Here is a 115,343-nt window from a genome sequence, read left to right as displayed (position 1 = left end):
ACTATTGCAGATTGGAGTGCAAGGCTACTCGACTCCCGTGGGATAGCGGGACAGACGAGACCCTGCACGGAGCGTCAGCGCAGGAAGCGGCTCGTCGCTCGCCCACAGGAAAGCGAGTAGCCTGGAACGGAAATCACCTTCATTTTGACTAAATATTCACAAAAGGTCCCTTGACCATTTAGTTTTTCAACACTATGGACGTGCAAACATAAACCGTTTGCACGTTTTTTAGGTTTTGTCCAGATAGATTCGATTTATAAAATGAATAAACAATGGGAGATTCCCTACTTCGAAGTATTTGGTGAATAAATGCGTATACCTTGCTTTTTTTGACCTTTTTCCGTGAACATTTAGGAAAATATGATACACTTAAAAACGATACTAAAATATAAAAGAGAGTTGAAATTACATGGCAACAGAGCAACCATTTTTACCGATACTATTAGGATCAGATATGAATGCATACGGTATGGCACGAGGATTTTATGAGGCATATGGCATAAAGCCACTTGTTTTAGGACGTTCACATTTAACAGCTACACAAGATAGTCATATTTTAGATTTCCAGGAGATCGATCGCTTAAATGAACAGGATGTATTTGCGCCTGCCCTTGCACAGGTGGCGAAAAAATATGCTGATAAAAAACTACTACTATTAGCATGTGGAGATGATTACGCAAAGCTAATTATCAAAAATAAGCCAGCACTACAGGAGCATTTTACAGTTCCTTATATTGATGAATCACTGATGGATGAAATTTTGTTAAAAGAAAATTTCTATAAAATGTGTGATAAATATAATTTTAAGTACCCTGGAACAACGACTGTGACGGCCGATAATTACGAAAATTTTATCCCTCCTTTCGATTACCCAATTATCCTAAAGGCTTCGAATTCGGTTGAATACTGGGCATGTAAATTCCCTGGTAAGAAAAAAGTTTTCGTTGCCCATGATGAAGCTGAAAAATCAGCCATATTAAAAGCAATCTATAGCTCAAGCTATCAAGATACAATGATCATTCAAGAATTTATACCGGGCGATGATTCATATATGCGTGTATTAAATGCGTATGTTGGCAAAGACGGTAAAGTTAAGCTTATGTGTTTAGGGAATCCAATTTTAGAAGAGCATTCACCTGAAGGCATTGGTAGTTACGCAGCTATTGTTACCACGTATGATAAAGAATTGCTGGATCAGGTACGCAACTTCTTAGAGGATATTGGTTATACAGGCTTTGCAAACTTCGATATGAAATACGATATTCGTGATAAACAGTATAAGCTTTTTGAAATTAACTTACGCAATGGTCGCTCAAGTTATTATGTAACAGCAAGTGGTCATAATTTAATGAAGTATGTAGCTGACGACCATATGCTAGATATTGAACAAGATCTAACATATGTACAGGATAAGCATTTATGGATGATTATTCCTAAAGGTGTATTATTCAAGTATGCATCCAATGAAAAGCTTAAACTTGAAGCAAAAAAATTAATCCGTGAAGGGAAATATACAAATTCTCTTTATTTTAATGAGGATATGAATGCCAAGCGTTGGGTCAAGCTAACATTAAATAATTTAAATTATTATCGAAAATATAAAAAATACTTTAATAATAAAGGATTATCCGAGTAAAACAAAGAAGCCATCTCATTCAGCGAGATGGCTTCTTTGTTTTAAGGATACTGTCTATACTTCTATTAGCTCTACCACTACACCAGAGCGAGCATCTGCGGCAAATTCAAATGTTTGCATTTCTCCCGCATGCATACGAGAGATACCTCCACGATATACTGGAATTGTCATAATGCCATTTGTGAAATCGTCTGTTTTCATATAAATCCAAGACCCGTCAATGGGTGCATCCTTTTTAAATTCCTTTTTTATGTTTTCGAGTACTTGTCCTGCAGGTACATATGGAGAAACTTTTTCACTTGCTTCTTTAATAATGACTGCGGCAGCTAGACCAGTTGCGACACCAATTAAAAAATCACGTAATTTCATGCTTCTTTCCTCCTTTTTCTATATCTTCATTTTAGCATAGTAAGGGGAGTGAATGCACGTTCACACTTTAGCAGTTTCAGGAAATGTATCAATATTTCGAAATCGGAAATAAATATGATACAATAGGCAGGAAGAATATTCTACTTCGTGGGGAGAGAGTCATCATGAATGAGGAAACAAAAAATTTATTTAAAACATTAACAGAATTGCCAGGCGCTCCAGGGAATGAGCATGCTGTTCGTGCTTTCATGCGTACTGAGTTAGAAAAATATTCGGATGAAATCGTTCAGGACAATTTAGGGGGTATATTTGGTGTAAAGCATAGCGAAATTGCTGATGCACCAAAAGTATTGGTAGCTGGTCATATGGATGAAGTAGCATTTATGGTTACATCAATTACTGACAATGGCATGATTCGCTTTCAAACACTGGGCGGATGGTGGAATCAGGTAATGCTGGCACAGCGTGTTGAAGTATTTACGAAAAATGGAGCCATACCTGGTGTAATTTCATCGATTCCTCCACATTTATTAACAGATGCTGAGCGTTCCAAGCCAATGGAAATTAAAAACATGCTAATAGATGTTGGTGCTGATAATAAGGAAGATGCGATTGCTTTAGGTGTTCGTCCAGGACAATCTATTATTCCTATTTGTCCATTTACACCAATGGCTAATCCAAAAAAAATTATGGCAAAGGCATGGGATAATCGCTATGGATGCGGATTGGCAATAGAGTTAATGAAGGAAGTGCAACATGAAAAACTTGGTGTCCATTTATATTCTGGCGCAAACGTAATGGAAGAGGTTGGTTTACGTGGTGCTCAAGTATCTGCAAACATGATTAAACCTGATCTGTTCTTTGCTTTAGATGCTTCTCCAGCGAATGATATGTCAGGAGAAAAAAATCAATTTGGTCAATTAGGTAAAGGAACTTTATTACGTATTCTTGATCGCACAATGGTTACACATCGAGGAATGCGTGAATTCATCTTAGATACAGCGGAATCAAATCATATTCCTTATCAGTATTTTGTGTCACAAGGAGGCACAGATGCGGGTCGTGTGCACACAGCAAATGACGGAGTGCCAAGTGCAGTTATTGGTATTTGCTCACGTTATATTCACACTTCTGCGTCTATTATTCATATTGATGATTATGCTGCTGCAAAAGCTTTGATTGTAGAATTAGTGAAAAAAGCAAATCGTTCGACATTAGAGACGATACACGCTAATGTATAAAGTAGGATGAAAAGGTGCCTTAAAGGGCATCTTTTTCTATGTAAAGGAAGAGGTAGTAGACATGAAAATCGCTATTGGAACAACAAATAAAGCAAAAATAGAAGCTGTTGAAATCATTGTTAGCAAACATTTAGATAATCCAAGGTTTACATATATCAAGGCTGCATCACAAGTATCTAATCAACCCATGACTCATAAGGAAACAAGATTAGGTGCTATCAACCGTGCTAAAAATGCGATGATTGAAACGGGTGCACAATTATCATTTGGCTTAGAGGGTGGTGTAACAGAGATTGATGGTTTAATGTATGTTTGCAATTGGGGAGCTCTCGTTGTAGCAAATGGCACTACCTATACAGCTGCTGGTGCACAAATACTATTACCAGATTCAATTGCCCAGGAAATAAGAGCTGGTAGGGAGCTAGGACCTGTGATGGAGCAATACACTCAGCAAAAGGATATTCGTCAGGGTGCAGGTGCTGTGGGTATTTTCACTCAAGGCTTAGTAAGTCGTCAGGTGATGTTTGAGCATATTGTCTCTCTTTTGGTTGGTCAATATTTGTTCACATTAGCACATGAATAGTATGATAGAATTAGTGATAATGAAATAGTGAAGTTGCAACCTTACAAAAATTTTTTTAAAATAGAGAAAAAGTTAGCAATGAAAGGAAGAGAGACATGTCTCATACATGGCTACGTGCAGCAGGATTAATGGTTGTGCTATTGGGACTTTCTGGCTGCAATCAGTCTGTAGATGACCAAATTAGTAATGGCCTTCAACTAACAGAAACAGTTTTCTCAGAAGAGCCTGCAGAACATACAGATAAAATTGGGAATGTAGAATTATATTTACCCTCTCATTTTAAAATTGAAGATAGCACGGATGCATATAATATATTAATTGCAAAGGGAAAAGAGAGTTTTATTCTGTTCATTAATGACCGTGAAGACGCAGATAGTAAACTTTATTATAATCTATTAAAAGAGGATAGCTCGAAAAAAATTATTAAAGAAAATACCTATGAAAAGAATGGCATTTTCGGTTTCTCAGCTGTTTCCAAAACTGACAATGAGAATGAATTCGAGCTAATTGTAAGCAGTGGTGGTATCAAAATGACGACCATTTCACAGGCAAAACGTATAGAAGAGAATTTATCAGAGATGACGAAAATTGTACATTCGGTTAAGATTAAATAATTAGATAGTTTTGAACAGCACGGTTCACAAACGGGTGAACCGTTTTCTCTTCATTTCAATATTCCAATTTTTTATCGGACAATTACACCAAATAAATTGTAAGGAAAGGATGTGAGCAAGGTGAAGCAGATTAAATCAGAGCAACTTGTCTCTCTATTGAAACAAAGTTTAAATGAAGAAAAATTTAATTTTGATTTTGATAAGAAGCATGATAAATTGCGCTTGAATCATAAAAAAACTGGGAAAGGGATGGAGCTATCACTTCCAGGTATTTTAGCAAAGTATAATGAAAAGCAGGAAGCTGCAGTTGAAGAGGTTGTTTATACAATTGAGCAAACCTTTCAGGCGATGGAGCAAGAAAAAGAACAAGGTTTCCAAGCATCTACCCAAATTTATCCGGTCATTCGCTCTACATCCTACCCGAAAGCCTCAAAAGAAGGACATGTATTCATTACTACGGAGCATACAGCTGAGACACGTATTTTTTATGCGCTTGATTTAGGAAAAACCTATCGTTTTCTAGATGAATCCATGTTAGAGGTTTTACAATTAACAGAAGAACAAATACGTGAAATGGCACGTTTTTCTGTGAAGACACTACCTACTGTCTATAAGAAGGATGAAGTAGCAGGGAATATTTTCTATTTTGTCAATGTGAATGACGGATATGATGCAAGCCGCATTTTAAATGAGAGCTTTTTAAAAGAAATGAGTACGATAATTGAGGGGGATATGACATTATCTGTGCCACATCAGGATGTCCTAATTATAGGTGATATTCGGAATGAAACAGGGTATGATGTATTAGCACAGATGACAATGCATTTCTTTACGGTCGGAACTGTCCCGATTACCTCATTATCTTTTATCTATGAAGATGGGGAACTAGAACCAATTTTTATATTAGCAAAAAACAGAGTGAAAAAGGAGCAAGAAAAACAATGAACGTATTTTACAACAAAGAGCATGTTGGCGATGTATTGCTAGTCCAGTTAGCGACGGAGGCCATTGTAAAAACAGAAGTAGAGCGTGCTGGTGATATTGCCATTTTAAAGGAGGCTCAGACAGGCGAAATAAAAGCATTTAATTTATTTAATGCAAGTAGCTATGTACAAACAGATGCAAAAGGACTTGTGGAAGTAACACCCGAATTAGTAGGACAATTAGAAGCTGCTATTGCTAAAAATGGAGCTACTATTAGCTTAGATGTAGATTTTACGCCAAAATTCGTAGTGGGTCTTGTAGAAACTAAGGATAAACATCCAAATGCTGACAAATTAAGCGTTTGTACTGTAAATGTTGGTGAGGAGATATTACAAATTGTTTGTGGAGCACCGAATGTCGAAGCAGGTCAAAAGGTTGTTGTAGCAAAAATTGGTGCAGTAATGCCTTCTGGAATGCTTATTAAAGAAGGAAATTTACGTGGTGTTGATTCACATGGAATGCTGTGCTCAGCGCGCGAACTTGCTATACCGAATGCACCTTCAGAAAAAGGGATTTTAGTGTTACCAGGAGATGCAGAAATTGGTAGTGCGTTTGAGGCACCAACACGTTAAAATAAAAGATGTATTTGTAAAATCGTTACGCTACTAAAATGCTAGTAGCATAACGATTTTTTTGTATGGTGAGCCTCTAAATGCAAGTTTCTATACCATTTTTATGGTATGCTTTTTGATATAGACATTGTGTTATTTTATCTTTATCTTCATTCAGTAAATGTTTTTGTATCGAAAGCATAGCGGCAGATACAGAAAACAGACTCCCACACCTCTATAGGTGTGGAGATGAATGTGGTTTTCCTATTCAGTAACCGCCTGCTGAATCAAGATAAAGTACCTGGCGGATGTCAGGGATTTTGAAGGGAACTTTTCGAGCTAAGCTTGAAAAAAATCCGGATGTAATTGCGCTAGGGCGTAATTGATATAAACAATGCTATAAATGAAGTGTATGAGAAATGAGTGAAATAGAGTGAATTGGTTTAAAAAACAAATTAATAAATTTATAAATAAAGATGACAATGAATACGAATACGAAGACATGTATGAAAACTACGATGAACAGACTGAGCAGCAACATGTGAAAGAATCACCTGCATCAAAACAAAAAACTTTTCGTTTCCCGTTAATTGAGGATATGGAAATCTCACCTTCTCCAACATCTACATCGCAATCAAAAGATGTATTTAATCAAGTGGAAGATGATTATTATGGACAAATCGAAGAATTATCACTGCCAAAGCATTTAAATAAACATATTGTAGATTCTAGTGTTTATGATGTGGAGGTTTCTGGTATTCGGGAATTATTAGCTAATCGTTCAAAGCGAACTGGCAGAACAACCATGACAAAAAATCAACCTGAACAGGGGTACCGTTCAAAAGCAAGTTTAGTTTTTCGGGATGCGCAAAATGAGCAACCAACACCTAAACCAAAAGAGAATAATAGTTCACCAGAAAAAACGATAGAAAATAGTATGCCTGTTAATCGAAAACGTTTTGTACCGAGTGATGTACCTTCACCAGTTTATGGATTTGCCAAGCCTAGTCCTATAGAACAATTATTGGATAAACGCAAGGAAGAACTCGACAAAAAGGAGTTTTCAATACCTACAGAGCCTAAGGATTTAAAAGAAACGACAACAAATGAGGCTTTCGAAAATATACTAGAAGAAAAAGAGCCAATTCGCCCAGTACAGGAAGAGGTCTCTGAACGATTTGAAATGCCAGAATCCTTTGAAACATCAACAAAGCAACCGATTATGTTTGATGAAGATTTTTCACAAGAAATAAGTGATTCTGACGATGTGATGCAAGCAGAAGCAGAATTGCCCCTTCCCCAAACAACCTCTTTTGCTGTTGCGTTTGAGGATCAAGTAAAAGAGGCTGTTCAGCATGAATTGGATGTCGAGCAACTTACGGCGGATCAATCAGAAATTCATGTGAAGGAAGTTATTGTGGAGCAGGTTCAAATTGAAAATTCTACAATTCATATTGGTGAAGTAACAGTAGTTCAACCGCCAGTAAATGAAGTTATTGAGCAGGAAATGTTAGAAGATCAATCACTTGAGGCTGTCCCAAAGCAAGATAAAAGTCGTATTCCTTTTAATGTATTAATGTTAAAAACGGATAAAGAGAAATGGCGAATTCAACAACAAACTAAAAAATTAAAGCCATCTACTATTGTTGAAAAAAAGCAAGATGAGGAAAGCGAGTCTTCTGAAGCGATAAGCTTTGATGACGAGCATCCATTAGGACCATCCATACAAGAAGAAATAAAACATCCAGTTTCTACTCAGATTATTGGATTAGAGGCAGAGGAAGACGAAGTAACAGCTCAACAGGTGGAGAAAATAGAGTCATCTATTCCAAATTCTCCAATCAATGCTTCGTCAGATAGTGTCTCTGTCATTACAATGGCACCAGTAGCAACACTGGCTAGCGTATCAACCTTAGAAAAGACAGCTCCAGAATTAGATAGTCAACATGAAATTTCAGCGACTACTGATATGGAGGCACCATCAATTATCGAACATGAATATCTCAGTGAAAATGTTGGGTTGCTAAACGAAGAGGCTAAAATGGACGATCAAGAGCAGTCTTCAAACGAAACTCTCGAAGGAATTCAAGAGAAGGGAAATCCTTCAAAGCCTGTTCATGTGTATCAAAAGCCGACAGATGAATATTTAGAGCCACCTGAGGAAAAAACACAAGACACAGAGTGGATGGAGCAGCAGGGAGATACCTTAGTTGAAGCACTTTCATATTTCCAAGTATCTGCTCAAATTGAGTCCATCATGCAAGGACCTGCTGTCACGCAATTTGAAATAACAGTTAGCCATGGTACAAAGGTTAGTAAGATCCGTAATTTGGCAGATGATTTAAAGCTAGCATTAGCAGCGAAAGATATTCGAATTCAGGCGCCTATCCCTGGAAAGAGTTCTATTGGAATTGAGATTCCGAACCGTGTCTCTCGCGCTGTTCGATTATCAGAAGTAACAAATAGTGCCTCCTTCCTTGAGTCAGAATCACCATTAGAGGCTGCTTTGGGTCTGGATTTAACTGGGAAACCAGTAACGATCGATTTGCGTAAAATGCCCCATGGTTTAATTGCAGGGGCAACAGGTTCAGGAAAATCAGTTTGTATAAATTCGATTTTGGTTAGTTTGTTATATAAAGCTGCTCCTCATGAATTAAAGCTAATGCTTATTGACCCTAAAATGGTAGAGCTGGCTCCGTTTAATCATATTCCTCACCTAGTTAGCCCTGTTATTACAGATGTTAAGGCAGCTACAGCTGCATTAAAATGGGCAGTAGAGGAGATGGAGCGACGCTATCAGCTATTTGCTCATGCAGGTGCACGTGATATTACACGGTATAATGCTTTAGCAGATAAAAATAATGAACATAGCCTTAAATTGCCTTATATGCTTATTGTCATTGATGAGTTAGCTGATTTAATGATGATGTCTCCAGCAGATGTTGAGGAAGCGATTTGTCGTATTGCACAAAAGGCACGTGCATGTGGTATTCATTTAATTGTTGCAACACAAAGACCGTCTGTTGACGTGATTACAGGTCTAATTAAATCAAATATTCCTACACGTATTGCCTTTGCAGTATCTTCACAAATAGATTCTCGCACAATTTTAGATGGGCAAGGAGCAGAAAGATTACTTGGACGAGGCGATATGTTATATTTAGGGAACGGTATGTCCGCCCCAGTACGATTACAGGGGACATTTGTGACTGATGATGAAATCGAGTCCATTATTGAACATGTCCGAGAGCAGGGTGAACCTGATTATATTTTTGATCAGGAGGAGCTTTTGAAGAAAACGGAGATTTCTGCGGAGCAGGATGATTTATTCGAGGAAGTTTGCCGATTTGTGTTTGAACAGGGGGGAGCTTCTACGTCCTTAATCCAGCGCAAATACCACATTGGCTATAATCGTGCTGCCCGATTAATTGATATGTTAGAATCTCATGGATTTGTGTCTGAGGCGAGAGGCAGCAAACCACGTGAAAGTTATATTACAGAAGAAGATTTAATTACTATGTTTGAATAAGAATTGCATGGATTTCGTATAGATTATCTTATTTACGTCGAAATTAGTATTTTTAGAAAAGTTACACATTTATCCTTGTGCATAAATAGTGCTATAATAGACAAGATGTGATGACAAGTACGTATTTTTTAGCACGTTTAAAGGTATTAATACCTAACAATTGGTGAAATAATACGGTACACCTAATAGATGATAGATGGGATATTGATATTCCCGGGGGGTTTAATTAATGACAGTTTTTCATTTCACAGGCATTAAAGGTTCTGGCATGAGTTCGCTTGCACAAATCTTGTTTGATGCTGGTGAACAAGTACAGGGCTCAGATGTTGATAAATATTTCTTCACAGAACAGCCGTTACGTGAACGTAATATTCCAATTTTTACATTTAATCCAGATAATATTAAAGAAGGTATGACAATTATTGCAGGAAATGCTTTTCCTGATGATCATCCTGAATTAGTGCGAGCACGAGAAATTGGTGTAGAGATTATTCGCTATCATAAGTTCCTAGGGGAATACATTGGAAATTATACATCAATTGCCATTACAGGTGCACATGGTAAAACTTCAACAACTGGCTTAATGTCACATGTTGTCGGAGGATATAAACCCACTTCTTATTTAATCGGTGATGGAACAGGAGCTGGGCATGAAAATGCAGAATTCTTTGTGATGGAAGCGTGTGAATACCGCCGTCACTTCTTAGCATATAATCCAGATTACGCTGTCATGACTAATATCGATTTTGACCATCCAGATTATTTTGCTAATATAGAGGATGTTTATTCTGCCTTTCAATCATTGGCTTTACAGGTAAAAAAAGCAATTATTGCTTGTGGTGATGATGAACATTTACAACGTATTCAAGCAAAGGTACCTGTTGTTTATTATGGCTTTGGAGAAGAGAATGATTTTGAAGCCCGTAATGTGGATAAAACAACAGAGGGTACTAAATTTGATGTTTTCGTGCGCAATGAATTTTACAGTACATTCTTTATCCCATTGTTTGGGGATCATGCTGTTTTAAATACATTAGCTGTTATTACACTTTGTCAGTATGAAGGTATCTCACCAGACATTATCCAGGAACGTTTAAATAGTTACAAAGGTGTAAAAAGACGTTTTACAGAAACGGATATTGGCAATAATGTTTTAATAGACGACTATGCCCACCACCCAACGGAAATCCGTGCAACGATTCAATCAGCTCGTCAAAAATTTCCGGAGCGTGAGCTAGTAGCTGTTTTCCAACCACATACATTTACACGTACACAAGCTTTTTTACAGGATTTCGCTGATAGTCTAAGTCTTGCAGATACAGCATATTTATGTGATATATTTGGCTCTGCAAGAGAAACACAAGGCGCGCTATCCATCCATGATTTGGCGTCGTTAATTGAAGGCAGTGCAGTGATTACCACTGAAGGAATTGAAGTCTTAACAAAACATGAGGGCGCAGTATTTTTATTTATGGGCGCAGGCGATGTTCACAAATTCCAAGATGCTTTTGAAAACGTGTTAAAAAACAACGAAACAGCTTAGTCCGTAAGGAATAAGCTGTTTTTTCTCAAAAATTGAGAAGGAATTCAGTTTTTTTTGTCGAAGATAGGGAAAGTAATAGTAAAGAGAATTTTACTAGCAGGAGGTCTTTTTATGGAAGTCATTTTGTATATTGCAGCGATTATAGCAGCAATCGGTTTTTTAATTTTATGTGTGAGTTTAGGCATGACGCTATTCTCGCTTAAATCCATTCTAAACAGCTTAGCAGGAACTTTATCAGGTATTGAAGGACAAATGGAAGGTATTACACGTGAAACGACTTCCTTATTAACCAAAACGAATAGTTTGGCAGAGGATATTCAGCAAAAATCAGAACAGTTAAATTCTGTTGTTCATGCAGTCAAAGGAATTGGTGACTCCGTGAACGGTTTAAATACGTCTGTACAGCACATTACTTCCTCTATTTCAAAAAGTGTAGAACAAAATGAGGAAAAAATCGCACAGGTTGTTCAATGGAGTAATGTTGCAATGGGTATTGCTGATAAATGGAAGAAGCGTAAAGTAATTGAGCAGGTTCAAGAAGAAAGCTATGTTTTTGAAGCTGAACAATCAGACAAGCCTAAAAGAAAATGGGGTCGTAAAAAGTGATTATTATTCAGTAGACATTTTGTGTCATCTGAATAAAAATAAAGTCTTAGACATAAGTTGAAGATGCATCAACAAAAGTAGATGGACAACCAGTCTAGGCACATGAATATAAGATGGGAGGAATTGTTGCATGACAACTCAAAAGCCAAATTTTAACGAAGTGAAGGAACAACAGCTTGAAAGTTCATTGCCACAGCTTTATCATCCGCAAGAATCTATTTATGAAGAGGAGCGTGTGAACATGAAAGATTTTGTTATTGGCGCATTAGTTGGGGGTATAGTTGGTGCAGCTGCCGGCTTACTACTAGCTCCAAAATCAGGAAAAGATTTACGGAGTGATGTAGCTGTACAAGCTGTAAACCTAAAAGATAAGAGTGCGGATTTTTCAACGACAGCAAAAGATAAAACAGTTCAATTGTCGAAACAAATACAAGAGCAATCTACACAATTAGTAGAGAAAGTAAAAACGTTAAAGACTGCAAAAGCACCGACTGTATTTGACGACGGTACTGTTTCATTCGAGGGTGAAGAACCGTTAGAAGATTATGTTCCTAATGAAGAGCCTAAAGCAGAAGAGGCGGCTGAAACAAAGGAACAAACCGAAGAAAAAAATGAAGAGGTTCGCGCTTAAAACTTAAAAAAAGGGATACGAATGTCCTTAAGGACATATCGTATCCCTTTTTAATTTCTTAGAAGATAGTTGCTTCCTCCAATAAAATTTCTAACTTATCCCCACCGAAGATTTCCATATCAAAGTTGGCAGGTTGTCCATTTCGTAATATGGTAAAGTTTCCTTTAAATGTTGTGGGTAGCTGCCAGTTAGAGAAACGGAAGACATCTTGGTAGATCCAACGACTTCGATCCTTCTCTATAAATGAAACTGTCGCTCCATTTGGCACCGTTGACAGTGGTGAAACAACGCTATTGTTGACGAGCACCTCATTAGCCATCTTTTTCAGCTCCAGCATCTCGTTCTGGAAATGAATGATGATGTTATCCTCTAGTAAAATATTCATTTGATCAGCTATTCGTTGTACGGTTGGTAATGCTTGCTGCTGAAAAGTAATGATGTCTGCATCCTGTACTGCATAGGACAGTTTAGCTGGCTTATCATTGATCATTAACTGTGCGGAAAACTCAGGTAGGTAAAGTGGTTTTCCATCTACTTGAATATAAAAGGATTCAAATTGCTTTAATAAAGCCCAATTATTTGTTAGCTTAAATATTTCTTCAACTGTATCTGCAATTTCAAAAGCAACAACATCCCGATCCTTTAACGCACTATCGAGTGAGGCTGGGGAACCATTCACTGTAATTTTTGGTTCAATGACGTATTTTGTATGTTGAATCATTATCGTTTTGATAGCTGCATTGTCAACAATATCTCTTACAGTTGCTACTGCTGGTTGCCCGTCTTGACCTTCAATTAGTTGGATAGCATCCCCAGTTTTAATCAATGTTTTAGTAGAAGCTTGCTGTCCATTTACTAAAATTTCCGCAGGCTGCCCGTGACCACCAGGGATGAAAATATCTTGTCCATTTACGCTAACAGACAATCCAAGCCCTGGCTTTCCATACAATTGTTTTGCACGAATATTTGCAGCTAAAAAAGCATCAGCAACGGTCATTTCTTTTAATTCAAAAAGACGAACTACCTGATCATTCACAGTAAGGCTCATATATTGAATCGGCATTTTTTTTGCCGCAATGGCAATACCAATTGGCGTCACCAATTCAGGTGATGCTTTAATATGATCTTCCTTCGTTAGATTTTGTATGGCATCTATTCCTCGAACGGCAATACGATTTTCTGGTAAGTCTAACACTGCCCCAAGTTCAGTTGTTAGGTTTGGTGTTAAGCTTCCACCCCCAACAAGCATGACAGCCTTAGGAGCGGTACGATTATTAAGTCGTAATATTTCTTCTCCTATGGCTTTAGCAAGTTGTTTGACAGCGGGATCGATCGCTTTAAGAACTTCTTCTTTTGAAAAATATTGATCAAAGCCTAAGATATCCTGAATTAAAATTTCCTCTTCTGTTTGTAATTGTCTTTTTGCTTTTTCAGCTACTGGGAAGTCAAGTAAATAGTGATCGCTCAATGCCTCCGTAATTTCATCTCCAGCTGTAGGTACCATCCCATAGGCAACGACTGTGCTTTTATCAGTGATGGCAATATCGGATGTCCCTGCGCCGATATCAACAAGTGCAACATTTAAACGACGCATTGTTGGAGGAATAAGCACGTTAATAGCTGCAATTGGCTCTAAAGTAAGTGCGTCCATTTCTAAATCAGCACGTTTTAGTGCAGCAATAAGTGATTCTACGACTACTCGGGGTAGAAACGTGGCAATCACTTCAATTTGCGCCTCATCTCCTTGCTGATCAAGTAAGCTACCAATTTCCTCACCATCTAATCGATAATATAGAACAGAATAGCCCACACAATAGTAGTGGCTTATTTTTGCATCCTCTTTCTGCTGCAAAAGTTGCTGCTGTGCTTGTTGTACAGCTTGTAGTTCTAATCGGCTTATATCCTCCTCAGTGAAAATTGGGCGATTTCGTATATTGATGGTCACGCTCGCCTGTTCTGTTTTCAATGAGCGACCAGCTGCAGCTACACTTACTTTTGTTAAGCTACCATGTTTATCCTCAAGCTCATGCTTTATTTCATTGATTAAATCTGCCACATACATGACATTATGTATTTGACCATCGACCATAGCACGTTCTTTATGTTCTTTCACTAAAATATCTTCAACGTGAAAGTGGTCGTTATTTTCAGTTAAGATAATGCCTACAACTGAACGTGTACCAATATCAAGTGCAAATAGTTTTGAACTCAATGTAATCGCTTCCTTTCTTGTAATATTGTAAAATAATTTAGCGAGTTGAAGCGCTAAATTAAAAATACGTGACATTCTGATCAACATTGATTATAATATTGCTAATATCTAAAAATGTAACATACATTTCAGAGTTCTGAAAGTGTCTGTCATGATGAGAGGAGCAAGAAAGCATGAGCCAAAAAGATTTAGAAAGCTTACGTAGTCAAATAGACGACTTAAACTTAGAAATTCTTCGTCTAATTAACGAACGTGCAGCTGTAGTGAATGAAATCGGTAAAATTAAAGAAAAGCAAGGTGTGAATCGCTATGATCCGCTACGTGAAAGACACATGCTTGATCTTATTAAAGAACACAATCAGGGTCCGTTAAACCAAATGACGGTTGATTATATATTTAAACAAATCTTTAAAACTGCTTTAAAACAACTTGAAGCAGATAAGAAGAAGGAATTGCTTGTATCTCGTAAGAAAAAATCAGAAGATACAGTGATCAATATCAATGGTGAGTTAATTGGACAAGGGAAGCCATCTTTCGTATTTGGTCCTTGTGCAGTTGAATCATATGAGCAAGTTGCAGCGGTAGCAGAATCTATTAAAGCAAAAGGTGAAAAATTAATTCGTGGTGGTGCATACAAGCCACGTACTTCTCCATATGACTTCCAAGGACTTGGACTAGAAGGTCTTAAAATATTAAAACGTGTGTCAGAGGAATATGGTTTAGGTGTCATTACGGAAATTGTTACACCAGGTCACTTAGAGGAAGCATTAGATTATATCGATGTGATCCAAATTGGTGCACGTAATATGCAAAACTTCGAGTTATTAAAAGCAGCAGGTGCAACAAACAAACCTGTCCTATTAAAACGAGGCTTAGCAGCAACAATCGATGAGTTCATTCACGCAGCAGAATACATTATGTCTAAAGGGAATGAAAACATCATCCTATGTGAGCGCGGTATCCGTACTTATGAAAAAGCTACACGTAACACATTAGATATCTCAGCTGTACCAGTTTTAAAACAAGAAACACATTTGCCAGTATTCGTAGATGTTACACATTCAACAGGACGTCGTGATTTATTATTACCATGTGCGAAAGCAGCCATTGCAATTGGTGCTGATGGTGTAATGGCTGAAGTGCATCCAGATCCATCTGTAGCACTTTCAGACTCACAACAGCAAATGGACATCCCTACATTTGACGCATTCTATGAAACACTGCAAAAATTCATGAAAAACTATGAAATTCATGCTTAAATTGTTTTAAAATATACCGCTTGCTAAATCAGCAGGCGGTTTTTACTATATCGTGACGAAATAATGTCTAGAATAGTACTATTTGAACTTGGTTTTTCTTATCGTGTACGTACTTCTTCTTGAAAAGAATATGAAAATTATCGTATGATAAGGCTATAAAAGGAAAAAAGGGAGGCACGTACGATGACTGTTACAATTTATGATGTTGCAAGAGAAGCAAATGTTTCAATGGCAACGGTCTCTCGTGTAGTCAACGGCAATCAAAACGTAAAGCCGGCAACACGAAAAAAAGTATTAGAAGTAATTGAACGATTAGAATATCGTCCAAACGCAGTAGCGCGAGGATTAGCAAGTAAGAAAACAACAACAGTTGGCGTGATTATCCCAGATATTGCAAACAATGTTTATGCGGAGCTGGCACGTGGTGTAGAGGATATTGCAACCATGTACCGTTACAATATTATTTTAGCTAACTCAGATCAACATGAAGATAAAGAGCTACAGTTACTGGATACAATGTTGGGCAAACAGGTAGATGGGATTGTCATGATGAGTGATGAAGTGACTGAAAAAATGCAACAAACAATGGATCATTCACCAGTACCAATTGTTCTTGCGGGTTCAGTAGATGAATCACAAACCATTGCAACTGTTAATATTGACTATTACCAAGCGGCTTATGAGGCTATCACATTACTTATTCAAAATGGACATAAGCGAATTGCTTTCGTAACAGGTCCACTTACTTATACGATTAATGGGAAATTTAAGCTTGAGGCTTATAAAAAAGCTTTGCAAGATGCAGGCTTACCTATAGATGAATCCCTAATTGCTGCAGAGGAATCAAGCTATGATATGGGTCTTGAGGCTTGGGAAACATTATCCTCACTGGAAAATCCCCCAACCGCATATTTTGCTGGCAGTGATGAATTAGCAATTGGACTAATTCATGGTGCTCAGGATGCAGGAAAGGATGTACCTGAGGATATCGAAGTAATTAGTTTTGAAAATTCAAAATTAGCACGAATGGTACGCCCACAGCTAACAAGTGTTGCGCTACCGCTTTATGATATTGGAGCTGTTGCTATGCGCTTACTAACAAAACTAATGAATAAAGAGCCAGTTGAAGATGAAGCGGTTATCTTACCGCATCGTATTGAACATCGACAATCTGTCAAAAGTAAATAGTCATTAAGAATCACGTAAATCTTCTTTAGGATTTGCGTGTTTTTTTTGAATGATGGATTGAACTACTGGTATGACGGATAGTAACCTCAAAATGATGGATAGAACTGCTTGTAATGAAGGATAACGGCCTAAAAGTGTTGGATAGAGTGCTAAGTGACATCACAACCAATGAAAAAAAGCCCCACGAGAGGTCGTGAGGCGTATAATACGTTAAACGCGTTTTTCGTTACGAATAATATGTAATGCTTTCGCTAACATTTGCGCATTTTTTTCTTCAATCTCTGCCTTTCGGGGAATTGGCTCATACAAGGGATTCGGATCCTCCCATGTTGGAATAAATGGTACAGGCGCTTCCGGTTGCCAGCGATCTAACCACGCTTGTGGAAGAGGACCTGTTGGCAATTGCTGATCTGTCATTTCTAGCCATAGCATAGCCCATGCGCGCGGCACAACACGCCAAATATCGTAGCCACCACCACCAACTGCAATCCATTTACCACCACAATATTCATGTGCTAATTGATGGGCAAGCTTTGGAATTTCTCTGTAGAGATTTATAGTGCCATATAAATGTGTTAATGGATCAAAATAGTGTGCATCAGCACCATTTTGCGTTAGCACAACATCGGGCTTGAAAAATTCAAAAATTTCCCTCATGGATTTTTCATAGATTTCTAAAAAACTCTCATCCTCTGTAAAAGCATCAATTGGAAAATTGAAAGAAGTGCCATAGCCCTGTCCATTTCCTCGTTCTGTTATATTACCAGTTCCGGGGAAAAGGTAACGTCCTGTTTCATGGATAGACAATGTACAAACACCTGGATCTTCATAAAAGCTCCATTGTACACCATCCCCATGATGCGCATCGGTATCTACATACAGTACACGAGCATTATATTTTTCCTGCAAATAGCGGATGGCCACTGTACTGTCGTTATATATACAAAAACCGGATGCACGACCACGGAAGCCATGATGTAGCCCACCACCTAAATTGAGGGCATGCTCAGCCTTGCCTTCCATAACATAATCGACAGCTGTTAGCGTTCCTCCGACAAGCTGGGCACTTGCTTCATGCATATTCTCAAAAATGGGTGTATCCTCAGTGCCTATGCCATAGCTTTCTCCCTGTGCATCGGAAAGCTCACCATGACCCGCTTTTTTGACAATATCAACATATTTAGGATCATGTGCAAGTAATAATTCTTCCTCTGTTGCTATACGAGCCGGAATAATGTCCACGTCGTCAAGAGCGTCAATATTTTTTAGCAAATCCATTGTAAGCGTCAAGCGTTTATGATTAAAGGGGTGAGTATCTGAAAATTTGTATCCGAGCTGCTCGGGTGAGTATACAAATACTGCCTTTTTCATTGTAATGAAACACCTGGTAAATTAGGCCATAGTACATCAAAGCCCTCTTTACGAAGATCTTCAATCATCGCTAATGGATTGAGAGTTTTCACTCGGACACTTAAAATTTTATTTTGTGTATTTTCAGAGTCAGGATAAACTAAGACGCTTTGGACATTTGCATGATGTTCATGGAATATCTTTGTGATTTCAAATAAAATCCCTGGTGTGTCAGTTACGCGAATTTCAATTTTTGAGCCGGGCTCAGTGGCACCAGTTAATTCAATATAAGTATAAAGTAAATCGGTAGTTGTGACGATTCCAACGAGTTTGCCACCAGAGACAATTGGCAAGCAGCCTACTTTAGATTCATAAAATGTAAGAGCTACCTCCTCAACAAAATCAAGCGGATGACCAACTAGTGGATTTTTAATCATTATTTCTTCCACTTTTGCATTAAATACGGGAGAATTGGGTTCATCCCGCAATGAAGAAGGAAGGGCTTCTTTAATATCTCGTTCTGTGATGACACCAAGAACATGCTGTTCCGCATCTACAACTGGTAAATGACGCACTTTTTTCTCACGCATTAACTTTAGCGCTTCAAGCACTGTATTTGTTGGAGCCAGCGTGTAGGGCTCATCATTCATGATTTCTTCTACGATCATATACGTATCCCCTTTGTGTGGTTTTAATACATGAAGCGATTTCTAAAACGAAGCTTATCAAATCTTTCCATTGTTTCAGGAGGCACACGTTTTCCTTCGCGTGCCATCAGGCAGTTGGCTGGGTGTGAAGTAATTTCGGGATCATCTGTCGCAAAATATTCGAAGCCAGCGGAGCTCATCATTTTCTCCATCATTTTACGATAATCCCAGACATTTAAGCCAGTTCCTTTTAAATCCCAATGCCAATAATATTCAGTAGTGATAACAAGATAGTCTTCCATTTCATCTCCCATAAAAGAAACAGCTAGCAATGCTTTACCAGCACCTGTACCACGATATTCAGGTATAACTTCAATAGCGCCTAGCTCAATCATGTTATCAATACGGTCCTCGGCCCAGCGTTCAAGAGGGTCTGGATAGAGATAGGTGACGTAGCCTACGATAATGTCTTCTTGGCGAATAACGATAATTCGCCCTTCAGGAAGTCCTGCAATTTCAATAATAGCTTGCTGCTGCTGCTTAGGAGGTCTAAAGGCAACCAAGCCTTCATGGAATGAATATGTAGCTAATTTTTCTGGAGGAACAGGTCCTTCCACATACACAGTACCATGCTTTGTTTCCTTTGTGACAGAAAAAAAAGTTTTTTTATGTTCCATAATTACACCACCTGAGTTTAATAATTCCATTATAGCTGATTTCTTGCGGAAAAACGCTTATTTTTGCAAAATATACCTGTATTTTTGGAAAAATAAAAATATTAGGACATTCTTAGTGAATTCGTGTAAAATAGATTTATATTGCATCTGTTATTTAACAGATAAATGTAGTGTGAATAAGAATTTATTTGTTTTTTACTACTCAAACTGTTGTATAACACTTGCTGCATAACGTAATTGTCTTTGGAGAAGGTGGCAAATTTTAAAGGGGGAAAAGTTATTGATAGGATAATTTAAAGTTTGCTTACTAATGTACTAAAGCGATAGCAAAGAAAGGGGTAGTTTCATGGGGATGAAAATGATGGAGAAGTTAAAAGCAATACCTGGGCAACACAATTTACCTAATTACGAGGAAGCGGCAGCAACACATGATTGGGCAGAGACAGAGAAAGGATTTAGTTGGTACGAAACAGGTCGTGTGAATATGGCGTATGAGGCGATTGATCGACATACGGAAACATATCGTAAGAATAAGGTAGCTCTTTATTTCACTGATGGTAAACGAAAAGAGGCTTATTCTTTTAATGAAATGAAAAAGCAAACTAATAAGGCTGCGAATGTTTTAAAATCAGCGACGAATTTAGAAAAAGGGGATCGTTTATTTATTTTCATGCCACGTTCTCCTGAGTTGTATTTTTCATTATTAGGTGCATTGAAAATGGGCGTTATTGTTGGACCGTTGTTTGAGGCATTTATGGAGGGAGCTGTTTACGACCGACTAGCCGACAGTGAAGCGAAAGCGTTAGTGACGACACCTGAATTGCTTGAACGAGTACCTTTAGAAAAGCTTCCTAAATTACAGCACGTCTTTTTAGTAGGCTCTAATATAGAGGAAACTTCACAGATTTTAGATTTTAATAAACGTCTAAAAGAAGCTTCATCTCAATTTGATATTGAATGGGTGGACAGAGAAGATGGCATGATTCTGCATTATACTTCTGGATCAACTGGTGCACCAAAGGGCGTATTACATGTCCATAACGCAATGCTACAACAATATCAATCATCGCAATGGGTATTAGATTTGCGTGAGGATGATATTTATTGGTGTACGGCTGATCCAGGATGGGTAACGGGAACTGCATATGGTATTTTTGGTCCATGGTTAAATGGTGTAACGATGCTTATCGTTGGTGGAAGGTTTTCACCACAGGCCTGGTATCAAGCTATTGAGGATTATAGTGTAACCGTTTGGTATAGTGCACCAACAGCTTTCAGAATGTTGATGGGTGCAGGTAGTGGCATGCTTGAGAATTATGATTTATCTTCTTTACGTCATGTGTTATCTGTTGGTGAGCCGTTAAATCCAGAGGTAATTCGTTGGGGTAGTGAAGAGCTAGGTCATCGTATTCATGATACGTGGTGGATGACGGAAACTGGTGCACATATGATTTGTAACTATCCTTCTATGGATATTAAGCCAGGTTCCATGGGGAAACCATTGCCAGGTATTCTTGCAACGATAGTGGATGATGCTGGGAATGAAGTGCCACCATTTACAATGGGGAATCTAGCAGTTCGTCGAGGCTGGCCAGCCATGATGCGTCAAATTTGGGGCAATCCAGAGCGTTATGAGTCCTATTTCTTAAAAGGTGAATGGTATGTGTCAGGAGATTCTGCTTATATGGATGATGAAGGTTACTTCTGGTTCCAAGGGCGTGTAGATGATGTAATCATGACGGCTGGTGAGCGTGTTGGGCCTTTCGAGGTTGAAAGCAAGCTATTGGAGCATCCAGATGTAATTGAAGCAGGTGTTATCGGTAAGCCAGACCCTGTACGAGGTGAAATAATTAAAGCCTTTGTTTCATTACGTGAAGGCGTTGAGCCATCAGATGCTTTGATTGAAGATATCCGTAATTTTGTCAAGAAGGGGTTATCAGCTCACGCAGCTCCGCGTGAAATTGAATTTAAGGATAAGCTTCCAAAAACACGCAGTGGTAAGATTATGCGTCGTGTGTTAAAGGCATGGGAGTTAAATCTACCAACTGGAGATTTGTCGACGATGGAAGACTAATAGTATCGTTATCAAACAGGAATTTTTTTCAGTCAACGAAAAATTCCTGTTTTTTTACGCTCAACTTTAAAATTATCCTTCTATAAGCGCTTTATATATTTTTTGTTCACCATCTAATTCAATAATCAATGTATAAGTGTTTTGATCATCTGTTGCAAAAATTTCAGTTCCTATGGGTAATTTAGTTGCATAAAAATCTTTAAAAAATAAAGAGGAGGTCGTCGTCTTTTTGATTTCTCCTAATTTATCACTTTTTATGAAATTATCTTGTATGAATTCTGGTTCGGTAACGTTGGTATAGATAAGTTGATTGTATTGAAGGATATCTACCTGTGGGTTTTCTTTCAAAATAGATTTTGCAGTTGGATTGTCTGGTATAGCAGATGAGCACCCTGCTAGTACTAATAAAAACATGAGGTTACATATTAGTAGCTTCAAAATAAAAGTACCCTCCCATTTGGAAATATGTATTTAACAGATTTCTTAAAAAATTTTAATTATTTATACGGTATTAATTTAGTAGGTGTGACAACTATTTATTTAAAAAACATTACCATGCTTAGTATCGGTTATTACTGCAAGATTGTAAGTATTTTGTATTCATCGAGATTATTAAATTTATAAATAAATAAAAATTCAATTGACTTAATAATTATGCAGTCGTATACTAATTTTAACTTATTTCAGAGGTGAGTGTATTGAAAGTAGGAATTGTTGGTGCAACTGGCTACGGTGGACTGGAGCTTATTCGATTGTTACATAATCATAAAGCAGTAGAGCAGATTGAGTTATTTACATCTTCTGAGGAAGGTGTAATTTTTTCTTCTAAGTTTGGGCATCTCGTTCAAATTGCTGATACACCGTTACAAAAAATTGATTATGAAGCTTTAGAGAAATATGATGTGGTTTTTACAAGTACACCTTCTGGGGTGACTAGTGAGCTTTTGCCCCCATTAGTAGGGAAAGGTCCTAAATTAATAGACTTATCCGGTGACTTTCGGTTAAAAGACACTACAAGCTATGAAACATGGTATGGCAAGAAAGCAGCACCGCTGGATATTATTCAGCAAAGTGTTTATGGCTTAACTGAATGGAATGCTGCAAATGTACAACATGCAGCTCTTATTGCCAATCCCGGATGTTACCCTACTGCGGTTCTACTATCCATATTACCGCTAATAAAGGAGCGATTAATCGATCCAAGCTTTTTAATAATAGATGCAAAAAGCGGGATTTCTGGAGCTGGGAATAAACCATCACAGACAACACATTTTAGTGAGGCAAATGAGAATTTCTCAATCTATAAAACAAATTCACATCAGCATATCCCTGAAATCGAACAGGCTATTTCAATGTTTGCAGATGTTCAGACAGCAATAACTTTCAATACGCATTTAGTACCAATGACAAGAGGGATTTTATCGACCTCTTACGCACCGATTATGCCTGGTGTCACAGAGGAACAATTGATTTCTTGTTTAAAAAATACCTATGACAAACATCCATTTGTTCGAATTGTTACGGATGTCAATAGTCTAGGAACAAATCGTGTAAAAGGTTCGAACTATTGCGATATTTTTGTGAAAGTAGACAGCCGAACAAACCGTGCCACGATTGTTGGGGTTATCGATAATTTAGTCAAAGGGGCGGCAGGGCAGGCCATTCAAAATATGAACGTTCAATTTGATTTACCGCAAACAACAGGGCTAGATGTTGTACCGTTCTTTATTTAATATCGTAACCTCATAAAAGTTAGGTTGAAGAAGCCTTCATTTTATAGCATGCAGGAAACTGTATGCTTCTCTTATTTTAAATTTAAGGAGGAATTAGTATATGACACTAATAGCATCAACGAATATTATGAAAAAATTGTCAAGTAAAAATATTGTCTCACCAAAAGGTTTTAAAACAGCCGGTCTACATTGTGGTTTAAAACATAAGAAAAAGGATTTGGCCATATTAGTAAGTGAAGTACCAGCAAGTGTTGCGGGTGTATTTACTACCAACGCTGTGCAAGCAGCACCATTAAAGGTAACAAAGGAAGTTGTGTATACAACTAAGAAAATGCAAGCAATGATTGTGAATTCTGGAAATGCAAATGCATGTACAGGAAAGCAAGGTGTAAAGGATGCGCAAACAATGCAATTCCTAGCAGCAGAGAAGCTTGGTATTGAAGCAAATCTAGTGGGGGTTTGTTCAACAGGTGTTATCGGTGAAATAATGAAAATGGAGCCAGTTACAAAAGGGATTACGCAATTAGAACCAAAGGATGATTTAGAAAGTGCTATTGATTTTGCACAGGCAATAATGACAACTGATACGGTGATGAAAAACACAAGCTATAGTACAACAGTTGATGGTAAGGAGGTTATTATCGCTGGAGTGGCAAAAGGTTCAGGTATGATTGAGCCGAATATGGCAACGATGCTTGGTTTTATTACAACGGATGCGTATATCGAATCGGAAGTATTGCAGAGTGCATTATCCGATATCACAAATTTGACGTTTAATGCTATTACAGTGGATGGAGATACATCAACAAACGACACTGTTGTGGTTATGGCAAATGGTTTAGCAGGAAACGAAGCTTTAACACCTGCACATCCAGATTGGCAAAACTTTTATTATACGTTGAAAACAGTTGCTCAAGATCTTGCAAAGATGATTGCGAAAGATGGTGAAGGAGCAACGAAGCTAATTGAGGTAGAAGTGGAAGGGGCCATATCACATGAAGAAGCACGTAAAATTGCTAAAACGGTAGTTGGTTCACCACTTGTAAAAACAGCCGTATTCGGATGTGATGCCAACTGGGGACGCATAATTGCGGCAGTAGGCTATAGTGGAGCAACTGTTGATCCAGATAAAATTACGATTCAAATCGGTGGGGCAACAATGGTAGAAAACGGCGAGCCCATACCTTTCTCAGAAGATGAGTTGATTCAAATTTTAAAAATGCATGAAGTAAAAATTTATGTGTCACTTGGTTTAGGTGAGGGCAAGGGGCATGCATGGGGATGTGATTTAACTTATGACTACGTTCAAATCAATGCATCATACCGCTCATAAACGTATGGTCATTAAGCTTGGCGGCAGTACGCTAGAAGGCTTAAATGAGACGTTTTTTGAAAATTTTAAAAAGCTTCAAGAAAGCGGGGTAGAGCTTATCATTACGCATGGTGGTGGTCCAGCCATCAACCGTGAACTCGCGGCTCAAAAGGTTGAATCCCATATCTTAAATGGAATCCGTGTCACAAATGAAGCTGCCATTGACATCGTTCAGACAACACTTATTGGAAAAGTTAATCCTGATCTAGTTCATGAATTAACATCAGCAGGCATTACTGCGGTAGGATTAAATGGCTTCGATGGAAAACTATTGGTAGCCGATTATCTTGATAAAGATGTTTATGGATTTGTAGGAGAAGTCAATACAGTTAATACATCCTTGCTAGAAGCATTAATCAATGCGAATATTGTGCCAGTTATTGCTTGTATCGGAGCGAATGAATCGGGTCAGGCACTGAATATTAATGGAGATACAGTTGCTAGTGAAATCGCATTAGCGATCAAAGCAGACAGTCTATTACTTGTCACAGATGTAAGTGGTATTCGTATTCATGATGAATATCAATCACAAGCAACGCCTGCCTTAATCCATCAATGGATTGCAGAAGGACATATTTACGGTGGTATGATTCCTAAAGTCCAAGGAGCCTTAGAATGCTTAAATGCAGGAATTCCATCTGTCCAAATTGTTGGCGAATCTTTAGTAGGAACGACCATTTTAGACAGTAAAAGAGGTTTCACCCCATTGTAGGGATGATTAAATTTAGTAGAATAGGGGCTGATAAGAATGAGTGCTTTATTTGGTAACTATGGCAAGCGCCGTGCCCAAATAGTCAAAGGGCGAGGAACAGTTGTAGAAGATACTGCTGGAAAAAAATATTTAGATTTTACTAGTGGAATAGCTGTAGTAAGTCTAGGTCATGCGCACCCCGCGATTGTGAAAGCGATCCAGGAGCAGAGTGAAAAGCTATGGCATATCTCTAATTTATTTGATATACCAGGTCAAGAGAAGGTTGCACAAAAACTAATAGCCGATACACATTTTTCCTATGCGTTTTTCTGCAATAGTGGTGCTGAAGCCAATGAAGCGGCTATTAAATTAGCCCGTAAGCATACAGGGAAGCATCATATAATTTCCTTTGAAAAATCATTCCATGGGAGAACTTTTGGCGCAATGTCCGCAACAGGTCAGGGCAAGGTACATAATGGCTTTGGACCACTTGTTGGTAAATTTACAATTCTTCCTTTTAATGATGTGAATGCCCTTGAAGCAGCTATTGATGAATCTGTAGCAGCCATAATGCTAGAAATGATTCAAGGAGAGGGAGGCATAAACAGTGTATCTGCGGAATTTGCCGCTGCATTAGCAAAAATTTGTGAGGAAAAAGGAATTCTACTGATTGTTGATGAGGTTCAAACAGGAATAGGACGAACTGGAACAAGATATGCCTTTGAGCAAACAATTTTAAAACCACATATCGTGACATTAGCAAAAGGACTAGGTGGCGGCTTCCCTATCGGTGGTATGCTTGGAACTGCTGAATTATATGACACATTTGGTCCTGGAACCCATGGCACGACATTTGGTGGTAATCCAATCGCGATGAGTGTAGCAGAAACTGTACTAGATCATGTTTTTGATTCCGCATTTTTGCAAAATGTACAGGAGCTATCAGCCTATTTTGTGAATCAGTTAAAGGTAAATCTACCTTCTACTTACACGGTACAGGGCCAAGGTTTACTGCTTGGAATTGGTTGTGGTACTGCAGAAGTGGCGCCATATATTACGGCTGCAGAGGAAAAGGGCTTATTATTAGTAGGAGCGGGACCAAACGTTATTCGTTTATTACCACCATTGACAGTAACAAAAGAGGAAATTGATGAAGCGATTACTATTTTAAAAACAATATTGCCTTAATTATTAAAATTGTTTCATTGAAGAATCTGCTAGTTTAAATCTAGCAGATTCTTTGTGTTGGTTATAGTTTATTGTAGCTGTTTTACCAATGTCTTTACTAGGTCGGGGAGCCAATCATGGAGTTGGCTAAATGTAAAGCCAGCAGCTTCTGCCTTTGCATTTGACATATACCAATCTGCTGGAACTCCATAGGGGGACTGTGAATGCTCATCGCTACCAATTAGCGAAATTCTAGCATGTTTTCCACTAGCCTCTTCAATTAGTCCAATTAAATCCTTTAAAGAAATGGCTCCTGTTGCTGTGGCATTATAAGGACCCTCTATTGGAGAAATACCGGCAAAATATAAAAATGCTGCGGCTTCCTCATCTGTGATGTAACTCATCTTTGCTTCAATATTGGGTAAAGAAATCGGTTCCCCCTTGACAATTCGTTCCACATGAAAGTGTAAACGTTGTGTATAATCGTTCTCGCCCATAACAATTGGAAAACGCACAGCAACAACAGGGAAGGTAGCCTCTTTGAAAAATAGTGCTTCAGCTTGTCGTTTGCCTTCAGCGTAGGAAAAATCTTCACGATTCCCCATACTAATTTCATAATCATAAGGATTAAAATCCTCTTCCGATTTTACATTACCGTCTACCTCGTAAGTGGATAGAGTAGAGGTAAAAACGAGTTTTTTTGTTTTACCTTCTAAAATTTCACATAGTTTTTGAGCTTCATCTGGTGCATAACAAATATTATCAAAGACGATATCCCATGAGGAACTTTCAAGCGCCTGTGCTAACGCTTTGGCATCATCACGATTCACAATTAACTGCTTTACCTGTGCCCCAAAAGGATTACCACTTTGGCCGCGTGTTAATATCGTAACAGTGTGTCCATTTTGAAGACATAGCTCAACAAGCTTTTTTCCAAAAAAACGTGTACCGCCTATTACCAATATGTTCATACTTTTCCACCCCTTATTAGTAGTCCTCTTTATCATGACAAAAATATAGACTTCCTACAATGCAAAAGTGCTTGTAGGAAGTCTATTTATTTAAATATTAGTTTGAAAGCTTCAAAGGATGGGAAAGCTGGCATCATTTTTCAGAAGATGACAAGGCGCTTAATTAAGGCAATTATTGAGTCGGTGTTTCAGGTGGTGGAGTTGTATTACCGTTGTCTCCTCCAGTATTTCCATTCCCGTTGTTTCCAGAGCCATTGCCATTATTTGAGCCATTGCCATTATTTGAGCTGTTGCCATTATTTCCGTTGCCCGTGCCATTGCCGTTATTGCCATTGTTCGAGCCGTTGCCATTACTGCTGGAACCATTGCCATTATTAGATCCATTCCCATTATTACCACCGGTTCCATTCCCAGAGCCATTGCCATTATTGCCAGTACCATCCTCAGGTGGCGTAACTGGAGGAGTTGTTTCTTGATCGCCCTCCTGATCAGGTTCATCCTCACTTCCTCCAGTTGAAACCACATTTGATTGCGGAGAGGTTAAACCTGTGATATCTACTGCAACAACAACGTAGGCTTGTCCACTTGCTACTGTCATGCTTTGGGTTGATTCAAGCACTGAATTGACAAGCGTATGACCACCGTTTGTCACATTATATATTCGGTAACCAACAACATCATTGGAAGAGCCTGACCAAGATAATGTGTTGCCATTAATCGATGCAGTTACTGCTGCTGGTGGGTTGCCATCTGCTGGGAAGTCAACCGCTGAAACAGATGAATTTGATAATGTTGAATTTTTAGGCAGTAGACTAGCAGGGTTACCACCAAGTCGTCCAAGCATGCGTTTTATAAATGCTTGGTTAATACCTGCGCCACCTGGTTTTACAAATTCCGGCGGTGTGCTAGGGAGAGCATTATATGTTTTCCCTTTAATCGTTACAACACTTGAAGAAGCAAGGCTATCATCAGGTTGGGAAGGTAAAAAGACTTTTGCGTTAAACAAATCGGATCGCACAAGTCCAGCGCTAGAACATGCTGCTGAAGGTGCTAAACCAGAAATACCACAGAATGAAGCAGACACAACATTTTTTGGCTGCTTAAATCTTGTTTTAGGGGCTATTAATTGCGGATCAACATCATAGACCGAATTCATTAATGTTCCCCATAGCTTGTTTATACGCACACTAGGCTGCAAATACGTATTGTTAAATGCATATAAAGTTTTTTGTTTATCATAGCCCAACCATACACCAAGTGATACATTTGGGTTATAGCCAACTAGCCATACATCTTTATATTCTTGTGTAGTACCTGTTTTTGCAGCAAAATCGGCAGAGAATTTTAGCGTGTTTTTTGCCATTGTACCTGTTCCCTTAGTTAACACATCTCGAAGCATATCTGTAATGATGTAAGAAGTTTCAGGACTGTAAACTTGGACAGGTTCAGCTTCATGTTTGTAAACGATATTTCCCTCTTGATCCTCAATTCTATCTATCATGTAGGCATCAATGAACTGACCACCATTTGCAAAGGTTGCAAAGGCATTTGTATTTTCCTCTACAGTTGTTCCTATTTCTAATGCGCCAATTCCTGTTGAAAGGTTTGTATAATCATTAGGGGCTAATTTAGTAAAGCCCATTTTTGCTAAGTAATCAGCAGGACGTTTATTAATAATATCATTGTATAAACGTAAGGCTGATAAGTTTTGTGAGTCTGCTAACGCTTCACGTGCAGGAATTAAGCCACGCTCATCACTTGTAATATAGTTTTTAGGACTCCATTTGCCGATAGAGAATTTTACGTCAACTAATGGACTACCTGCGCCGATTACACCATATTCAATAGCTGGTGCATAAACAAGTAATGGCTTCATTGTTGAACCGTTTGGACGGAATGCCTGTGTTGCATGGTTTACTTCAGTTGTTTTAAAGTCACGACCACCTACAAAGCTTAAAATACGCCCAGTAGTATTTTCAATTAAAATACTTCCTACCTGTACTGGCATTTCTACATCTATTTCTTCACCTGTTACAGGATCTTTATCTTTTCCTGTATACGTATGACCATAATATTTAAAGTTCTCTGCTGCTTTTTGCATGGCATCGTACATATCTTTATTGATTGTTGAATAAATACGATAGCCTTTAGAGCGGACATCACGATCTGCTAGAATCTTGTACTTATCTTTTAATTTTTCTTCATTCTTTAAGCGTTCAGGATCAATTCCATCTTCCGCTGCTAGTTTTTCAGCAATAATATCTGTTGCACGACTTTCCAGCTCATATGTTAACCATGGATAGCGGTCTTCTGGGCGCATTTCTGGTGAACGGAAGTCTGCTTTGATGTCATAGTTTAGTGCTGTTTGATACTGAGCTTCATCAATGTAACCTGCATCCTTCATACGATAAAGGACGGTTTTCATACGATCAATGCCGGGTTGAAGTGCTTCTTCACTTTTAAGTACACCTTTATTTGTAAAAGGTGTATAGGCAAAAGGTGCTTGTGGAATACCTGCTATGTACGCCGCTTGAGGTAGCGTTAAATCTTTTGCTTTGACACCAAATATACCTTCAGCTGCCGTCTCAACTCCTGCAATATTTCGCCCTGACGCATTACGACCATAAGGAATAATGTTTAAATAGGCCTCTAAAATTTCATCCTTTGTCATAAAGTGCTCTAATCGCATAGCAAGTAAAAGTTCTTTTGCTTTACGTTCATAGGATACTTCATTTGTTAATACTTGGTTTTTGATAAGTTGTTGTGTTAATGTAGAGCCACCTGTTTGTGTTGCAGAGTTTGTAACATCCTGAAGCAATCCTCGAATAACAGCTTTTGGCACAATCCCATTATGCTCACGGAAGTATTCATCTTCTGTTGCGAGAACGGCATTAATAACATCAGGTGACACATTGTTAAGTGTTGTTTCACGACGATCTAAATCAGTTCGCAATTTCCCAATATAAATATCATTGGCAAAATAAATCTCACTGGTAGAGTCATAGTTAAAAATAAGCTCTCGTAAATCTTTCTTAGAGCGTAACGGTTCTTCTTTTACGAGAGATGCAAAATAGCCGGCACCCACTGAACCGGCAAATACAGTGCCTACCAATGCAAAGACTAAAAATAGTAAAAATAAGTTCCAGGTAACACTACCTGAAATACGTAATCTCTTCATCCATTTTTGTTGAATTAATTCATCGATCTTTGCATTGATTTTCTCAATCCAATCTTTCAATGTATCGACCTCCTAAAATCTTGTTTATTATAGCACATATTGATTTGGCTCGAACATAGTTATTGACAATCAAAAAGAATCGTATAGAATAATGCTTATAGTTTTCTAGTGAAGAAGAGCTTGCAGTAGTTTCTATATTCCCTGTTTAGAGAGCCAGCGGTTGGTGAAAGCTGGTCAAAGTGTAGAGATGAATTACGTGCTTGGAGCTTAGACGTGCGCGCCTGCGATAAAGGCGGTTGAATGAAGTGGAAGATGGATGACATCTTCAAGCTGGGTGGTACCGCGTTAATTTACAATTTAACGTCCCTGCATGCAATTGTTTGCGTGTAGGGACTTTTTTGTTCTCCCTACACGAGATATTAAAACTTAGGAGGAATAAAAATGACGAACGAATTATTACAAGATTTAGAATGGCGCGGTCTGCTATACCAACAAACCGATGCTGAAGGAATGGCTAAACTTTTAGATGAACAGTCGGTTTCATTATACTGTGGTGTTGATCCAACTGCTGATTCTATGCATATTGGACATATTGTCCCTCTTTTAACGCTACGTCGCTTTCAAAAAGCTGGTCACCGTCCAATTTTGTTAGTGGGTGGGGCGACAGGTATGATTGGTGATCCATCTGGTCGTTCAGAGGAACGTCAATTGCAAACGGTTGAACAAATTGATAAAAATGTTCAGGGTATTCGTGGGCAATTAGAGCGTATTTTTGATTTTGCGGAAGATGGCAATGGCGCACAATTAGTGAATAACCGTGACTGGATTGGCAAAATGAACACGATTGAATTTTTACGTGATTACGGGAAATTAATTAACGTTAACTACATGCTTGCGAAGGATACGATTGCATCACGCCTTGATACAGGGATTTCATTTACTGAGTTTGCGTATACTTTAATTCAAGGTATTGATTACAATCATTTATACAACCATTACAACTGTCGTATTCAAGTAGGTGGCTCTGACCAGTGGGGGAATATTACAACAGGTTTAGAAGTGATTCGTAAAACACATGAGGAAGAAACGAAAGCTTTTGGTATAACAATTCCTTTAGTAACGAAAGCAGATGGTACAAAATTTGGTAAAACAGCGGGTGGAGCTGTATGGTTGGATGGCAAAAAAACATCTCCATACGAGTTCTACCAATTCTGGATTAATGCTGCCGATGCTGACGTTGTAAAATACTTAAAAATCTTCACATTCCTTTCTCGAGAAGAAATTGAAGCATTAGCTGTATCTGTAGAAGAGGAACCTCATTTACGTAAGGCACAAAAAGCACTAGCTGAAGAAATGACTCGCTTAATTCATGGTCAAGAAGCATTAGATCAAGCCATTCGCATTACAGCTGCATTATTCTCAGGAGATTTAAAATCACTTTCTGCTGAGGAAATGAAGGATGCTTTTAAAGATGTTCCTTCTATTGAAATGGCAAAAGAAGATAAAAACATTGTGGACTTACTGGTGGAAGCGGCTATCTCACCTTCAAAACGTCAAGCTCGTGAGGATGTCACGAATGGAGCAATTAGTGTGAACGGTGAAAAGGTCACTGATTTAGGTTATGTAATTGATGGGAAGGATCGTTTAGAGGACGCATTTAGCATTGTACGTCGTGGGAAGAAAAAATACCATATGGTGAAGTTTGTTTAATTAAAAAATAATCAAAACCCTGAAAAAGTCGATTTGCCACAGAAATGTGATGCAAATCGACCTTTTTTTATTGTTCAGTTGAGGATTTGGATTAATTATTTTTTCATAATTACTGTACATTCTTAAGTGTTACGTTAATACACCTAGTTTTCCCTGTGCCCTTCAGTTTAAAGGGGATTTTGCTTTAATTACTATTTAAAAAAATTGGAAGTTTTACATCTTCATAATTCTCAGGATGAAGCAATTTAGCTAGCTTTAATGCTCCCTCTAGTAGACGAGGTGATGGGCGACAATAAAGCCATTCCTCCATTACATGAAGTTGTTGTAATTGAACGGCTTGTAGCGCCTGCGCATGAGGACGTTTCAATAAATTTGCTGGTTGAATTCGCTCAAAGGCAACACCTACCCAAGCCATCAAAATATAGTCAGGATTACGTTGTACTACATCTGTCCAATCAGTTTGCACATTAGCTAATGCTACATCCTGAAAACAATTTTGACCACCAGCAATGGCACTAATTTCAGTGAGCCAGTTTAATTTCCCTGCTGTAAAAATAGGATTTGGCCACCATTCCCAATAGAGTGTAGGTCTTTTAGCAACTGTTTGAGCAATGGAACGTAAGTGTTCAATACATTGTAAATAACTCTCAGCTATGTTTTTAGCGCGGTCCTCAACACCACATGCTTTGCCTAAAGTATGAAGATCCTGTGCAATTTCCTCTAAGGAATTAGCATTAAACACAATATGTGGTATATTTCTAGCTTGTAATGCTTCAATATTCTTTTCCATGCCAGGGACACTTAAGGATGCGAGTACAAGATCTGGTTGTAATGCCTCTAATGCATCCATATTAATCGATAAATCTGGTCCGAGCTGGGGCAAGTCTTTCACTGCTAATGGCCAATCAGAAAAATCATCAACACCAACAAGCTGATCCAGCAAACCTAAATACGCTACAAGCTCAGTATTACTAGGACAAATTGAAATTAAACGCATATTCCTTTACCCCCATTGTTTTTAAGAAAAGTATAGCGAGTATAGGCGATACGCACAATGAGCAAATACTTCAGGGTTTTTTCGAGCTCCCTTGAAAAGCTCCCCTTCAACATCCGCTGTGGCTTTAGGTCAACACGATGTTGATCCCTCCAGAATGTAATGATCTTTGCCTGAGTTTCTCTATTTTAACGGACGTTTGTATCCTGCTGAATAGGGGGAAAATTGTATTCATCTCGTTGTCTATAGAGGTGGGAGTATTATGTACCTAATGCTTCGCTTTCAGTATATAAACATTTTTTGCTGTCGCTGCGCTTTCACACAGTAGATGCTGAATCGAGATAAAAAGGTATGCCTGCAAGAGACATACCAAGTAATTGTTTTTATGAAAGTGCAACAGCTTCCAGTGATTCTTCTTTTTTCGTTACTGGACCCATTGCATTTGTAATAATTTGTTTAATATCTTCTAACGTTGCTTTACGTGGGTTTGTTGCAGCGCATACATCTAACATTGCGTTTTTCGCTAAAATTTCAATATCTTCGTCCTTTGCACCTAACTCACGGAAGCCACTAGGGATATTTAAATCATTTGATAATTTTTCAATAGCTTCAATCGCCTTTTCAGCAGCATCACGTTTACTTAGGCCCTCAACATTTTCACCTAATAACTCAGCAATCGTTGCAAAGCGTTCAGTACGAGCTGTTAAGTTGAAGCGGCAAACATGTGGCAATAAAATGGCATTACATACACCATGTGGAAGGTTATAGAAGCCGCCTAGTTGATGTGCAATGGCATGTACGTAACCAAGTGAAGCATTGTTAAATGCCATACCCGCTAAAAATTGAGCATACACCATCTGTTCACGTGCTTCTAAATCCGCACCATTTGCATAGGCACGCGGCAAATATTCTGGAACTAACTGAAGTACCTTTTCAGCACATGCATCCGTAATTGGTGTTGCATTTGTCGACACAAATGATTCGATTGCGTGTGTTAAGGCATCTACACCAGTTGCCGCAGTTAGAGCAGGAGGTAAGCCAATCATTAACTCTGGATCATTAATAGACAAAAGCGGCGTAACATGTTTATCCACAATCGCCATCTTCACCTTACGAGCAGTATCCGTGATAATCGTGAAACGAGTCATCTCACTAGCTGTACCAGCAGTCGTATTAATTGCGATTAATGGTACTAGTGGGTTTTGTGATTTGTCAACGCCTTCATAATCATGAATACGTCCACCATTCGAAGCAATAAGTCCGATACCTTTCGCTGCATCGTGGGCACTACCTCCTCCAAGAGAAACGATAGAATCACAGTTTTCTGCATGATACACTGCAATACCATCTTCAATGTTCTGATCTGTTGGATTTGGTTCTGCCTTCGGGAAAATTGCTACATCAATTCCAGCTGCTGTAATGATGCTAGCAATTTGTTCAGAGAGACCTAATTTGTGTAAGCCCTCATCTGTTACGATTAATGTCTTTTTCACTTCTAAATCATTTAAGCGTTTACCAACTTCTTGAATTGCTCCAGGTCCAAATAAGTTTGTTTTCGGCATTACAAATTGCTTTAGAACGTCTGACATATTTCCAACCCCTTTAAAAAAATTGTTATTGCTTGAATGATGGTGAACCATCTTTCGAAATTCATCGTATTCTATTTTTTATGAAAGTTCAACTCATATTTTTGATAAAATATCCCCGTTTTACCAAGTTATTATTTTACAAAAAAAGATGAACCTTTTTAATTATGGCTGAACAATTGGGTTGCCTAGGAATATTGATTTTAATACGCTTTTTAAATGTTTTTTTATAAAAATAAAATATATTTTTGAGGAATTGGTTCTAAAATCAAGCTCAAATACATAGTAAATAACTGATATTTTATATTGATTATAATGATAGTGTTTAAGTTGTTTTTCCTTATACAATTACTATTTTAAAGTACATAAAATTGTCATTATTTAGATGATTTAATGGTTATTTTTTTGAGCTTTGAAAGTTGTAGTCAATGCAAGTAGTAAATATAGAACAATTGTATAGAGGAATAATCCACACATATAGAAAATTGCTGTTGTATTTGTATGAATAGGGGGATTTCCACTATGAGCGTTGGTATGGTATTCCTGTTGTTTAAAGCCAAACCAAATACCTATTAATGGTAGAATGAATAATATAACCGCAAATAGCGTCTTTTTATGGAAAATGAGCCTCTTTAGATTTTCTCTGAAAAGCTTTGAAAACGTGCAGGGGTGTTCAAAAGGTTTATTCCTATCAAATGGCACAATGAAAAAAGTCATTAGCCCACTATAAATTAAGATCAGTATAACTAATTCATCAAGCTTCATATTATCCTCCTTTTACTTCGGATATTTCCTACAGTTGACTTCTTTCAAACAAAAAAGATCCATTACCTTCTTAAAAAAGTTCCGTTTATAGATATTTTAGCAGGGATTTTTAAATTTTCATTGAATATTATTTCAATGAATATATTTTTAATGAAGGAGTGTTGACTATGTCATTGCGACATGAACAGAAGGAGCAACGAAAGGCCGTTATTTTAACATCTGCACTGGATTTATTTATACGGAAGGGATATGGGGAAACAAAGGTTGCAGATATTGCCAAAGCTGCTGATATGAGTATGGGATTGCTTTTTCATTATTTCGACTCTAAGGAAAAACTTTATGAAGAGCTTATTCGGATAGGCTGTGAACGACTTAAAATGGATTTTCACTTTACTGATGAATCACCCTTAGACACGTTTAAGGTAGTTGTTGAGGAGTTATTTAAAATGATTTGTACAAATCCATCAGCTGCAAAAATGTTTGTATTGATGGAAAATGCCCAGCATCTAGAACACTTGTCAGAGGATTTAAAGGAAATGCTTTCTGAAGCAGACAAATTGATAAAAAGGAGTATCCCTTTAATTGAAAAGGGACAATTGTTAGGTGAAATCAGGCAAGGGAATCCAGAAGCCCTTGCTATATCATTTTGGTGTTCTATACAAGGAATTGCTCAATATATTGCGCTACATCCAGAAACGCCTTGTCCTAATACTATGTGGATTATTTCGATACTTGAAAACAAGGAGGCTAATTGAAGATGAAAACATCCCTTAGAAACATAATGATCTTTATTGTTGTTGTGTTACTGTGTGGTTGGTTTGGTGTGTTAGTGGATAAATTGATTCCAGAGCAGCCTCAGGGAGATACTCTTGGTATGGGAATTTGGCTCATATCTCCGTTGCTTGCAACCATTCTGTTACGTTTCTTTGCAGGAGATGGCTGGCGGGATATAGGTTTATTGCCTAATTTTAAGGGCAATTTAAAATGGTATGTCATTGCACTTTTCATTTATCCAGCGGTCACAACTTTAGTACTGTTAATTAGCTATGTATTCGACTGGATGGACTTTTCAGCCTTTAATCTAAGCACTGTATTATCTGTGTTTCTTAGTGGATTACTTATTCAATTCATTAAAAACTTTTTCGAGGAATCCGTATGGAGAGGTTATCTGACAAGTAAGCTTTCAAATTTAAAGGTGAATGATTTTTGGCTCTATCTAATTGTTGGTGGTGTTTGGGGTGCATGGCATATCCCGTACTTTCTTGTGTTTTTATCAGAGAGTGATATCATCAGTGTACTTCCTGTCAATAGATGGATATTTACAATAATAGGTATCGTCACGATGATTTGCTGGACAGTGATGTACACAGAAATTTACTTAATGACAAGGAGTATATGGCCGCTTGTCCTTATGCATATGACTGAGGATGCACTTGTTAATCCACTTATTCTCGATGGCTATATCAAACTTGCTCAGGGAAAAGAATTTCTTGTTTCCCCATCTGCAGGGATTTTAACTACTTGTCTATATCTCATAGTTGGATGGTTATTGCGGGGGAAACGAAAAAAACTGAGGAGCGGGTATGGAGTAAAATCTACAGTAATAGGTAATGATCAATTTTCAAAACGGTAATTATCTTATATATCACATAATAAAATAGATTAGACGAGTCATAAGTTGAGGTAAACTTCATATTTGAGTGTTGCGATTTTTTAATTGTCGAATTTAATAACCTATGAGCATAAAACTAAATAAACATCAAAAGCCCAAGATAAATTTTTGAACTGCATCTCGAAAGTTTTACATCTAAGATGCAGTTCAATGTGTTTGCTTGGGTTTTTCGATTTATGTAGTTACCTCTTATAAATATTTAATTGCTTTGTTTGTATATATTTACTATATCCCTTTTTATACGTAACTTTTGGATTTGAACTTCGTATTAATTGGAAAAATAATAAATTTTTTAGTGTATGTTTAAATCATAAAATAGGCTATTTTTATGAAGCTGTTTCAATTATTAATCAAATTGATCCAACGTATTTTTCAAAGAAATAATATTTTCTGTATTTACTGTATACAAATTGTAGTTGTTAAAGCCCATGTCATCACCTTCTATTTCGAAAAAAAATGAAGTATCATCTATCAAAATCTAAACAAAAAGGGGCTGTTCAGAAAGTCCCTTTTTATATTGACAATACATTCCATCTTATCTATTGTTATAGGTAGATTGGGAATGATTAAAGTGGCAAAAGTAAGAACCAAAATTCTTGAAGCCTAAGATTTTTATGATATAGAAGACAAAGTAAATACATACTTGGATTATTTACAAGAAGGAACATACATCGATATAAAGTTTTCTACTGTTTTGCATCATAACAACATTAAAACATACACAGCACTTATTGTTTATAAAACTAATTAAGGTCACATCTAACCAGGTGTGGCTTTGCAACTTTATTAGAAATTGTAAAAATTTCATTTTAGTCTTACTTTTGTTCCTATTTAAATTAATTTGACCTTCACACAATGTTAAGGTTAAATATGCGTATCAATTTGAAATAAAAGGAGAGTTATAATGAATATGGAGTTCAATTTTGAAGATTTCCCTAAATTGGAAACGGAACGCTTTATCCTTCGAAAAGGAATAGTTGATGATGCCCAAGATATTTTTATGCTTTATTCTGATGAAAATGTAGTTAAGTATATTCCATTAACATTATTTACTTCAGTAGAAGATGCAATATATGAAATAAATTGGTATGATAAAATTTTCAAAGAACAGACAGGTTTAAGATGGGTAATCGAAGAAACTAAAACCCAAAAAGTGATTGGAACATGTGGTTATTTGAATTATGAAAATGAACATAACCGAATAGAAATTGGATATGATTTAAAACCTGAATATTGGGGAAAGGGTATTATGCAAGAGGCTTTAAGTAGCATAATCCATTTTGCCTTTACGTCAATGGGAATTAATAAGATCGAGGCAAAAGTAGAACCAGAAAATACATCATCTATAAGATTGTTGGAGAAATTAAATTTTTGTCAAGAAGGTATTTTGAGACAACATGAATATGAAAATGGGAAGTATATTGATCTTGCCATATTATCAATTTTGAAAAGTGAATATTAGAAGGTTATGAAGAAGGTCACACTCCAAATGAGTTGTGGCTTTTTATTATGCCTTTAAACTATGAAGAATATTAAGCTGTACTTGTATGGGCGTATAACAAGGCTGTAGAGTGTACTAGTGTGAAGCCTAGTAAATCACCCTCTGTGGAGGATAAAGCGCACAGGGAACGTTCAGTACCTTTCTATAACTGGTTAGAGGAAAGGGATTAGTCTTCCACAATCAATAGTGCATAGTGAACCATCGTTAGATAATTGGCTGGAATGGTAAATGAAATTGATGTACCAATAAATGTTAATTTAAGATAATGTTAATCTAAAGAAGGAGGTTATAGTGTTTGAAGAGTATTAAAGGGGGACTATATTTTGAAAAAGAAAATTAGTTTGATAATTACATTTCTAATATGTTGTAGTTTATTAATTACATGTATCTCGAATAGGAAAGTTAAAGCAACTTTTATAGGGGAGATTGAAGAGATGATAAATAATCGGGAAGCTTTTGTTTATGTAACTAAAACTGAAGGTAATCCAGTTTATGGAATAATTTATGTGAATCTTGCAAAGAATCCAGACGAAACATTTCAGGTTGGTGATAAGGTAAAGGTTGGTTATAATGGTAAAGTTCAAGGTGCAGTACCACTTACAATTACTACACTTACGGTAGAATTAGTTGAGTAATTTCTAAAATAGTAGTTGTATATAGTGTTGCTCTTTGAATAAAAGGACCACTCCTGATGGATGGGAAAAGAGGGAATGAATTGAAAATCATACCATCTATTGAAACTCAACAACGTATGCATGCTTTCTTTATGAAAACGTCAGCTCCACGTATCTATAAAAATAACTAGAAGAAGAGCGAAAACGTAAAGAAATGGAATCTCAACAAGATACAAATAAAGAAAAGTAATAAAAATAAACACTTGCTACGGCAGGTGTTTTTTTTGGTAGGCAAAATAAAAAGGACTGGGATATTATTCCCAATTTACTTGAACATCTTTACAAACATGCCCACCAAAAACATTAATAATTAGCCCCAATTCAGCCCAAAATTAATAATATTTAATACATGATTGTGCATTGTTGATAAAAAGCAAAAACCCTAGAGAACCTTGATATAAAAGGTTTTCTAGGGTTTTCTAAACTACTCTTTGCAGAGTAATTTAATTAACGAGAGTAGAACTCTACGATGAATGCTTCGTTGATTTCAGCTGATAATTCAGAACGTTCTGGAAGGCGAGTGAATGTACCTTCTTTTTTGTCAGCATCAAATGTTAAGTAATCAGGTACGAAGTTGTTTACTTCGATTGCTTCTGTTACTACAGCAAGGTTTTGAGATTTTTCACGAAGAGAAATCGATTGACCTGGTTTTACGCTGTATGATGGGATATCAACGCGTTTGCCATCTACTAAGATGTGACCGTGGTTTACTAATTGACGTGCACCACGACGAGTGCGAGATAAACCTAAACGGTAAACAAGGTTATCAAGGCGAGTTTCAAGAAGGATCATGAAGTTTTCACCGTGTACACCTTTCATTTTACCAGCGCGGTTAAATAGAGTACGGAATTGACGTTCGTTCATGCCATACATGTGACGAAGTTTTTGCTTCTCTTGAAGTTGTAAACCGTATTCAGATAATTTTTTACGTTGGTTAGGACCGTGTTGACCTGGTGCGTAAGGGCGTTTTTCGATTTCTTTACCTGTACCGCTTAGTGAGATACCAAGACGACGTGATAATTTCCAAGATGGACCTGTATAACGAGACATAATGTTGTCTCCTCCTTTAAATTTGGTTTTTTTGTTGTAAAACAAAAACCAGTAGTACCCATTCTTATATGCATTTTATTTTCATGTACTTTCGCCTATGCAGCCGTTAGGTTACACAATACACCATCTATTTTGTGGTTATGTGAACTAAGAAGTTATACACCACTTAATAGAGGAATAAAATACAGGTATAAGCTTATACCACTGCTGCGTTTATTTTACACAACCTACATTGTAACTGCTATTGGCATTGGCGTCAATTATTAGACAAACTATTTTTAAAGTGGTCATATAGTAGAAAATTCCTCTCTATACATTTTACACTATCCCGAAATAGTTAAAGATACGGTGAGAAATGTAAAATGTAAAAGTAAAACAGAATTACATAGTCAAAATGACACAAATTATGTATAATATATTATAAGTTAATAGTAATTGATTTGGACGTTATATAGAAAAGGTGATTTCATGACAGACCATTTACAAACGCTAAAATATATAAAATCAGATGTTTTGAGCTTTTGGGTGAGTTCGAAGGAAGAACAAGCCGGTTTTAATGAGTACTTTTATCCATTAAAACAGTGTCTAAAGAAGCACTTGCAAATTGCTAATGCAGCTTTTCTCAGTTTCGAGGGTAATTCCTTAATACCAGTCGAAGAAATGGCTGCTTTGACGATTGAAACAAAACTAAATGCTGTGTCATGGTTAATGATTGAAGCTAGCTTTTATCAACAAAAAGTGGTGAAAATTCCTTATATATTAAAAGAAAAAGAAGCCTATACGATGATGACAGATATGGTGCTTTTTCAAGCAGATGGCAAAAATCCAATTGGGGTGTTACTCGTGGAGGCATCAGATGCTTGGACAGACTTTATGTCCTCGGATTACGGGGATGAATGTGTGGAAACGCTTACGAAGGTTTTACAGATGATTAGAGAGAATCTAGAAGTAAAAGTGAATGAAGATCAGTATAGAAAATTATATAATATGACTGATTTGTTTCATTCCACGATGGATATTGATTTAATTTTGGAAAATGTCTTGAAGAATATTAAGGATAATTTCCCAGAATTTAATGTAGAGCTTATTTTATCGAATGATCAGGACCGCCATACGACTATCGAGATTAAGCTTTTTGATTATTTATCTGAAAGGCCAGCAACGATTGAGGCTTTTGTATCAGGAGAATTGACAACGGAACTTGCAGGCGATTTGAATTGTCGATTATTGAATGCTCCTATAAAAGGGAGACAAGCAATTTATGGCATATTACAAGTAAGTGCACCTACAACATATCTTTTTTCAACGACCGAAAAGGATTTTGTGCGTATGCTAGCACAAGCATCAGGGAATGCACTCGAAAATGCAAAATTATATCATCAATCGCACCGCCTCGTAAGTGACTTACAACTCATCAATGAAACATCACATCGATTAAACATGAGGATTGACATTCATGAAATGTTACTTTTCCTACAAAAACAGTTAATGAAATCTTTTCAGCCAATGGAAGTCTGTTTTGCTTTTAAAAATAATGAAACCTTTGAAGTGACTGGCGCTAGTACAGCATTATTTAACTCACAAGAGGGTATAACATATATCAAACATGTTGAGCAACATTTTGAGCATACCAATGATCCACTATTTATTGCTGATTTCAGCAGATTAACCCCTAGTCAAACTGAATATCGATCAATTATGGCAATCCCAATTTTAATGGAGGAAAAAATAAATGGCTTTAGTATTGTATTACATAAAGAGCCTTATTTCTTTTCATTTGATAGCTTTAAATTAATGCAATCTTTAATTCATCACTCGTCTCTAGCAATTGCAAACTCAATTTTACGAAATCAACTTCAAGAAATGGTAGATTTGGATCATCTAACAAAATTATATGCAAGAAGTTATTTAGATCAGTATGTTGAAAAATCGCTTAAGAACGATAAATCGGGAATGTTCTTACTGATTGATATTGATAACTTCAAACGTGTTAATGATACGTACGGTCATCAAATTGGTGATAAAATTCTTATACAAATTGCCGTACAATTAAAAGAAACAATTGGCACGCGAGGTATTTGTGCGCGCTGGGGCGGGGAAGAAATGTCCGTTTATGTGCCAAATATTAATGAAAAAGACGCCATAGAATTGGCAGCAACAATTGTTGCAGTCATTCCCAAAGCTACAGATCCGAAAGTGACTATTTCGGCAGGTCTTATTACTTGGGATGAACAGTATCGCCCTGCGTTTCAATCTGTATTTTTACATGCTGATACTGCATTATATCAAGCGAAAAATAATGGTAAAAATCGTTTCTGTATTCATGACCGCGAATCCGTAAAAACCAATGTTTAATGGACTAACACACAGCATCCTTTCTATATAAATGAATTGCCCTGAAATGACAATTGTTAAACCATTTCAGGGCAATTTTTTTGATTTCAGTGAATCTTTCCTGTGTGAAAGCCGCAAATATTTTTGTACTGAGAGCGAAGCGTCAGGTTCAGTATATCCGTTGAAATAGAGGAACTTAACTAAGAACTTCACCTGAGTGACATCCATTGTGTTGGCCTAAAGCCTCCGATGGATGTCACAGATTTTGAATAGGCGCTTTTTCAAAAAAATCTGGACATACTTACGCTGGGGTGTAATTAATGTTTTTTATAAATGTAAAAGTAGCGTATGGACGAATAACTCTAATCCGTCTTGATCATCTTTTGAAAATCGATTAACAATTGGACTGTCGATGTCAAGAACACCTATCACTTCTCCGTTTTTTATCAAAGGGATAACGATTTCTGATTGTGATGCCGCATCACAGGCAATATGTCCTGGAAATTCATGTACATCTTTAACAACGATTGCTTCCTTTCGAGCTACAGCTGTTCCGCAAACACCGCGCCCAGTGGGAATTCTAACGCAGGCGGGTAAGCCTTGGAATGGACCTAACACTAACTCATCTTCGCGTAAGATATAAAAACCAACCCAATTAATGTTTGTTAAAAATTGATTCAATAATGCAGAGGCGTTGCTTAAATTGGCAATGCGATCTGTTTCTCCTGTAAGTAGGGCATCCAATTGTTTAGTCAATGAATGATATTGTTCTGCGATGGGTCCATCATAATGAATTTTCGTAAACATACTAGCACCTCGTTTCAAAGTTATTTATTTTGGAAATATAACATGGTAGTGTTGATGTAAATCAGTGGCACTGTGCGCATCTGAACCAAAGACAGCAGGCAATCCTATAGATTTACTATAATCGATAAAGGCAAATGGTGGATAAGGTTCCTGACAATGTGTTTTACTTAAACCAGCACTATTTACATCTAGCTCATAGCCATCTAGCTTCATACAATCTAAAACTTCTCGAATCCTCTCAGTGTCATCAACTTTCACTTTATGTGCTAGTTGGAACTTGTGAACAAGTGAGGGGTGTCCGATACGTTTAGGCTTATATTTTCCTAAATCTGCTTTAATGGATTGTAGAACCGTATCATAATATAAATGATAAACCTGTTCAACAGAGCCTACCTTTTTAGCAAAATCAATAAAGCTTTCTGGAGAATAATCGATACATTCAAATGTATTTTGCCATGATAAAAAGTGGACTGATAAAATAGAGTCATTTAAATAATGTCCATATGTATCCAAAAATTCACGTGTTTCTTGTTCAAAGCCTTGAATGTAGTCAACCTCTAATCCAATATGAATACGAATGTCTCGTGCATATTGCTTTTGCAGGCTCTGCAAATCGTTGAGATAAGACATTAGAAATTCTGGATTCATACCACTATCTTTTTCTGGTGTAGGGTCAATAAAACCTGATGGTAAAGGCGCATGCTCTGTAAACGTAATATCAGTGAAGCAATTAGCAATTGCTTTCTCAATATATTGCTTGAATGTATCAGTAGTACCATGTGGACAATAAGGACTATGAATGTGTCCGTCACGTTTCATTAAATTACCACTCCCTATGTTTTTTAATCAATCAAGATTAAAGCCCCCAGCAGATGTTAAGGATTTTGAAGAGAAGCTTTTCAAGCGAGCTCGAAAAAATCCGGACGTAATTAATACTATGGCGTAATTGATTATACCTGAGCGTTGTCATACACTTTTCCGAAAAACGCTTAAATTTTAGTACAAAAGGCGAAAACATAGTATATAATAAATACAACTAGCCAATTCGTTTATTGTAGAATAGGAGGCTTACGATGGAGTATATCATCATTCCGGTTGTCCTACTATTAATTTTAGCTATAGTGGGATTTATGATGCGACGAAAACATACAACAATCATTGCAAAGCTTGAAAATGAAAAATTACAAATACAAAACAATCCCATAAATGAGGAAATTTCCAAAGTTAAATCTTTGAATATGAACGGTGAAACAGAAGAGATGTTTGAACGATGGCGTAATAGCTGGGACGAGGTCATCGATGTACATATGACAAAAATTGATTCGCTGTTATTTGATGCAGAGGACCAAATAAATAGACTGCGTTTTAAAAAAGCAACACTCATTGAACGTGAGATAGAGGATTATATTCAAAAGTGTGAACAGGATAAAGATAAAATTTTAGAAGAATTAAATGAATTAATTGGCAGCGAAGAAAAAAACCGTATAGAAATTGAACAATTAAAAGAATATTATCGCTCTGCACGTAAAACCTTGTTAGCCCATCAACATTCATTTGGGGTAGCTTTACCAGCATTGGAAAATAGACTGGAGACATTCGTTCAAAAGTTTGAGGAATTTGATGTACTGACAAGCGAAGGGAATTATTTGCAGGCAAGGGAGATTGTAATCAGCCTAAACCATGAATCTCAACAAACATTTGACTATATCAATGATGTACCAACGATTTTAACAGAGCTGCAAGTAAAGCTACCTGGAGCTGTACAGGAATTGCGTAGTGGTCAGCGTGAAATGGAGGATCAATCCTATTATTTACAGCATTTGGAGCTAGCAGAGGCACTAAATAAGTTTGAAGAAGAATTTAAAACATTAAAAAACGAGTTAGCAGAGCTTAATTTGACAGATGTTAAGCCGCGTGTTGCTGAAATAAATGAAGAAATTGATCGATTCTACGATTTACTGGAAAAAGAGGTTATAGCTAAAAACTATGTTGACCAAAATTGTGATCGCTTACTAAGTTCAATTACCAATGTTATTACTTCAACAAGATTGGTTAGTGATGAAGCGACTTATGTGCAACAAAGCTATCATTTAAATGAAAAGGATGCAGAGATTCCAAAAGTGGCTTTAAAGCAATTAGAGGCATTACAGCGACGTTATGAGTTACTAGCAATACGCGTGAAAGAGGAAAAGTCTGCTTACTCAAGCTTGCAGGAGGAATTAATTGAAATTAGTGATGAGCTTGAACGAATTCATGAGGAACAAGGGCATTTATCAAATACGATGAAAAAACTTCGTATAGATGAGAATAAGGCACGTACACAAGTAGAAAGCCTAAAGAAAGCATTGCAAGAGACAGATCGACTTTTAAATAAAGCCAATATTCCTGGTATACCAGATGAAATGGATGCGCGTTTAGATGAGGCAGCAGAGCATATCTATGTAGTGATGCAAAGTTTGCAAGAAGTACCTCTTAATATGGGAACAGTACATAATAATTTAACGGCTGCAACCCTTTGTGTGGAGGATGTAAAAGAAAAGGCGAATGAATTGATAGAGAATGTAATGCTAATTGAACGAATTATTCAGTATGGAAATCGTCATCGTGTAACAAATCCAAAATTGAATGCTCGTTTAAAAGAAGCTGAAGTCGCTTTTCATCAATTCCGTTATTCCAAAGCACTAGAAGAGGCTGGAACGGCAGTTGAAGAAATGGAGCCAGGCGCTTTAAAACGAATTCAAGAGCTCGTTGCAGAGGAATTCATGTCAAGATAGTTAAGACACAGCCATATAAGAAATTTCATCTGCTGTCTAAAAAGTATACGAATACTTTTTAGACAGCTTTGTTTTTGAAATCAGATGGATACGCTGGTTAGAACTTCGAAATGACGGATAAAAAAACGGATGAAAAGGAGTGGGGAAATTGCAATTTTTTATTAGGGAAATGACTGTAAGCTATGCGACTGATATTGTAAGTTGGAAATATGAACCACCATATGATTTTTATAACAACGAACATTCTGAGGAATCAATAAAAGAAATACTTGATAATCCTTATAAATCAATTGTTAACGACAAAGATGAACTTGTCGGTTTTTTTTGCACAGGAGCATCTGCACAAGTTCCTAAAGGGCATGACTATGGGGCATATCTGAACGAATGTATTGATGTAGGTATCGGGATGAAGCCTGAATTAACAGGGAAAGGTTTTGGTACGGAATTTTTTACATTTATCCTACATCAAATACAACAAAATAATCAGTATCCTCTCCGCTTAACAGTTGCAAAATTTAATACGAGAGCTATTCATCTTTACGAAAAATTAGGCTTTAAAAAAAGCATGGAATTCACAGCAACAAGCGCATTTATAACAATGTTGAAAAAATGAATGTATCGTTTACTTTTGGGCGTTTCCATGAAGTAAAAGTCCCGGCGGATATCACAGATTTTGAAGAGGAAATTTACAAGCAAGCTTGAAAAAAATCTGGACGCTTACGCAAAGGCATAAGTGATGAATTAATTTTTTAAGCTAAAATAGTTACCACTCTATGAAGGATGGTTAGTCGCAATAAAAGTAAATAAAAGAGTGACTTAATTAGAATAATTGTTAAAGTTAGTGGTCAATTGTCCAAGATTGCGTTATGATAAATACCGTTAAATCAACGTTTTGAAAGTGTGTGAATTTTAATGGAAGTAAAAACAATTTATTTAGATAATAGTGCAACCACAAAGCCTTTAAAAGAGGTCATGCAAGCATTTATGGTAGTGAATGAACAGTATTATGCCAATCCCGCTTCCATACATGCAATGGGTGTTGAAGCAAACAACTTATTAAGGCGTGCACGTGAGCAAGTAGCAGATATTTTGCAGACAGAAGCAAAAAATGTGCTATTTACATCAGGTGGTACTGAATCCAATAATACAGCAATTTTGGGTCTGGCTCGCAGCAATACACATAAAGGCAAGCATATTATAACGACTGAAATTGAACATCCCTCTGTTCTAGAGTCCGTTAAGCAACTTGAAAAAGAGGGCTTTGAGGTAGAATATCTGCCAGTGGATCAAAATGGAGTGATTTCATTAGATGATCTTCGTGCAAAAGTACGTAAGGATACCATTTTAGTAAGCATAATGCACGTTAATAATGAAATGGGCGCCATTCAGCCTATATTTGAAGCAGCTAAAATTATTCATAATATGAGCAGGGCTGCTTTTCATGTGGATGCTGTTCAAAGTTTCGGAAAACTACCTTTAGCATTTAACCATGAGGATGGACCTGACTGCATTTCTATTTCAGGGCATAAAATTCATGGATTTAAGGGCTCAGGTGTGTTAGCGTTTCGGACACATATGAAGTGGCAGCCTTATGCACTTGGCGGTGGTCAGGAATATGGATTACGTAGTGGGACAGTGGCTGTTCCGCAGGCTGTCGCTTTGTCCAAAGCTGCTCGTATTGCGGTGGAATCAAGGCTGGATCAAGAAAAAAAATATCGTAAGTGGCATGATGAAATATGTCTACAGTTACGTGAATATGGAGAGGCAGTGCATATTTTATCGACGCCTCAGGGAGCAGCACATATTTTATCTTTTAGCATTCGGGATTTAAAAGGTGAGGTTATTATTAATGCAATGCAAAAACGTCAGGTAATCGTTTCTACATCAAGCGCTTGTTCGTCAAAGCAAACAAAAACTAGCCATGTGGTAGAGGCCCTAAAACTTGATGAGCATTTTAAAAAGGGTGTTATCCGTTTAAGCTTTGGTGCCTATTTATCGGATGAGGATATTGCAAAATTTAAAGATGTGTTAAATGAAGTATTGATGGAACTTAAAGGAGAATAATACAATGATTTGGAAAGAAATTTTAATTCGCTATGGCGAGCTTTCAACAAAAGGGCGCAATAAGATGGATTTTATCCGCCGATTGCGTGAAAATATTCGTCATGCGTTTGCAGATTTAGGACATTTACACATTCGTACAGAACGTGATCGGATGTTTATCGCTATACAAAATGAAATTCAAATGAATGCTTTATTAGAAGGACTACCTAAAATTTTTGGCATACAATCCTTCAGCCCAGTGGCAGCGTGTGAAAAAGATATTGAAGCTATGAAAAAGCTGGCCATTACAATTATGGATACATTTAAAAATGAGCAGCTTACCTTTAAAGTAGAGGTGAAGCGAACAGATAAAACATTTCCATTAGAATCTCATGCTATTCAACGTGAAATTGGCGGCTATGTTTTACCAAATTACAAAAATCTATCAGTAAAGGTAAAGAATCCTGATATTGAGCTTCGTGTAGAAGTACGTCATGATGCAACTTATATGATGGCACAAGTGATTCCTGGTGCAGGAGGAATGCCAGTAGGTTCTAATGGGAAATCGCTATTAATGCTTTCTGGTGGAATAGACAGTCCAGTCGCTGGCTATTTAATGATGAAGCGTGGTGTGCGCTTAGAGGCGATTCATTTCTTTAGTCCACCATATACAAGCCAAAATTCATTGGAAAAGGTAAAGGTACTAGCAAATGAATTAACGAAGTTTGGTGCAAGCATTCGTTTACATGTCATTCCTTTTACTGAAATACAGGTACTGATTAAAGAAAAAGTACCTTCAAATGTATCCATGACAACAACTCGCCGCATGATGTTAAAAGTTGCAGATAAGGTTCGGGAGGAAATAGATGCACTTGCAATTGTAACAGGTGAAAGCCTTGGACAAGTGGCAAGCCAAACACTTGAAAGTCTTACTGCAATAAATGCTGTAACCAATACACCGATTTTACGTCCATTGATCTCAACTGATAAATTAGAAATTATCGATATTGCTGAGAAAATTGGCACATACGAAACATCTATCCAGCCATTTGAAGATTGCTGCACCATTTTTACACCTGCAAGTCCAAAAACAAAGCCAAAGCTTGAGAAGGTTGAGCATTACGAAAGCTTTTCCGATTTTGATGAATTAATTGAACGAGCGGTGAAAAATCGAGAAGTCTATATTTTCCCGAAAAAAGAACAAGAAACCGATAAATTTGCAGATCTTTTATAACGAGAATGAATTTATATTGATTCAGCAAAAAACTTCTATCCCTATAAATAGCGAAGTTGTAAAGAAAAAAATCTGGTCGTAATTACACTAGACACAAATTAAATGTAAGTCGTCTCAAAAGCAAATTTTGAGGCGGCTTTTTTTAATTTCCCCTATTTCCTATGGAGGTACAATTTACCTCTAAAAATTTTGTATTAAAAATCTAATATCGCACATTCTATATTCACAAGGAGGTGAGAGACATGGCTTCAAACAACAACCGCAGTTCAAACCAGCTTGCAGTACCTGGTGTACAACAAGCACTTGATCAAATGAAATACGAAATTGCACAAGAATTTGGTGTTCAATTAGGAGCTGACGCTTCAGCTCGTGCTAACGGTTCCGTTGGTGGTGAAATCACTAAACGTCTTGTACAAATGGCAGAATCTCAATTAAAAGGTATGCCAAACAACAATCAATAATTGCTGAATAAGTAATTATTAAGCTTAAAACCAGTGACCGTAAAAGGCACTGGTTTTAGTTTGCTTACATTTAGTTTAATTATCCTAAATAAAAAATGATTTAAACGTTGCTATTGTCTGGGAAATATCCTCACTATCACAAATAGCAGAAATAACAGCGATACCATCCGCACCAGCATCAATAACTGATTGTCCATTTGAACAATTTATGCCTCCAATTGCAACAATGGGAAGCTCAGGATTTTCAATGCGTATGCCCTGCAAAAATTTTGTTCCACTTGGCGTTTTCGCATCGCTTTTAGATGTAGTTGCAAAAATGGGACCAATTCCTACATAATCTGCTCCATATTGTAGAGCAGTTTCCAATTCAGCATGAGAATGAACTGAAACACCTAGTATCATCTTTCCAATTTTTTTACGAATTTTAGATACAGGGAAATCCTCCTGACCAATATGGATTCCATCTGCCTTAAGTTTTACTGCAAGCTCTACATCATCATTGATAATAAACGGCACATTATACTGCTGACAAAGCTTTTGACAATGACGAGCAAAATTTTCATATTCTTGTCCTGTTAATGCACGAGGTCCCTTTTCTCGAAGCTGAAACATGGTGATCCCATGCTGTAAAGCTTTTTCAAGAACTTGTATTGGCTTCTGATGGATAACATTACCTGTGCCCATTATAAAATATAGCTGTAAATCCTTACGATTCATGAATAATCACCTCACAGCTCTCCTTATAGTTTTGATAGGCAAAATGATTTGTCGGCCCATGCCCATTACCTAGAGCTAAATCATACGTTATTGCTAATTGAATAAATTTTTTTGCTTCGATAATTGCTTCTTTTATAGGAAGACCACTGCCCAAAAAAGCAGTTATGGCTGCTGAAAACGTACAGCCAGTACCATGTGTATTTTTTGATGAAATACGAGGAGTTTGCATAGAAAAAGAATGTCCATCTTTAAAAAATATATAATCAATGGCAAAATTCTTATCTGCTAAATGACCTCCTTTTATAATGACACATTGTACTCCAGTTTGTAGCAAGAGCTTGGCTACTTCTTTTATATCAGCTAAAGTGTTAATTTCTTTGCCAGTAAGCGTTTCGGCCTCTGGAATATTCGGAGTCACAATGGTTGCCACTGGCAGTAGAAGATTAATGATAGCATCAATGGCATCTTGTTGTAATAAGCTTTCTCCGCCCTTTGCAATCATCACAGGATCTACAATAAGTGGAACTTTGGTATTAGCCATTATTTGTGCAATAGTTTGTATAATGGCTGAGGAAAATAGCATGCCTGTTTTCATAGCACTAATTGGGAAATCCTCCAATAGTGCCTGTAGTTGTTGCTCAACAAAGCTTGCCTCAATGGGCATTACCCCTGATACACCAAGTGTATTTTGTGCGGTCAAAGCTGTAATGACAGAAGTTCCAAACACCTTTAATTCCTGAAAGGTTTTTAAATCAGCCTGTATACCAGCACCGCCGCCACTATCAGATCCAGCAATTGTCGTAACAACCTGCATTATCGTTCACCGTCCTTTGAAAGACGATATAGTTCATTCAATACAGCAATTTGAAAATCACCGATGTATTGTGTAGTAGAACCGGCTTGTTCAGCAATTTTTTTATAACATCTTAGTACATCTACTAATTGGTTATAGGGCTGATTGTCAGATACAAAAGCAGCGCAACAAATGGCACTTAATAAGCAGCCAGTACCGGTGACCTCTGTCATATGAGGATTTCCGCCTGTAATCCATTGTTGGTGATTTCCATCAGTTATGAAATCTTTTTCACCTGTGACAATCACTATACAATGATACAACTGAGCAATTCTTTTTGCTTCATCCTCTAAGGAAATGGAACCTGTTCCACTGTCTACACCTTTTTGCTGCCATTTTACGTTGGCAATTGCGGCAAGCTCTCCAATATTGCAGCGAATTACTGCAAATTCAATCTCTTCTAATAGTTGCTTTACGGTTTGTTTTCGGTAAGTTGTGGCTCCAGCGCCAACTGGATCTAACACTACTGGTATGCCAAGTGCATTGGCTTTTTTTCCTGCAAGTATCATGGATTCTTTCGTTTTGTCATTAAGGGTACCAATATTTATTAATAAGCTTGAGGCAATTGCAACCATTTCCTCAACCTCGTCATTGCCATCAGCCATAACTGGTGAGGCACCGATTGCTAAAAGCCCGTTTGCTTGAAAATTTGCCACTACATAATTTGTAATGCAATGAATTAGTGGGCTTTTTTTACGGATAGTTTGAAAAACCATTTTAAGTCCTCCTTTGTTGGATGGACGTAAGCATGCAAAAAAGGCTCTTTTTTGTGCAAAAAATACACGCAAAAGAGCCTTTCATCAATGAATTAGATGTGAATTGCTCCCTACGTCAGTATTAACTAACAGGTTCAAAGGGTCAGGTTTTACCTTCTCAACTCCAAATGAGTCCCCCTGCAATCTTGCTTTTAGTTGACCAAAATGTACCATACTTTTCTTTCCTGTTCAATAGATAGTTTTTATCTTCATTTAGCAAATGTAGTTCTGTAGCGACAGCTACAATTACACCTAGGCGAAATTGATTGATGAACGTGACTGATGCCATATAGCAAAGTATGATAGTTGTCATGACTTTTCTAAAATAGAGTGCGAACCATTGAAAATGATAAAAATGGAGTTTTATAATGAGTCATAGCATAAGGGAGGCATTTGCCATGAAAAGACAGGATTTAATTGCACCTGAATGGTACAATATTACAGAGGAAATTGAAAAATATGCACAGGATGCAAACAAGAATGCGCTCATTATTTATGATGAAAATGATGATGTTCAGTTTATTACATACGCACATTTACTGGCAAAGGCAAATCAGGCAGCACATGTTTTTACAAAACAAGGTTTAACAAAAGGTGATGTACTTATCGTGATGGTGCCTAGATCAGTAGAAGCCTATATTGTCTATATTGCTGCTTTAAAAGCTGGTATAACAATTATTCCTAGTTCAGAAATGCTAAGAGCGAAGGATATAGAATATCGTATAAACCACGCTCATGCAAAGGGCATTGTTGCATATGAGCCATATATTGAGCAATTTGATAATGTGAAAAACTTACAGGGCTTGCAGCAATTCGTAATAGGTACTGCTCACGAACCTTGGCAGTCATTACTTCAAAAAATGCAAGAACAACCAACAGACTACATAAGTTCAACGCCAACGAAAAGTTCAGACAAGGCATTTTTAGCTTATACAAGTGGTACAACAGGCAATCCTAAGGCAGCAGTACATACACATAGCTGGGGATTTGCACATTTACGAACAACAGCTCCAAATTGGTTAGGCGTACAGGAAGATGACATTGTTTGGGCTACGGCAGCTCCAGGTTGGCAAAAATGGATTTGGAGTCCATTCCTCGCTACATTAGGAAGTGGTGCAACCGCATTTGTGTACAAAGGCAAATTTAATGCAGCAACATATCTTACACTTCTAGAGAAATTCAATATTAATATTCTGTGCTGTACACCAACTGAATATCGATTTATGGCTGCACTAGAAAATTTACAAGATTTTAATTTAGAAAGTGTTCGTGAAGCTGTCTCAGCAGGAGAGCCTCTAAATAGCGATGTAATAAAAATGTTTGTGGATACTTTCGGTTTACAGGTAAGAGATGGCTATGGGCAAACTGAAAATACATTACTGGTTGGAACAATGGTAGGTATGGAGGCTAGAATTGGCTCAATGGGAAAACCAACTTCAGGAAATACAGTAGAAATTATAGATGATTTTGGACATCCTGTTGCAGTTGGAGAAGTAGGCGATATTGCTGTTCATCGTGCAACGCCTGCGTTATTTAAAAAATATTTACATGACCCTGAGCGTACCAGCTTACAATTTAGAGGAGATTGGTATATCACTGGTGATCGAGCATATAAAGATGTAGATGGTTATTTTTGGTTTGAGGGGCGAGGAGATGATGTTATTATTTCATCCGGCTATACAATAGGACCCTTTGAAGTAGAAGACGCTCTCATCAAACATGCTACAGTAAAAGAAGCGGCAGTTGTAGCAAGTCCAGATGAAGTTCGAGGAAATATTGTAAAGGCATTTGTGGTACTTAATGATGGAGAGATAGGAAATGATAATCTTATTAAACAACTTCAAAATCATGTAAAAGCTTTAACAGCACCATATAAATATCCTCGGGCCATTGAATTTGTAACAGAATTGCCAAAGACTTCTTCAGGCAAAATCCGTCGTATTGAATTGCGTCAACAAGAAAAAAATAAATGTAATATTAAATAGTTATAGATTTACTTTTTGTCGAAAAATAATTTCCTAGGAAATAATGTCGAAAATCAAAGTTCATGAATTTTTATTGAGCTTTGATTTTTTTATGATATTCGGTAATATTAATTAGCAAACTTATAAATAGTATTGCAAAAAAATGAAACATATTAGAAAGTTATTCGTATAACGTGTAGAGGAGGCGGAAAGACATGAATGTAAAAAGGTGGACTGCTTTAATTATTGCAGGTGTATTACTTGTATTTTCTTTAGGTATCAACACTGTATTTGCAATTTTTAAATCAGATTTCTTTGGTAATTTTGACAGCATAATGGCTGGAAATGATTTGTCAGTTATGGAGACAGTTATCGAAAATGGTAATATGGATAAGCGGATAGCCTATTTAAAGATTGATGGAGCAATACAAGATATTGGCTCAAGTTCGTTATGGCAACCAGTAGCATATGACCATCAATTCTTTTTAGAGCAATTAGATAATATTTTAAATGATGATTCGATACAAGGTATTGTTTTAAGTGTCAATTCACCAGGTGGTGGTGTTAAAGAATCTGCAGAAATTTATAAAAGACTATTAAAAATTAAAGAAGAGCGACAAATACCAATTTATGTTTCTATGGATTCAATGGCTGCATCAGGAGGTTACTATATTTCAGCACCAGCCGATAAAATATTTGCACAACGTGATACAATAACAGGTTCAATAGGTGTCATTATGCAATCAATTAATTATCAGGCTTTGGCAGAAAAAGTTGGTATTAAGTATGAGACGTTTAAATCTGGTGAGCATAAGGACATGCTAAGTCCTATGCGGGAAGTAACAGCAGAAGAGCGTGCCATGATGCAGGATATGATTAATGAATCATATGAGGAATTCGTTGATATTGTTGAAAAAGGACGTAACATGTCTGAAGCAGAAGTTAAAAAAGTTGCTGATGGTCGAATACTAAGTGGTACAAAGGCACTTGAATCCGGCTTAATTGATGAAATTGGTGATCAGGAAGCCACGATTACTGCATTACGCGAAGATTTTGGTTTACAAGATGCTGAATTATTTGAGTATTCATATGAAATGGGTGGCTGGCAGTCATATGTTGGCATGAAGATTGGATCTGTCTTTGGTCCATCTACTGAGGAAAAAATGCTGATGAAAATCATGACAGATTATAAAGCACCAAAAATGATGTACTTATACGGCGAATACTAAGGGGGGAGCACAATGACAAACCATGAAATTGTTATGCAAGGTTCATCCTCTCTCAGTAATACGTTACTAATTGATCAATCCGAAAAAACGATTATGAATAAAAACTACGCTAAAAAAACAGCAGGATTTTGGATCCGTTTTTGGGCATTTTTATTAGATGGATTTATTATTACAGCAGTTGGTGGCATTTTCATTAACCCTATTTTTTATGTAATGGATTGGTCATTATCTGAAACAGTATGGTATGCACCCATTTCAATAATCACTGCTATCCTCTATTATAGTTATTTCGTCCTGATGACAAAGTTTTTTGGGCAAACATTAGGGAAAATGGTATTTGGATTACGTGTGGTTTCACTAAAGCATGATAAACTTACCTGGTCCGATGTGATATTTCGTGATTGGATTGGGCGAATAATTTGTAATATTTTTATGCCACTATATATTCTTGTCGTTATTTTACCTGACAATAAAGGTTTACATGATTTCTTTGCGGATACAACTGTTGTGCATGAAAATACGTTTATTGAAAAGGAATTAACACAACCTCCACTCCCAATCAAAGAGGATAGTCTTACAACTGAACCTCTCATAGAAAAAGACATAGACATTCTTGAAGAAAAAAAAGAGGAATAGCAATTGGAGCTGTCTCAAGTAAATGGGACAGCTCTTTTTTATGGTGCTTGAAATTGAATTACGGAGTTGTCTTAGTTGCAAACAATTCCCTTCATTTAGTAATATTATGTACATATGATGATTAGGAGGCGTTTATATGGCACAAGTAACATTTAAAAATGGTCCAGTAACACTTATTGGTAACGAAGTAAAGGTTGGAGATCAAGCACCAAATTTCACAGTATTAGCGAACGACCTTTCACCTGTTACATTGAAAGATTCTGAGGGAAAAATTCGTTTATTTAGTGTTGTACCATCATTAGATACTGGTGTGTGCGATGCCCAAACACGTCGTTTTAACGAGGAAGCAGCAAACTTAGGAGACAATGTTGTAATTTATACAGTATCTGTTGATCTTCCGTTTGCTCAAAAACGTTGGTGTGGTGCTGCAGGGATTGATGCAGTTCAAACAGTTTCAGATCACCGTGACCTTTCATTTGGGGAAGCCTATGGGGTATACATCCAAGAATTACGTCTTCTAACGCGTGCAGTTTTCGTGGTGGATGCTAATGACAAAGTGACATATGTGGAATATGTACCAGAGGCAACAGACCATCCAAATTATGAAGCGGCGATTGAAGCTGTCAAAGCACTAGCATAAAATACTGCTTTTAGGCTAAGATATTACTAGACAAAGGGGCTGTGACAAGGTTTTGTCACGGCTCTTTTCTGCGTGAAAGGAAGTTATCTATGGAAAATATTGAGAAGTTATTTGGTATGCTGAATGAACATGCTGAGAAAATAGAAAAAGAACAAGATATTACTTTGCTTGAAGGAGTTTTGGATGGTTTAGAGGCGTGGCTAGATGGAGTAGTTGATTTTTCTCAAGAAGGTGCAACTAAGGAAGATGTACGAAAAGCAGTTCAAATTGCTATCTTAAAGGGTATGAGAAAAGGTTCTCAGCCTAATCATCAAATGACACCGGATACACTTGGTCTATTAGTTGGCTATTTTGTGGAGCAGATTTTTGCAGATCGTCTAGCAACAGAAAAAATCGCTATGTTGGATCCTGCGGTTGGTACAGGGAATTTACTACTAACAGTTATGAATTTATTAGATGGAAAGATAGAAGCTACTGGTGTCGAGATTGATGAGCTGCTTATTCGTTTAGCCGCAGCAACAGCTGATTTGACAGAGCAGCCTGTGTCATTATACCGTCAAGATGCTTTAGAGGATTTATTAGTAAATCCAGTGGATGCAATTGTTTGTGATCTACCAGTTGGTTATTATCCGAACGAGGAAGTGGCATTGAATTATGAATTATGTCCTTCAGAAGGAATGAGTTTTGCACATCACTTGTTTATTGAGCAGTCCATTAACTACACGAAGGATGGGGGCTATTTATTCTTCCTTGCGCCATCCCATCTTTTTGACTCAGAGCAATCTAAGCAATTGCATAAATATATCCAGAAGCATGCTTGGATTCAAGCAATTATTCAGCTGCCCGATACAATGTTTGCTAACAAAGCCCTTGAGAAAAGCATTGTTATTTTGCAAAAGCAGGGGCAGGAGTTTAGGGCACCGAAAGAGGTATTGCTGGCAAAGGTACCAAATATGCAAAATAAACAAGCGCTAGCGATGTTCTTTGAAAAAGTGAAAATGTGGCGCGAAGATAAATAATTAAAAAGGTATCCAAAATTGGATACCTTTTTATGTACTAATTATTTTTCTGGCGTACGGATAACAAGTACGTCACATTTTGCTGAACGTACAATTGCTTCAGATACCGAACCGATTAGGAAGCGTTCTACTGCGTTTAGACCAGTTGCACCACAGATGATTAAGTCTGCGTCTACGATGCTAGAAAGCTCTTTCGTAATGATATTTTTTGGTGAGCCATATTCAATTACAAGGTTAATGTTCGTTAAGCCTTCATCTTCAGCTTGTTTTTTGTAACCATTTAATAATTCTTCAGAGAATGCTTGAGCACGCTCGGCAATTGAACGATCATAAGCTTCGATTGCAGCAAAAGAACGTGTATCAATAACATTTACTAGGTTTAACACAGCACCTTCGTTACGTTTTGCCACGTCAATTGATTTACGGAAAGCGTATTCTGCTTCCTTAGAACCGTCTACTGCAACTACAATGCTTTTATAATGATTAGCCATTTGAATTACCTCCCTGATTTATATATTCTGATTATACCAAATGATTTTCTAAAGGAAATACTTTCCGAAAGAAAAAATGTGAAAAAGTGAAGGCTTTTATTGTGAAACTGCTAAAATATCAATTTCCCTCATATAATTTTGTCCAAAGAACTGTACTTCCAACTTGAAATCCATTATAAAAACGAAGATTACATTTCGTTAATAGAAATGGTGAGTGTCCATTTTTTGAATACCAACTTAAATGTAGTGTTAGTAATTTGAAAATTTTGTATTTTGGAAATGTTATTAATTTTAGCTGTAATCGCTTTATTTAAAGCATTATTTGATTATTTTTGGTAATATGGAAGGGCAAGGGGTGCATCAATACGGAAAAAATCGTATTTACAAAAATGATGCTAATTTCTTAGGCAATGGAAGGGGATAGGAAAGATGAAAATTGGTATTCCAAAAGAGATTAAAAACAATGAAAATCGTGTAGCAATGACACCCGCTGGAGTTGTTACATTAACACATGCTGGTCATGAAGTGTTCATTGAAACAGGTGCAGGCTTAGGATCAAGCTTTACAGATGCAGACTACCAGGCAGCAGGTGCTCACATTGTTGAAACAGCAAAAGAGGCATGGTCACAAGAAATGATTATGAAGGTAAAAGAACCTGTTGCATCAGAATATGACTACTTCAAAGAGGGGCAAATCCTATTCACTTATTTGCATTTAGCACCAGAAATCGAACTGACGCAAGCTCTTTTAAATAAAAAAGTTGTTGGTATTGCTTATGAAACAGTTCAATTAGCAAATGGTTCCTTACCACTATTAACACCAATGAGTGAAGTTGCAGGTAAAATGGCAACGCAAATTGGGGCACAGTTCCTAGAGAAAAACCATGCAGGAAAAGGAATTCTACTTGGCGGTGTATCTGGTGTACCACGCGGTAAAGTCACTGTTATTGGTGGTGGTATTGCTGGAACAAATGCGGCAAAAATAGCTGTTGGTATGGGCGCAGATGTAACAGTAATTGATTTGAGCCCAGAGCGTTTACGTCAATTAGAGGATTTATTTGGTCGTGATGTTCAAACATTAATGTCTAATCCTTATAATATTGCGGAATCCGTGAAAAACTCAGATTTAGTAATTGGAGCAGTGTTAATTCCTGGGGCTAAGGCACCTAAGCTTGTTTCTGAGGAAATGATTAAGTCTATGCAACCAGGCTCAGTAGTTGTTGATATTGCAATTGATCAAGGTGGAATTTTTGCAACATCTGATCGTGTGACAACACATGATGATCCAACCTATGTTAAACATGGTGTCGTGCACTATGCAGTAGCAAACATGCCAGGAGCTGTTCCTCGTACTTCAACTATTGCTTTAACAAATAATACAATTCCTTATGCACTGCAAATCGCCAATAAGGGATATAAACAAGCATGTCTTGATAATCCTGCATTGAAAAAAGGTGTAAATACGTTAGATGGACAACTTGTTTATAAGGCGGTAGCTGATTCTCAAGGTCTGCCATTTGTTGATGTAGATGAATTACTTCAATAATTAATTGAAAAAGCAAAAGGAAGCTACTATGAGAAAACTCATGGTGCTTCCTTTTTTGATTGGATTAAATGTAATTAGGAATATTAAAGCACAATTAATTCCTTTTGGAACTTCGTCAGCACCTCAACTCCATCTTTTGTAACAACCACGTCATCTTCAATACGGACACCTGTTACATCAGATTTGTAGATACCTGGTTCAATTGTAAAGACCATTCCTTCTTCCATAATCAGTTCATTAGTACCTGTCACTGAAGGGAATTCATGGACAGAAATGCCAAGGCCATGACCTAGTCGATGTGTAAAATACTCCCCGAAACCAGCATCAGCAATCGTGTCACGGGCAATTATATCTAACTCCATTGCACGGACACCTGGCTTTACAGCAGCAATGGCATTTGTATTGGCAGCTAGCACAGTATGATAAATTTCCTTCTGTGCTTCGCTTGGTTCACCAAAAGCAACTGTACGTGTAATATCAGAGCAGTAACCATCGTAATTTACGCCTAGATCAAATAACACCATATCGCCTTTTTCAATTTTACGGGAACCTGGTATACCGTGTGGAGATGCTGTTTTCGGTCCACTCAATACTGTTGTTTCGAAGGACATTTTACAGCCTTTTTCTTGAATAGCACTTTCAATAGCTGTTACAATTTCCATTTCTGTTTTTCCTTCAGCGATTTCCTTACAACCGACCTCAATTGCGTAGTCAGCAAGTTCAGCAGCTTTACGTAATTTTTCTAATTCATGTTCATCCTTAATAACACGCATAGCATTGATTTTTTCATCAAGACGGACAAAATTTGCTTCCGGGAATGATTGCTGTAGTGCCTCTAAACGCTCTACAATAAGGTGAGTCTTTTCAATAGCAAAAGCTGATGGATTCACATTTCGATCTTTTATAGTTTGGGCAAGAACTTCCATGGCGTTTTCCGTATCTTGATGACCAACTACCTCGTATGACCAGCCAGCAGCCTTCGCATCTGGAATCTCCATTTTTGGACAAATTAAAAAAGGCTCTGCGTTTTTGAAAATCATCACGCCCAGTAATCGCTCATGTGGATTACTTTTAAAGCCAGAAACGTAAAAAACATTATCAGGTGTTGTTACGAAAGCAGCATCAATTTGGTTTTGTTGTAAATAGTTTTGAATTTCTTCTACCTTTGACATAGACATTTCCTCCTCTTGTTGCTTAAAAGATTTTTTTACTGTTGAAGCTTGGTGAGGCTTCTACTTTTGAGCGGGTCATCTCCTTTGCTAATGAATAATTGTCTCTTAATCGGGTAAAGTCTGTTAAGATAAGACAACAATTCTCCCTATAAGCATATCAAAAAAAGGGAAAACGCGCATGAATAGCGAATAAAAATTAAAGGGGGCATATTGTGTAATAGTAATCAGTAGCTTACTAATTACCAGTTACCAATTGGCCTTTTCGACACATGGATTCGTAACAATAGTGCAAGGAGGAATTATAAAATGGAGATAAGCTATCATGGACATTCCGTTGTTAAAATTCAAACTCATGGGAAAACAATATTGATTGATCCATTCATTAATGGGAATGGGCAAACAGATTTAAAGGTTGCGGAAGAAGCACCAGATATTATTATATTGACGCATGGACATAATGATCATGTTGGTGATACGGTAGAGCTTGCAAAGAAGAAAGACGCACTTGTTATTGCACCAAATGAGCTGGCCAATTGGATTTCTTGGCAAGGCGTGAAAGCGCATCCAATGCACATAGGAGGGGCAAGAGAATTTGATTTTGGTAAAGTGAAATTTACGCAAGCATTCCATGGTTCTTCCTATGTAACTGAAAATAATGAAATAATTTATATGGGAATGCCAGCAGGAGTTTTATTATTTATTGAGGGATTGACAATCTATCACGCAGGAGATACAGCGCTATTTAGTGATATGAAATTAATTGGTGAGCGCCATCCGATTGATATTGCCTTTATACCAATTGGTGATAATTTCACAATGGGGCCAGAGGATGCTGCATGTGCAGTTGCATTTTTAAAGCCGAAAATTGTCGTACCAATTCATTACAATACATTTCCTCCAATCGAGCAGGATCCACAAATTTTTGCGGAGCTAGTGCAAAATTCAGAGGTACAAATTTTAAAAGCCGGTGAAAAAGTAAACTGTTCCTAAACAGTGACACTGCTGTACTATATAAATTGACACCACGTACATAGTTGAAACGATGGGGAAAGTTAAACAAATTCATCACTTTATATTAAATATTTTTATAAAATATATGGTACACTAAGAGCAGAAATGATGCTTGAGGAATAGGTGATATTTTGTCTACAAAACATGAGAAAATTTTACAATACATCGAATCACTACCCGTGGGCGATAAAATTTCAGTACGTCAAATTGCAAAAGAAATGCAAGTTAGTGAAGGAACTGCATACCGTGCTATTAAGGAAGCGGAGAATCGCCGTTTAGTTAGCTCCATTGAACGGGTTGGAACAATTCGTATTGAAAAGAAAAAGAAAGAGAATATTGAACGCTTAACGTTTGCTGAAATTGTCAATATAATCGATGGACAGGTTTTAGGTGGGAAATCAGGACTACATAAAACGCTGACAAAATTTGTGATTGGTGCGATGCAATTAGAGGATATGATGCGCTATACAGATGCAGGAAGCTTGCTTATCGTCGGAAACCGTATTAAAGCCCATGAGAATGCGCTACGAGCTGGTGCAGCTGTTTTAATTACTGGTGGTTTTGACACAACGGAGGATAATAAGCAGCTTGCAGATTCATTAGATTTACCAATCATTTCAACGAGCTATGATACGTTTACAGTAGCGACGATGATTAATCGAGCAATTTATGATCAATTAATCAAAAAGGATATTTTATTTATTGAGGATATCTATGTCCCGATGACAGATACAGCTGTCCTAAAAAATGATGAAACAATTCATCATTTCCAAAAGCTAAATGAGCGAACTACTCATGGTGCCTTTCCAGTAGTGACAGCCAATAATAAGCTTGTCGGGATGATTACTGTAAAAGACGTAATCGGTCGAGAAGAAACTGAGCTTATTGAAAAAGTAATGACTAAAAACCCAATTGCTGGATCCATGAAAATGAGTGTTGCTTCTGCGGGTCACCGTATGATTTGGGAAGGCATTGATTTGTTACCGATCGTTGATGATGATACGATTTTACAAGGCGTGATTAGCCGGCAAGATGTGCTTAAGGCACTTCAGCTTGCACAAAGACAGCCTCAGCATGGAGAAACAATTGATGATTTAGTAAAAAATGAAATGAAGGTTCTTGGTGATGAAGAACTAATCGTTGAGTTTAAAGTAACACCTCAAATGACAAACCAATATGGGGCGATTTCTTACGGAGCATTTACAACTTTATTAGCAGAAGTTGGTTCATTTGCATTAAAGCGCCGTAAGCGAGGCGATGCCGTCGCCGAAAACATGACGATTTATTTCATCAAGCCTGTACAAATGGAAAGTACACTTACTGTAAAACCTCGAATTTTAGACATGAGTCGTAAATTTGTGAAAATGGACTTCGAAGTGTTTAATCAGCAAATGTTAGTCGGGAAGGCAATGATGATGTTCCAACTCTTGGAGCGCTAAGCTGGAAAAGGGATGGCCTAGTGGAAATATTAGGCCATCCCTTATTTTTTTGCTTATTGATTGATACGGTACTCCTCTTCAACAAATTGACCGTAGTGTCGAGCTTTTTTAATATTTTCAATAATAACAAAGATGCCTAAAACGACAAGAATTGCTACAATAATAAATGTGTATAATCCAGGGAATAAATAAGCTTGATTACAACCAAAAAAAAGTATAAAAGCACCGAAACTTACATTCGCTCTGCTTTTGTACCATTTTTTTGCAATCGGTAATGGAGAACGGAATTGTTTTGTTTTAAAGTAAAAATAAAAAACAAATGATATGATTATGGCAAACACAAAAATTAAATTGAGCATAGTAAACCTCCTAGCATAACTAGACATTATTGTAACGATTATTGATGAAAAATGCTAACGGTTATTACTATCATTTTGGAGGAAAATATATTGAAACGACAAATCATCGACACAATTGCTTTATATGAGACAATTATTATTCATCGTCATGTACGTCCAGATCCAGATGCTTATGGATCTCAACAAGGTTTAAAAGAATTAATCTTAACCAACTATCCAGAAAAAAGGGTTTTTGCTGTAGGTGAGCATGATGATTCTTTAACATTTATGGCACAGCCTGATCAGATTACTGATGATGTTTATGATAATGCTTTAGTAATTGTTACGGATACTGCAAATACTGAACGTGTTGACGACCAACGCTATACAAAGGGTAAAATGGTTATTAAAATCGATCATCATCCAAATGATGATGCATATGGCGATTTATTGTGGGTGGACACGACAGCTAGCTCTTGTAGTGAAATGATCTATGAGCTTTTTGAGGAAGGGCGCAATGCAGTCAACTGGTCGCTATCTAGTGCAGCTGCAAGATTGCTATTTGCTGGTATTGTGGGTGATACAGGAAGATTTCAATTTCCAAGTACAACAGCGAAAACGTTTAAAATTGCTGCAGAACTCATTACATATGATTTTGATAGAAATCAGATTTTTAATGGCATGTATGAAATGGAACAAAAATTACTAAATTTACAGGGCTATATCTATCAAAATTTTGAAATGGATGAGCATGGCGCAGCATATATAAAGCTGACGAAGGAATTGCTAACAGATTTTGATGCTGTACCATCTGAGGCTTCTCTTTTAGTAGGCAGCCTTGGTAGTGTGAAAGGTATTTGTGCATGGGTTGTGTTTATTGAGGAGGGGGAACAAATTCGAGTACGTTTACGCTCGAAAGGTCCTGTTATTAATACGCTAGCGAAGGAATTCAATGGTGGGGGACACCCATTAGCTTCAGGTGCAACTGCTTATTCATGGGAGGAAGCGGATCGTGTGATAAATCGTTTACAGGCAATTTGTCAAACGTACCGCTCAAATAACTAACAAGATCAGGAAAGGAAGGGATTCATTTGACACATGTATATACGAAAATGCATACGAGCGCGGATTTATTGAAAAGCACGATTCGGCTTGAACAATTGATCCCTTTTTTACAAGAGCAAAAAACGCAGGCCTGTGCAATCGTCAATTCGAAATTGTATGGGCTTTTGCCTTTTTGTAGGGCATTACAGCAAGCAAATATTCATGCTGTAATTGGTCTTTCTGTAAACATACAATGGCAGGAGCTACAAATTCCATTAGTTTTATATGCAAAGACACAAGAAGGTTATCAGCATTTATTAAAGATTAGTAGTGCTGTTTCGATAAGAGAGGATGAAGTTTTACCTTGGAAATGGCTAGAAGGGTATGCAGCAGGCTGTATAGCATTGCTTTCCTCTAATGACATAACGGAAATTGAGCATTGGACAGAGGCAGCAAATGCACTAAAAGCATTATTTGGTCAGCATTTATTTATGGGTGTTGCTAGACCAGCAGGGATGATAGCAGAAAAAGAACAGGATTGTGTTACATGGTGTAAAAACGAAAGCGTTCCTTTAGTCGCTTCACAAAGTTGTTATTTTCTACGACCTGAAGACCACTTTGCTTACGAGGTAGTAAGAGCTATTGATACAGGTGAAAAATGCACAGATACAAAGGTACCTGCTTTGCAAGGTTATTTTGTGCCAACGCAGAGTGAATGGAGCAGCTGGTTTGCTGATCATCCTGAATGGCTTGAAGCGAGCGCAGCAATGTTAGCTAGCTGTACGGCCAAAATTCCACATATGCCTGTGCAAATGCCAAAATTTCCAGTGCCAATAGGAGAAACAGCTGAGAACTTACTTGTCAAGGAGGCGTATACTGGATTAACAATGCGCTTCAATGAGCATGAAATACCACCTGCTTATCGAGAGCGACTACAATATGAGCTTGAAATTATTTGTTCAATGGGCTTTGCGGATTATTTTTTAATTGTTGCAGATTTTATGCGATATGCCAAAGAAAATCAAATTTTAACGGGACCAGGCCGGGGTTCATCAGCGGGATCACTTGTAGCCTATAGTCTTTCTATAACACAAGTAGATCCTCTAGCATATGGATTAATATTCGAACGTTTTTTAAATCCAGAACGTATCTCTTTGCCAGATATTGATATAGATTTTGTAGATAATAAAAGACAAAAGGTTATACAATATGTTGCACACAAATATGGTAAGGCAAATGTCGCGCAGATTATTACATTTGGTACATTATCTGCAAAAGCTGTGGCTCGGGATGTAGCTCGAGCTTTAGGCTTCGAAGCTGAAACATTAGAAAAGATTTCGAAATTGATTCCTAATAAACCTGGAATGACGCTACAAAAAGCGGTAGCAGAGTCACAGGGCTTACAAGGCTGGATAGCAGAGAATGAAAAGCATCGTCGTTGGTTAGAAGTAGCTTTGAAATTAGAGGGCTTGCCAAGAAATTCCTCTACGCATGCTGCTGGGGTTGTATTAGCACCATCTCCCTTGGTCAATACAATGCCTATTGAGAAGGGGCATGATGATATTTATTGTACGCAATGGCCAATGGGTGATGTAGAAGCATGTGGTCTTGTGAAAATGGACTTTTTAGGCTTGCGTAATTTAACAATTTTAGAGCAGATACGCTGGTCAATTTATAAAGCAAAGGGACCATGGATAGAGTTTGAACGAATCCCGATGCAAGATGAAAAAACACTCCAACTTCTTCAAAGGGGAGATACATTAGGGATTTTTCAGTTGGAATCTGAAGGCATGAAGCAAGCTTTACGGGACATTAAACCAACTCATTTTTTAGATATCGTAGCAGTCAATGCTTTATATCGGCCAGGTCCAATGGATTTTATTCCAATTTATGCAAGACGGAAATCAGGACAAGAATTAGTGGTTATGCCACATCCTGTGTTAGAGCCGATTTTACAAGAGACATTTGGTGTGATCGTTTATCAGGAACAGATCATGCAAATTGCCTCGATAATGGCAGGCTTTTCGATGGGACAAGCAGATTTACTGCGTCGAGCGGTCAGCAAGAAAAATCGCCAAGTTTTAGAGGAGCAACGTGCTGTATTTGTCAATGGAGCGATGAAGCAAGGTTACGATATTCATATAGCAGAAGAAGTATATGCACTGATTGTACGATTTGCGGATTATGGCTTCCCTAAAAGCCATGCGGTTGCATATAGTGTTATTTCCTATCAATTGGCCTATTTAAAGGCGCATTATCCAAAAAGCTTTTATGCAGCGTTATTGTCAAATGCAACAGGAAATGCGGAAAAGATTCAGCAACTTGTGAATGAAGCCAAAGAGCAGGGTATAATTTTTTACCCACCCTCATTAAAACATAGTACTAAATATTTCACTGTAGAAAATGATGGCATTCGTTATAGCTTATCAGGAATTAAAGGTGTTCCTCATCCCTTTATTGAGACGGTTAAGGCCATACGACAATCGAATGTAGAGGCATTGAATAATTTATTTGATCTAGCAGTTGCTTTAAGTGCTCAGCATTTTAAACCGAAAGTAATAGAATCTTTAATTTTTGCTGGAGCCCTTGATTATTTGGAGAAAGATCGTGCTGTACTTATTAAGACTGTAGAAGCAGCTTTGAAGCATGCAGAGCTATTAAGACCTACAGAGGATATTGACTGGGCATCAGCTACTGCTTTTAGCTTTGGTAAACCAAAATATATGCAAGCTCAAGAAATGACGCAAAAAGAAAAACTGATCCGCGAGAAGGAAGTTTTAGGTTTTTATATATCAGCACATCCTGTATCAGAAGAGCGAGCTTTCTGGCCGGATACCAATGTTACATGCAGAGAGTTAAAACATACACGAGATGGAACCTATGTCAAAGTGATTGGCTTGATTGAAGAGATAAAAAAAATTCGTACAAAAAGAGGTGAGCAAATGGCTTTTGCTCAGCTTCAAGACGAATATGGCGCAGTGTCCATCACCCTATTTCCACAAGTATTTCAGCTTGTACAGGACTTTTTAAAGGAGGATGAAATACTTTATATTGAGGGTACAGTGGAAAGAAGATTTGGAAAGCCGCAGGTGAAAGTAAAACACGCACAAACGACGAAAAAAATATAAAATGAAACAAGAATTTAGAAACTGCATAAATTTTATGCAGTTTTTTCTTTACATTTCATCAGTTATTTTGTAAGCTAGAAACAACGTTAAAAGTGGTCAGACCACTTTTTGATAAGGGGAGTTAGTCGTATGGATAAAAAGACCGAACAAAAGAAAGTGTTTTTAGAAATCGTCCAACAATTACGTCAACTCATAAAAATAGAAAAAATACAAGCTGGGGAGAAGCTACCTTCCGAACGAGTTCTGTCAGAGCGTCTAGGTGTCGGACGTTCCTCTGTAAGAGAGGCATTGCGAAGTTTAGAATTGCTCGGACTGATTGAAACAAGACATGGTGGTGGTACTTTTCTAGCATCAACACATAAACATCAGCTCGTAGAAATACTGTCGATGTTTATATTAGAAGATGAAAAATCAAAAAAGGATGTCGAATTAACGCGGCAAATTCATGAAAAGGAAGCTATCCGCGTAATAAGTTGTACAGAGATTCTTCGCATACTACCTGTGTGGGACAGTTTTTTTGTGAAACTAGAAATTGAAGGTACGGTAAATTGTCGGGATATTTTACGAGAGCTAATAATAACGGCAGGAAATCGACTGTCTTTAAAAATCTGGTTTCAATTAACAGCTTATGATGGTGATCGTTTAAATCGAAACTCAACAGAAGAGGAAAAGTTAATTATTCAAACAATGTTGAAATCGATGCAGCTAGGCTATGAAAAAGAAGCATTAAAAGCTTACGAACAGTGGATGAATACTGAACAAAGCATTTAGACAACAGAGGGGGAGTCAAACATGGCAATACGTAGCTTATTTAGTGGTAATAAGAAAAAGAAAGAGAGCGGTCAAGAAAAGGCATTTCCAGAAGGACTGATGACAAAATGTCCTGAATGCCGCCATATTCAATTAACGAAGGAATTAGAGAAAAATCATAAAGTATGCACAAAATGTAGCCATCACTTCAAAATGACTGCACAGGAGCGCGTCGATTATTTCTTAGATGAAGGCTCATTTGTTTCTATGGATGATCATTTACAAACAAGTAATCCACTTAATTTCCCAGCGTACGTAGAAAAAATTTCTGTGGACCAACAAAAAACGGGCTTAAATGAGGCTGTATTGACAGGAGTAGGAACATTAGACGGAGAAGAAATTGTCGTAGCAATTATGGATTCTCATTTCCGTATGGGCTCCATGGGCTCAGTTGTTGGAGAAAAAATTACACGAGCTGTTGAAAGGGCTACTGAATTGCGTGTACCGTTTATTATTTTTACTGCTAGTGGAGGAGCGCGCATGCAGGAAGGCGTTCTATCATTAATGCAAATGGCGAAAACGAGCGTGGCATTAAAACGTCATAGTGAACAAGGGCTTTTATTTATTTCCATATTGACACACCCAACAACAGGTGGTGTTTCGGCAAGCTTTGCATCTGTTGGAGATATTAATATTGCGGAACCACAGGCATTAATTGGCTTTGCTGGACGTCGTGTTATTGAAGAAACGGTTAGAGAAAAATTACCAAATGATTTCCAAACAGCAGAATTTTTACTAGAGCATGGTCAACTTGATGCCATCTTCCCTCGTAAAGATTTGCGAGATCAAGTAGCAGTACTTGTAAAAATTCATACGAAAGGCGGCGTACAACATGCCTAAAAATTTAGCTTTTGAAGAACCAGTAATACAATTACGTGAAAAAATAGATGAATTAAAATCAATAGCTGCTGAAGCAGATGTAGATATGACAGGGGAAATTGAAAAGCTTGAAACTCGTCTGACTCAGCTAGAGCAATCCATATACGCCAATATGAAGCCGTGGGATCGTGTGCAGGTTGCTAGACATCCAGAAAGACCAACGACATTACAATATATAGAAGCGATGTGCGAAAATTTTATAGAATTGCATGGGGATCGGACGTTTGGTGATGATGCAGCCATTCTTGGAGGTATTGCATTTTTTGAAGGACAGCCGGTAACAATTATCGGACATCAACGTGGAAAATCTACAAAAGAAAATATCCGTCGTAATTTTGGTATGCCACATCCAGAAGGTTATCGAAAAGCATTGCGATTAATGAAGCAGGCTGAGAAATTTAAACGACCGATTATATGCTTTATTGATACGAAAGGCGCGTACCCAGGTAAGGCAGCTGAGGAACGAGGTCAAAGCGAAGCAATTGCTAGAAATTTGATTGAGATGGCAGGCTTAAAAGTACCAGTCATCAGCATTGTTATTGGCGAAGGTGGTAGCGGTGGTGCACTTGCATTAGGGGTAGCTAATCGGGTCTTTATGTTAGAGAACTCAACATATTCTGTTATCTCTCCTGAAGGAGCAGCATCCATCTTATGGCGTGATGGAAGCCTTGCAAAACAAGCTGCGGAGGCAATGCGTATAACAGCACCTGATTTAAAGGAGCTAGGTGTCATTGATGGCATCATTCCAGAAATTACAGGTGGTGCACATCGCAATGTAGCAAAACAGGCACTTTATATAAAGGAATGTATAAGTGACACACTGAAAGCATTAAATTCTTTAGATGGTGAACAATTAGTTGAAGATCGTTATGAGAAATTTAAAAAAATAGGTCAATATACAGAATCAGAAGTATAAAAATATTTTGTAATTAAATTTTAGAATCAGATTCGATAGTTGAAATCTGCTCGTAAAGAGATTAATTTTGTCTTTAAATAATGAAAAAGCTTTTATGATATAAGAAGATAGTAGCGCAAAAATAACGCCAGACTTCTTGAAAAAATGTTAGATTTCGGATGTTTTTGAATGGAAAGAGTGTGTGAAAGCGCATTCTTTTTATTTTTTATGTAAAAGTTATGTTTTTATAGTCTTAGAACCCTTACATAGTTTGTTTTTTCATGTTAATGTGAATAATAATAGTAACTGCAGGAGGTTCGACAATGAAAAAAATTGCCGTATTAACAAGTGGTGGAGACGCACCAGGAATGAACGCAGCTATTCGTGCAGTAGTTCGTAAGGCAGCATTTCATGGAATCGATGTTGTCGGAATTAAGCATGGCTATGAAGGCTTAGTAAAAGGTTACATGGAGACCCTTGATTTAGGTTCAGTAGGTGGCATAATCCAACGAGGTGGTACACAGTTAAATTCAGCGAGATGTCCTGAATTTAAAGAAGAAGCAGTCCAACAGCGTGGTATTGACAACCTGCGTGCAGCTGGAATTGAAGGTTTAGTTGTTATTGGTGGTGATGGTTCCTACAGAGGTGCTATGGATTTAGTGAAGAAAGGCTTCCCTGTTGTTGGTGTGCCAGGAACAATTGATAATGATGTACCGGGCACAGAATACACAATAGGATTTGATACGGCACTAAATACTGTTGTAGAGTCCATTGATAAAATTCGTGATACAGCAACCTCTCATGAAAACTCCTTTATTGTAGAGGTAATGGGAAGAGATGCAGGTGACATTGCTTTATGGGCAGGTCTTGCAGCTGGTGCTGAAACAGTTTTAATTCCAGAAGAAGATTATAATTTAGATGATATTGTGGCACGCTTAGATCGAGGAGCAGCTCGAGGTAAAAAGCATAGTATTATTATTGTTGCTGAGGGTGTCATGTCAGGCAGTGATTTGGCAAAATTGTTAAATGAAAAAACGGGGAAAGAGACACGTGTTTCTGTTTTGGGCCATATTCAGCGAGGTGGTTCTCCTACTGCACGTGATCGTGTTTTGGCAAGTCAATTCGGTGCTCATGCAGTTGAATTACTAATGGAAGGAAAGTCTGGCAGAGCGGTAGGAATTCGCAATCATCAAGTAATTGACTATGATATGCCTGAAGCTTTCGAAAAAAATCATGAGGCAGATGTAAGTTTATATACGTTAATGAAAGAACTATCAATATAATTTGGCATAAAAACGGAGTGGGCAGAAAATGAGAAAAACTAAAATCGTATGTACAATTGGTCCGGCAAGTGAGTCGCCAGAAACTTTAGAAAAACTGATTGAGGCAGGTATGAATGTTGCCCGCTTAAACTTTTCACATGGTTCGCATGAGGAGCATGAGGTACGTATTAATTTAATTCGTGAAGTTGCACAGAAATTAGGAAAGCCAGTTGGGATATTACTCGACACTAAAGGTCCTGAAATTCGTACACATAATATGAAAAACGGGGAGCTACATCTATCAGCAGGTCAAGTAATCGATATTTCAATGACCGAGGTTGAGGGTACAGAGACTAGCTTCTCTGTCACATATGATCGTTTGATTGAGGATGTAGAACAAAACTCTATTATTTTGTTAGATGATGGACTTATTCAGCTACGTGTCTTAGCGACAGACATGGAAAAAGGTCTTATTCATACAATTGTTGAAAATGCGGGTATTTTAAAAAATAAAAAAGGTGTGAATGTACCTGGTGTTTCTGTCCAGCTTCCTGGAATCACAGAGAAGGATGCACAGGATATTTTATTTGGCATTAAGCAAGATGTAGATTTTATCGCAGCTTCGTTCGTGCGTCGTGCGAAGGATGTGCTAGAAATTCGCGAGCTACTTGAACAAAATGGTGGCAGTCATATTCAAATTATCCCAAAAATCGAGAACCAAGAGGGTGTCGACAATATCGATGAAATCATCTTAGTGTCAGATGGATTAATGGTAGCTCGTGGTGATCTTGGGGTAGAAATTCCAGCTGAGGAAGTTCCGTTAGTACAAAAGAAATTAATCTTAAAATGTAATCAAGTAGGGAAACCAGTAATTACTGCTACACAAATGCTAGATTCAATGCAACGAAACCCACGTCCAACACGAGCAGAGGCAAGTGATGTAGCGAATGCGATTATTGATGGCACAGATGCTATTATGTTATCTGGTGAAACAGCAGCAGGTCTATATCCAGTGGAATCTGTTCAAACAATGAATAAAATTGCGCAGCGTACAGAAAACTCTTTAGACTATAAAGCAATTGTTTCTGCACGTAGTAGAGAAAAAGAGGCAAATATGACGGAGGCTATATCTCAGGCTGTAGCATATACGTCGATCAACCTAGGGGTAAAGGCAGTTTTAGCGCCGACTGAAAGTGGTAATACAGCTAGAATGATTGCGAAATATCGCCCAGGTGTACCAGTTGTTGCCGTAACGGGGTCCTCAAATACAGCTCATACATTAACTTTAGTTTGGGGAGTATATCCAGTTGTTTGTCAGCGCGTGACAACTACTGATGAAATTTTAGAGCTAGCAGTTGATGAGAGCTTAAAACATGGCTATGTAACGCATGGTGATGCAGTTGTTATTACAGCTGGTGTTCCAGTAGGTGAAGCAGGTACAACTAATTTAATGAAGGTTCACATTATTGGAGATTTACTAGCTCGTGGTCAAGGAATTGGCAAAGCCTCTGTAGTAGGAAAAACGGTTGTTGCAAAAAATGCAGCAGAGGCATTAGCCTATGATACAGACGGATGTATTATAGTAACGGTTGGATCTGATCGTGATATGATGCCAGCGCTTGAAAATTGTCTTGGTCTAATTACAGAAGAAGGTGGACTTACAAGCCATGCAGCAGTAGTAGGTCTGAGCTTAGGTATCCCTGTTATCGTTGGAGTAAAAGAAGCTACAACATTGATACGTCATGGTCAGGAAATCACAATGGACGCGGAAACGGGCGTTATTTATAAAGGACATGCCAGCGTTCTTTAAGAAAGGAGCTCTAGTGCGAACGACTGTACTAGAGCTTTTTTCTAAACATAACAAACACTTTTCATACATAAACCTTCTTCATCCGTAGCGTGCTTGAATATAAATAGATTGATCTCTCTACATGATGTTTCATTTGTTTTTTTAATGAAACAAAATGGGCTATAATAACGTATAAGAGGTATAGCTTTTTAGATAGAAGGGAGAAAAATATGAGAAAAGTTTTTCTTGGTTTCATTGTCTATGCATTAGCCGAACTGGCGTTATTAATAGTAATTGGTCAAAATATTGGTGTTTTTAATACATTATTGCTCATTGTTGCAACAAGTATTATAGGTATTTATGTAGTAAAAAATAAAGGTATGAATTCTGTGCAAAATGTTAAAAATACGATAGCACGAGGAGAGGCACCAGGCCCTGCCTTAATTGATACCGTGTTAACTTTTAGCGGTGGTGTATTACTGGCTTTGCCAGGATTTTTAACGGATTTAATTGGTTTGCTACTACTTATGCCTTTTTCTCGTAAAATGTTCCAACCAATTTTTTATTATTGGATGCGTAAAAAAATGAAAAAAGGGAATTTTATTATCGTTCAAAAATAGCATTTTCCTTTAGTTTAACCGCTAAAAATAAAAAAAATGGGCTTAGTAAAATACCATAAAAACCAAATAATAAAATGGAGGCAGCACTGATGAAAAAGGTGTGGAAGGTACGTAATTGTAGCGTATTTGACCAAAGCATAGATTCAGCTAGCTGCCTTGTTAATTGAACGAATAAATATAACACCAAAATGGCAACACATAAAAAGGTATTGCCCGTGAAGTAAAAATAAATGCTCATAGGTACAAGAAAAACACCAATGCCAAAGAACGGCAGAACATCTGCGAAGGCTACAATAAAAGCTTTAATGATAGCTTGTTCAAATTGAAGTAGCATAAATCCTGCACATAGTATGAGCAACGTAATCGTGAAAAGCTGAAATTCCACGAATATAAAGTAATGAAATAGCTGCATTACTTTAGAAAAATGTGACTGCCATTCATTGCGATATTTTTTTGGCACATATCGAAAAAACCAATAACGGGATTTCCGAGTCTCTAATAGGGCGAAATAGTAGGCAACAAGGAATATAAATACTTCAATGACATGCTTCATAATTAATTGAAAAATATTCGCTATATAAATTAAAATCGAATCAAAAATAGACAATGATTTTTCCTTCAAAACTTGGATAAACATGGATTCATATTCATCGAAAAGTGGGAAATTTTGTAGTGTATCCCGGATTTCAGGAAAGATATGAATGACGCTATTGATGGATATAACAGCAAGAAAAAAGATACAAGAAAGTATTAAAATTTCCACAATGATTGCTGCAAGCCAATAAGCGACCCTACAATAAGTGTGAAGAAATTTTATGATAGGATACGTCGAAAAAGATAAAAAAATTGCCAATGAAACAGGCAATACGAACCAGAGTATTACCAAATAGAAAATGAAAAATAAAACACTAGTAGTTCTTTCGTACGAAAAATGCTTAATATTCCTCATTTTTACAAATTCACCCCATTTCAAAAGTTAAATTAATGTCAAAATATACAATAAAACCTCTTTAGAGCATATATATAATCGCTCGGGCGCCTTTTTCTTTAATTAGATGATTTTCATTCACAAAGCTGTCAAAAATGATTATAATAGCAATGTAAGCGATTTACTTAATGGTTCATATGAGCAAAGTACGTAAATGTGACGAACAAAATACATTTACAACCAAAAAATATAAGTATGAGGGAGCGATAATTTATGTCAGCAACTAAAGGATTAGAAGGTATCGTAGCAGCGGAATCTAAAATCAGTTCAATTATCGATGACACACTTACATATGTTGGTTACAACATTGATGATTTAGCAGAGAACGCGTCATTTGAAGAAGTAGTTTATTTATTGTGGCACACTCGTTTACCAAAAGAAGACGAGCTAGCTGAATTAAAACAACAATTAGCAGACAACATGACAATTCCGCAAGCAATTGTAGAGCAATTCAAAACATACCCACTTTCAACTGTACATCCAATGGCTGCGCTACGTACTGCAGTATCTTTACTTGGTGTATTCGATGAAGAGGCAGATGTTATGGATCCAGAAGCTAACTACCGTAAAGCTATCCGTTTACAAGCTAAAATTGCTACAGTAGTTACTGCATTTTCACGTGTTCGTAAAGGTTTAGAGCCAGTTGCGCCAAAACCAGAATTAGGATATGCAGCAAACTTCTTATACATGCTTAAAGGTGAAGAACCAGCAGCAATCGAAGTTGAAGCATTCGACAAAGCATTAGTATTACATGCTGACCATGAATTAAATGCATCCACATTCACAGCGCGTGTATGTGTAGCTACATTATCAGACGTATATTCTGGTGTAACAGCAGCTATTGGTGCTTTAAAAGGACCACTTCATGGTGGTGCAAATGAGCAAGTTATGAAAATGTTAAGTGAAATTGGCTCACTTGATAAAGTTGAATCTTACATTCAAAATAAACTAGACAACAAAGAAAAAATCATGGGCTTCGGTCACCGCGTATACCGCAAAGGCGACCCACGTGCACCACATTTACGTGTAATGTCACAAAAATTAACTGAACTAACTGGTAAACCAGAGCTATATGAAATGTCAGTTAAAATCCATGACATGATCGTAGAACAAAAGAAATTACCTGCAAACGTAGACTTCTTCTCTGCGTCAGTGTATGATTCTTTAGGTATTGATCATGACCTATTCACACCAATTTTCGCAGTATCACGTACTTCTGGTTGGGTAGCTCATATTTTAGAGCAATATGCTAACAACCGCCTAATCCGTCCACGTGCAGAGTATGTTGGACCAGGCATGCAAAAATATGTTCCAATCAGCGAGCGCTAATTTGGAAAATATGCTAGAATATTTGGGACTGTGTTACTGATAACACAGTCCTATGATTATGAATTTAGGAGGCAACAGCAATGTCAAACAAAATTGTAGTTGAAAATGGCGTACTTAATGTACCAAACAATCCAGTGATTCCTTTCATCGAAGGTGATGGAATTGGTCCAGATATTTGGGCTGCAGCATCACGAGTAATCGACGCAGCAGTTGAAAAAGCATACAACGGTGAAAAGAAAATCGAATGGCTAGAAGTTTTAGCTGGTGAAAAAGCATTCAACCAAACTGGTGAATGGTTACCACAAGAAACTTTAGACAAAATTAACGAATACCTAATCGCAATTAAAGGTCCTCTTACTACTCCAATCGGTGGTGGTATCCGCTCTCTAAACGTAGCATTACGTCAACAGCTTGACCTATATGTGTGCTTACGTCCAGTACGTCACTTTGATGGAGTACCTTCTCCAGTTAAACGCCCAGAAGACGTTGATATGGTTATCTTCCGCGAAAACACAGAAGACATCTACGCTGGTATCGAATTCGAATCTGGTTCTGAACAAGCTCAAAAAATCATCAACTTCCTACAAACTGAATTTGGTGTTAACAAAATCCGCTTCCCAGAAACTTCTGGTATCGGTGTAAAACCTGTATCTAAAGAAGGTACTGAGCGTTTAGTACGTTCTGCTATCGAATATGCTATTAATCATAAACGCCCATCTGTTACTTTAGTACACAAAGGTAACATCATGAAATTCACTGAAGGTGGGTTCAAAAAATGGGGTTATGAATTAGCTGAAAAAGAATTTGCTGATCAAACATTCACTTGGAACCAATATGATGCAATTAAAGCTGAACAAGGTGAAGAAGCAGCAAACAAAGCACAAGCTGACGCTTTAGCAGCTGGTAAAATCTTAGTGAAAGATTCTATCGCTGATATCTTCTTACAACAAATTTTAACTCGTCCAAATGAGTTCGATGTAGTTGCAACAATGAACTTAAACGGTGACTATATCTCTGACGCATTAGCTGCACAAGTTGGTGGTATCGGTATCGCTCCAGGCGCAAACATTAACTATGTAACTGGACATGCGATTTTCGAAGCTACTCACGGTACAGCTCCAAAATATGCTGGTCAAGATAAAGTAAACCCATCTTCAGTATTACTTTCAGGTGTATTAATGCTTGAACACTTAGGATGGCAAGAAGCTGCTGACATGATTACTAAATCTGTTGAGAAAACAATTTCTTCTAAAGTTGTAACTTATGACTTCGCACGTTTAATGGACGGCGCTACAGAAGTGAAATGTTCAGAATTCGCTACTGAGTTAATCAAAAACCTTTAATTTTCTATTGTAATATAGAAATAATAGGGAAGCAGATGCTTTATTCTGCCGATATAATTAGGGTAAAATGTATTTAGTTTAATAAAGTATTACGATGAACTTGTTTAATCGAGGGAGGAGATGATATTCTCCTCCCTCTTTTAAAATATATAACCTAATTTTAAAGGAGCGTATTTAAATGTCTCTGAAACGTAAAAAAATTTCAGTAATCGGTAGTGGTTTTACAGGTGCTACAGCTGCATTTTTAGCAGCTCAGAAAGAGCTTGGCGACGTCGTATTAGTTGATATTCCACAAGCAGAAAACCCAACAAAAGGAAAAGCTCTAGATATGTGGGAAGCTGCACCAGTGCAAGGCTATGATTCGTATGTGAAGGGTACTTCTAACTATGCAGATATAGCAGATTCTGATGTAGTCCTTATCACTGCTGGTGTTGCCCGTAAACCAGGGATGAGTCGTGACGATCTTGTCCAAATTAATCAAGGTGTAATGAAGGCTGTTTCTAAGGAAATTGCTGCTCATGCACCAAATGCAACGATTATCGTGCTCACAAACCCAGTAGATGCTATGACTTATACAGTTTACAAAGAAACTGGTTTCCCAAAAAATCGTGTTATCGGTCAATCTGGCGTACTTGATACAGCTCGCTTCTGTGCGTTTGTTGCAGAGGAACTTAATATCTCGGTGAAAGACATTACTGGTTTTGTTTTAGGTGGCCACGGTGATACAATGGTACCACTTACTCGCTATTCATTTGCTGGCGGTATTCCATTAGAAACATTAATTCCTGCTGATCGTCTTGAAGAGATTGTTAATCGAACACGTAATGGTGGTGCAGAAATCGTTAATTTACTTGGTAATGGCTCAGCATACTATGCTCCAGCAGCAGCACTTGTTGAAATGGCTGAAGCAATTATTAAGGATCAAAAACGTATTTTACCATCCATTGCATATTTAGAAGGCGAATATGGCTACACTGATTTGTATTTAGGTGTTCCAACTTTACTAGGTGCAAATGGTATCGAAAAAATCTTTGAGCTGGACTTAACAGACAAAGAAAAAGCGGCTTTAGATAATTCGGCAGAAGCAGTCCGCAATGTTATGAAAGTTTTAGCTTAATAAAAAGCTTATGAAATCGAGTGGGAATCATTCCTACTCGATTTTTTTGTTTAATAATAGACTGTTCAGATAGCTTATTAAATTATATTCCTTTAATTTACTAATATATCGTATGCCTATCAATAAAATGGCTATTCTGCTTTTCGTTGTACTTTTAGAATAAAATTGATACTATGAAGGTAGTATGATGGAAAAGGGGTTGGCGTATCTTTGCTTCAAAAAAACAGTAAGCTTGGTCTCACAATAGATGAAATTACAGTTGGCGAGAAGATTCATATTACTGAAAAGATAGAGGATAAGGATTTACTGCTTTATTTAGGCCTTACGAATGATAGTAATCCGCTTTATATTCAACATGATTATGCTGCGATGACGCCTTTTCAAAAGCCAATCGTACCTACAATTATGTTAAATGGTATCATTACGTCAGCTGTGTCAAAGTATATTCCTGGACCAGGTGCACGAATTATTGAGCAACATTTAAAATATTTAGGACCTCTCTATCATTATGAATTATTTGATACGCTTTTAGAGGTAACAGAAGTAAATAAACTCCAAAATATAATTACTGTATCTGTCCACTCCTATAATGAGCAAAAGCAGCTTGTGATAGAGGGAACCTTATTGGTGACACCGCCACTTGCGCTATAGACGTTTTAAGATTTGAAATGGGGGTTTCAAATCACTAACGGAGGCATTATTAATGACAAAAACGATTTTAGTTGTAGAAGATGAATTTTCTATTGCGACATTATTGAAATATAATTTAGAACAGGCAGGCTATGTTGTAGAAACAGCTGCAGATGGGCAAGAAGGATTGGATAAAGCAATTGACTTACAGCCGGATTTAATTCTCTTAGACTTAATGCTTCCAAGGCTTGATGGTATGGAGGTATGTAAACAAATACGTCAACAACGTATGAATACACCTATTATTATGTTAACCGCAAAGGACGATGAATTCGATAAAGTTCTTGGTCTGGAGCTGGGAGCAGATGATTATATGACGAAGCCTTTTAGCCCGCGTGAGGTATTGGCGCGAGTGAAAGCTGTGTTAAGACGTTTCACACAAAATGTTGTATTAGACAATAAAGATGAACCTCAAGAGAAAATGTATGAATTTGGACAATTACGTGTCTTTCCTGAGCGTTTTGAAGTATTTTTACAGGATGAAGCATTGGAATTCACACCGAAGGAATTTGAGTTATTGATTTATTTGCTTGAAAATAAAAATCGTGTTTTAACACGTGACCAGCTATTAAGTGCTGTATGGAAATATGACTTTGCTGGTGATACAAGAATTGTGGATGTACACATCAGTCACCTTCGAGATAAAATTGAGGAAAATAGCCGAAAACCAATGTTTATCAAAACCATTCGTGGTCTTGGCTATAAATTCGAGGAGCCGAAGACAACATGAAATCAATGAGCAATCGCTTATTCTTGACATTCATGCTTTTACTCGGAACAATACTAGCTGTCCTAATGATTGTAATAGGTCAGCTTTTTCCTGTTTATATAGAGCAGTATGACGAACAGGCGAGCCTGGAGAAGCAAGAATTCATCAATCAAGTACTAGATGAACGAAAAATTGAACTCTCGAAGGAAGATAGGGAGGCTATCAATAGAGTCCAAAATGCAGGGGAACAGCATAAAATTTTATTGAGTGTTCGCGCTCGTTTATATGTGGTTCTCGTTATTCTTTTTACTATAGCACTAATTTTGATTGCAATTGTCAGTCGTTATATGATTCGAAATTTCACTGCACCAATCGATAATGTAACCGAAACAGCGCTAGAGCTCGCTAAAGGGAATTACCGTGCTCGTGCCCATGAGAACGAGCAGGAACGCATGATGCCATTAAGCCATTCTATTAATATTTTAGCGCGTAATTTACAGGACATTACGACGATACGTGAAGTAGAAGAGGAACGGCTAAAAACGTTAATTGAGAACATGGGAAGCTCACTTATGATGATTGGACGTGAAGGCAATATATCGATTGTGAATCGTGTATTCTTAGAGCGTTTTGGCATGCAAATTGGCGATGTTCAAGGAAAGGTCTTTCGTACAATAGGCTTACCTAAATCACTTGAGCAATTTATCGACCATGTCTTTCTAACAGAAATGCCTTATCGACAGCAAATTAAAATGGAAGTACAACAGGAACTATATAATAAGGAAGTGTATGGGGCTCCTGTTATTGGAGATCATGGTCGCTGGCTTGGTGTTGTTATTGTTATGCATGATATTACAGAGCTTGTCCGTTTGGAACAAATTCGAAAGGACTTTGTGGCAAACGTCTCCCATGAATTACGTACACCAATTACCTCGATTAAAGGTTTTTCAGAAACTTTATTGGATGGTGCCTATAAGGATGAGAAGATGTTACTATCCTTTTTAGAGATTATTTATAAAGAAAGTAATCGACTACAAATGTTAATTCAGGATTTATTGGAACTATCGAAAATTGAACAGCATGGTTTTACCGTGAATATTATGCCAATGGGCTTGCAGGACGTACTTATTCGAGGTGCAGAATTAACAGGGCCCCGTTTAGATGAAAAAAATATGAGCTTCCAGGTGGATATCGAACGCGATGTTGAAGTGATGGGAGATGCCAATCGAATCATCCAAATCGTAACAAATTTAATCACGAATGCGATTACGTATTCCCCAGAAAATACAACTGTATCAATCCGTTTAAAGGAAAATGAAAAGTATGGAATTATTGAAATAGAGGATCAGGGAATTGGAATCGAAAAGCACGAAATTGCTCGTGTCTTTGAACGATTTTATCGTGTGGATCGTGCCCGAAGTCGAAACTCTGGAGGGACAGGCTTAGGGCTCGCTATTGTGAAGCATTTAGTAGAGGCGCATCATGGGCGTATTCAGGTAGAAAGTGAAGTTGGTGTTGGAACTAAGATGATTGTCATGATTCCGAAGAATTAACAATCTCTTTACAAAAGCAACATGTAACATTCACAAAGGGAGCTTATACTTATTTAGTAGAAACCCCCTATATAATCGACAAGTCTGTAAATAAATCATGTATCATTTATTACATTTTAATGGCTGCTTTATAATCGCCATAGAAGAATCTATTGCCAAATTTTTTGGTGATAGATTCTTTTCTGTTTTACACTAGACGAAAATAGGTGTAAAGTATAGTAGCATAAAGTTTAACTGACAATTTCAATGTTTAGTTGAACTAATTAATTGGGCTTTTATGGACAGTGAAATGAATACAGCTTTTAAAAGATAAAGTATGATTTTCACTGTGTTTTCCTTAGAAGCAGGACAAAATTGAAAGAAGGATGACCATGAAAATCGTCAAAAGTATCGTGCAAATCGGCTATCTTTATATACTATTATTTGTTGGAAATAGTATTGCACGTCTACTTCACTTGCCGATTCCAGGTAGCATAATTGGACTAGTTTTATTATTTTTACTTTTGCAGTTTCATATGATTAAGCTTGAATGGATTGAGTTAGGAGCAGGATTATTGCTAAGTGAGCTATTGTTATTTTTCATACCATCTGCAATTGGCATAATTGATTATGATTCACTGTTCGGTGTGCAGGGTGTGAAGGTTGTACTTGTGATTGTTGTGAGCGCTATTGTTGTGATGTTTACAACAGGCTTTACTGCACAGTGGTTAGAGCAACGAAAGAAGGGTGATGCCGCATGAGTTATTTCATAGCTATAGCAAGCTTAGCAGGGACAGTTGCTATTTTTTACGCATGTAAAATGTTTTATGTTAAATATAAAAAAGAGTGGCTTACGCCCATGCTTGTCACACCAATAATAATAATTTTACTATTATTATTAACAGGTACTTCCTATCAATCCTATAATACAGGAGCAAATATTTTATCCAATTTATTAGGACCAGCAACAGTTGCATTTGCTGTTCCAATTTATAAAAATTTTAATTTATTAAAAAAGCATGCTCTTGAAATATTTCTTAGCATCGCAGTTGGTTCAGCCGTCGCTATTATATCCTCATTTATTATGGCATTAGTTGTTGGCCTAAATAATGAGCTTGTTCATAGCCTAGTACCACGCTCAGTCACTACACCAATTGCGATGGATATTTCTAATATGATAGGTGGCTCTCCTACCTTGACTGCCGTTTTTGTGATGACAACGGGAATATTAGGAAGTCTACTTGCTCCGTTAATCATAAAAGTTTTTCGCTTTCATAGACCCTCATCTAGAGGTTTAATGTTAGGAATGGGAGCTCATGGTACAGGTACCTCTAAAGCCTTTGAATTTGGTGAACTCGAAGGAACCTTTGCCAGCCTTGCGATGATTGTAGCAGCCTTAATTAGCATCGTGCTTTCTACAACATTGTTCCCAGCATTTGAACATCTAGTTGTTAATATCCTGTTACCTTAAATGGTGACAGGATTTTTTGTTTAAGATGGAGGTGAATGCCCAAGGTCTCTTGGTTACAAACAAGCTAGAGTCAAACTCAAAATTGGATGAAGCAGGATATATGTCAAACTGCCTACAATAAAATATTAGTTTATTAAAATATTTTGAAACCTTTTAAAAAGTGTTCCGTATACAATAGTACTAAGCATAAGGGAGGAACAAACATGAGTGTGAAAAGGACACTAATGATGGTGGGTCTTGGAATTTTCGGCATTGTTGCACTTATTGCTGTATTTACATCTTGGTACACAGTAGATGAATCAGAGCAAGCAGTTGTTATAACATTCGGTCGTGCCGATGATACAGTAACAGAACCAGGCTTACATTTTAAATTACCTTGGCCAGTCCAATCGGTTGAGGTTTTATCAAAGGAAACATTTAGTTTACAGTTTGGCTATAAGCAAAATAAAAAAGGTGAATTAGAAGCTTATGATGCTGAAACGAAAATGATTACAGGAGACGAACATATTGTATTAACAGACCTTGTCGTTCAATGGAAGATTACAGAACCGAACAAATTCTTATTTAATGCACAAAACCCAGAAGAGATTTTACATAGCGCTACATCGAGTGCAATTCGATCTATTATTGGAAGCTCCAAAATCGATGCCGCGTTAACAGAGGGAAAAGCAGACATAGAGGCAAATACAAGAACATTACTTGTTTCTCTAATTGAAAAATATGATATTGGCATAAGTATTTTGGGTGTTAAATTACAGGATGTGGAATTACCAAATGCTGATGTACGTGCGGCTTTTACAGCAGTAACAGATGCACGTGAAATGAAAAATACAAAAATCAATCAGGCAGAAAAATATGAAAATCAACGTACAAATGAGGCTGAAGGTGAAAAAGACGCCATTATTTCGAAGGCACAGGGAGAAAAAACAGCCCGTATCGAGCAGGCTCAAGGGGATGTAGCTGTCTTTAATAAAATGTATGAGCAATATAAAGGAAATCAGCAAATTACACGTGAGCGTTTAATCTTAGAAACACTTGAGAATGTGTTACCAAAAGCACAAATTTACATTATGAATGATGATGGCAGCACAATGAAATACTTACCTCTTCAAGCACTACAACCCATAGAACAGAAGCAAGAGCAGAAACAAGAAGAGAAAAAAGAAGGGAGTGGTAACTAATGGATCAAAAAAATAAGGATCTTGAAAAATTCTTAAATTTTTTATCGGGCAAATCCAAAAATACTACTCCAAAGGAAGGAAACTCGGAGGATAATGTAATCAAGATGTCGAAGAAGGGTCCGATGAATCCAAAGAAATATATTTCTATTACTGTAACCTTAATAGCCGTTTTTGCCATTGCCATTATTTTATTTGCAAATATCTATATTGTAAAAGAATCAGAATATGCTGTAGTAAGGCAGTTTGGGGAAGTGGTGAAATTTGAACGTGAGCCTGGCCTTAAAATGAAGGTTCCATTTATTCAAAGTGTAACGAGATTACCAAAAAACCAAATGACTTATGAAATATCAGAAGAAGAAATTAATACAAAGGATAAAAAGAGAATTATTATTGATAATTATGCGGTATGGCGTATTACAGATCCAAAGTTATTAATTTCAAATGCAGGTACTATTGAAAAAGTAGAATCTCGTATGGAGGAATTTATCTATTCTGTTATTCGCTCTGAGCTCGGACGAATAGAATATACACAAATTATTAATGATGAAAATTCTTCTCGTGGAAGTATTAATGACCAAGTTACTGAACGTGTGAATGAATTGCTTGCAGAAGATAAATATGGCATAGAGGTTGTAGATGTTCGAATCCGTCGTATTGATTTGCCAACAGAAAATGAGCAAGCCGTATTTACAAATATGATTTCAGATCGTGAATCAATTGCTCAAAAATACCTATCAGAAGGTGATGCAGGGAAGCGCCGTATTGAAGCTCAAACAGATAAGAAAGTGCAAGAAATGCTAGCAAAAGCTAAAAAGGATGCCGCGTTAATTCAAGCAGAAGGAGAGGCGGAGGCAGCGAAAATCTATAATAAGTCATTTTCGCAAGATCCTGAATTCTATTCACTTTATCGTACATTAGAATCCTATAAGAAAACGATCGGTGAAGATACGGTTATTATTTTGCCATCTACTTCACCGTATGCAAAGGTATTATCTGGCTATATCAAATAATTCTGTAATCCTTGCAGGGGTTAAAATAAGAAGTCGCCTACCAGTTTGGTATGGCGACTTTTCTGTTTTTAATAATGTGTAAACTCATAAAATTTTATTATTATTAATTTGTATAGTAAGTAAATAATAGAAATTTATAAATTTCTATATCGTAGATTACTATAATCTGATAGAATAATGATGTTTAGAATGAAAAAATGGGGGTAATAGCTGTGAAATTACAAATTAGTACCTGGCTACAAAATTTAGGTATAGCCAGTAGTATTGCATCGTTGTTTACACTTTTCTTCCGTCTATCAGATTTTGAATGGATAACGAAAAGTGTTTATCATATACCAGTATTTTTTATCATTTTGTTTTTAGTAAGTTTAATTATTGCTGAGGATGTCCGCAAAATATGTAAAAGAATATTTTGGTATGAAAAACGCAAGGTCAAGCGTCCTATTTGGCAAGTTGGTATTGGTTTTATTTTCTTTTTAGCACAAATTAGTATGGTGATGGTATTTAGTAAAGAGCTAACACAGCCACAATTGGGTGGGATGCCCTTATTTTTAGTGTTTGCTTTTATGAATGCGTTTATCTTAACGATTATCTATGAAGAAATATTTTATCGTACATCAAATTAATAGCATGCATTAATGAACTTTCATTCAAAGGATTGTCTCTTTTGAATGAAAGTTTTTTTCATTTATTTATCTTGATTCAGCAGGGCATACAAACACTAGCTCCATTGTGTTGGTCTAAAGCCTCTGTTGGATGTCACGTATTTTGAACAGGAGCTTTTCGGGGGAGCTTGAAAAAATCCTGACGAAATTACGCTATGGGCTTAATTGATTATGAGTGACTACAGATTGATGGTGTTTTCTGCTTAATCATCAAATCTTATTTTCTAATGTCAGCGCTCAAAGTGAAATATTAACATTCATCAGTATTGTCTTCATTTTATCTATAGTACATTTAGGAAGTATTTACTTACAGCTATAAGTAATTATTACATGGATAAAGGATAAAAGAGCGAAAGGAGAAAGTTTTTAGTACTCAGCATCCTGTGTAACCAGAGCTAATGAAGGGAATTTTGCTATGACAAAAAATTGCTGTCGAATAGCGCCACAAGTATTAGCGTTCATTTTAAGAAATTATATTTTTTAACCTAAATTTAACCTTTATTATGTATGATGATGAGGATTTTCCAATTGTATATAACCTTAAAAAGTTTATGAGGGAATGACAGAGAGGGAGGTTTTTCATCAAATCTCTGAGTTTAATGCACAACTTATAGAATTAAATAGGAAAAAAGCCGCCACTTTATTTAAAAAAGATTTTATTCACCAACTTAAAAAATAAATGCTAGCCAGAGTAATTTGAAGATGCTACGTAATAACGGGGGATGGCCTATTCCTTTACTATCTTGCTAGGAGGAAAATTATGAAAAAAAATAAGCTATTTATTGTAGCGACTACTACTGCGGTGGGAGTAAGTACTATAATAACAGGTATAAGCACTACTGTAGAAGCAGCAACGACCAATTTTTCAGATGTACAAGAGGCAAATAGTCATTATACAGCCATTATGGATTTAGCAAAGCGTAATATTATTCATGGTTTCCCAGATGGCACATTTAAACCAAATGAGTTTGTCACATTTAAGCAAACAGCGAAAATCATTGCGGGTATACTCAATTTAGATGCTAGTGATGAACAAGAATGGGTAGCTTTGCAAGCAGCAGGTCTTATGGATAGCTCATTAAATCCAAATGATCCTATTACACGCAACGACATGGCAAAGGTCATTACGAAGTCATTAGGGCTTACTGCATCCGGTAATGTGTCAATACCCTTTACAGATGTGTCGGCAGAACATCAGCAAGCAGTGACAGCACTATTTGAATATGGGATTACAAAAGGAACATCGACCACTACATTTAGTGGGGGCAAATTTGTGACAAGGGGACAGCTTGCTTCATTTATTGTAAGAGCTGAGCAGATCATAAAGCAAGTTTCAACAGATACAGGTATTGCAGGGGCGACCGTTACAGTGGAGCACATTCACAACAACAAGGTTACAATTGGGGGGCGTGAATGGCCAATTGGCAAAAATGCAAAGACTATATTAAATGATAAAAACGCTGCTGCATTAGAAAATGCACAGCTAGATGTTATTGTGGTGAATGGTGAAATCGCTGAGGTATTAGCGATTGATTTATACACATCTGGACAGCAGGGTGCAAAAGTTGTGCTGGATGGTGGCAATACCTCTATAGGCAATATCGTAGTTCATGCAGATTTTGTTGAGCTGAAAAATATGGTTGTCACAGGGGATATTCGTGTCCTAGGGCGAACAACTTCTATAGCACTGAATCAACTAAAGGTAAAAGGGGAGCTATACCTAGAAGAAGGTGAAGCTTCAAAAACGGCATCACTTAACAAAGTAGCCGTTATTCATGACAACCCTATTACGGTTGAAATGACTAGAAGTGAATTTGTAGCTCTTCTTGTAAAAAGAACGGCATTTATTAACTCAGATTCATCACTACCAGTCGTAACTCATTTGGGAAGTAATTTACAGATTAATGCACCTAATATAGGGCTGCTTAATTGGGAATCGCCACCTGAAGGCTCACAATTAAGCGGAAATGCAGATATTGGAACAGTCACGATTGGTGCTGAATATGAATTTAGGTTACAGCGAATGCAAAAGCAGCTTGAAGCCAGTCAAGTCTTTTTAAGAGATCAGCAACAATTGCAGGAGCAAGAGAAAAAAGCAATATTGACTAAAATAAGTGATTTAACAACTGAATCAGTAGGCTTGCAACAGCAGATTAATGATTTAACAAAGGTTAAAAGGACACCAATACAAGATAATCAATTAGCTCTATTAAGACAAAAATTGCAACAGATAGAAAATGAGCTACTTTCTCTAAGAGTACGATCAAACCAGCAGCAATCTAGTAATAACCCAGCAGGAATACCCAATTTGCCAGGATTATTCCCTTCAGTTGAACTAACAACACAAGTGGAAGAAAGAATACGACAGATACAAGAAGAGTCAAGAAAGCTGCAACAACAAAATGAAGATTTTAAAAATCTATTAAAGACTGCTTTACAAATAAATGGAACAATAAATATTGGTAATATCATTGTACCATCACCTGCTGTTTCAACCTTCACTCTTGGACCTGATGTCCGCATTCATAATATGATGACAGATATTTCTAGAGAAGCGCTGCTTGCAATATTCACAAATGTTCGTCAAGGGCAAATTAAAACATTAATATCTGCGAAGGGCCAACAAACACCTTTTAACCCAATGCCTGCAGAGGCTACAGACAGTGGTTCAAGTAGTAACAGTGGAAGTAGTCCTGGTGGTAATAACACAGGTGGAGGAAATACAACAACACCTGTAGATACGACAACCCTTAATAAAATGATTAGTAATGCGAAGGAACGACTTGTAGCCGTGCAAAATGGAGATCACCCTATATCTGAAAATGGCTTTGATATTCCACATGCACAGCAATGGATACCTAAAAAAGCAACAGACGCACTGCAAGCAGCAATAACTGAAGCTGAAGCAATGGTAGCTAAAGTAGCTCAAGGACCAATGGGTTACCAGCGAGTCGCTTCTTTAACAAATACGAATATTTTACTAGCTAACACACAAACAGATATTCATCATATGGCAGAAAAATTAGAGAAGCTGATGAATTTACAACCAATTAATGGGTTGAAAGAGATAGCAACAATCCAACGCCTGTTAAATGGCAAAGAGATTACGAGCATACCAGACATCGAAGAAGTAACTGTGGGCAGATTATATGAAGCGATAGAACAATTGTTAAGGAATGAATTCGAACTTGAACAAGAGCCTCTAACTGTTGAGGAGCAGGAATTAATTATTGCCATGTTAAGGGAGTATAAATATCACATTCAAATCATTGACAATCAAGTAACGATTCCATTAAATGAAGCCATTTCATATACAAATCCTGTGACAGGTCAAACATCAGAGCTTGTACCAGCAATATCAGCAAAACTGACACTTGTAGAACCACAACCGCTTATCATTAATGAGGTCTCTTATATAGATAATGAGAATATAAGGCTCACGTTCTCTTCAAATATCGAGATACCAGAGGGCGAGCAATTTATATTTATGATAAATGACTCATTAACGCCGCTGTATGGAACAGTAAGTAGCAGTACAGGAAATAGTGTAATCATTCGAATTGATGGTATTGTTCCATTATTTGCAACCTTTATACACATTGAACGTGAAAGTAAACCTGAACATAACCTTTTGAAAGAACCATTTACAATGGAAAACACAAACGTTTGATAGTAAGTAAGAAAGTCAATCGCCATGAGCGGTTGGCTTTTTTGATAGGAATGGTAACCCTGAGGGACTAAGATAGCACAATGAGACCCCTAAGGTTTTTTTGTGAAATGCATTGTTATTGTTGGCAAAATGGCTGTTTTCTCGATAAAGTAGAAAGAAGAAGCATTTTCAAACATACGTTTTCGTTTTACAATTAAGTAGAAGACAGCGCAGGAGGATAAAATCATGACAAAGGAAAAATTACTATTATTGGACGGTAATAGTTTAGCGTATCGCGCGTTTTTTGCGTTGCCATTGTTGACGAATGATAGTGGCATTCATACTAATGCTGTATACGGCTTTACAACAATGCTACAAAGAATATTAGAGGAAGAACAACCAACAAAAATCTTAGTGGCTTTTGATGCTGGGAAAACAACATTCCGCCATGAAACCTTTACGGAATATAAAGGTGGGCGACAAAAGACTCCGCCAGAATTATCTGAGCAATTCCCTTATTTACGTAAGCTCATTGACGCATATGGTATTAAACAGTACGAGTTAGAACTGTATGAAGCGGATGATATAATTGGAACACTTGCAAAAGAAGCTTCATCACAGGATATCGATGTCATCATTGTTTCTGGAGATCGTGATTTAACACAGCTCGCCACAGAGCAGGTAACTGTGTACATTACTAAAAAAGGTATAACTGAAATTGAGAAAAATACACCAGCTTATATTGAAGAAAAATATGGCTTAACCCCATCGCAAATAATTGATATGAAAGGGCTAATGGGGGATGCTTCTGATAATATTCCTGGTGTACCTGGTGTCGGTGAAAAAACGGCTGTTAAATTGCTGAAAGAGCATGGTTCAGTAGAGTCGTTATATAAAGCGATGGATACATTAAAGGCTTCTAAAATGAAAGAAAAATTAGTAGCCAATGAAGAGCAGGCAATCATGAGTAAAAAGCTTGCAACCATTTTTACGGATGCGCCAATAGAGGTTGCACTTGCTGATCTTGCTTATAATGGTCCGAATGAAGAAGAGCTAATAAATGTCTGGCGGGAGCTTGGCTTTAAATCACTGTTAGAAAAAAGTGATTTTTCTGTCCAAGAAGAAGAACAAGCACCCTTCGACTATGAAATTGTGCAGGAAGTAAAGCAAGAACACTTAAAGGATGTTATGGCAGTGCATTTGGAGCTGGAGGACGAACATTATCACACATGTCAGCAATTAGGCATTGCTCTAACTGATGGAGCGAAACCAATTTACGTACCTTTTGATAGTGTGGCTAAATCAGATGTTCTCCGTCTATGGCTAGAGGATGCGACAAAAATAAAGTATATGTCAGATTCTAAGGCAGCCCAAGCGGCATTAAGACGTGCAGGGATTCGTTTAGCAGGAGTTGAGTTTGATTTATTGCTTGCTTCTTATATCAATAATCCTGGGCTAAGCGGAGATGATGTAGCAACACTTGCGAAGGAACTTGGCTACCGTGATGTGCAGGCAAATGAGACCGTTTATGGTAAAGGTGCCAAACGAGCTATACCTGCTATTGATACACTAGCAGAGCATGCTAGCCGTAAAGCCTTTGCTGTGTGGTCAGTACAGCCAAAGCTTGAGACATTGCTAAAGGAAAACGAACAATTTGATTTATATAAAAATCTAGAACTTCCATTAGCTTCTATATTGGGCGAGATGGAAAGTGAAGGAATTACAGTGAACCGTGCTACTTTAGAGAAAATGGGACAAGAATTGAATGACAAATTAGTTGTTATTGAGCAAGAGATTTATGCGGAAGCTGGAGAAGCCTTTAATATTAATTCACCAAAACAATTAGGGGTTATTTTATTTGATAAGCTTGGACTGCCAGTTATTAAAAAAACAAAAACAGGCTATTCAACGGCAGCAGATGTGTTAGAAAAATTAAAATCCGAGCATGCGATTATTGAGCATATTCTTTTATATCGTCAGTTAGGTAAATTACAATCAACCTATATTGAAGGCTTGCTTAAAGAAATTCATAACGAGGACGGCAAGGTGCATACCCGCTTCCAGCAAGCATTAACGGCTACAGGACGTCTAAGCTCTACGGATCCAAATTTGCAAAACATTCCTATTCGTTTAGAGGAGGGACGCAAAATCCGTCAAGCATTTGTCCCATCAAAAGAGGGCTGGATACTGTTTTCTGCTGACTACTCACAAATCGAATTACGCGTTCTGGCACATATGTCAGAAGATAAAAACCTTGTAGAGGCCTTCCGTGAAGGGATGGATGTTCATACACGTACCGCAATGGATGTCTTCCATGTATCAGCTGATGAGGTTGATAGTAATATGCGCCGTGCAGCAAAGGCAGTTAATTTTGGAATTGTCTATGGAATTAGTGATTACGGTTTATCACAAAACTTAGATATTACTCGTAAGGAAGCAGCAACATTTATTGAAAAATATTTCGCAAGTTTTCCAGGTGTAAAACAGTATATGGATGATATTGTGCAGGATGCGAAATTTAATGGTTATGTCACGACGATTTTAAATAGACGACGATATTTACCTGATATCACAAGCTCCAACTTCAATATACGTAGCTTTGCAGAGCGCACTGCCATGAATACACCTATTCAGGGAAGCGCTGCAGATATTATTAAAAAAGCAATGATTGATATGGATGCTCGCTTGAAAAAAGAGAATATGCAGGCAAAGCTTCTTTTACAAGTGCATGATGAATTAATTTTTGAAGCGCCTAAGGAAGAGGTTGCATTGCTTGAAAAAATTGTTCCCGAGGTTATGGAGCATGCCATAGAGCTTACCGTACCGTTAAAAGTGGACTTCAATCATGGAGCAACTTGGTACGAAGCAAAATAAGGAGGGATTTAAATGCCTGAATTACCAGAGGTTGAAGGTGTCGTCCAGGCATTAAAGCCTAAAATGGAGGGACGGACAATCCAACAGGTGCAGCTTTCTGAGGTCATTCGTTTTTCCTTTGGGGAAGGAAAACAATGTATTGTCAAGCAAGCTGAGCCTGATGCCTTTGAAATGTCCTTAACCCAAATGACCATTACAAAAATCGAGAGACGTGCAAAGTATATCTTTTTTCATATGCGTAAAGAGAATGTTCCCTATGTGCTTGTTAGTCATTTAGGGATGACAGGTGCATGGTTTGTGGTAAATTCGCCAGAGGAAATCAATGAAGCAAAATTTCAAAAGCATATACATGCTACTTTCAAAATGGCAGATGGCGGTTTTTTAATTTATTCAGACATTCGCCGTTTTGGTGAACTTCGTTTTTTAGAAAAAATTGAAGACCATACACCGTTAACAAAAATGGCACCAGAGCCATTCGATGAAATAGCTTGTGATTATTTTATTGCTCAATCAAAATTGCCAAAATATGAGAATAAATCCGTAAAGGAAGTTATTATGGATGGACAGGTAATTTCGGGTTGTGGCAATATTTATGCAACTGAGGCATTATTTGCTCAAAAAATTCATCCAGCTCGCAAAATGAACCGTATTAGTGAAAAGCGTAAACGTGCACTATTTGAAGCGATTGTTACTGTTTTACGTCAAAGCATTAACGCCGGAGGTTCAACGATTTCAGATTATCGTAATATTAATGGTGAGGCTGGAAGCATGCAAAATCGACTTCAGATGTATGGGAAAAAGATGTGTCCAGTGTGTGATACGGCAACGAGCCAAATGACAATTGGTGGGCGCACGTCCGTCTTTTGCCCAAATTGTCAACATTAAAGGGGAATAAGCGATGATTATCGGATTAACAGGAAGTATTGCGAGTGGAAAAAGTACCGTTGCGAAAATGATAACAGCTCTTGGTTTGCCAATTGTCGATGCAGATATTGTAGCGCGCGATGTTGTGGAACCAGGAACGGAAACACTAGCATTAATCGCTGAGCAATTTGGACAAGATATTCTGCTGGAAGATGGCACTTTAAATCGTGCTAAACTTGGCGATATTATTTTCCATGAGCCTGCAAAGCGCAAAATTTTAAATGATATTATGCATCCCGCTATTCGTCAGGAAATGCTGCGCCAGCGCGATGCCTACTTAGAGGCTGGCAACAAGCATGTTGTAATGGATATCCCACTCCTATTTGAAAGTAAGCTACAGCATTTCGTTGAGCGAATCATTGTGGTTTCTGTGAGCGAGGAAATCCAGCTTCGCCGCTTAATGGAGCGCAACAATTTGTCGAAGGAGGATGCATTAGCGCGAATGCATTCACAGCTCCCGATGTCAGTGAAGGAAAAGGGAGCACATGCAGTTATTTACAATAATGAAAATTTAGGACAAACAGAGGACCAATTGAAAAAAATTCTTACAAAATGGGATGTTTTAGATGCTAATTAAAATCCTGTAAATAAAGACATTTTTTCATTGCCTGATGCGTAGTAAGCATATCTTGCTACGCATTTTTTATGTTTGCTTACGCCATAATAGGGATAAAATTTGACAAAATTATTTTTCAGAAAATAAGAACTTTAATATTATGAGTATATAATGTTCATCTTTTTTAAAATTGTGTTATACTAATCACCATAAAGTATATAATTAATCTGAGTATGTACTCACAGGAGGATTTTATAAATGACAGTATCAATTGCTATTAATGGTTTCGGACGTATCGGACGTATGGTTTTCCGCCAAGCGATCGTACAAGAGGGTTTAAATATTGTGGCTATTAACGCGAGCTATCCAGCAGAAACGTTAGCACATTTGATTAAGTATGACACAAATCACGGAACATTTGAAGGTACGGTTGAACCAGCAGGCGATGCTTTAATTGTAAATGGTAAACGTGTTCAAATTATTAGCGAGCGTGACCCTTTAAAATTACCATGGGCTACAATGGGTGTAGATATTGTTATCGAAGCAACTGGTAAATTTAATGATCGTGAAAAAGCAGCGATGCACCTAGATGCAGGTGCAAAGAAAGTAATCTTAACAGCACCAGGTAAAAACGAGGACGTAACCATTGTTTTAGGTGTAAATGACGATAAACTTGATATTGCAAAACATGATGTTATTTCAAATGCATCTTGTACTACAAATTGCTTAGCACCAGTTGCGAAAGTATTAAATGACACATTTGGCATCGATAATGGCTTAATGACAACTGTTCATGCCTATACAAATGATCAAAAGAACCTAGATAACCCACATAAAGATTTACGTCGTGCACGTGGTTGTGCGCAGTCAATCATTCCAACATCTACAGGCGCTGCAAAAGCATTAAAGTTGGTATTACCAGAATTAGAAGGAAAAATTCATGGCATGTCACTTCGTGTTCCAACACCAAACGTATCTTTAGTGGACCTTGTAGTGGATTTAAACACAGATGTAACAGTAGATTCTGTTAATGCTGCATTTGTGAAGGCTGCTACTGAAGGACCAATGAAAGGAATTTTAAACTTCTCAGTTGAGCCTCTAGTATCTTCTGATTACAATACAACAACTTACTCTTCTACAGTTGATGGACTTTCGACAATGGTAATGGGTAGCCGCAAAGTAAAAGTACTTGCATGGTACGACAATGAATGGGGTTATTCTGCACGTGTAGTAGATCTTGTGAAAAAAGTGGCAAACGCTTTAGAAACTGTTAACGCCTAATTATTATACCAAGCACATTGAAATCACCAGGATTTCAATGTGCTTTTTTGTTAGAGTACTAGTTTCTTGCATTAGCTTTTTAAGGGAATTTACTTGAAAATTGTTGCCATCTATACTTGTACTTTCTGCTTTCAGGGTTTATCATGAGCACACTAGTGTGAATGCGCTTTTCTTACATGTGGGAAATTTGTTATAATAGGAATATTAAATTGTTGTGAAATCAGGAGAGTAAAGATATGAGATGTCCATCTTGCCAATTTAACGGAACGCGTGTAGTGGATTCGAGGCCAGTAGATGATAATAAAGAAATTCGAAGACGTCGTGAATGTGAGTCATGTGGCTTTCGCTTTACAACGTTTGAAAAAATTGAAGAGACACCACTTGTTGTTGTAAAAAAAGAAGGTTCACGTGAGGAGTTTAGTCGTGAAAAGGTACTTCGTGGGCTTATTCGTGCTTGTGAAAAACGTCCAGTTGCCCTAGATGTACTTGAGCAACTCGTATTATCGATTGAAAAAGACCTCCGTCGTATTGGTAATTCAGAAGTACGCTCTGAGGATGTTGGGGAAATGGTAATGGACCGCCTAGCGAAAATTGATGAGGTAGCATATGTACGCTTTGCATCGGTTTATCGTCAATTTAAGGACATCAATGTCTTTATTGAAGAAATTAAAGATATTATTCAACGTCAGACAGAGCAAAAATCTTAAGTAATACAGAGAGGGTGAATGTCGTTGATACATTTGTATAAGGAATTACAGCCTGCTGATTCTTTTGACATTCGTTTACCTCATGCACTTTCTACACAGGAACGTCAATTAGTAACATTATTTTATCAGCCATTAACTGGGGCAGAGCCGATTAGCCTTTATTTAACACTTTGGGCAGAAGCTGAGCAGATGCCAGGTCAGCAAATGACACATTATTATTTAATGAATGTTTTAGGGCTTCCGATTGGTAAAATATTTGAGGCACGAATAGCACTTGAAGCGATTGGCTTATTACGTACATGGAAGAAAGAAAATACGGGAGAACGAAGCTTTTTATACGAACTGATTCGTCCACTTGATGCAGATAGTTTTATGAAAGACCCGCTATTATCCATGTTTTTATTTAGTAAAATTGGAGAGCAAGCTTATCGGAGGCTGCGACAGCGTTTTATAGCTCCTGCAAGAGATGCTGAATTTAAAGACGTATCTCGGGCTTTTATTGATGTTTATAAGCCTGTAAATTCAAATATTCCGGATGATTTACAAGCTAGTAAGAGTAGCAAGGATAATCAGTCAAAAATATATCCGTTTTATTTTGACCAGTTTGATTTTGAGCTTCTTAAAGCAGGGTTATCTGAGCAATTAGTGCCTGCCAGTTTACTTACATTAGATGTTCGTGAAACAATTGCTAAGCTTGCATTCCTGTATCATTTAACTGCACTAGATATGCAAAAAATAGTGATTCTAGCTTTAGATGATGATGTGGGCATTTCACAAGAGCGGCTTCGTAAGGCTGCGGCTGATTTTTATAAGCTAACGGTCTCAAAAGAGCCACCAAAATTGATGCGAGTAAATGAGCCAGCCCCTGTAGAAGAATCAGGACATAAAACAAAGGATCAGGAGCTACAGCAATACCTAGAAACCACACCTCCTATTCAAGTGCTACGAGATATTAATAACGGTAAAGAGCCTCTACAAACCTCTGTCCAACTTGCTGAAAGTTTAATTGTTCAGCATGGCATGCCAGTAGGAGTTGTCAATGCTCTTTTAGAATATGTAATGCTTACTACGGATATGAAGCTACCTAAAAAGTATGTAGAGACGATTGCAGATCATTGGGTTCGCAAAAATATTCAAACTGCTAAGGAAGCAATGGAGCTTGCGCGTCAGGAGCATGATAAATACACTACTTGGAAAAATAAACCCCAGACACCGAGTAAAAGCAGTCAAAATGTCAAAGGACGTTCAGGAAAGCAACGTGAAGAGAAGGTACCTGAATGGTTTTACAAGCGTAATGAGCAGCAGGAGGAAAGCACCTCAAGCACGATGGATTTTGAAAAAGAGCGAAAAAAAATATTAGAAATGCTAGGGAAAAGTGATAAATAGGAGGGTGAACGACAATCGAACAAATTAATGGACCATTAAAAAGAGCAGTTAATGTACCATCATTTCAAGAGCGTTACGAAGCGATGCGTCGAGAAATTTTAGAAAACCCTCGTGTGCAAGATTTTTTAGCAGCGCATGCAAATGAGTTAAGCTATGATTCCATTGAGCGTAATTTACCGAAGCTTCATGAGTTTATAAGTCAATCTACTGTTTGCTGTGGCTGTGACAATACAGATCATTGTACAAACTATTTAAAAGGTTTTATTCCAACTTTACGTGTCGTTCGAAATACTGTTGAAATGGATTATGTGCGTTGTGATCAAAAAATACGTGAGGATGAGCGCAGGGATGTAGCCAATATGATTGCGAGTATGCATATGCCCAAAGATGTTCTTCAAGCAACCATTCAAGATTTAATGATTGACGACGAATCTCGCGTTATGATTGCGCAAAAAGCGGCACAATTTGTCAAGGCTACTGTGGAATCAGGGAAGCTCCCTGCAAAGGGCTATTATTTATACGGAAAGTTTGGTGTAGGGAAATCCTTTGTATTGGGTGCCTTGGCTAATGAATTAGCTGCTATCAAAATACGTTCAGTAGTCGTTTTTGTGCCAGAATTTTTACGAGAAATGAAAAATGCCATTGGTGATAATACATTGAATGAAAAAATAGACTATGTGAAAAAGGCACCTGTGCTGATGCTTGATGACCTAGGAGCCGAAACGATGACCACTTGGACGAGGGATGAAATTTTGGGAACTATATTCCATTATCGTATGGCCGAGCAATTACCAACTTTTATCACTTCTAATTTTAATTATGATGAATTGGAACATCATTTAGCACAATCACAAAAAGGTGATATCGAAGTAGTTAAAGCAGGACGGATTATGGAACGTATTAAAGCCTTAACGGAGCCGATTGAAATGCGTGGCAAAAATCGACGGATGTAACATTGCCAGTTGCATTTTACGACAATCGAGCGTATACTGTCACATATAATAATTAATAAAATGCATTGATGAGGATAAGAATTTTGTGTATCAACTTATTAGAGAGGGAAGTCATTGGCTGCAAGCTTCCTAGTTAGAGCACATTATTTACTACCTACTGAGCAGCGAAAGGGATAATCTTTCGCCGGTCCCTAGCCCGTTAGCTAGCCTTGAGCTTCGTCTGACTATGAAAGGTCGGAAGGAAGAAGGGTGGAACCACGAGCATATGCTTCGTCCCTTTTGTGAGGGACGGGGCTTTTTTAGTTTCCGAAACTTCATCATGCATCATAACAAAACTGCAAGGAGTGCAAACAAAATGTCAGAAATGATTAAATTAACTTTTCCAGATGGCGCTGTAAAGGAATTTGCAAAAGGCACGTCAACTGATGACGTAGCATTATCAATCAGCCCAGGTCTACGAAAAAAAGCTTATGCGGGTAAAATTAATGGTGTATTAGTGGATTTAAAAACACCAATTGAAGAGGACGCAACAATTGCTATTATTACACAAGATGATAAGGAAGCTCTTGAGATTTTACGACATTCAACAGCTCACTTAACTGCGCAAGCGATTAAACGTCTATTCCCAGAGGTGAAGCTTGGTATTGGTCCTGTTATTGAAGGAGGCTTCTATTATGATATTGATGCACCTACACCAATCACAGCTGAAGACTTACCGGCCATTGAAAAAGAAATGAAAAAAATTATTGCTGAAAACCTAGAAATAGAACGCAAAAATGTAAGCCGTGCTGAGGCTCAAACAATCTATGAAGAAATTGGCGACGAATATAAGTTAGAATTACTGGAAGCCATTCCTGAAGATGAGCAAGTTTCTATTTATTATCAAGGGGAATTTTTCGACCTTTGCCGTGGTATTCACGTACCAGCCACTGGTAAGCTTCGTGAATTCAAACTTCTATCTTTAGCAGGCGCTTATTGGAGAGGGAGCTCTGATAATAAAATGCTTCAACGTATTTATGGGACAGCGTTCTTCAAAAAAGAGGAATTAAAACACCACCTACAAATGCTTGAAGAAGCAAAAGAGCGTGATCACCGTAAAATTGGGAAAGAATTAGACCTGTTCACAACTTCTCAAAAGGTAGGTCAAGGTTTACCACTTTGGTTGCCAAATGGTGCAACAATTCGTCGTGTCATTGAACGTTATATTGTCGATAAAGAATTATCACTTGGCTATAAGCATGTTTATACACCAGTATTAGGTTCAAAAGAGCTTTATCAAACTTCTGGTCACTGGGATCACTATCAAGATTCTATTTTCCCACCAATGGAGATGGACAATGAAACATTAATTATGCGACCAATGAACTGTCCTCACCATATGATGGTGTACAAAAATAGCATGCATTCATATCGTAATCTGCCATTGCGTATTGCGGAGCTTGGTACAATGCACCGTTATGAAATGTCAGGAGCTGTTTCTGGCCTACAACGTGTACGTGGTATGACTTTAAACGATGCCCATATTTTTGTTCGTCCTGACCAAATTAAAGCAGAATTCCAAAAAGTGGTGCAGTTAATTTTAGAGGTTTATAAAGATTTCGATTTAAATGATTATTCATTCCGTTTATCTTACCGCGACCCAGCAGATACAGAGAAATACTTCGATGATGATGAAATGTGGGAAAAAGCACAAAGCATGTTAAAAGAAGCGATGGATGAGCTTGGCTTAGATTACTTTGAAGCGGAAGGTGAGGCTGCGTTCTATGGCCCTAAACTTGACGTACAAGTAAAAACAGCGATTGGTAAAGAAGAGACTTTATCAACAGTTCAACTAGATTTCTTATTACCTGAACGTTTTGATCTAACTTACGTTGGTGAAGATGGAAAGCCACATCGTCCAGTAGTTATTCACCGTGGTGTTGTTTCAACAATGGAACGTTTCGTAGCCTTCTTAATTGAAGAATATAAAGGCGCATTCCCAACATGGTTAGCGCCAGTTCAAGTAGAAGTGATTCCAGTATCGAATGAAGCCCACTTCGACTATGCAAAACAAATTGAAGAGCAATTAACAGCAGCAGGCTTACGTGTAGAAATGGATGACCGTGAAGAAAAATTAGGCTATAAAATTCGTGAAGCACAAATGAAAAAAATCCCGTATATGCTTGTCATTGGGGATAAAGAAGTTGAGGCAAATGGCGTGAATGTACGTCGTTATGGCTCAAAAGATTCTGAAACAATTAGCTTTGAAGATTTCCTAGCAACTATAAAAGCAGAAATTACTAAATAAGCATTCACAAGAAACCCTCGCTTGTATTAGTGAGGGTTTCTGTATAAAGTGAATCTTGCTTTTGTATAAAATATTTTTTTCTAGGTCAATCTAGTAGGGATAAGAAAATAAATATTTGACAGCTTATTATATACATGCTAATATAATTAAGGTTAATGAATACAAAGTTTGTGGTTGAAGTAGAGGCTGCCCGCTTCTCACCTGATTAACGCTCTAGGCTGTGAACAGGTATGACACGTTGAATTGTTTTGCGCAGACTTGCGCATGCACATATAGCGGGCGGACATCTTCAAAGTGTCCGTCCTTTTTTTATGGACATGACAAGAGGATGTACCGTTCAACCGGGCAAGACTTTGCCCAAACCATGTATTCGCGACAATTACTTGGAGGTGGATTACTATTAGCAAAGACATGTATGTAAACGAAGGCATTCGCGCACGTGAACTTCGATTAATCGATCACAATGGTGACCAGCTTGGTGTAAAGACACGTAATGAAGCGCTAGAAATCGCCGCTCGTGTAAACTTGGATCTTGTCCTTGTGGCCCCTCAAGCCAAGCCGCCAGTCGCTCGTATCATGGACTATGGTAAATTTAAGTTTGAACAGCAAAAGAAAGACCGTGAAATTCGTAAAAATCAAAAGGTCATCGTCATGAAAGAGGTTCGTTTGAGCCCAACAATCGATGAGCATGATTTCCAAACGAAGTTACGTAATGCGATTAAATTCCTTGAAAAAGGCGATAAAGTTAAATGTAGCCTACGTTTCAAAGGTCGTGCGATTACACATAAAGAAATTGGTCAACGTGTGCTAGATCGCTTTGCTGAAGCTTGTGCTGAAGTATCGACGGTAGAACAAAAGCCGAAGATGGAAGGCCGAAGCATGTTCTTAGTTCTTCAACCAAAGAACGAGAAATAATATTAGACGAACAGTTTAGGAGGAATTCGACATGCCAAAAATGAAAACTCACCGTGGAGCTGCGAAACGTTTCAAAAAAACGGGTTCAGGTAAATTAAAATACGACCGTGCTTATGGAAGCCACTTATTCGCAAACAAATCTACGAAACAAAAACGTCACCTACGTAAAGCAAACATCGTTTCATCTGGTGACTTCAAACGCATCAAATCTTTACTTGTTTACATGAAATAATTGACTACAAAAAAATACTAACATTCATTTTTTAATGAAAAGCAGGAGGTAATTCATATGCCACGCGTAAAAGGCGGAACAGTGACGCGCAAACGTCGTAAAAAAGTATTAAAATTAGCTAAAGGTTACTATGGTTCAAAACATACATTATATAAAGTTGCTAACCAAGCAGTAATGAAGTCAGGTCAATATGCATACCGTGACCGTCGTCAGAAAAAACGTGATTTCCGTAAATTGTGGATCACTCGTATCAATGCAGCTGCTCGTATGAACGGTCTTTCTTACAGCCGTTTAATGCACGGTTTAAAAGTTGCTGGTATCGAAGTTAACCGTAAAATGTTAGCAGATCTAGCTGTAACAGATGCAACAGCATTCACTCAATTAGCAGATGCTGCTAAAAAAGCAGTTGCTAAATAATTTTTGACGAAGTTAATAGTATTTCTGCACCGAAAGCGAAGCGACAGGTGCAAAATTTTTCTCAAGACTGATGGATATATCCGTCAGTCTTTTTTATGTTAGATTAGTAGTAAATCACTTGTAAAGGAGACTTTAATGGGACAAGCATTAGTAGCCTATATGGCAATTGTTTCTATAGTACTGCTCGTAATGATGGGTATGGATAAATCCAAAGCAAAAAAGCATGAGTGGCGAATTGCGGAACGTTCGCTTTTTACGCTGGCCATTGCTGGAGGGGCAGTAGGCGGCGTGTTGGGAATGTATTTGTTTCGTCATAAAACACGCCATAACAGCTTTGCTTTTGGCTTCCCACTGTTAGCCGCTGTTCAAATTTTTATCGTTGTACAGCTATGGTGAGAGTGAGGAGACACAAAAAATACGTTAATTAAAAACACATCCTCATGAGGAGGATGTGTTGCGCATAAGCTGTTCAATGGGCTGCTTCCAATTAATTTTTGCGCTTGGATAATTCAATAGGATTTCTTGCTGTAAATATTCAAAATCACTTTTTTTGAAGCCCTGCAATGTCGCAGCATCACGAGCACCAACGAAAATTGTCACAACCTCAAAGGCTTCCTCAGTAGTACCGAGGTATTTTTCACCTTCAAAAAGTGCACCCTTATAGGATATAAAGAAATTTTTTCGGACATTTTTAACATCATCGTAAAAATAATAATGGCCTTTTTCATAGGCTTCATCAAGTTTTCGCTTAGGATCGGTTATATAACGAATCGCTTTGTAAAATACATAGATTATAAGCGCAATTACAGCAAGTCGAATTAGTAACGGCAACATGTTTTATTTCCCCCTTGAATAAAGGTTATTCTTCCCTATACGATTGAAGGGGGAAATTAGTTTCACTTTTTATAAATTATTTTAGAAATTTAGGAGAAAAAAATGAATTTACAACAATTGTTTAAAATGCAGCAAGAGCTTGATGATTTTATCGAGAAAACACAAAAAATTGAACAGGATGTTTTTAAAGAAAAAGGTTTAGCATTAATGGTTGAATTAGCAGAACTAGCTAATGAAACACGCTGCTTTAAATTTTGGAGTACAAAGGGACCCTCAGCTCGTTCTGTTATTTTAGAGGAGTATGTGGATTCAATTCATTTTATATTATCCCTTGGTTTACTAATGGGTTACACAAAGCTAGAAAAATGGCCAGTAATTCAAGAAAAGCGAAATTTAACAGAAATTTTCTTATTGACACAGGACTATATTTTAACCTTTATTCACCAGCCATCAGAGGATAGATATTTAATGATTTGGCAATGCTATAGTTTACTTGCGTATAATTTAGGCTTTACCTTTGAGGACGTTGTGGCAGCGTATATAGAAAAGAATGAAGAAAATTATAATCGCCAGCGTTCAGGATATTAATGTGAGAAATACATCAATTTTCAGACGATTATACTAGGAATATTTCGGTAAACGAAGTATAATAGAGAAGATTTTAGAAGTAGGAGGCAAAAGGATGACACAACTAGATCCAACATTACAAATGTTTAAAGATTTAACGGATGCGAATGGAATAGCAGGGAATGAACGTGCACCACGCGAGGTCATGAAAAAATACATTGCACCATATGCAGACTCAGTAGAAACAGATAACTTAGGTAGTGTTATCGCAAAAAAAGTGGGCGATGAAAATGGTCCAAAAATTATGGTGGCAGGGCATTTAGATGAAGTTGGCTTCATGGTTACACAAATTGATGATAAAGGATTTATTAAATTCCAAACTGTAGGTGGCTGGTGGAGCCAGGTAATGCTTGCACAGCGTGTGACAATTACAACTCGTAAAGGTGATGAAATCATCGGGGTAATTGGTTCAAAGCCACCACATATTTTACCAGCAGATGTACGAAACAAAGTAGTAGACATTAAAGATATGTTTATTGATGTGGGTGCAGCTTCTAAGGAAGAAGTGGTTGAATGGGGCGTGCGTCCTGGTGATATGGTAACACCATATTTTGAATTTAATGTTATGAAAAACGACAAGTATCTTTTAGCAAAGGCATGGGATAACCGTATTGGCTGTGCAATTGCTATTGATGTTATGAAAGCGTTACAAAATGAAAAACATCCTAACATCCTATACTCCGTAGGGAATGTACAAGAGGAAGTCGGTCTACGTGGTGCGAAAACGGCGACTCATAAAATCCAGCCTGATATTGGCTTTGCTGTCGATGTAGGTGTTGCTGGGGACACGCCAGGGGTAACAGCGAAGGAATCAACAAGTAAAATGGGCGCTGGTCCACAAATTGTTGTCTATGATGCATCAATGGTATCCCATCGTGGCTTACGCGAATTCGTATTAGATGTGGCTGACGAGCATAATATTCCCTATCAATTCGAGACAATGGCTGGTGGCGGTACAGACGCAGGCTCTATACACGTAACAGCTAATGGTATACCTGCATTATCAATCGGTATTGCAACACGCTATATCCACTCACATGCAGGTATTCTACATCGTGATGATTATGATAATGCCGTAAAATTAGTGGTAGAAGTTATAAAAAAATTAGATAGAGATGCAGTTAATCAAATTATTTTTGACTGATACTGCTAATAGGGTTTAGCCTTCTAACAAAATGTTAGGAGGCTTTTTTCACGATTTCAAGACCAAATAACTCGCTTTATTTTTTGTAAAAGAATAAAAAAGGACTTGCGATTATGAAGATTAATCAAAAACACAAGTCAAGTCAAACTCTTATTTAGTGGCCTATTAAGGAATAAAGTTTCTTATGAATAATTTTCCTCTCTATTGCCATAAATTTCATAAGCAAAATAGCCAAGTAGTAAGCCTATTCCTGAACCAAAACTTATTGAAGATAATAATGAAATGGAGAAAAACATGCTAAGAATCAAACCAATTGCACAACCAACAAGCATTCCTAGTGGTATTAAACTATTTAATAAATTTTGTGCGCCTTTTGATTTTTTCTTACCTAATTTCCCCTGCTTATGTTTTTGCTCAAGCCTTTTAACAACAAAGACCGCAATTCCTCCAATTATTGCAATGGGTAGAATAATACCTATAAATTCCGTGAATAATTCCATACTGTAATCTCCTTTCATTTATTCCTATATCTAATAAGGGAATTCATGGTATAACTATAACTCTATTGTTGTTTCTTCCATTTATAGGGGATATTTGACCAATCATACAACAGTGCAAACAGAAATATTAAAATTGTGATTGTTATAGTTTCTCCCCACTTAATGTCATTTTGAAAAATTAATTTACATCCAATTGTTACTATGAAAAATAACAACGCAAATCGAATGTTTTTCTTTATCATACATGACCCTCTTTTCGTTTTTTTGCCTGCCATTTTGTTGACCGTTCCTTTGTTAAAGTGTAGAGAATTCACAAATAGTGGTGTAGGGAATATCTATGATATTGACTGATGCTTATAGGCGATAATTGCCCTATTATTCAGTGTCTTTTTCGTTCAATTGTTTTCACAATTATTAAGCAGATAATACTTGTAAATGCTATTACATACCATACCGTTTTAGAGGAGTCTCCCCAAGAGTTAACCATTGCAATAAAAATTAAGATTAGTAATAGAGCATAAACTAAAAAACTTTGCATCTATTAACCTCCAAAATTGCCCTTGTCTTAACTGATTGAAAACTAACCCTTATAGAAATCGTAACATAGTGGAGTATTAATTGGTAGGTAAATGGAAAGTATCTAACGAGTAATATTGATCGTTACATGAACTAAAGTAACAGCTTGTGTACATTGCTTATGACAAGAACCATAGCTAGCTTCTGAAGCCATTAACGAGATTGAGAATGAGTGAAGGAATTGACAGGTTCACGCTATGTATAGGAGCTACAAGAGTGTTCTTGTGTAGAATAGGGTATTCCTTTTATTCCATTCAAGAAACACCCCATTTTCTCTATAAAGAATTTTGTAAAAGCTGTAAGATATCTTTCCCCATATGAACAGGATTTGTTGCTAGTATAGGGGATCGATAATTGGATAAAATCACGACACCTGTTTGCTGTTTTTTATTAAATCCTAGATAACTAGAGAAGCCTTTCGTTGACCCGTTATGCCAAAAAATATCGTCTTCAAGCAACCATCCTAGTCCGATGCTTATATCTTTTGAAATAGTATGGGTAGCTTGGTGTGTTAATTGATAGCCTGAATTTTGATTGCCAACATGTATTTTTATAAATTTTAATAAATCATCAACTGTGGATCGAATAGCTCCCGCTGCCATAAATTCATTCATTTGAAGTGGAGGCTTGTTATGTCCACGAACAGAGTAACCCTCTAATATGGCATCTTCTTTAGAGGAGGGGATAGAAATAAAGGTGTTGGTTAAATTTAAAGGCTCTACGATTCTACGTGTGATAGCTGTTTCAAAGTCAGTATGAAGTTCATTTGCTAATAAATATCCTAAAAACCCCATACCCACATTAGAATACCTAAACTTAGCTTTAGGCTCATATGTATGGGTTTTAAAATAATGTATGGTCTCATTCAATGAGTAGGGACAAAAAGGGTCACGAGGTGTTTGTTTATCAAAAAGATTATAGATGTTCTTCAGTACACCTATTCCCGGTAGACCAGATGTATGATTTGCCAGATGCCTCAAAGTAACAGGGTGATTATTGGGAATTGCAGAAAAATATTTGCCGATAGAGTCTTCAACCTTCACGATTCCTTCTTGAATCATTTCCCCAAACAAGGATGTTGTTAAAACTTTAGAGATTGACCCAATTTCATAGATATAGGGCTTTTTATCATATGTGACATTTGAGCCGTTGAATATAAAAGTAGCGTCTTGTTCACGACAAATAACACCAATGGATAAGGTTACATTCGGACGAGGCTTTATGTAAGGATAAGCAATTTTAAAAATATCCTTTTTTAAATCATTTAAATTCACAAATATTCCTCCCTTAATCGCTATTTTTTTGTGCATTAGAGACAATAGCATGTAATTTCATGAATATTTCTTTTAATTGCAGCAAATCTCCTTTAGAGAGCTGTGAATAGTATTTATTGATAATGGCTAGCTCAATTTCTTCCTGCTTCTGAAAATAATCATGACCTCTCGTATCCAACTCGATAATGATTTCTCTACGATCCTTTTTACTTATGGATCTTTTTATAAAGCCCTCCTGTTCCAATCTTCCTACTAATTGACTAACAGCACTAGCAGATGTTCCCATCAGTTTTGCTAATTCGAAGGTTTGCAAGGGACCATGTGTTTGAAGAAGACTTAAGAATAGTGCTTGCTTTGTAGTTAACGTTTCGTCTAACAGGGTGGAGAATTCTTCTGTTAGCATTACATTTGTTTCATATTCTATTTGGTTCAGCTCTTTTACAAGTTGCATAAGCTCTTTCTCCATTTATTTCACCACCTAAATAGTTAATGTATATTAATTATAAATGCAGATTAATGATAATACAAATATTTTTAGAATGAAAATAGAAATATGCATAAATATTCAAAAAGACGCATTTTTGACATATTTTATTGTCAATTTCTAATTTTTGAAAATAAACATAAAAATTCAGTTGATTTTATATTTATGCATGCTATACTTATTTCAACAGCAACAGAACAAGGAGCGAAGGCTATGAAATTACTTGAGGAAGTACAGTTAAAGTTAGTGTCTAGCTTAAAGGGTAAAGACCTACTAACTTTGTTAGATTATACAAGTGAAGAGGTTCAGCAGTTAGTGGAATTAGCAACACAACTGAAAATTATAACAAAAGAAGGAAAATGTCCAAGGCTATTAGAAGGTAAAACACTTGGCATGATTTTTGAAAAACATTCAACTCGTACTCGTATTTCTTTTGAGGTAGGCATGAATCAATTGGGCGGAAAAGGTATGTTTATGCATGCGCGTGATTTGCAGATTGGACGTGGTGAATCAATCTATGATACAGCACACGTACTGTCAGGCTATTTAGATGGTATTATGATTCGAGCAAATTCCCATGCTATGGTGAAGGAGCTTGCCGAGCATGCAACTATCCCAGTTATTAATGGACTAACAGATATTTATCACCCATGTCAGGCATTGGCGGATTTAGAAACAATCGCTGAGAATAAAGGTGAACTAAAAGGACTTAAAATTGCATATGTTGGAGATGGCAACAACGTGGCGCACTCATTAGTAGTCGCTTCTGCACATGTAGGAATGAACGTGGCAGTGGCAACGCCTGTTGGCTATGAATGTGATACAGAGGTTATCGCAAAAGCACAAGCTATCGCAGCGGCAAATGGCAGTACCATTACAATCACAAATGATCCAGTAGAAGCGGTGTTAAATGCAGATGTAGTATATGCAGATGTTTGGACATCCATGGGACAAGAAGAAGAAGCAGCAAAACGTCTTCAAGACTTTGCGGGTTATCAAATTAATGATGAACTTGTTTCCTATGCAAAGCCAAATTATATGTTTTTACACTGCTTACCTGCACATCGTGAAGAGGAAGTAGCGACATCTGTTATTGATGGCCCCAATTCTTACATCTTTGAGCAAGCAGAAAACAGACTACATGCACAAAAAGCAGTCCTTGCATCTATTTTAGCTTAAATTTTTGACATATGCTTCTCGGGTTGAGAAGTACGATATATACAGAGTTCACATTAATAACAGAGGGTGTCAATGTGAATAACATAACAGTGGTCTACAGACAGAGGGATGTAAACCACGCGCGATGTACGTTGTCAAGATGGATGGCCACATCGCTACATAGTAAAGTAACCTGGGAGACGCTAGGTTACTTTTTTGTTGTGTTATTTTTGTGATATCTCTGTTTCATTGCAAATCAAACAAGCATATTACCTAGTTTTCCAATCTTATTATAGAGAATAAAAGTATTTATCTATATAATGGGATAAATAAATAATTAGGGGAGGGCTTCAAATGAATATCGATCATATCGAGGCATTTTTATATGTCGTGCATTATAAAAGTATCCATAAGGCTGCTAATGCGTTATTTTTATCTCAGCCGACTGTAACTGCCCGTATTAAATCATTAGAACGAGAACTAAATGTTGAATTATTTCATCGAGATGGGCGAAGTGTAATTTTATCAGATAAGGGCAAGGATTTTTTACCATTCGCGACACAAATTGTGCAAACCTTCCAACAGGGAAAAAAGCAGTTAGAGGAAACTCAGGAGACGGATGAAGTGTGCATTGGTACTAATGGAGTGACAGCCCAATATTTTTTAGCGTACGCTTTACCAAAATGGAAGGAAAACTATCCGCATTTACGCTTTCAAATTGTTACGGGGTCAACAAATATAATATTAGAAAAGCTACAAAGTCATCAAATCCATTTTGGCCTTATCCAATATGTGCATCGAGAAGGGATTAGCAATGAGCTATTATTAAATAATGCTGTTAAACTCGTGATGCATCGCGAACATTCTTTTCAGCACAATACGCTAATTAAAGTAAGAGAACTAGCTCAGCAAAAAATGGTGTTTTTTGAATGTGGGGCCTTTGATTGGAATTATGTTCATAAGCTATTTGAGGTGGAGGGCGTCACTGCAAATATTGAAGTGCGTACAGATCATTTAGAAGTAGCGAAAGAATTTATTCGGACGCAAGGATATATGAGTTTTTTACCGCATCTCTGTGTAAAAAAGGAGCTTGAAAGTGGTGAGTTTGTAGAGATTGATGTCAAGCACTTACTGGATATGAATCAACATATTTTTTTAACTTATAACAATAAGGATACACTAGCTCCAGCCTTTTGGGAAAAGGTAATAGAAACTGCTGAGCAATTTGAAAATAGCTATGAAAAAATAGATTGATAAAATATTTTATCAAACAGTAAATTTTTTTCTATTATGTAGCCTATTGCATATTGCAGCGTTGAGCTGTAATATCTTCCTCAACCCTAATTGATTTATGGAGTATTATTTTTTTTATTAAAAACATACTTAACCACTATGTTTAGTAAAAATAAAGTTTGAGGAGGAAATGAATATGGTGAGACAGGACAAAATTCGATTTGGAGCAATTATTCACGGTGTAGGTGGTAATATTTCAGGCTGGCGTCATCCAAAGGTAGCAAGTAATCAAAGTGTAAGCCTACCATTTTACATCCAGCAGGCACAAAAGGCAGAGCAAGGGAAATTTGATGTAGTGTTTATTGCAGATGGCTTGTTTATCAACGAAAAATCAATTCCTCATTTTTTAAATCGCTTTGAGCCAATAACTATTTTATCAGCATTAGCAGTAGCAACAAAAAACATTGGGCTAGTTGGCACAGTATCTACCTCCTACAGTGAACCTTTTACAGTTGCACGTCAATTTGCCTCATTGGATCATATAAGTGGGGGACGTGCTGGATGGAATGTTGTGACAACTCCTTTAGAAAGCACTGCCTTAAACTACAATAGAACTATAGAACAGCATCCTAGTCACGCAGAGCGCTATCAAATTGCCGAAGAATATTTAGAAGTGGCTAAGGGCTTATGGGATTCATGGGACGATGATGCTTTTATTGCAGATGTAGAACAGGATGTGTTTTTTGATCCACATAAACTACATACCTTACACCATAAGGGGCAATATTTTTCTGTACAGGGACCACTTAATATTGCACGCTCTAGGCAAGGTCAGCCTGTTATTTTTCAGGCTGGCTCGTCTGATGCAGGTATCCGTTTAGCAGCTAAGGATGCAGATGCAATTTTTACACATGGTGTATCTTTAGATGAGGCACAGAAATTTTATCAAAGGGTTAAGACAGAGGCTATTGCATTTGGACGTAATCCACAGGAAATTAAAATCTTCCCAGGAATATCTCCGATTATTGGTGAAACGCTGGAGGAGGCTGAAGCTAAATATCAGGAAATCGTGGAGCTGGTATCCATAGAACGTGCACTTGCTTATTTAGGACGATACTTTGATCATCATGATTTTACACAGTATGATGTGGATGCTCCATTCCCAGAGCTTGGTGATATAGGAGCTAATAGCTTTAGAAGTACAACCGATTATATAAAAAAATATGCCAAACAAGAAGGACTGACATTACGACAAGTTGCTTTACGTGAGGCAACACCAAAAACAGCTTTCTTCGGAACAGCCGAGCAAGTCGCTGATCTAGTGCAGGAATGGTTTGAAAAGGAGGCAGCGGATGGCTTTATTATTGCTGTAACTGTACCTTGGGCACTTGACGATTTTATAGATAAGGTTGTACCAATTTTACAAGCAAGAGGGCTTTATCGTGAAGAGTATGAGGCGGATACATTACGTGGCAATTTAGGTTTACCGTTTAAGGAAAGCCGTTATGTCAAACATACTGTCTCTTAAAACCTAGAAAATTGATCTGAATAAAAAGTTAAGGAGGCAATATATGAGCTATTCACTAGGAATATTAGATCAAAGTCCGATTATCGAGGGTGCAACAAATGAGCAGACCTTGCAAAAGACAGTGGCACTCGCACAAAAAGCTGAGAAATTAGGCTACTCACGCTTTTGGGTATCGGAGCACCATCATACAGATTCATTAGCAGGAACATCTCCTGAGGTATTAGTATCTTATTTACTAGCTAAAACAAAATCAATCAACATTGGATCGGGTGGGGTTATGCTACAGCATTATAGTCCCTATAAAGTAGCGGAAAATTTCCATGTTTTATCATCCTTGGAGCCGGGGCGAGTAGATTTGGGTATTGGGAAGGCACCTGGAGGCTTACCTCTTTCTACAAAGGCCCTCCAATATGGCACGCTCAATAATGGAGGAGATTTTGAGGAAAGATTACTATTTTTACAGCAATTAATTGAGCAATCAATACCAAAAGAGCACGAATTATATGGCATACAAGCAACGCCTATTCCGAAGATAAAGCCAACATTATTTTTACTCGGTGCTAGCCCAGAAAGTGCTGCTCTTGCAGGTAAACTAGGAATTGCATTCGTCTTTGCTCGATTTATTAATAGTGATAATAATGTTTTGGCACAAGCAGCTAAAACCTATCGCAGTCACCATCCAAACGGCCATTTTGCGATTTCCATTGCCGCACTTGCTGCCCCAAGCAAAGAGGAAGCGAAAGAGCTGGTGGGTGATCAAAAAATTACAAAGGTGCATTTAGCAAGTGGCAGAAGCCTGACACTACAATCAGTAGAGCTAGCAGAGAAATTTGGTCAGGAATCTGGAGAGGAATATACGGTCGAGCAGTATGAGGCCGATATTTTATACGGTACAGCTGAAGAAATTAAAGTCATTTTAGATGACTACCATGTGAACTACCAAATCGATGAATTTATTTTGCATACGCCTGTCTTAAAGGATTTTGAGCGTGAGCGATCTTTTGAGCTATTGAGTCCAGTACATTTAAAAGAAGCGGTTAGCTAAGGAGGAAAACATTATGACAAAAAATAGAGATGTAATAATTTGGTCGAAGCAGGGCTGTAGCTACTGTAATGAGGTAAAAACGTATTTACAAGAGGAGGGTATACCTTATAAGACAGTGGATGTAACGCATAATGATGCTTTCCGTGATATTCTCGATATAAAATATGGAATTCGCTATGTACCTGTCGTAGAAATTGGCTCAAGTGAAGACGGTATCTATCAAGCCGTTACAGAACTTGGTCTGGAGCATTTAAAGGCAGCACTAGCTGAAGAAAAAATACAGTCATAAAACGTATAAAATGAAAGCATCTTTAAATTAATGGCGCCCTTTTTTATTTTTTATCCCACCATAACGTTAATATTACTAGCTGATGGATACAATTAACTGCAAATGTAGTTCAAACAGCTGCAAGTTTACTAATTGCAGTTATTACATTTATCTGGTCATCGCTACACAGTGGTAATTTGAATAATAATTTACCAAATATAAAAACTAGACGGATATTAACAACACAACACATTGAGCAGGCTGTGTTTCCTGCAAAATGACCAATTAGAGCGTTTTGCAAAAGCCTGTTCTCAAAAAAAGAGCTACCAAGCCCAATTTGGCATTAAAAAAATTTCACTTTGTTATAAATGCTACTATTCAGCTAAGTTTACATTGATAAAAGCGAGGGATATTATGAAAAAAATAACACTTTTAAGTTTGCTACTGTTAATGTTGCTTTTAACCGCTTGTGCAGGTACTGAAAAGCTTGAAGGAGATACAAGTAAGAATGATACAGCACAGAGTGGAAAGAAAGTTCAAAAAATGATTGTTGGTACAGGTACACAATTTCCAAATATCTGCTTCTTAGATGACAAAGGAAATTTGACTGGTTATGACGTGGAGCTTGTTCGTGCAATTGATGAGAAGCTACCAGATTATGAGTTTGAATTTAAAACAATGGAATTCTCAAATTTATTGCTAAGTTTGGAAACAAGAAAAATTGATTTTGTTGCACATCAAATGGAAGTCAATGATGAGCGTGAGGAGAAGTTTCTATTTAATAAAGAGCCCTATAATGTATTCCCATTAAAGGTAACGGTTAATGCAAAAAACGATGATATTCAATCTATTGACGATTTAAAGGGAAAAAATGTGAGTGTTTCTCCAACTAGTAATTCAGCTGTCTTTATTGAGAAATACAATAAGGAACACGATTTAGGTGCAAATATTATCTATTCATCAGGCTCAGTTGATGTTAATAACCAACTTGCGACGGGGCGTGTGGATGCTATTATAACAACACCATTTGCAGTGAAGTATTATAACGAAAACAATGAAGCACAGCAAAAGGTAGCGGGAGACGCATTATTAAATTCAAAAGTGTATTTCTTATTAAATAAAGATGAGATTATCCTCCAGCAACGACTTGATGATGCTATTCGTGAATTAAAGGAAGAAGGTGTTATTAGCGAGCTAAGTAAAAAGTGGTTAGGTGATGATTATACCGTGGACTTTTAAATAAAACAGAGAGGGTGAAGGAAGTATGGCAAATGACTTTGACTTCGTGCTTATAGCAAAAATACTTCCAATATTACTTCAGTATTTACCAGTAACACTTGAAATTTTAGTGTTCTCGATTCTTTTTGGCATACTGCTTGGAATAGGTATTGCATTACCAAAGCTACTCCATATCAATGTTTTGAGACAAATAATAACAATCTATATTTCGTTTATTCGTGGTACACCGATATTAGTACAATTATTTTTAGTGTTTTATGGCATACCTGCATTATTAAAGATTGTGCATATTGATGTAACAAGAATGGATGCCATGTATTTTGTTATTATTACCTACACGTTCAGTAATGCTGCTGCATTTGCAGAAATTTTTAGAGCCTCGATTTTAACGGTGGATCGAGGGCAAATCGAGGCTGCATATTCAGTAGGCTTAAATGGTACACAGGCCTTTGTGCGGATTGTATTTCCTCAGGCTCTTCGCGTTGCCTTTCCCAATCTAGCGAACACGATGATTAGCTCCTTAAAAGACACATCTCTTGCATTTTCAATTGGTGTCATGGATATGGTTGG

Annotated in this window: 104 protein-coding genes, 1 riboswitch and 1 other annotated feature (1 of these 106 only partly in view); of the genes, 78 read left to right on the top strand and 26 right to left on the bottom strand. The window is 37.3% G+C overall.

Features of this window, described 5'->3' with window-relative positions; all coding sequences use genetic code 11:
- Nucleotides 1–409: 409 nt before the first annotated feature.
- Entirely contained in the window at nt 410–1,636 is a 1,227-nt protein-coding gene (locus AC2CGN_RS11030) for a carboxylate--amine ligase (protein WP_429987847.1), read from the top strand.
- Between the two features lie 54 nt (nt 1,637–1,690).
- Here AC2CGN_RS11030 and AC2CGN_RS11025 read toward each other — a convergent pair whose 3' ends face one another.
- On the bottom strand, nt 1,691–2,005 hold the full coding sequence (locus tag AC2CGN_RS11025) for a hypothetical protein (protein ID WP_283869213.1): 315 nt from the start codon (nt 2,003–2,005) through the stop codon (nt 1,691–1,693).
- A gap of 164 nt (nt 2,006–2,169) precedes the next feature.
- On the opposite strand from AC2CGN_RS11025, the gene AC2CGN_RS11020 reads away from it, so the two are divergent.
- The 9 genes from AC2CGN_RS11020 to AC2CGN_RS10980 all read left to right on the top strand — a co-directional run bounded on the left by AC2CGN_RS11020 (nt 2,170) and on the right by AC2CGN_RS10980 (nt 12,287).
- Nucleotides 2,170–3,246: a M42 family metallopeptidase gene (locus AC2CGN_RS11020; RefSeq protein WP_429982763.1), complete on the top strand. Its 1,077-nt coding sequence runs from the start codon at nt 2,170–2,172 to the stop codon at nt 3,244–3,246.
- Between the two features lie 61 nt (nt 3,247–3,307).
- Nucleotides 3,308–3,829, top strand: coding sequence for a DUF84 family protein (locus tag AC2CGN_RS11015; RefSeq protein WP_484513846.1), 522 nt, complete (start codon nt 3,308–3,310; stop codon nt 3,827–3,829).
- A 95-nt stretch (nt 3,830–3,924) separates the two neighbouring features.
- Entirely contained in the window at nt 3,925–4,443 is a 519-nt protein-coding gene (locus AC2CGN_RS11010; RefSeq protein ID WP_429982761.1) for a hypothetical protein, read from the top strand.
- A gap of 120 nt (nt 4,444–4,563) precedes the next feature.
- Nucleotides 4,564–5,388: a DUF1444 domain-containing protein gene (locus AC2CGN_RS11005; RefSeq protein ID WP_484513844.1), complete on the top strand. Its 825-nt coding sequence runs from the start codon at nt 4,564–4,566 to the stop codon at nt 5,386–5,388.
- Nucleotides 5,385–5,999 (top strand): YtpR family tRNA-binding protein, encoded by a 615-nt coding sequence (gene ytpR, locus AC2CGN_RS11000; protein WP_429982759.1) that lies wholly within the window; start codon nt 5,385–5,387, stop codon nt 5,997–5,999. The genes AC2CGN_RS11005 and ytpR overlap by 4 nt, the downstream gene beginning before the upstream one ends.
- Before the next feature lie 412 nt (nt 6,000–6,411).
- Nucleotides 6,412–9,507 (top strand): DNA translocase FtsK, encoded by a 3,096-nt coding sequence (locus AC2CGN_RS10995; RefSeq protein WP_484513842.1) that lies wholly within the window; start codon nt 6,412–6,414, stop codon nt 9,505–9,507.
- Between the two features lie 229 nt (nt 9,508–9,736).
- Nucleotides 9,737–11,050, top strand: a complete 1,314-nt coding sequence (gene murC / locus AC2CGN_RS10990; protein ID WP_286924663.1) for a UDP-N-acetylmuramate--L-alanine ligase — start codon at nt 9,737–9,739, stop codon at nt 11,048–11,050.
- 111 nt (nt 11,051–11,161) lie between these two features.
- Nucleotides 11,162–11,656: a DUF948 domain-containing protein gene (locus tag AC2CGN_RS10985; protein ID WP_286924662.1), complete on the top strand. Its 495-nt coding sequence runs from the start codon at nt 11,162–11,164 to the stop codon at nt 11,654–11,656.
- A 130-nt stretch (nt 11,657–11,786) separates the two neighbouring features.
- Nucleotides 11,787–12,287, top strand: a complete 501-nt coding sequence (locus AC2CGN_RS10980) for a YtxH domain-containing protein (protein WP_429982756.1) — start codon at nt 11,787–11,789, stop codon at nt 12,285–12,287.
- 58 nt (nt 12,288–12,345) lie between these two features.
- Here the strand turns inward: AC2CGN_RS10980 and AC2CGN_RS10975 are convergent, their stop codons facing one another.
- Nucleotides 12,346–14,499, bottom strand: coding sequence for a cell division FtsA domain-containing protein (locus AC2CGN_RS10975; RefSeq protein WP_286924660.1), 2,154 nt, complete (start codon nt 14,497–14,499; stop codon nt 12,346–12,348).
- A 173-nt stretch (nt 14,500–14,672) separates the two neighbouring features.
- On the opposite strand from AC2CGN_RS10975, the gene AC2CGN_RS10970 reads away from it, so the two are divergent.
- Together AC2CGN_RS10970 and ccpA are read left to right on the top strand one after the other, a co-directional pair.
- Nucleotides 14,673–15,758 carry a bifunctional 3-deoxy-7-phosphoheptulonate synthase/chorismate mutase gene (locus tag AC2CGN_RS10970; protein ID WP_286924659.1) on the top strand — a complete coding sequence of 362 codons (1,086 nt, stop codon included), beginning with the start codon at nt 14,673–14,675 and terminating at the stop codon, nt 15,756–15,758.
- Between the two features lie 183 nt (nt 15,759–15,941).
- Entirely contained in the window at nt 15,942–16,946 is a 1,005-nt protein-coding gene (gene ccpA / locus AC2CGN_RS10965) for a catabolite control protein A (RefSeq protein WP_049667456.1), read from the top strand.
- A gap of 210 nt (nt 16,947–17,156) precedes the next feature.
- On the opposite strand, the gene AC2CGN_RS10960 is transcribed toward ccpA, so the two are convergent.
- The 3 genes from AC2CGN_RS10960 to AC2CGN_RS10950 are packed head-to-tail and all read right to left on the bottom strand — an operon-like array spanning nt 17,157 to nt 19,620.
- Entirely contained in the window at nt 17,157–18,317 is a 1,161-nt protein-coding gene (locus AC2CGN_RS10960; protein ID WP_484513838.1) for an acetoin utilization protein AcuC, read from the bottom strand.
- Nucleotides 18,314–18,964: an acetoin utilization AcuB family protein gene (locus AC2CGN_RS10955; RefSeq protein ID WP_286924656.1), complete on the bottom strand. Its 651-nt coding sequence runs from the start codon at nt 18,962–18,964 to the stop codon at nt 18,314–18,316. The genes AC2CGN_RS10960 and AC2CGN_RS10955 overlap by 4 nt, the downstream gene beginning before the upstream one ends.
- A gap of 23 nt (nt 18,965–18,987) precedes the next feature.
- Nucleotides 18,988–19,620, bottom strand: coding sequence for a GNAT family N-acetyltransferase (locus tag AC2CGN_RS10950; protein ID WP_286924655.1), 633 nt, complete (start codon nt 19,618–19,620; stop codon nt 18,988–18,990).
- A 346-nt stretch (nt 19,621–19,966) separates the two neighbouring features.
- On the opposite strand from AC2CGN_RS10950, the gene acsA reads away from it, so the two are divergent.
- Nucleotides 19,967–21,694 carry an acetate--CoA ligase gene (gene acsA / locus AC2CGN_RS10945; protein ID WP_484513836.1) on the top strand — a complete coding sequence of 576 codons (1,728 nt, stop codon included), beginning with the start codon at nt 19,967–19,969 and terminating at the stop codon, nt 21,692–21,694.
- Nucleotides 21,695–21,766: 72 nt separating this feature from the next.
- On the opposite strand, the gene AC2CGN_RS10940 is transcribed toward acsA, so the two are convergent.
- Entirely contained in the window at nt 21,767–22,108 is a 342-nt protein-coding gene (locus tag AC2CGN_RS10940) for a hypothetical protein (RefSeq protein ID WP_286924654.1), read from the bottom strand.
- A 284-nt stretch (nt 22,109–22,392) separates the two neighbouring features.
- On the opposite strand from AC2CGN_RS10940, the gene argC reads away from it, so the two are divergent.
- From argC to argD, 4 genes are all read left to right on the top strand, one after another.
- Nucleotides 22,393–23,427, top strand: coding sequence for an N-acetyl-gamma-glutamyl-phosphate reductase (gene argC, locus AC2CGN_RS10935; protein ID WP_484513834.1), 1,035 nt, complete (start codon nt 22,393–22,395; stop codon nt 23,425–23,427).
- Nucleotides 23,428–23,527: 100 nt separating this feature from the next.
- Nucleotides 23,528–24,760, top strand: coding sequence for a bifunctional glutamate N-acetyltransferase/amino-acid acetyltransferase ArgJ (argJ, locus tag AC2CGN_RS10930; RefSeq protein WP_286924652.1), 1,233 nt, complete (start codon nt 23,528–23,530; stop codon nt 24,758–24,760).
- The gene (gene argB, locus AC2CGN_RS10925) at nt 24,723–25,511 is read left to right on the top strand and encodes an acetylglutamate kinase (RefSeq protein WP_429982753.1); all 789 of its coding nucleotides are present in this window, start codon (nt 24,723–24,725) and stop codon (nt 25,509–25,511) included. Before argJ ends, argB begins: the two co-directional genes overlap by 38 nt.
- 36 nt (nt 25,512–25,547) lie before the next feature.
- Nucleotides 25,548–26,678 (top strand): acetylornithine transaminase, encoded by a 1,131-nt coding sequence (gene argD / locus AC2CGN_RS10920; RefSeq protein WP_484513832.1) that lies wholly within the window; start codon nt 25,548–25,550, stop codon nt 26,676–26,678.
- Between the two features lie 68 nt (nt 26,679–26,746).
- On the opposite strand, the gene AC2CGN_RS10915 is transcribed toward argD, so the two are convergent.
- Nucleotides 26,747–27,628 (bottom strand): NAD-dependent epimerase/dehydratase family protein, encoded by an 882-nt coding sequence (locus tag AC2CGN_RS10915; RefSeq protein WP_484513830.1) that lies wholly within the window; start codon nt 27,626–27,628, stop codon nt 26,747–26,749.
- A gap of 172 nt (nt 27,629–27,800) precedes the next feature.
- Nucleotides 27,801–30,866: a transglycosylase domain-containing protein gene (locus tag AC2CGN_RS10910; protein ID WP_484513828.1), complete on the bottom strand. Its 3,066-nt coding sequence runs from the start codon at nt 30,864–30,866 to the stop codon at nt 27,801–27,803.
- 102 nt (nt 30,867–30,968) lie between these two features.
- Nucleotides 30,969–31,177: a binding site (T-box leader), on the top strand.
- Between the two features lie 70 nt (nt 31,178–31,247).
- Here AC2CGN_RS10910 and tyrS point away from each other — a divergent pair.
- Nucleotides 31,248–32,516, top strand: coding sequence for a tyrosine--tRNA ligase (tyrS, locus tag AC2CGN_RS10905; protein ID WP_484513826.1), 1,269 nt, complete (start codon nt 31,248–31,250; stop codon nt 32,514–32,516).
- Between the two features lie 184 nt (nt 32,517–32,700).
- Here tyrS and AC2CGN_RS10900 read toward each other — a convergent pair whose 3' ends face one another.
- Both AC2CGN_RS10900 and AC2CGN_RS10895 read right to left on the bottom strand, forming a co-directional pair.
- Entirely contained in the window at nt 32,701–33,513 is an 813-nt protein-coding gene (locus AC2CGN_RS10900) for a cobalamin-binding protein (RefSeq protein ID WP_484513825.1), read from the bottom strand.
- Between the two features lie 380 nt (nt 33,514–33,893).
- On the bottom strand, nt 33,894–35,099 hold the full coding sequence (locus AC2CGN_RS10895; protein WP_286924646.1) for an iron-containing alcohol dehydrogenase: 1,206 nt from the start codon (nt 35,097–35,099) through the stop codon (nt 33,894–33,896).
- A 929-nt stretch (nt 35,100–36,028) separates the two neighbouring features.
- On the opposite strand from AC2CGN_RS10895, the gene AC2CGN_RS10890 reads away from it, so the two are divergent.
- The 5 genes from AC2CGN_RS10890 (at nt 36,029) to AC2CGN_RS10870 (ending at nt 39,669) form a co-directional block, all read left to right on the top strand.
- Nucleotides 36,029–36,616, top strand: a complete 588-nt coding sequence (locus tag AC2CGN_RS10890; RefSeq protein WP_484513822.1) for a TetR/AcrR family transcriptional regulator — start codon at nt 36,029–36,031, stop codon at nt 36,614–36,616.
- 2 nt (nt 36,617–36,618) lie between these two features.
- A complete protein-coding gene (locus AC2CGN_RS10885) occupies nt 36,619–37,494 on the top strand; it encodes a CPBP family glutamic-type intramembrane protease (protein ID WP_484513820.1) in 876 nt (291 codons plus the stop codon).
- A 658-nt stretch (nt 37,495–38,152) separates the two neighbouring features.
- Nucleotides 38,153–38,284 carry a sporulation protein Cse60 gene (locus AC2CGN_RS10880; protein ID WP_484513934.1) on the top strand — a complete coding sequence of 44 codons (132 nt, stop codon included), beginning with the start codon at nt 38,153–38,155 and terminating at the stop codon, nt 38,282–38,284.
- 153 nt (nt 38,285–38,437) lie between these two features.
- Nucleotides 38,438–38,995: a GNAT family N-acetyltransferase gene (locus AC2CGN_RS10875; protein ID WP_286924640.1), complete on the top strand. Its 558-nt coding sequence runs from the start codon at nt 38,438–38,440 to the stop codon at nt 38,993–38,995.
- Between the two features lie 473 nt (nt 38,996–39,468).
- Nucleotides 39,469–39,669, top strand: coding sequence for a hypothetical protein (locus tag AC2CGN_RS10870; protein ID WP_484513818.1), 201 nt, complete (start codon nt 39,469–39,471; stop codon nt 39,667–39,669).
- A gap of 486 nt (nt 39,670–40,155) precedes the next feature.
- Here AC2CGN_RS10870 and rpsD read toward each other — a convergent pair whose 3' ends face one another.
- Nucleotides 40,156–40,758 (bottom strand): 30S ribosomal protein S4, encoded by a 603-nt coding sequence (rpsD, locus tag AC2CGN_RS10865; protein WP_054770899.1) that lies wholly within the window; start codon nt 40,756–40,758, stop codon nt 40,156–40,158.
- Between the two features lie 468 nt (nt 40,759–41,226).
- Here rpsD and AC2CGN_RS10860 point away from each other — a divergent pair, with 468 nt between their 5' ends.
- Nucleotides 41,227–43,113: a sensor domain-containing diguanylate cyclase gene (locus AC2CGN_RS10860; RefSeq protein ID WP_429982743.1), complete on the top strand. Its 1,887-nt coding sequence runs from the start codon at nt 41,227–41,229 to the stop codon at nt 43,111–43,113.
- A 306-nt stretch (nt 43,114–43,419) separates the two neighbouring features.
- On the opposite strand, the gene AC2CGN_RS10855 is transcribed toward AC2CGN_RS10860, so the two are convergent.
- Both AC2CGN_RS10855 and hisJ read right to left on the bottom strand, forming a co-directional pair.
- Nucleotides 43,420–43,899, bottom strand: coding sequence for a GAF domain-containing protein (locus tag AC2CGN_RS10855; protein ID WP_484513816.1), 480 nt, complete (start codon nt 43,897–43,899; stop codon nt 43,420–43,422).
- 24 nt (nt 43,900–43,923) lie between these two features.
- Entirely contained in the window at nt 43,924–44,718 is a 795-nt protein-coding gene (gene hisJ, locus AC2CGN_RS10850) for a histidinol-phosphatase HisJ (protein WP_286924634.1), read from the bottom strand.
- A 254-nt stretch (nt 44,719–44,972) separates the two neighbouring features.
- Here hisJ and ezrA point away from each other — a divergent pair, with 254 nt between their 5' ends.
- The 5 genes from ezrA to AC2CGN_RS10825 all read left to right on the top strand — a co-directional run bounded on the left by ezrA (nt 44,973) and on the right by AC2CGN_RS10825 (nt 50,411).
- Nucleotides 44,973–46,673, top strand: coding sequence for a septation ring formation regulator EzrA (gene ezrA, locus AC2CGN_RS10845; RefSeq protein WP_286924633.1), 1,701 nt, complete (start codon nt 44,973–44,975; stop codon nt 46,671–46,673).
- Nucleotides 46,674–46,812: 139 nt separating this feature from the next.
- Nucleotides 46,813–47,286: a GNAT family N-acetyltransferase gene (locus tag AC2CGN_RS10840; RefSeq protein WP_484513813.1), complete on the top strand. Its 474-nt coding sequence runs from the start codon at nt 46,813–46,815 to the stop codon at nt 47,284–47,286.
- A 299-nt stretch (nt 47,287–47,585) separates the two neighbouring features.
- Nucleotides 47,586–48,737, top strand: a complete 1,152-nt coding sequence (locus tag AC2CGN_RS10835) for a cysteine desulfurase family protein (RefSeq protein WP_484513811.1) — start codon at nt 47,586–47,588, stop codon at nt 48,735–48,737.
- A gap of 4 nt (nt 48,738–48,741) precedes the next feature.
- Complete coding sequence (gene thiI / locus AC2CGN_RS10830) at nt 48,742–49,950, top strand: tRNA uracil 4-sulfurtransferase ThiI (RefSeq protein ID WP_286924630.1); 1,209 nt, start codon at nt 48,742–48,744, stop codon at nt 49,948–49,950.
- A 242-nt stretch (nt 49,951–50,192) separates the two neighbouring features.
- Nucleotides 50,193–50,411 (top strand): alpha/beta-type small acid-soluble spore protein, encoded by a 219-nt coding sequence (locus AC2CGN_RS10825; RefSeq protein ID WP_012295642.1) that lies wholly within the window; start codon nt 50,193–50,195, stop codon nt 50,409–50,411.
- An 84-nt stretch (nt 50,412–50,495) separates the two neighbouring features.
- Here AC2CGN_RS10825 and thiE read toward each other — a convergent pair whose 3' ends face one another.
- From thiE to AC2CGN_RS10805, 4 genes are all read right to left on the bottom strand, one after another.
- Nucleotides 50,496–51,128, bottom strand: coding sequence for a thiamine phosphate synthase (gene thiE / locus AC2CGN_RS10820; RefSeq protein WP_484513808.1), 633 nt, complete (start codon nt 51,126–51,128; stop codon nt 50,496–50,498).
- Complete coding sequence (gene thiD, locus AC2CGN_RS10815; protein ID WP_484513806.1) at nt 51,118–51,942, bottom strand: bifunctional hydroxymethylpyrimidine kinase/phosphomethylpyrimidine kinase; 825 nt, start codon at nt 51,940–51,942, stop codon at nt 51,118–51,120. Before thiD ends, thiE begins: the two co-directional genes overlap by 11 nt.
- Entirely contained in the window at nt 51,942–52,697 is a 756-nt protein-coding gene (gene thiM, locus AC2CGN_RS10810; RefSeq protein ID WP_429982738.1) for a hydroxyethylthiazole kinase, read from the bottom strand. The genes thiD and thiM overlap by 1 nt, the downstream gene beginning before the upstream one ends.
- Before the next feature lie 90 nt (nt 52,698–52,787).
- A riboswitch (TPP riboswitch) is annotated at nt 52,788–52,886 on the bottom strand.
- Nucleotides 52,855–53,049: a hypothetical protein gene (locus AC2CGN_RS10805; protein WP_484513804.1), complete on the bottom strand. Its 195-nt coding sequence runs from the start codon at nt 53,047–53,049 to the stop codon at nt 52,855–52,857. Its footprint overlaps the riboswitch before it by 32 nt.
- Before the next feature lie 85 nt (nt 53,050–53,134).
- Between AC2CGN_RS10805 and mbcS the strand changes: the two genes are divergently transcribed.
- The 5 genes from mbcS (at nt 53,135) to AC2CGN_RS10780 (ending at nt 58,224) form a co-directional block, all read left to right on the top strand.
- Entirely contained in the window at nt 53,135–54,721 is a 1,587-nt protein-coding gene (gene mbcS / locus AC2CGN_RS10800) for an acyl-CoA synthetase MbcS (protein WP_484513802.1), read from the top strand.
- Nucleotides 54,722–54,915: 194 nt separating this feature from the next.
- Nucleotides 54,916–55,929 carry a signal peptide peptidase SppA gene (gene sppA, locus AC2CGN_RS10795; protein ID WP_429982735.1) on the top strand — a complete coding sequence of 338 codons (1,014 nt, stop codon included), beginning with the start codon at nt 54,916–54,918 and terminating at the stop codon, nt 55,927–55,929.
- A 12-nt stretch (nt 55,930–55,941) separates the two neighbouring features.
- Nucleotides 55,942–56,565 carry an RDD family protein gene (locus tag AC2CGN_RS10790; RefSeq protein ID WP_484513800.1) on the top strand — a complete coding sequence of 208 codons (624 nt, stop codon included), beginning with the start codon at nt 55,942–55,944 and terminating at the stop codon, nt 56,563–56,565.
- A 136-nt stretch (nt 56,566–56,701) separates the two neighbouring features.
- Entirely contained in the window at nt 56,702–57,205 is a 504-nt protein-coding gene (tpx, locus tag AC2CGN_RS10785) for a thiol peroxidase (protein ID WP_054770901.1), read from the top strand.
- Between the two features lie 89 nt (nt 57,206–57,294).
- The gene (locus tag AC2CGN_RS10780; protein WP_286924619.1) at nt 57,295–58,224 is read left to right on the top strand and encodes a class I SAM-dependent methyltransferase; all 930 of its coding nucleotides are present in this window, start codon (nt 57,295–57,297) and stop codon (nt 58,222–58,224) included.
- A gap of 41 nt (nt 58,225–58,265) precedes the next feature.
- Here AC2CGN_RS10780 and AC2CGN_RS10775 read toward each other — a convergent pair whose 3' ends face one another.
- On the bottom strand, nt 58,266–58,715 hold the full coding sequence (locus tag AC2CGN_RS10775; RefSeq protein WP_283869160.1) for a universal stress protein: 450 nt from the start codon (nt 58,713–58,715) through the stop codon (nt 58,266–58,268).
- Between the two features lie 429 nt (nt 58,716–59,144).
- Between AC2CGN_RS10775 and ald the strand changes: the two genes are divergently transcribed.
- Entirely contained in the window at nt 59,145–60,260 is a 1,116-nt protein-coding gene (gene ald, locus AC2CGN_RS10770; RefSeq protein ID WP_429985870.1) for an alanine dehydrogenase, read from the top strand.
- A gap of 83 nt (nt 60,261–60,343) precedes the next feature.
- Here the strand turns inward: ald and AC2CGN_RS10765 are convergent, their stop codons facing one another.
- On the bottom strand, nt 60,344–61,432 hold the full coding sequence (locus AC2CGN_RS10765) for a M24 family metallopeptidase (RefSeq protein WP_286924617.1): 1,089 nt from the start codon (nt 61,430–61,432) through the stop codon (nt 60,344–60,346).
- Between the two features lie 306 nt (nt 61,433–61,738).
- Between AC2CGN_RS10765 and AC2CGN_RS10760 the strand changes: the two genes are divergently transcribed.
- Entirely contained in the window at nt 61,739–62,422 is a 684-nt protein-coding gene (locus AC2CGN_RS10760) for a metal-dependent hydrolase (protein ID WP_286924616.1), read from the top strand.
- Between the two features lie 152 nt (nt 62,423–62,574).
- A complete protein-coding gene (locus AC2CGN_RS10755) occupies nt 62,575–63,882 on the top strand; it encodes a DRTGG domain-containing protein (RefSeq protein ID WP_286924615.1) in 1,308 nt (435 codons plus the stop codon).
- 53 nt (nt 63,883–63,935) lie between these two features.
- Here AC2CGN_RS10755 and AC2CGN_RS10750 read toward each other — a convergent pair whose 3' ends face one another.
- Entirely contained in the window at nt 63,936–64,241 is a 306-nt protein-coding gene (locus tag AC2CGN_RS10750) for a YtpI family protein (RefSeq protein ID WP_286924614.1), read from the bottom strand.
- A gap of 90 nt (nt 64,242–64,331) precedes the next feature.
- Between AC2CGN_RS10750 and AC2CGN_RS10745 the strand changes: the two genes are divergently transcribed.
- The 8 genes from AC2CGN_RS10745 (at nt 64,332) to AC2CGN_RS10710 (ending at nt 74,647) form a co-directional block, all read left to right on the top strand.
- Nucleotides 64,332–65,285, top strand: coding sequence for a DHH family phosphoesterase (locus tag AC2CGN_RS10745; protein ID WP_484513796.1), 954 nt, complete (start codon nt 64,332–64,334; stop codon nt 65,283–65,285).
- A 26-nt stretch (nt 65,286–65,311) separates the two neighbouring features.
- Nucleotides 65,312–68,392 (top strand): DNA polymerase III subunit alpha, encoded by a 3,081-nt coding sequence (dnaE, locus tag AC2CGN_RS10740; protein WP_484513794.1) that lies wholly within the window; start codon nt 65,312–65,314, stop codon nt 68,390–68,392.
- 129 nt (nt 68,393–68,521) lie between these two features.
- Nucleotides 68,522–69,163 (top strand): FadR/GntR family transcriptional regulator, encoded by a 642-nt coding sequence (locus AC2CGN_RS10735; protein ID WP_286924611.1) that lies wholly within the window; start codon nt 68,522–68,524, stop codon nt 69,161–69,163.
- A gap of 21 nt (nt 69,164–69,184) precedes the next feature.
- A complete protein-coding gene (accD, locus tag AC2CGN_RS10730; RefSeq protein WP_484513791.1) occupies nt 69,185–70,042 on the top strand; it encodes an acetyl-CoA carboxylase, carboxyltransferase subunit beta in 858 nt (285 codons plus the stop codon).
- On the top strand, nt 70,035–70,997 hold the full coding sequence (locus tag AC2CGN_RS10725; RefSeq protein WP_429989786.1) for an acetyl-CoA carboxylase carboxyltransferase subunit alpha: 963 nt from the start codon (nt 70,035–70,037) through the stop codon (nt 70,995–70,997). The genes accD and AC2CGN_RS10725 overlap by 8 nt, the downstream gene beginning before the upstream one ends.
- 302 nt (nt 70,998–71,299) lie before the next feature.
- Nucleotides 71,300–72,259 (top strand): 6-phosphofructokinase, encoded by a 960-nt coding sequence (gene pfkA, locus AC2CGN_RS10720; protein WP_286924607.1) that lies wholly within the window; start codon nt 71,300–71,302, stop codon nt 72,257–72,259.
- A gap of 28 nt (nt 72,260–72,287) precedes the next feature.
- Nucleotides 72,288–74,048: a pyruvate kinase gene (gene pyk, locus AC2CGN_RS10715; RefSeq protein ID WP_286924606.1), complete on the top strand. Its 1,761-nt coding sequence runs from the start codon at nt 72,288–72,290 to the stop codon at nt 74,046–74,048.
- 209 nt (nt 74,049–74,257) lie between these two features.
- Nucleotides 74,258–74,647: an FxsA family protein gene (locus AC2CGN_RS10710; protein WP_369593500.1), complete on the top strand. Its 390-nt coding sequence runs from the start codon at nt 74,258–74,260 to the stop codon at nt 74,645–74,647.
- Here AC2CGN_RS10710 and AC2CGN_RS10705 read toward each other — a convergent pair.
- On the bottom strand, nt 74,631–75,596 hold the full coding sequence (locus tag AC2CGN_RS10705) for an AI-2E family transporter (RefSeq protein ID WP_286924604.1): 966 nt from the start codon (nt 75,594–75,596) through the stop codon (nt 74,631–74,633). The genes AC2CGN_RS10710 and AC2CGN_RS10705 overlap by 17 nt on opposite strands.
- 252 nt (nt 75,597–75,848) lie before the next feature.
- On the opposite strand from AC2CGN_RS10705, the gene citZ reads away from it, so the two are divergent.
- From citZ to AC2CGN_RS10585, 24 genes are all read left to right on the top strand, one after another.
- The gene (citZ, locus tag AC2CGN_RS10700; protein ID WP_429982728.1) at nt 75,849–76,964 is read left to right on the top strand and encodes a citrate synthase; all 1,116 of its coding nucleotides are present in this window, start codon (nt 75,849–75,851) and stop codon (nt 76,962–76,964) included.
- An 80-nt stretch (nt 76,965–77,044) separates the two neighbouring features.
- A complete protein-coding gene (gene icd, locus AC2CGN_RS10695) occupies nt 77,045–78,307 on the top strand; it encodes an NADP-dependent isocitrate dehydrogenase (RefSeq protein WP_484513787.1) in 1,263 nt (420 codons plus the stop codon).
- A 178-nt stretch (nt 78,308–78,485) separates the two neighbouring features.
- Nucleotides 78,486–79,424: a malate dehydrogenase gene (mdh, locus tag AC2CGN_RS10690; protein ID WP_429982727.1), complete on the top strand. Its 939-nt coding sequence runs from the start codon at nt 78,486–78,488 to the stop codon at nt 79,422–79,424.
- 210 nt (nt 79,425–79,634) lie between these two features.
- Nucleotides 79,635–80,075, top strand: a complete 441-nt coding sequence (locus tag AC2CGN_RS10685) for a MaoC/PaaZ C-terminal domain-containing protein (RefSeq protein ID WP_283869142.1) — start codon at nt 79,635–79,637, stop codon at nt 80,073–80,075.
- A 52-nt stretch (nt 80,076–80,127) separates the two neighbouring features.
- On the top strand, nt 80,128–80,844 hold the full coding sequence (locus AC2CGN_RS10680; RefSeq protein ID WP_283869141.1) for a response regulator transcription factor: 717 nt from the start codon (nt 80,128–80,130) through the stop codon (nt 80,842–80,844).
- Nucleotides 80,841–82,376 carry a two-component system histidine kinase PnpS gene (pnpS, locus tag AC2CGN_RS10675; protein WP_429982726.1) on the top strand — a complete coding sequence of 512 codons (1,536 nt, stop codon included), beginning with the start codon at nt 80,841–80,843 and terminating at the stop codon, nt 82,374–82,376. The genes AC2CGN_RS10680 and pnpS overlap by 4 nt, the downstream gene beginning before the upstream one ends.
- A 371-nt stretch (nt 82,377–82,747) precedes the next feature.
- On the top strand, nt 82,748–83,116 hold the full coding sequence (locus AC2CGN_RS10670) for a CidA/LrgA family holin-like protein (protein ID WP_054770907.1): 369 nt from the start codon (nt 82,748–82,750) through the stop codon (nt 83,114–83,116).
- Nucleotides 83,113–83,826 (top strand): LrgB family protein, encoded by a 714-nt coding sequence (locus AC2CGN_RS10665; RefSeq protein ID WP_369593495.1) that lies wholly within the window; start codon nt 83,113–83,115, stop codon nt 83,824–83,826. Before AC2CGN_RS10670 ends, AC2CGN_RS10665 begins: the two co-directional genes overlap by 4 nt.
- 203 nt (nt 83,827–84,029) lie before the next feature.
- Nucleotides 84,030–85,007, top strand: coding sequence for an FtsH protease activity modulator HflK (gene hflK / locus AC2CGN_RS10660; RefSeq protein WP_286924599.1), 978 nt, complete (start codon nt 84,030–84,032; stop codon nt 85,005–85,007).
- Nucleotides 85,007–86,017: a protease modulator HflC gene (hflC, locus tag AC2CGN_RS10655; protein WP_484513782.1), complete on the top strand. Its 1,011-nt coding sequence runs from the start codon at nt 85,007–85,009 to the stop codon at nt 86,015–86,017. The genes hflK and hflC overlap by 1 nt, the downstream gene beginning before the upstream one ends.
- 212 nt (nt 86,018–86,229) lie before the next feature.
- Nucleotides 86,230–86,643: a DNA polymerase I gene (locus AC2CGN_RS10650; protein ID WP_484513780.1), complete on the top strand. Its 414-nt coding sequence runs from the start codon at nt 86,230–86,232 to the stop codon at nt 86,641–86,643.
- A 799-nt stretch (nt 86,644–87,442) separates the two neighbouring features.
- A complete protein-coding gene (locus tag AC2CGN_RS10645; protein ID WP_484513778.1) occupies nt 87,443–90,352 on the top strand; it encodes an S-layer homology domain-containing protein in 2,910 nt (969 codons plus the stop codon).
- Between the two features lie 225 nt (nt 90,353–90,577).
- Nucleotides 90,578–93,205 carry a DNA polymerase I gene (gene polA / locus AC2CGN_RS10640; RefSeq protein ID WP_484513777.1) on the top strand — a complete coding sequence of 876 codons (2,628 nt, stop codon included), beginning with the start codon at nt 90,578–90,580 and terminating at the stop codon, nt 93,203–93,205.
- A 12-nt stretch (nt 93,206–93,217) separates the two neighbouring features.
- Nucleotides 93,218–94,090 (top strand): bifunctional DNA-formamidopyrimidine glycosylase/DNA-(apurinic or apyrimidinic site) lyase, encoded by an 873-nt coding sequence (mutM, locus tag AC2CGN_RS10635; RefSeq protein WP_429985860.1) that lies wholly within the window; start codon nt 93,218–93,220, stop codon nt 94,088–94,090.
- Between the two features lie 13 nt (nt 94,091–94,103).
- Nucleotides 94,104–94,706: a dephospho-CoA kinase gene (gene coaE, locus AC2CGN_RS10630; protein ID WP_484513775.1), complete on the top strand. Its 603-nt coding sequence runs from the start codon at nt 94,104–94,106 to the stop codon at nt 94,704–94,706.
- Nucleotides 94,707–94,943: 237 nt separating this feature from the next.
- The gene (locus tag AC2CGN_RS10625) at nt 94,944–95,966 is read left to right on the top strand and encodes a glyceraldehyde-3-phosphate dehydrogenase (RefSeq protein WP_286924592.1); all 1,023 of its coding nucleotides are present in this window, start codon (nt 94,944–94,946) and stop codon (nt 95,964–95,966) included.
- A gap of 236 nt (nt 95,967–96,202) precedes the next feature.
- Nucleotides 96,203–96,673, top strand: a complete 471-nt coding sequence (gene nrdR, locus AC2CGN_RS10620; protein ID WP_283869130.1) for a transcriptional regulator NrdR — start codon at nt 96,203–96,205, stop codon at nt 96,671–96,673.
- Between the two features lie 33 nt (nt 96,674–96,706).
- Nucleotides 96,707–98,059 carry a replication initiation and membrane attachment family protein gene (locus AC2CGN_RS10615; RefSeq protein ID WP_484513772.1) on the top strand — a complete coding sequence of 451 codons (1,353 nt, stop codon included), beginning with the start codon at nt 96,707–96,709 and terminating at the stop codon, nt 98,057–98,059.
- 23 nt (nt 98,060–98,082) lie between these two features.
- On the top strand, nt 98,083–99,012 hold the full coding sequence (gene dnaI / locus AC2CGN_RS10610; RefSeq protein ID WP_429986732.1) for a primosomal protein DnaI: 930 nt from the start codon (nt 98,083–98,085) through the stop codon (nt 99,010–99,012).
- 355 nt (nt 99,013–99,367) lie between these two features.
- Nucleotides 99,368–101,299 (top strand): threonine--tRNA ligase, encoded by a 1,932-nt coding sequence (gene thrS / locus AC2CGN_RS10605; RefSeq protein ID WP_484513770.1) that lies wholly within the window; start codon nt 99,368–99,370, stop codon nt 101,297–101,299.
- 411 nt (nt 101,300–101,710) lie between these two features.
- Nucleotides 101,711–102,214, top strand: a complete 504-nt coding sequence (infC, locus tag AC2CGN_RS10600) for a translation initiation factor IF-3 (protein ID WP_016994853.1) — start codon at nt 101,711–101,713, stop codon at nt 102,212–102,214.
- Between the two features lie 31 nt (nt 102,215–102,245).
- Nucleotides 102,246–102,446: a 50S ribosomal protein L35 gene (rpmI, locus tag AC2CGN_RS10595; RefSeq protein WP_004226312.1), complete on the top strand. Its 201-nt coding sequence runs from the start codon at nt 102,246–102,248 to the stop codon at nt 102,444–102,446.
- A gap of 57 nt (nt 102,447–102,503) precedes the next feature.
- On the top strand, nt 102,504–102,863 hold the full coding sequence (gene rplT, locus AC2CGN_RS10590) for a 50S ribosomal protein L20 (RefSeq protein ID WP_025114500.1): 360 nt from the start codon (nt 102,504–102,506) through the stop codon (nt 102,861–102,863).
- A gap of 135 nt (nt 102,864–102,998) precedes the next feature.
- Nucleotides 102,999–103,259 carry a DUF1294 domain-containing protein gene (locus tag AC2CGN_RS10585; protein ID WP_054770910.1) on the top strand — a complete coding sequence of 87 codons (261 nt, stop codon included), beginning with the start codon at nt 102,999–103,001 and terminating at the stop codon, nt 103,257–103,259.
- 42 nt (nt 103,260–103,301) lie between these two features.
- On the opposite strand, the gene AC2CGN_RS10580 is transcribed toward AC2CGN_RS10585, so the two are convergent.
- The gene (locus AC2CGN_RS10580; protein ID WP_286924588.1) at nt 103,302–103,697 is read right to left on the bottom strand and encodes a sigma-w pathway protein ysdB; all 396 of its coding nucleotides are present in this window, start codon (nt 103,695–103,697) and stop codon (nt 103,302–103,304) included.
- 102 nt (nt 103,698–103,799) lie between these two features.
- Between AC2CGN_RS10580 and AC2CGN_RS10575 the strand changes: the two genes are divergently transcribed.
- Both AC2CGN_RS10575 and AC2CGN_RS10570 read left to right on the top strand, forming a co-directional pair.
- Nucleotides 103,800–104,285, top strand: a complete 486-nt coding sequence (locus tag AC2CGN_RS10575) for a dUTP diphosphatase (protein ID WP_429982717.1) — start codon at nt 103,800–103,802, stop codon at nt 104,283–104,285.
- Nucleotides 104,286–104,379: 94 nt separating this feature from the next.
- Nucleotides 104,380–105,468 (top strand): M42 family metallopeptidase, encoded by a 1,089-nt coding sequence (locus AC2CGN_RS10570; RefSeq protein ID WP_286924586.1) that lies wholly within the window; start codon nt 104,380–104,382, stop codon nt 105,466–105,468.
- A gap of 182 nt (nt 105,469–105,650) precedes the next feature.
- Here the strand turns inward: AC2CGN_RS10570 and AC2CGN_RS10565 are convergent, their stop codons facing one another.
- The 4 genes from AC2CGN_RS10565 to AC2CGN_RS10550 all read right to left on the bottom strand — a co-directional run bounded on the left by AC2CGN_RS10565 (nt 105,651) and on the right by AC2CGN_RS10550 (nt 108,284).
- On the bottom strand, nt 105,651–105,968 hold the full coding sequence (locus AC2CGN_RS10565) for a hypothetical protein (RefSeq protein ID WP_429982716.1): 318 nt from the start codon (nt 105,966–105,968) through the stop codon (nt 105,651–105,653).
- Between the two features lie 379 nt (nt 105,969–106,347).
- On the bottom strand, nt 106,348–106,506 hold the full coding sequence (locus AC2CGN_RS10560; protein ID WP_429982715.1) for a hypothetical protein: 159 nt from the start codon (nt 106,504–106,506) through the stop codon (nt 106,348–106,350).
- Between the two features lie 313 nt (nt 106,507–106,819).
- Nucleotides 106,820–107,818 (bottom strand): serine hydrolase domain-containing protein, encoded by a 999-nt coding sequence (locus AC2CGN_RS10555; RefSeq protein ID WP_484513764.1) that lies wholly within the window; start codon nt 107,816–107,818, stop codon nt 106,820–106,822.
- Between the two features lie 13 nt (nt 107,819–107,831).
- Nucleotides 107,832–108,284, bottom strand: coding sequence for a MarR family winged helix-turn-helix transcriptional regulator (locus AC2CGN_RS10550; RefSeq protein WP_286924582.1), 453 nt, complete (start codon nt 108,282–108,284; stop codon nt 107,832–107,834).
- A gap of 231 nt (nt 108,285–108,515) precedes the next feature.
- Here AC2CGN_RS10550 and argF point away from each other — a divergent pair, with 231 nt between their 5' ends.
- From argF to AC2CGN_RS10515, 7 genes are all read left to right on the top strand, one after another.
- Nucleotides 108,516–109,481: an ornithine carbamoyltransferase gene (gene argF, locus AC2CGN_RS10545; protein ID WP_054770936.1), complete on the top strand. Its 966-nt coding sequence runs from the start codon at nt 108,516–108,518 to the stop codon at nt 109,479–109,481.
- A 333-nt stretch (nt 109,482–109,814) separates the two neighbouring features.
- Nucleotides 109,815–110,714 (top strand): LysR family transcriptional regulator, encoded by a 900-nt coding sequence (locus tag AC2CGN_RS10540; protein WP_484513761.1) that lies wholly within the window; start codon nt 109,815–109,817, stop codon nt 110,712–110,714.
- Nucleotides 110,715–110,889: 175 nt separating this feature from the next.
- The gene (locus tag AC2CGN_RS10535; protein WP_484513759.1) at nt 110,890–112,221 is read left to right on the top strand and encodes an LLM class flavin-dependent oxidoreductase; all 1,332 of its coding nucleotides are present in this window, start codon (nt 110,890–110,892) and stop codon (nt 112,219–112,221) included.
- Nucleotides 112,222–112,264: 43 nt separating this feature from the next.
- Nucleotides 112,265–113,266: an LLM class flavin-dependent oxidoreductase gene (locus AC2CGN_RS10530; protein WP_286924579.1), complete on the top strand. Its 1,002-nt coding sequence runs from the start codon at nt 112,265–112,267 to the stop codon at nt 113,264–113,266.
- 13 nt (nt 113,267–113,279) lie between these two features.
- Complete coding sequence (locus AC2CGN_RS10525; RefSeq protein WP_286924578.1) at nt 113,280–113,555, top strand: glutaredoxin family protein; 276 nt, start codon at nt 113,280–113,282, stop codon at nt 113,553–113,555.
- A gap of 393 nt (nt 113,556–113,948) precedes the next feature.
- Entirely contained in the window at nt 113,949–114,773 is an 825-nt protein-coding gene (locus tag AC2CGN_RS10520) for a transporter substrate-binding domain-containing protein (RefSeq protein WP_484513756.1), read from the top strand.
- Between the two features lie 25 nt (nt 114,774–114,798).
- Nucleotides 114,799–115,343, top strand: the 5' portion of a protein-coding gene (locus AC2CGN_RS10515) for an amino acid ABC transporter permease (RefSeq protein WP_429982709.1). It continues 160 nt past the right edge of the window; the window shows 545 of its 705 coding nt (coding positions 1–545); its start codon is at nt 114,799–114,801; its stop codon lies beyond the right edge, outside the window.

Source organism: Lysinibacillus sp. DFXJR4, from assembly GCF_057196045.1.
The sequence above is the reverse complement of the archived record's forward strand: the minus strand, read 5'-3'. Positions and strand labels throughout refer to the sequence as shown.

What these genes read in the sequence shown, in the direction of transcription:
- AC2CGN_RS11030 (WP_429987847.1), top strand. Translation starts at nt 410, where the DNA reads ATGGCAACAGAGCAACCATTTTTACCGATACTATTAGGATCAGATATG.
- AC2CGN_RS11025 (WP_283869213.1), bottom strand. Translation starts at nt 2,005, where the DNA reads ATGAAATTACGTGATTTTTTAATTGGTGTCGCAACTGGTCTAGCTGCC.
- AC2CGN_RS11020 (WP_429982763.1), top strand. Translation starts at nt 2,170, where the DNA reads ATGAATGAGGAAACAAAAAATTTATTTAAAACATTAACAGAATTGCCA.
- AC2CGN_RS11015 (WP_484513846.1), top strand. Translation starts at nt 3,308, where the DNA reads ATGAAAATCGCTATTGGAACAACAAATAAAGCAAAAATAGAAGCTGTT.
- AC2CGN_RS11010 (WP_429982761.1), top strand. Translation starts at nt 3,925, where the DNA reads ATGTCTCATACATGGCTACGTGCAGCAGGATTAATGGTTGTGCTATTG.
- ytpR (WP_429982759.1), top strand. Translation starts at nt 5,385, where the DNA reads ATGAACGTATTTTACAACAAAGAGCATGTTGGCGATGTATTGCTAGTC.
- murC (WP_286924663.1), top strand. Translation starts at nt 9,737, where the DNA reads ATGACAGTTTTTCATTTCACAGGCATTAAAGGTTCTGGCATGAGTTCG.
- AC2CGN_RS10985 (WP_286924662.1), top strand. Translation starts at nt 11,162, where the DNA reads ATGGAAGTCATTTTGTATATTGCAGCGATTATAGCAGCAATCGGTTTT.
- AC2CGN_RS10980 (WP_429982756.1), top strand. Translation starts at nt 11,787, where the DNA reads ATGACAACTCAAAAGCCAAATTTTAACGAAGTGAAGGAACAACAGCTT.
- AC2CGN_RS10970 (WP_286924659.1), top strand. Translation starts at nt 14,673, where the DNA reads ATGAGCCAAAAAGATTTAGAAAGCTTACGTAGTCAAATAGACGACTTA.
- ccpA (WP_049667456.1), top strand. Translation starts at nt 15,942, where the DNA reads ATGACTGTTACAATTTATGATGTTGCAAGAGAAGCAAATGTTTCAATG.
- AC2CGN_RS10960 (WP_484513838.1), bottom strand. Translation starts at nt 18,317, where the DNA reads ATGAAAAAGGCAGTATTTGTATACTCACCCGAGCAGCTCGGATACAAA.
- AC2CGN_RS10955 (WP_286924656.1), bottom strand. Translation starts at nt 18,964, where the DNA reads ATGATCGTAGAAGAAATCATGAATGATGAGCCCTACACGCTGGCTCCA.
- AC2CGN_RS10950 (WP_286924655.1), bottom strand. Translation starts at nt 19,620, where the DNA reads ATGGAACATAAAAAAACTTTTTTTTCTGTCACAAAGGAAACAAAGCAT.
- acsA (WP_484513836.1), top strand. Translation starts at nt 19,967, where the DNA reads ATGGGGATGAAAATGATGGAGAAGTTAAAAGCAATACCTGGGCAACAC.
- AC2CGN_RS10940 (WP_286924654.1), bottom strand. Translation starts at nt 22,108, where the DNA reads ATGTTTTTATTAGTACTAGCAGGGTGCTCATCTGCTATACCAGACAAT.
- argJ (WP_286924652.1), top strand. Translation starts at nt 23,528, where the DNA reads ATGACACTAATAGCATCAACGAATATTATGAAAAAATTGTCAAGTAAA.
- argB (WP_429982753.1), top strand. Translation starts at nt 24,723, where the DNA reads ATGACTACGTTCAAATCAATGCATCATACCGCTCATAAACGTATGGTC.
- argD (WP_484513832.1), top strand. Translation starts at nt 25,548, where the DNA reads ATGAGTGCTTTATTTGGTAACTATGGCAAGCGCCGTGCCCAAATAGTC.
- AC2CGN_RS10915 (WP_484513830.1), bottom strand. Translation starts at nt 27,628, where the DNA reads ATGAACATATTGGTAATAGGCGGTACACGTTTTTTTGGAAAAAAGCTT.
- tyrS (WP_484513826.1), top strand. Translation starts at nt 31,248, where the DNA reads ATGACGAACGAATTATTACAAGATTTAGAATGGCGCGGTCTGCTATAC.
- AC2CGN_RS10900 (WP_484513825.1), bottom strand. Translation starts at nt 33,513, where the DNA reads ATGCGTTTAATTTCAATTTGTCCTAGTAATACTGAGCTTGTAGCGTAT.
- AC2CGN_RS10895 (WP_286924646.1), bottom strand. Translation starts at nt 35,099, where the DNA reads ATGTCAGACGTTCTAAAGCAATTTGTAATGCCGAAAACAAACTTATTT.
- AC2CGN_RS10890 (WP_484513822.1), top strand. Translation starts at nt 36,029, where the DNA reads ATGTCATTGCGACATGAACAGAAGGAGCAACGAAAGGCCGTTATTTTA.
- AC2CGN_RS10885 (WP_484513820.1), top strand. Translation starts at nt 36,619, where the DNA reads ATGAAAACATCCCTTAGAAACATAATGATCTTTATTGTTGTTGTGTTA.
- AC2CGN_RS10875 (WP_286924640.1), top strand. Translation starts at nt 38,438, where the DNA reads ATGAATATGGAGTTCAATTTTGAAGATTTCCCTAAATTGGAAACGGAA.
- AC2CGN_RS10870 (WP_484513818.1), top strand. Translation starts at nt 39,469, where the DNA reads ATGATAAATAATCGGGAAGCTTTTGTTTATGTAACTAAAACTGAAGGT.
- rpsD (WP_054770899.1), bottom strand. Translation starts at nt 40,758, where the DNA reads ATGTCTCGTTATACAGGTCCATCTTGGAAATTATCACGTCGTCTTGGT.
- AC2CGN_RS10860 (WP_429982743.1), top strand. Translation starts at nt 41,227, where the DNA reads ATGACAGACCATTTACAAACGCTAAAATATATAAAATCAGATGTTTTG.
- AC2CGN_RS10855 (WP_484513816.1), bottom strand. Translation starts at nt 43,899, where the DNA reads ATGTTTACGAAAATTCATTATGATGGACCCATCGCAGAACAATATCAT.
- hisJ (WP_286924634.1), bottom strand. Translation starts at nt 44,718, where the DNA reads ATGAAACGTGACGGACACATTCATAGTCCTTATTGTCCACATGGTACT.
- ezrA (WP_286924633.1), top strand. Translation starts at nt 44,973, where the DNA reads ATGGAGTATATCATCATTCCGGTTGTCCTACTATTAATTTTAGCTATA.
- AC2CGN_RS10835 (WP_484513811.1), top strand. Translation starts at nt 47,586, where the DNA reads ATGGAAGTAAAAACAATTTATTTAGATAATAGTGCAACCACAAAGCCT.
- thiI (WP_286924630.1), top strand. Translation starts at nt 48,742, where the DNA reads ATGATTTGGAAAGAAATTTTAATTCGCTATGGCGAGCTTTCAACAAAA.
- AC2CGN_RS10825 (WP_012295642.1), top strand. Translation starts at nt 50,193, where the DNA reads ATGGCTTCAAACAACAACCGCAGTTCAAACCAGCTTGCAGTACCTGGT.
- thiE (WP_484513808.1), bottom strand. Translation starts at nt 51,128, where the DNA reads ATGAATCGTAAGGATTTACAGCTATATTTTATAATGGGCACAGGTAAT.
- thiD (WP_484513806.1), bottom strand. Translation starts at nt 51,942, where the DNA reads ATGCAGGTTGTTACGACAATTGCTGGATCTGATAGTGGCGGCGGTGCT.
- thiM (WP_429982738.1), bottom strand. Translation starts at nt 52,697, where the DNA reads ATGGTTTTTCAAACTATCCGTAAAAAAAGCCCACTAATTCATTGCATT.
- AC2CGN_RS10805 (WP_484513804.1), bottom strand. Translation starts at nt 53,049, where the DNA reads ATGACAACTATCATACTTTGCTATATGGCATCAGTCACGTTCATCAAT.
- mbcS (WP_484513802.1), top strand. Translation starts at nt 53,135, where the DNA reads ATGAAAAGACAGGATTTAATTGCACCTGAATGGTACAATATTACAGAG.
- sppA (WP_429982735.1), top strand. Translation starts at nt 54,916, where the DNA reads ATGAATGTAAAAAGGTGGACTGCTTTAATTATTGCAGGTGTATTACTT.
- AC2CGN_RS10790 (WP_484513800.1), top strand. Translation starts at nt 55,942, where the DNA reads ATGACAAACCATGAAATTGTTATGCAAGGTTCATCCTCTCTCAGTAAT.
- tpx (WP_054770901.1), top strand. Translation starts at nt 56,702, where the DNA reads ATGGCACAAGTAACATTTAAAAATGGTCCAGTAACACTTATTGGTAAC.
- AC2CGN_RS10780 (WP_286924619.1), top strand. Translation starts at nt 57,295, where the DNA reads ATGGAAAATATTGAGAAGTTATTTGGTATGCTGAATGAACATGCTGAG.
- AC2CGN_RS10775 (WP_283869160.1), bottom strand. Translation starts at nt 58,715, where the DNA reads ATGGCTAATCATTATAAAAGCATTGTAGTTGCAGTAGACGGTTCTAAG.
- ald (WP_429985870.1), top strand. Translation starts at nt 59,145, where the DNA reads ATGAAAATTGGTATTCCAAAAGAGATTAAAAACAATGAAAATCGTGTA.
- AC2CGN_RS10765 (WP_286924617.1), bottom strand. Translation starts at nt 61,432, where the DNA reads ATGTCAAAGGTAGAAGAAATTCAAAACTATTTACAACAAAACCAAATT.
- AC2CGN_RS10760 (WP_286924616.1), top strand. Translation starts at nt 61,739, where the DNA reads ATGGAGATAAGCTATCATGGACATTCCGTTGTTAAAATTCAAACTCAT.
- AC2CGN_RS10750 (WP_286924614.1), bottom strand. Translation starts at nt 64,241, where the DNA reads ATGCTCAATTTAATTTTTGTGTTTGCCATAATCATATCATTTGTTTTT.
- AC2CGN_RS10735 (WP_286924611.1), top strand. Translation starts at nt 68,522, where the DNA reads ATGGATAAAAAGACCGAACAAAAGAAAGTGTTTTTAGAAATCGTCCAA.
- accD (WP_484513791.1), top strand. Translation starts at nt 69,185, where the DNA reads ATGGCAATACGTAGCTTATTTAGTGGTAATAAGAAAAAGAAAGAGAGC.
- AC2CGN_RS10725 (WP_429989786.1), top strand. Translation starts at nt 70,035, where the DNA reads ATGCCTAAAAATTTAGCTTTTGAAGAACCAGTAATACAATTACGTGAA.
- pfkA (WP_286924607.1), top strand. Translation starts at nt 71,300, where the DNA reads ATGAAAAAAATTGCCGTATTAACAAGTGGTGGAGACGCACCAGGAATG.
- pyk (WP_286924606.1), top strand. Translation starts at nt 72,288, where the DNA reads ATGAGAAAAACTAAAATCGTATGTACAATTGGTCCGGCAAGTGAGTCG.
- AC2CGN_RS10710 (WP_369593500.1), top strand. Translation starts at nt 74,258, where the DNA reads ATGAGAAAAGTTTTTCTTGGTTTCATTGTCTATGCATTAGCCGAACTG.
- AC2CGN_RS10705 (WP_286924604.1), bottom strand. Translation starts at nt 75,596, where the DNA reads ATGAGGAATATTAAGCATTTTTCGTACGAAAGAACTACTAGTGTTTTA.
- citZ (WP_429982728.1), top strand. Translation starts at nt 75,849, where the DNA reads ATGTCAGCAACTAAAGGATTAGAAGGTATCGTAGCAGCGGAATCTAAA.
- icd (WP_484513787.1), top strand. Translation starts at nt 77,045, where the DNA reads ATGTCAAACAAAATTGTAGTTGAAAATGGCGTACTTAATGTACCAAAC.
- mdh (WP_429982727.1), top strand. Translation starts at nt 78,486, where the DNA reads ATGTCTCTGAAACGTAAAAAAATTTCAGTAATCGGTAGTGGTTTTACA.
- AC2CGN_RS10680 (WP_283869141.1), top strand. Translation starts at nt 80,128, where the DNA reads ATGACAAAAACGATTTTAGTTGTAGAAGATGAATTTTCTATTGCGACA.
- pnpS (WP_429982726.1), top strand. Translation starts at nt 80,841, where the DNA reads ATGAAATCAATGAGCAATCGCTTATTCTTGACATTCATGCTTTTACTC.
- AC2CGN_RS10670 (WP_054770907.1), top strand. Translation starts at nt 82,748, where the DNA reads ATGAAAATCGTCAAAAGTATCGTGCAAATCGGCTATCTTTATATACTA.
- AC2CGN_RS10665 (WP_369593495.1), top strand. Translation starts at nt 83,113, where the DNA reads ATGAGTTATTTCATAGCTATAGCAAGCTTAGCAGGGACAGTTGCTATT.
- hflK (WP_286924599.1), top strand. Translation starts at nt 84,030, where the DNA reads ATGAGTGTGAAAAGGACACTAATGATGGTGGGTCTTGGAATTTTCGGC.
- hflC (WP_484513782.1), top strand. Translation starts at nt 85,007, where the DNA reads ATGGATCAAAAAAATAAGGATCTTGAAAAATTCTTAAATTTTTTATCG.
- AC2CGN_RS10645 (WP_484513778.1), top strand. Translation starts at nt 87,443, where the DNA reads ATGAAAAAAAATAAGCTATTTATTGTAGCGACTACTACTGCGGTGGGA.
- polA (WP_484513777.1), top strand. Translation starts at nt 90,578, where the DNA reads ATGACAAAGGAAAAATTACTATTATTGGACGGTAATAGTTTAGCGTAT.
- mutM (WP_429985860.1), top strand. Translation starts at nt 93,218, where the DNA reads ATGCCTGAATTACCAGAGGTTGAAGGTGTCGTCCAGGCATTAAAGCCT.
- coaE (WP_484513775.1), top strand. Translation starts at nt 94,104, where the DNA reads ATGATTATCGGATTAACAGGAAGTATTGCGAGTGGAAAAAGTACCGTT.
- AC2CGN_RS10625 (WP_286924592.1), top strand. Translation starts at nt 94,944, where the DNA reads ATGACAGTATCAATTGCTATTAATGGTTTCGGACGTATCGGACGTATG.
- nrdR (WP_283869130.1), top strand. Translation starts at nt 96,203, where the DNA reads ATGAGATGTCCATCTTGCCAATTTAACGGAACGCGTGTAGTGGATTCG.
- thrS (WP_484513770.1), top strand. Translation starts at nt 99,368, where the DNA reads ATGTCAGAAATGATTAAATTAACTTTTCCAGATGGCGCTGTAAAGGAA.
- infC (WP_016994853.1), top strand. Translation starts at nt 101,711, where the DNA reads ATGTATGTAAACGAAGGCATTCGCGCACGTGAACTTCGATTAATCGAT.
- rpmI (WP_004226312.1), top strand. Translation starts at nt 102,246, where the DNA reads ATGCCAAAAATGAAAACTCACCGTGGAGCTGCGAAACGTTTCAAAAAA.
- rplT (WP_025114500.1), top strand. Translation starts at nt 102,504, where the DNA reads ATGCCACGCGTAAAAGGCGGAACAGTGACGCGCAAACGTCGTAAAAAA.
- AC2CGN_RS10585 (WP_054770910.1), top strand. Translation starts at nt 102,999, where the DNA reads ATGGGACAAGCATTAGTAGCCTATATGGCAATTGTTTCTATAGTACTG.
- AC2CGN_RS10580 (WP_286924588.1), bottom strand. Translation starts at nt 103,697, where the DNA reads ATGTTGCCGTTACTAATTCGACTTGCTGTAATTGCGCTTATAATCTAT.
- AC2CGN_RS10575 (WP_429982717.1), top strand. Translation starts at nt 103,800, where the DNA reads ATGAATTTACAACAATTGTTTAAAATGCAGCAAGAGCTTGATGATTTT.
- AC2CGN_RS10570 (WP_286924586.1), top strand. Translation starts at nt 104,380, where the DNA reads ATGACACAACTAGATCCAACATTACAAATGTTTAAAGATTTAACGGAT.
- AC2CGN_RS10565 (WP_429982716.1), bottom strand. Translation starts at nt 105,968, where the DNA reads ATGGAATTATTCACGGAATTTATAGGTATTATTCTACCCATTGCAATA.
- AC2CGN_RS10560 (WP_429982715.1), bottom strand. Translation starts at nt 106,506, where the DNA reads ATGCAAAGTTTTTTAGTTTATGCTCTATTACTAATCTTAATTTTTATT.
- AC2CGN_RS10550 (WP_286924582.1), bottom strand. Translation starts at nt 108,284, where the DNA reads ATGGAGAAAGAGCTTATGCAACTTGTAAAAGAGCTGAACCAAATAGAA.
- argF (WP_054770936.1), top strand. Translation starts at nt 108,516, where the DNA reads ATGAAATTACTTGAGGAAGTACAGTTAAAGTTAGTGTCTAGCTTAAAG.
- AC2CGN_RS10540 (WP_484513761.1), top strand. Translation starts at nt 109,815, where the DNA reads ATGAATATCGATCATATCGAGGCATTTTTATATGTCGTGCATTATAAA.
- AC2CGN_RS10535 (WP_484513759.1), top strand. Translation starts at nt 110,890, where the DNA reads ATGGTGAGACAGGACAAAATTCGATTTGGAGCAATTATTCACGGTGTA.
- AC2CGN_RS10530 (WP_286924579.1), top strand. Translation starts at nt 112,265, where the DNA reads ATGAGCTATTCACTAGGAATATTAGATCAAAGTCCGATTATCGAGGGT.
- AC2CGN_RS10525 (WP_286924578.1), top strand. Translation starts at nt 113,280, where the DNA reads ATGACAAAAAATAGAGATGTAATAATTTGGTCGAAGCAGGGCTGTAGC.
- AC2CGN_RS10520 (WP_484513756.1), top strand. Translation starts at nt 113,949, where the DNA reads ATGAAAAAAATAACACTTTTAAGTTTGCTACTGTTAATGTTGCTTTTA.